Source organism: Nostoc foliaceum FACHB-393 (assembly GCF_014698505.1).
Taxonomy (GTDB): domain Bacteria; phylum Cyanobacteriota; class Cyanobacteriia; order Cyanobacteriales; family Nostocaceae; genus Nostoc; species Nostoc foliaceum_A.
This window is the reverse complement of the sequence record NZ_JACJTD010000030.1, coordinates 1-94,864: the sequence shown is the minus strand read 5'-3', so window position 1 is coordinate 94,864 and position 94,864 is coordinate 1. Positions and strand designations below refer to the sequence as shown.

The 94,864-nt window shown below is 41.8% G+C and carries 74 protein-coding genes, 1 other RNA gene and 2 pseudogenes; 38 read left to right on the top strand and 39 right to left on the bottom strand.

Going from position 1 to position 94,864, the window contains the following annotated elements:
• Positions 1 to 222: 222 nt before the first annotated feature.
• The 4 genes from H6G92_RS22955 to H6G92_RS22940 form a co-directional block, all read right to left on the bottom strand.
• Positions 223 to 630 (bottom strand): hypothetical protein, encoded by a 408-nt coding sequence (locus H6G92_RS22955; RefSeq protein WP_190896090.1) that lies wholly within the window; start codon positions 628 to 630, stop codon positions 223 to 225.
• A 422-nt stretch (positions 631 to 1,052) separates the two neighbouring features.
• Positions 1,053 to 1,703: a hypothetical protein gene (locus H6G92_RS22950; protein WP_242059277.1), complete on the bottom strand. Its 651-nt coding sequence runs from the start codon at positions 1,701 to 1,703 to the stop codon at positions 1,053 to 1,055.
• A gap of 202 nt (positions 1,704 to 1,905) precedes the next feature.
• Positions 1,906 to 3,006, bottom strand: a complete 1,101-nt coding sequence (locus H6G92_RS22945; RefSeq protein WP_190896073.1) for a D-alanine--D-alanine ligase family protein — start codon at positions 3,004 to 3,006, stop codon at positions 1,906 to 1,908.
• A gap of 147 nt (positions 3,007 to 3,153) precedes the next feature.
• Complete coding sequence (locus tag H6G92_RS22940) at positions 3,154 to 3,648, bottom strand: hypothetical protein (RefSeq protein ID WP_190896071.1); 495 nt, start codon at positions 3,646 to 3,648, stop codon at positions 3,154 to 3,156.
• A 179-nt stretch (positions 3,649 to 3,827) separates the two neighbouring features.
• On the opposite strand from H6G92_RS22940, the gene H6G92_RS22935 reads away from it, so the two are divergent.
• Positions 3,828 to 5,519, top strand: coding sequence for an NAD-binding protein (locus H6G92_RS22935; protein ID WP_190896069.1), 1,692 nt, complete (start codon positions 3,828 to 3,830; stop codon positions 5,517 to 5,519).
• A gap of 302 nt (positions 5,520 to 5,821) precedes the next feature.
• On the opposite strand, the gene def is transcribed toward H6G92_RS22935, so the two are convergent.
• Both def and H6G92_RS22925 read right to left on the bottom strand, forming a co-directional pair.
• Positions 5,822 to 6,352, bottom strand: coding sequence for a peptide deformylase (gene def, locus H6G92_RS22930; protein WP_190896067.1), 531 nt, complete (start codon positions 6,350 to 6,352; stop codon positions 5,822 to 5,824).
• 159 nt (positions 6,353 to 6,511) lie between these two features.
• Positions 6,512 to 7,753 (bottom strand): HhoA/HhoB/HtrA family serine endopeptidase, encoded by a 1,242-nt coding sequence (locus H6G92_RS22925; RefSeq protein ID WP_190896065.1) that lies wholly within the window; start codon positions 7,751 to 7,753, stop codon positions 6,512 to 6,514.
• Between the two features lie 164 nt (positions 7,754 to 7,917).
• On the opposite strand from H6G92_RS22925, the gene dnaA reads away from it, so the two are divergent.
• Positions 7,918 to 9,300 (top strand): chromosomal replication initiator protein DnaA, encoded by a 1,383-nt coding sequence (gene dnaA / locus H6G92_RS22920; RefSeq protein WP_190896063.1) that lies wholly within the window; start codon positions 7,918 to 7,920, stop codon positions 9,298 to 9,300.
• 180 nt (positions 9,301 to 9,480) lie between these two features.
• On the opposite strand, the gene rppB is transcribed toward dnaA, so the two are convergent.
• Entirely contained in the window at positions 9,481 to 10,947 is a 1,467-nt protein-coding gene (rppB, locus tag H6G92_RS22915) for a two-component system sensor histidine kinase RppB (RefSeq protein WP_190896061.1), read from the bottom strand.
• A gap of 76 nt (positions 10,948 to 11,023) precedes the next feature.
• On the opposite strand from rppB, the gene H6G92_RS22910 reads away from it, so the two are divergent.
• On the top strand, positions 11,024 to 11,605 hold the full coding sequence (locus H6G92_RS22910; protein WP_190896059.1) for a Crp/Fnr family transcriptional regulator: 582 nt from the start codon (positions 11,024 to 11,026) through the stop codon (positions 11,603 to 11,605).
• A 70-nt stretch (positions 11,606 to 11,675) separates the two neighbouring features.
• Complete coding sequence (locus H6G92_RS22905; RefSeq protein ID WP_190896057.1) at positions 11,676 to 12,101, top strand: ester cyclase; 426 nt, start codon at positions 11,676 to 11,678, stop codon at positions 12,099 to 12,101.
• A 114-nt stretch (positions 12,102 to 12,215) separates the two neighbouring features.
• Here the strand turns inward: H6G92_RS22905 and H6G92_RS22900 are convergent, their stop codons facing one another.
• The 10 genes and pseudogenes from H6G92_RS22900 to H6G92_RS22860 all read right to left on the bottom strand — a co-directional run bounded on the left by H6G92_RS22900 (position 12,216) and on the right by H6G92_RS22860 (position 21,964).
• Positions 12,216 to 12,440 (bottom strand): type II toxin-antitoxin system HicA family toxin, encoded by a 225-nt coding sequence (locus H6G92_RS22900; RefSeq protein ID WP_190896055.1) that lies wholly within the window; start codon positions 12,438 to 12,440, stop codon positions 12,216 to 12,218.
• Positions 12,437 to 12,640, bottom strand: coding sequence for a type II toxin-antitoxin system HicB family antitoxin (locus H6G92_RS22895; protein ID WP_086687204.1), 204 nt, complete (start codon positions 12,638 to 12,640; stop codon positions 12,437 to 12,439). The genes H6G92_RS22900 and H6G92_RS22895 overlap by 4 nt, the downstream gene beginning before the upstream one ends.
• A gap of 128 nt (positions 12,641 to 12,768) precedes the next feature.
• A complete protein-coding gene (gene rppA, locus H6G92_RS22890) occupies positions 12,769 to 13,473 on the bottom strand; it encodes a two-component system response regulator RppA (protein WP_190896053.1) in 705 nt (234 codons plus the stop codon).
• A 49-nt stretch (positions 13,474 to 13,522) separates the two neighbouring features.
• A complete protein-coding gene (locus H6G92_RS22885) occupies positions 13,523 to 14,020 on the bottom strand; it encodes a hypothetical protein (protein ID WP_190896051.1) in 498 nt (165 codons plus the stop codon).
• Between the two features lie 134 nt (positions 14,021 to 14,154).
• Positions 14,155 to 17,253, bottom strand: coding sequence for an efflux RND transporter permease subunit (locus tag H6G92_RS22880; protein WP_190896049.1), 3,099 nt, complete (start codon positions 17,251 to 17,253; stop codon positions 14,155 to 14,157).
• A gap of 2 nt (positions 17,254 to 17,255) precedes the next feature.
• Positions 17,256 to 18,914 (bottom strand): efflux RND transporter periplasmic adaptor subunit, encoded by a 1,659-nt coding sequence (locus tag H6G92_RS22875; protein ID WP_190896047.1) that lies wholly within the window; start codon positions 18,912 to 18,914, stop codon positions 17,256 to 17,258.
• A 390-nt stretch (positions 18,915 to 19,304) separates the two neighbouring features.
• Positions 19,305 to 19,517 (bottom strand): hypothetical protein, encoded by a 213-nt coding sequence (locus tag H6G92_RS22870; RefSeq protein ID WP_242059276.1) that lies wholly within the window; start codon positions 19,515 to 19,517, stop codon positions 19,305 to 19,307.
• A gap of 6 nt (positions 19,518 to 19,523) precedes the next feature.
• Positions 19,524 to 19,775, bottom strand: coding sequence for a hypothetical protein (locus tag H6G92_RS22865; RefSeq protein ID WP_190896045.1), 252 nt, complete (start codon positions 19,773 to 19,775; stop codon positions 19,524 to 19,526).
• Between the two features lie 392 nt (positions 19,776 to 20,167).
• Positions 20,168 to 20,350 (bottom strand): annotated as a pseudogene (locus H6G92_RS39645) (diversity-generating retroelement protein Avd); the annotation flags it as partial.
• 21 nt (positions 20,351 to 20,371) lie between these two features.
• Positions 20,372 to 21,964 carry an SUMF1/EgtB/PvdO family nonheme iron enzyme gene (locus H6G92_RS22860; RefSeq protein ID WP_199344930.1) on the bottom strand — a complete coding sequence of 531 codons (1,593 nt, stop codon included), beginning with the start codon at positions 21,962 to 21,964 and terminating at the stop codon, positions 20,372 to 20,374.
• Positions 21,965 to 22,023: 59 nt separating this feature from the next.
• On the opposite strand from H6G92_RS22860, the gene H6G92_RS40440 reads away from it, so the two are divergent.
• The gene (locus H6G92_RS40440; protein ID WP_277926776.1) at positions 22,024 to 22,146 is read left to right on the top strand and encodes a hypothetical protein; all 123 of its coding nucleotides are present in this window, start codon (positions 22,024 to 22,026) and stop codon (positions 22,144 to 22,146) included.
• A gap of 265 nt (positions 22,147 to 22,411) precedes the next feature.
• Here H6G92_RS40440 and H6G92_RS22855 read toward each other — a convergent pair whose 3' ends face one another.
• Positions 22,412 to 22,831 (bottom strand): hypothetical protein, encoded by a 420-nt coding sequence (locus tag H6G92_RS22855; RefSeq protein ID WP_313889990.1) that lies wholly within the window; start codon positions 22,829 to 22,831, stop codon positions 22,412 to 22,414.
• Between the two features lie 555 nt (positions 22,832 to 23,386).
• Between H6G92_RS22855 and H6G92_RS22850 the strand changes: the two genes are divergently transcribed.
• Together H6G92_RS22850 and dnaN are read left to right on the top strand one after the other, a co-directional pair.
• On the top strand, positions 23,387 to 23,662 hold the full coding sequence (locus tag H6G92_RS22850) for a hypothetical protein (RefSeq protein ID WP_190896043.1): 276 nt from the start codon (positions 23,387 to 23,389) through the stop codon (positions 23,660 to 23,662).
• Between the two features lie 161 nt (positions 23,663 to 23,823).
• Entirely contained in the window at positions 23,824 to 24,987 is a 1,164-nt protein-coding gene (gene dnaN / locus H6G92_RS22845) for a DNA polymerase III subunit beta (RefSeq protein ID WP_190896041.1), read from the top strand.
• A gap of 269 nt (positions 24,988 to 25,256) precedes the next feature.
• On the opposite strand, the gene H6G92_RS22840 is transcribed toward dnaN, so the two are convergent.
• The 4 genes from H6G92_RS22840 to H6G92_RS22825 all read right to left on the bottom strand — a co-directional run bounded on the left by H6G92_RS22840 (position 25,257) and on the right by H6G92_RS22825 (position 32,469).
• On the bottom strand, positions 25,257 to 28,568 hold the full coding sequence (locus H6G92_RS22840; protein ID WP_190896040.1) for a GAF domain-containing protein: 3,312 nt from the start codon (positions 28,566 to 28,568) through the stop codon (positions 25,257 to 25,259).
• A gap of 256 nt (positions 28,569 to 28,824) precedes the next feature.
• Positions 28,825 to 30,012, bottom strand: coding sequence for a TRC40/GET3/ArsA family transport-energizing ATPase (locus tag H6G92_RS22835; protein WP_190896038.1), 1,188 nt, complete (start codon positions 30,010 to 30,012; stop codon positions 28,825 to 28,827).
• A 324-nt stretch (positions 30,013 to 30,336) separates the two neighbouring features.
• Entirely contained in the window at positions 30,337 to 31,080 is a 744-nt protein-coding gene (locus tag H6G92_RS22830) for a peptidoglycan-binding domain-containing protein (RefSeq protein WP_190896036.1), read from the bottom strand.
• Between the two features lie 840 nt (positions 31,081 to 31,920).
• The gene (locus H6G92_RS22825) at positions 31,921 to 32,469 is read right to left on the bottom strand and encodes a 2'-5' RNA ligase family protein (protein ID WP_190896034.1); all 549 of its coding nucleotides are present in this window, start codon (positions 32,467 to 32,469) and stop codon (positions 31,921 to 31,923) included.
• Positions 32,470 to 32,664: 195 nt separating this feature from the next.
• Between H6G92_RS22825 and H6G92_RS22820 the strand changes: the two genes are divergently transcribed.
• The 5 genes from H6G92_RS22820 to queF all read left to right on the top strand — a co-directional run bounded on the left by H6G92_RS22820 (position 32,665) and on the right by queF (position 34,554).
• Complete coding sequence (locus H6G92_RS22820; RefSeq protein WP_190896032.1) at positions 32,665 to 32,931, top strand: YciI family protein; 267 nt, start codon at positions 32,665 to 32,667, stop codon at positions 32,929 to 32,931.
• A 37-nt stretch (positions 32,932 to 32,968) separates the two neighbouring features.
• Positions 32,969 to 33,065, top strand: an RNA gene (ffs, locus tag H6G92_RS22815) — signal recognition particle sRNA small type.
• A 25-nt stretch (positions 33,066 to 33,090) separates the two neighbouring features.
• Entirely contained in the window at positions 33,091 to 33,477 is a 387-nt protein-coding gene (locus H6G92_RS22810) for a phasin family protein (RefSeq protein WP_190896030.1), read from the top strand.
• Positions 33,478 to 33,633: 156 nt separating this feature from the next.
• Positions 33,634 to 34,032 (top strand): hypothetical protein, encoded by a 399-nt coding sequence (locus H6G92_RS22805; protein WP_190896028.1) that lies wholly within the window; start codon positions 33,634 to 33,636, stop codon positions 34,030 to 34,032.
• A gap of 108 nt (positions 34,033 to 34,140) precedes the next feature.
• Positions 34,141 to 34,554, top strand: coding sequence for a preQ(1) synthase (gene queF, locus H6G92_RS22800; protein WP_190896026.1), 414 nt, complete (start codon positions 34,141 to 34,143; stop codon positions 34,552 to 34,554).
• A gap of 43 nt (positions 34,555 to 34,597) precedes the next feature.
• On the opposite strand, the gene H6G92_RS22795 is transcribed toward queF, so the two are convergent.
• Positions 34,598 to 35,998, bottom strand: a complete 1,401-nt coding sequence (locus tag H6G92_RS22795; RefSeq protein WP_190896024.1) for a cytochrome c biogenesis protein — start codon at positions 35,996 to 35,998, stop codon at positions 34,598 to 34,600.
• A gap of 30 nt (positions 35,999 to 36,028) precedes the next feature.
• Entirely contained in the window at positions 36,029 to 36,769 is a 741-nt protein-coding gene (locus H6G92_RS22790) for a cytochrome c biogenesis protein CcdA (protein WP_190896023.1), read from the bottom strand.
• A 180-nt stretch (positions 36,770 to 36,949) separates the two neighbouring features.
• On the opposite strand from H6G92_RS22790, the gene H6G92_RS22785 reads away from it, so the two are divergent.
• Together H6G92_RS22785 and H6G92_RS22780 are read left to right on the top strand one after the other, a co-directional pair.
• Complete coding sequence (locus H6G92_RS22785; RefSeq protein ID WP_190896021.1) at positions 36,950 to 44,044, top strand: AAA family ATPase; 7,095 nt, start codon at positions 36,950 to 36,952, stop codon at positions 44,042 to 44,044.
• Positions 44,045 to 44,402: 358 nt separating this feature from the next.
• Positions 44,403 to 46,988, top strand: a complete 2,586-nt coding sequence (locus H6G92_RS22780; RefSeq protein ID WP_190896019.1) for a GAF domain-containing protein — start codon at positions 44,403 to 44,405, stop codon at positions 46,986 to 46,988.
• Positions 46,989 to 47,161: 173 nt separating this feature from the next.
• Here H6G92_RS22780 and H6G92_RS22775 read toward each other — a convergent pair whose 3' ends face one another.
• Positions 47,162 to 47,836: a hypothetical protein gene (locus tag H6G92_RS22775; protein ID WP_190896010.1), complete on the bottom strand. Its 675-nt coding sequence runs from the start codon at positions 47,834 to 47,836 to the stop codon at positions 47,162 to 47,164.
• Positions 47,837 to 48,964: 1,128 nt separating this feature from the next.
• Between H6G92_RS22775 and H6G92_RS22770 the strand changes: the two genes are divergently transcribed.
• From H6G92_RS22770 to H6G92_RS22760, 3 genes and pseudogenes are all read left to right on the top strand, one after another.
• Positions 48,965 to 49,456 carry a hypothetical protein gene (locus H6G92_RS22770; protein WP_190896008.1) on the top strand — a complete coding sequence of 164 codons (492 nt, stop codon included), beginning with the start codon at positions 48,965 to 48,967 and terminating at the stop codon, positions 49,454 to 49,456.
• A gap of 1,375 nt (positions 49,457 to 50,831) precedes the next feature.
• The gene (locus H6G92_RS22765) at positions 50,832 to 51,941 is read left to right on the top strand and encodes a response regulator (protein WP_190896006.1); all 1,110 of its coding nucleotides are present in this window, start codon (positions 50,832 to 50,834) and stop codon (positions 51,939 to 51,941) included.
• Positions 51,942 to 52,065: 124 nt separating this feature from the next.
• Positions 52,066 to 52,347 (top strand): annotated as a pseudogene (locus H6G92_RS22760) (response regulator); the annotation flags it as partial.
• A 188-nt stretch (positions 52,348 to 52,535) separates the two neighbouring features.
• Here H6G92_RS22760 and H6G92_RS22755 read toward each other — a convergent pair.
• Positions 52,536 to 53,507: an SGNH/GDSL hydrolase family protein gene (locus tag H6G92_RS22755; RefSeq protein WP_190895994.1), complete on the bottom strand. Its 972-nt coding sequence runs from the start codon at positions 53,505 to 53,507 to the stop codon at positions 52,536 to 52,538.
• A 559-nt stretch (positions 53,508 to 54,066) separates the two neighbouring features.
• On the opposite strand from H6G92_RS22755, the gene H6G92_RS22750 reads away from it, so the two are divergent.
• From H6G92_RS22750 to H6G92_RS22730, 5 genes are all read left to right on the top strand, one after another.
• Positions 54,067 to 55,419 (top strand): helix-hairpin-helix domain-containing protein, encoded by a 1,353-nt coding sequence (locus H6G92_RS22750; RefSeq protein ID WP_190895992.1) that lies wholly within the window; start codon positions 54,067 to 54,069, stop codon positions 55,417 to 55,419.
• A gap of 202 nt (positions 55,420 to 55,621) precedes the next feature.
• Positions 55,622 to 56,218 carry a hypothetical protein gene (locus H6G92_RS22745; RefSeq protein ID WP_190895990.1) on the top strand — a complete coding sequence of 199 codons (597 nt, stop codon included), beginning with the start codon at positions 55,622 to 55,624 and terminating at the stop codon, positions 56,216 to 56,218.
• Positions 56,219 to 56,424: 206 nt separating this feature from the next.
• Positions 56,425 to 56,964: a hypothetical protein gene (locus H6G92_RS22740; protein WP_190895988.1), complete on the top strand. Its 540-nt coding sequence runs from the start codon at positions 56,425 to 56,427 to the stop codon at positions 56,962 to 56,964.
• A gap of 151 nt (positions 56,965 to 57,115) precedes the next feature.
• On the top strand, positions 57,116 to 57,430 hold the full coding sequence (locus H6G92_RS22735) for a hypothetical protein (RefSeq protein WP_190896075.1): 315 nt from the start codon (positions 57,116 to 57,118) through the stop codon (positions 57,428 to 57,430).
• Positions 57,420 to 57,788: a pentapeptide repeat-containing protein gene (locus tag H6G92_RS22730; protein ID WP_190895986.1), complete on the top strand. Its 369-nt coding sequence runs from the start codon at positions 57,420 to 57,422 to the stop codon at positions 57,786 to 57,788. Before H6G92_RS22735 ends, H6G92_RS22730 begins: the two co-directional genes overlap by 11 nt.
• A gap of 210 nt (positions 57,789 to 57,998) precedes the next feature.
• On the opposite strand, the gene H6G92_RS22725 is transcribed toward H6G92_RS22730, so the two are convergent.
• From H6G92_RS22725 to H6G92_RS22700, 6 genes are all read right to left on the bottom strand, one after another.
• The gene (locus H6G92_RS22725; RefSeq protein ID WP_190895984.1) at positions 57,999 to 58,952 is read right to left on the bottom strand and encodes a LysR substrate-binding domain-containing protein; all 954 of its coding nucleotides are present in this window, start codon (positions 58,950 to 58,952) and stop codon (positions 57,999 to 58,001) included.
• Positions 58,953 to 59,361: 409 nt separating this feature from the next.
• A complete protein-coding gene (locus H6G92_RS22720) occupies positions 59,362 to 60,084 on the bottom strand; it encodes a class I SAM-dependent methyltransferase (protein WP_190895981.1) in 723 nt (240 codons plus the stop codon).
• A gap of 189 nt (positions 60,085 to 60,273) precedes the next feature.
• Positions 60,274 to 62,115: an ATP-binding protein gene (locus H6G92_RS38875; RefSeq protein ID WP_190895979.1), complete on the bottom strand. Its 1,842-nt coding sequence runs from the start codon at positions 62,113 to 62,115 to the stop codon at positions 60,274 to 60,276.
• A gap of 352 nt (positions 62,116 to 62,467) precedes the next feature.
• Positions 62,468 to 63,184, bottom strand: coding sequence for a pirin family protein (locus tag H6G92_RS22710; RefSeq protein ID WP_190895977.1), 717 nt, complete (start codon positions 63,182 to 63,184; stop codon positions 62,468 to 62,470).
• Between the two features lie 303 nt (positions 63,185 to 63,487).
• Positions 63,488 to 64,060, bottom strand: a complete 573-nt coding sequence (gene dps, locus H6G92_RS22705) for a DNA starvation/stationary phase protection protein Dps (protein WP_190895975.1) — start codon at positions 64,058 to 64,060, stop codon at positions 63,488 to 63,490.
• Positions 64,061 to 64,176: 116 nt separating this feature from the next.
• Positions 64,177 to 65,229, bottom strand: a complete 1,053-nt coding sequence (locus H6G92_RS22700) for an aldo/keto reductase (protein WP_190895973.1) — start codon at positions 65,227 to 65,229, stop codon at positions 64,177 to 64,179.
• 199 nt (positions 65,230 to 65,428) lie between these two features.
• Between H6G92_RS22700 and H6G92_RS22695 the strand changes: the two genes are divergently transcribed.
• The 4 genes from H6G92_RS22695 (at position 65,429) to H6G92_RS22680 (ending at position 72,971) form a co-directional block, all read left to right on the top strand.
• Positions 65,429 to 65,833, top strand: a complete 405-nt coding sequence (locus H6G92_RS22695) for a thiol-disulfide oxidoreductase DCC family protein (RefSeq protein WP_190895971.1) — start codon at positions 65,429 to 65,431, stop codon at positions 65,831 to 65,833.
• Positions 65,834 to 66,254: 421 nt separating this feature from the next.
• Entirely contained in the window at positions 66,255 to 68,102 is a 1,848-nt protein-coding gene (gene treZ, locus H6G92_RS22690) for a malto-oligosyltrehalose trehalohydrolase (protein WP_190895969.1), read from the top strand.
• Between the two features lie 465 nt (positions 68,103 to 68,567).
• Positions 68,568 to 71,366, top strand: coding sequence for a malto-oligosyltrehalose synthase (treY, locus tag H6G92_RS22685; protein WP_190895967.1), 2,799 nt, complete (start codon positions 68,568 to 68,570; stop codon positions 71,364 to 71,366).
• Between the two features lie 90 nt (positions 71,367 to 71,456).
• The gene (locus H6G92_RS22680; protein ID WP_190895965.1) at positions 71,457 to 72,971 is read left to right on the top strand and encodes a trehalase family glycosidase; all 1,515 of its coding nucleotides are present in this window, start codon (positions 71,457 to 71,459) and stop codon (positions 72,969 to 72,971) included.
• Positions 72,972 to 73,132: 161 nt separating this feature from the next.
• Here the strand turns inward: H6G92_RS22680 and H6G92_RS22675 are convergent, their stop codons facing one another.
• Positions 73,133 to 73,285, bottom strand: a complete 153-nt coding sequence (locus H6G92_RS22675; protein ID WP_190895963.1) for a hypothetical protein — start codon at positions 73,283 to 73,285, stop codon at positions 73,133 to 73,135.
• Positions 73,286 to 73,737: 452 nt separating this feature from the next.
• Between H6G92_RS22675 and H6G92_RS22670 the strand changes: the two genes are divergently transcribed.
• From H6G92_RS22670 to H6G92_RS22645, 6 genes are all read left to right on the top strand, one after another.
• A complete protein-coding gene (locus tag H6G92_RS22670) occupies positions 73,738 to 75,153 on the top strand; it encodes a nicotinate phosphoribosyltransferase (RefSeq protein ID WP_190895961.1) in 1,416 nt (471 codons plus the stop codon).
• Positions 75,154 to 75,247: 94 nt separating this feature from the next.
• Positions 75,248 to 75,847, top strand: a complete 600-nt coding sequence (locus tag H6G92_RS22665; RefSeq protein ID WP_190895958.1) for a nicotinate-nucleotide adenylyltransferase — start codon at positions 75,248 to 75,250, stop codon at positions 75,845 to 75,847.
• Complete coding sequence (locus H6G92_RS22660) at positions 75,808 to 76,554, top strand: NUDIX hydrolase (RefSeq protein WP_190895956.1); 747 nt, start codon at positions 75,808 to 75,810, stop codon at positions 76,552 to 76,554. Before H6G92_RS22665 ends, H6G92_RS22660 begins: the two co-directional genes overlap by 40 nt.
• Before the next feature lie 230 nt (positions 76,555 to 76,784).
• Positions 76,785 to 78,533 carry an NAD+ synthase gene (locus H6G92_RS22655; RefSeq protein ID WP_190895954.1) on the top strand — a complete coding sequence of 583 codons (1,749 nt, stop codon included), beginning with the start codon at positions 76,785 to 76,787 and terminating at the stop codon, positions 78,531 to 78,533.
• 239 nt (positions 78,534 to 78,772) lie between these two features.
• Entirely contained in the window at positions 78,773 to 79,516 is a 744-nt protein-coding gene (locus tag H6G92_RS22650; RefSeq protein WP_190895952.1) for a toll/interleukin-1 receptor domain-containing protein, read from the top strand.
• Between the two features lie 38 nt (positions 79,517 to 79,554).
• A complete protein-coding gene (locus tag H6G92_RS22645; RefSeq protein WP_190895950.1) occupies positions 79,555 to 81,495 on the top strand; it encodes a tetratricopeptide repeat protein in 1,941 nt (646 codons plus the stop codon).
• A gap of 26 nt (positions 81,496 to 81,521) precedes the next feature.
• On the opposite strand, the gene H6G92_RS22640 is transcribed toward H6G92_RS22645, so the two are convergent.
• Positions 81,522 to 81,659 (bottom strand): hypothetical protein, encoded by a 138-nt coding sequence (locus H6G92_RS22640; RefSeq protein ID WP_190895948.1) that lies wholly within the window; start codon positions 81,657 to 81,659, stop codon positions 81,522 to 81,524.
• Between the two features lie 55 nt (positions 81,660 to 81,714).
• On the opposite strand from H6G92_RS22640, the gene H6G92_RS22635 reads away from it, so the two are divergent.
• Complete coding sequence (locus tag H6G92_RS22635; protein ID WP_190895946.1) at positions 81,715 to 81,978, top strand: hypothetical protein; 264 nt, start codon at positions 81,715 to 81,717, stop codon at positions 81,976 to 81,978.
• Between the two features lie 64 nt (positions 81,979 to 82,042).
• Here H6G92_RS22635 and H6G92_RS22630 read toward each other — a convergent pair whose 3' ends face one another.
• Entirely contained in the window at positions 82,043 to 85,597 is a 3,555-nt protein-coding gene (locus H6G92_RS22630) for a leucine-rich repeat domain-containing protein (protein ID WP_190895944.1), read from the bottom strand.
• Between the two features lie 237 nt (positions 85,598 to 85,834).
• Here H6G92_RS22630 and H6G92_RS22625 point away from each other — a divergent pair, with 237 nt between their 5' ends.
• Positions 85,835 to 86,743, top strand: a complete 909-nt coding sequence (locus H6G92_RS22625) for a peptidoglycan-binding protein (RefSeq protein ID WP_190895942.1) — start codon at positions 85,835 to 85,837, stop codon at positions 86,741 to 86,743.
• Positions 86,744 to 86,867: 124 nt separating this feature from the next.
• Here the strand turns inward: H6G92_RS22625 and hemJ are convergent, their stop codons facing one another.
• The 4 genes from hemJ to psbQ all read right to left on the bottom strand — a co-directional run bounded on the left by hemJ (position 86,868) and on the right by psbQ (position 90,283).
• The gene (gene hemJ, locus H6G92_RS22620) at positions 86,868 to 87,449 is read right to left on the bottom strand and encodes a protoporphyrinogen oxidase HemJ (protein WP_190895940.1); all 582 of its coding nucleotides are present in this window, start codon (positions 87,447 to 87,449) and stop codon (positions 86,868 to 86,870) included.
• Positions 87,450 to 87,636: 187 nt separating this feature from the next.
• Positions 87,637 to 88,488, bottom strand: a complete 852-nt coding sequence (locus H6G92_RS22615; RefSeq protein WP_190895938.1) for an alpha/beta fold hydrolase — start codon at positions 88,486 to 88,488, stop codon at positions 87,637 to 87,639.
• A gap of 129 nt (positions 88,489 to 88,617) precedes the next feature.
• On the bottom strand, positions 88,618 to 89,727 hold the full coding sequence (locus H6G92_RS22610; protein WP_190895936.1) for an NAD(P)/FAD-dependent oxidoreductase: 1,110 nt from the start codon (positions 89,725 to 89,727) through the stop codon (positions 88,618 to 88,620).
• Between the two features lie 100 nt (positions 89,728 to 89,827).
• On the bottom strand, positions 89,828 to 90,283 hold the full coding sequence (gene psbQ, locus H6G92_RS22605; RefSeq protein WP_190895934.1) for a photosystem II protein PsbQ: 456 nt from the start codon (positions 90,281 to 90,283) through the stop codon (positions 89,828 to 89,830).
• 361 nt (positions 90,284 to 90,644) lie between these two features.
• Between psbQ and H6G92_RS22600 the strand changes: the two genes are divergently transcribed.
• The 4 genes from H6G92_RS22600 to H6G92_RS22585 form a co-directional block, all read left to right on the top strand.
• Positions 90,645 to 91,073 carry a hypothetical protein gene (locus tag H6G92_RS22600; protein ID WP_181928534.1) on the top strand — a complete coding sequence of 143 codons (429 nt, stop codon included), beginning with the start codon at positions 90,645 to 90,647 and terminating at the stop codon, positions 91,071 to 91,073.
• 142 nt (positions 91,074 to 91,215) lie between these two features.
• Positions 91,216 to 92,391: an alpha/beta hydrolase gene (locus H6G92_RS22595; RefSeq protein WP_190895932.1), complete on the top strand. Its 1,176-nt coding sequence runs from the start codon at positions 91,216 to 91,218 to the stop codon at positions 92,389 to 92,391.
• A gap of 196 nt (positions 92,392 to 92,587) precedes the next feature.
• Positions 92,588 to 94,027 carry an NB-ARC domain-containing protein gene (locus H6G92_RS22590; RefSeq protein ID WP_242059275.1) on the top strand — a complete coding sequence of 480 codons (1,440 nt, stop codon included), beginning with the start codon at positions 92,588 to 92,590 and terminating at the stop codon, positions 94,025 to 94,027.
• A partial coding sequence (locus H6G92_RS22585; RefSeq protein WP_190895929.1) for a tetratricopeptide repeat protein occupies positions 94,021 to 94,864 on the top strand: 844 nt, incomplete at its 3' end. The genes H6G92_RS22590 and H6G92_RS22585, both read left to right, overlap by 7 nt.

Below are 94,864 nucleotides of genomic sequence, written 5' to 3'. Positions count from 1 at the left end.
GCGATAAATCTCTAATCTTTATTTCAAGCGCTCTCAGCTTTCGTTGCCTTTCAAGCGCTGTTTCTTTCCAATTCTCTCGACTTTGTTTAAACAGACGAATCAATCGGCTCGACGAACTTTTTAATTCTTTCATTGCCAATTAGGTTGAGTATCTTTGCTAGCCTTTTGGCGAAAGTAGGAACAGAAATAGATTGTGATGGTTTTTGTAGTTGCACATTCCAGCTATTCGATGAGATAGCTACGCCAAATTGATTGAGTATCTTTACTACCTTTTTCTGGAAGCAGCAATCGCCAGGTTTTGCCTTCTTGCTGAATTTGCAGGTAAACGTCAAAAGGTTTTTTTGGTTGCGTCAAGCGCCGTTTTGGTAGTTTTACAATCAAGTCGTAGGTTCCCCGAACGCGGAAAGCTGGTAAATTTTCAATCGTTAGAGGTTGTTCTTGGGTAATTGATAGCCGCTTGATTTCAAATCCTTGAAAATCTAGATCCAACTGTTGGCTAAGTTTTTGTTGAGTTTGCTCTAGCCCAAGTGCGATCGCTTTTTGCACTAACTCGCTAGTCGGTAGCAGTCCAATACTGCCACAAGCTGTCACTAGCACCAGCAATATTGCTGTCAAAACTAACCGCACTATGTTATTCACTGCTTGATCTGCTATTTTCAACCTTATCAGTTTAACTGGACAGACTGCTGCTTTTTTTTTCAGCAAGATCATTTTTTAAGCGCGTTCGCCGCAACCCTTCTCCTTAGCAAAGAGAAGGGAGTGTTTGCGTCAGCAAATACGGGGTGGGGTTGCACCGAAGTGAGAACAGCTATAGGAATCATATTTGATTTCTGAAAAAATCTAAGTATTTGTAGGGTGTGTTAGGCGTAAGCCGTAACGCACCAAAGCCTTAAGAATGGTGCGTTACGCTGTCGCTAACGCACCCTACGTATCTTTTCAAAAATCAAATACTAGTCCTATATATATCCTCTAGATATTAGTAAAGGCACGGTAGAACCGTGCCTTAATTCGCAAAAAATATTATTTTGAAAGGTTTTTGCTTTACAGGAACTTTAATACTGGCGTAAAATTGCAGACAGTGAACTATCTTTACGAAGATCCATCAAGTCTGCTAAAGAGTCTGTGCGCATATCCAAGTGGTGCTTGTGTTCTGCTGGCAGAACCGTCACCAAATGTTTTGTTTTAGGTCGCATCTGCATCATAGGCATCAGTTGTGGCTGTGGCACAAAGATTGGCTGGTTCTTGGGAAGGCGTGGCTCCAATCTTTGGTAATGGTTCTGTGCCAAGCGTGCCTGATGACGGTTAATCTGTTTTTGGACTTTTTGCGGTTGGGTTGTCCGGTTGAGCATTCGGAAAATGAGCAAGGAACCACTACCACAGCTGAGGACGATCGCAGCCACCATCCATAAAGGTGTAGGATTACTATTCTCAGAAGGCGCATTGATTGGTTCTTCAACTATAACTGGGATTTTTTCTGGTTCTTCTTGTGTTACCTGTCCAGCATTACCTAAGCTATACAGGGCAAAGGCACCACCTCCTAAAAACATGGCTAAACACCCAGTTAACAATAGCCAAGGATGGTGTGCAACCAGATATATCAGAACGTTCGAGCTTTGTTTTAATCTCGATTTCCTGTTTGTCAGCTCTGGAGTAGCCCCTCTTAGTTGGGTTCGCTCGCGCTGTACACTCTGACTTTTTTCCATGATTACTTTCAGATTTGTACCCCTCTAGTCAATAAATTGTACTGGAGGAGTTAAGCATCAGGTATCCGTAACAAAAGTTCAGATTTAAGTAGCTTTTTTGTAAAACATAGGCTACCAAATCTGGCTAATTTTTGCCAAAATTCTGTATTTATTGTGACTTTTTCCTGTAAAAATTTAAAAATCAGTTCGTTTATTTTGTCCGTTAGCTAGGAGAATACCTTTCAAGAGCAAGTTGAATTAACCGATCAACTAATTCTGGAAAGGAGACTCCACTATGGGCCCAGAGTTGGGGATACATACTAGTCGCAGTAAAGCCTGGCAACGTATTTATTTCATTAATCAAAACTTCTTTTGTTGCTTCCACGTAGAAAAAATCTACCCTTGCTAACCCCGCAGCGTCAACTGCTGCAAAAGCTTGTAAAGCCATGTCCTGAATTTGACGGGCGATCGCATCTGGAAGCGGTGCTGGTATCAGTAAATCTGCGCGACCCTCAGTATATTTAGTTTCATAATCATAAAAATCGCTGTCATAAGTAATCTCTCCAATGACAGAGGCTTGAGGTTGATCGTTTCCTAAAACAGCACACTCAACTTCCCTGGCTACGACACCAGCTTCCACAACCAGTCTTCGATCATAACTGGCAGCATTATCTAAAGCGGCTTCTAATTCTTGGCGCGATCGCACTTTGGCAATACCCACTGATGAACCCAAATTAGCAGGCTTAACAAAAGCGGGATAACCTAATGCTGCCTCAATTTCATCACACAATTTCGGAAATACGCAAGGATTAGACCAAACCTGCGCTCTAGTTATCGCCTTGTATTTTACCTGTGCTAGTCCCGCTTGCTCAAAGGCCATTTTCATGGCGATTTTATCCATCCCCACTGCCGAACCTAACACCCCAGAACCGACAAAGGGAACTTGCATCAAAGTGAGTAACCCTTGGATTGTTCCGTCTTCACCGTTGGGGCCGTGGAGAATGGGAAACCAAACATCCACTTGGGCAACTTGAGAAGGAGATTGCCACTTGCTGAGGATTTGGGCTTGAGGGTTGGATGTCAGATCCCCTTGGGAAGTTGATTGTTCAGATTCCAGTAGCGGAGTGCCAGTTTCTAAAACCTTTTGCGGTGCTTCTCCGGCTAGCCAGCGTCCATCTTTTTGGATGTAAAAAGGCAGTATTTCGTACTTACTAGCATTTTGCTCTGCACTCAAGGCTTTAGCGATCGCCCGTGCTGATTTGATCGAAACTTCATGTTCTCCCGAACGACCGCCAAACAGTAACCCCACGCGCAGCTTTGCCATTTTCGGTTCCTCCACACTCCTCAAGCAGATAGCGTATCACAACCTACAAAAATTGCCATATTTTTCTATATTATTTTATTGGCTGTTTTTATTAGCTGTTGAAGCCCTGCCTAGAAAAACTCTCCTATTTAAGGAGTTAGTAAGGAGTTAGTCAGCGATCGCCCATCTGACATAAGGGCGGGAAGCCACTACACTTTTGTAAGTGATTAGGCTAAGGGGTGCATCAATTTTTCGCAAATCCACACGGAAATAAGCTTTTTTATTCTTAAATTCTACATTGTAGAAACTATATCCCTGCCCACGAGTTTGACCTACACAAGAAGCATAATTGCTCCGTAAAGGTGAAACAAATTCCACAAACTGCTTATTAGATGAAACTAATTTAGTTGTATCTGCAAACTCTCTGGTATCAGCCACTACCGTATGTTCAGCACCGCCTTCGTAAGGGAGAAGAAACCACCACAGTCCAATTGTTTGAGGACATGTACCACTGCTACGTTGTACATTCAGTGTCACATGAGGGGCAGAAATAGGCTCTGGCCCTGACTGGGGCTGTGCTTGCGCTGTAACAGCTATGGTTCCTGCCACAACTAGAGGGCATAAAATACTACTAAAACTTGTTAATTTTATCCAATTTTTCATAACTTGAATCTTTTCAAATTTCAGGTATCCAAATAACATCGACTTTTATAATTTTGTAAAAGTGCCATCTTATTTGAAACAATCGTGTTGTCAGCTACAGTTATATTCCCGGAAAGTGGGCAACAATATTAATAAATAACTAGAAATGCAGCCCTACCTGTAAAAGATGCTGCCGTTTCATGAAACCTCGAATTATTGTTTGTGGCTTAGGACGTACCGGATATAAAACCTTTCGTTTGCTGAGACACCAGGGAGCCTTCGTTGTTGGCATTCATCACCAATCTATCCCTGGCGAAACAGCAGGAGATGTGATTGTTGGCGATTTACAAGCAGCTTCTACCCTAACAGCAGCAGGAATTCAACAGGCACACACTTTAGTCATCGCTGGCTCTAAAGATGCTCTGAATTTGTCTATTATGATGCAAGCGCGGGTACTGAATCCCCAGATTCGGATTATCAACCGTTTTTATAATACAAATTTGGGGGAGCGCCTAGATCAAAGTTTGCCAGACCATTTGAGTATGAGTGTTGTGGGATTAGCAGCACCCGTATTTACCTTTGCAGCACTGGGAAACCGAGCGATCGGACAAATCAAATTATTTCAGCAAACTTGGCCAATTCACGAAGAATTCATTGATGAAAACCACTTCTGGAGGGGTCTAAAGCTGAGTGAATTGTGGGAAGACCGATCGCGGATGTTAATTTATTACTTGCCAGTAAAAGGCGAGATGGATTTGGTGTCGGCTGTAATATCTGGACAAGAGATACAAGTAGGCGATCGCTTAATTATTGGCACCCAACCCCGCATCCGTTCTCCCCGGAGATCATTGATTAAAAAACTGCTGAAAGTTATGACTAATCTTAAGCAGTTTCAGCAACATGGGCGATCGGTAGTGGTGGGCGCTATTGTACTCTTGGCAGTTATTCTGATTGCTACACTAACCTACATGTCGGCTGAGTTGAGTTTATCTCCTGTCGATGCTCTATATTTTTCTGTAGGCATGATTACGGGAGCAGGTGGTAATGACAAAGTAGTAGAAAATGCTCCTAACACTATTAAGTTATTTACTGTTGTGATGATGCTGGTTGGAGCAGTGGTAATTGGTATTTGGTATGCAATGCTCACCGATTTTGTCTTAGGAAGCCGCTTTAAGCAATTTTGGGATGCAGCCCGAATTCCCCAGCGATATCACTACATTGTTTGTGGATTGAGTGGTATTGGGGTGAGAATTGTCCAGCAACTCCACGCCAGCGGACATGAAGTTGTAGTAGTTGAACCCGACTCCAACAACAAATATATTAATACCGCCCGCGAACTAGGTATTCCTGTTATTCAGGGAGATGCCAGCTTCCGCACAATACTCAAAGCCAGCAATATAGACTGTGCCGCCGCAGTGCTTGCTGTTACTAGCAATGATGCTACCAATCTGGAAATTGCTCTTAAAGCCAAAGGTTTGACACCCAGCATTCCGGTGATTGTTCATTATGCCGATCCCGATTTTGCTGGCATAGCCCAACAGCTATTTGGCTTCGAGGCCGTACTGAGTCCGGCTGAACTAGCAGCCCCAGCTTTTGCCGCCGCTGCACTGGGGGGGCGCATTCTTGGCAATGGCATCACGGCAGATAGTCTTTGGGTGGCTTTTGCAACTGTGATTACACCTTCACACGTCTTTTGTGGCCAGTGGGTGAAAGATGTAGCGATGTCAGCTGACTGTGTACCTTTGTATGTAGAAACAAACCACCAAACCCTTCATGGCTGGGATTTATTAGAAACTAACCTCAGTGCGGGTGATGTTTTATATATGACGATGCCAGCAACGCGGCTATATCAATTGTGGCGGGACGAGCAAGTTTGTGAAGCACACGCTTAAATAATTCGTAATTCGTAATTAATAGGACTTACGCACACTCTACGATTCTTCTCTTCTCTACGAGACGCTTCGCTTTGGCGGAAGCCTATCGCAGAAAAGGCGATTTAATAAATTAAGCTTTTTGGTGATTTTTGCGTAAGCTTCTCACTAAGGCGGTGGGAAGCCCACTTGCTTTGTGAGGTGTCCGGGATAGCCGCCCCGCCGTTAACTGTTAACCGTCATCAGTATGCACGTGTTATCCCATCCCCTTTTAGGGATGGGATGAGCTTTCAACATTGGTGTACACCACTCTCAACTCACATCTATTTGTTAACAACTCGTTGTTGATATTCCTGCTCAGTAATCATATCGAGAGTGTTTTCTAGGCGATCAACAAATACAATACCGTCGAGATGATCATACTCGTGTTGAAAAATCCGAGCGATAAAATCGGTTAATTCTTGCTTTTGTAACTTGCCTTGAGAGTCAGTGTATTCCACTTCAATAGCTTTATGTCGAGGAACTAACCCCCTAATTCCTGGAACACTTAAACAACCTTCCCAATCTTTGACAACTTCAGTTGAATGAGCAATGATTTTGGGATTAATCATGGCAGTAGGTTCCATTTCTGGGGCGTTGGGATACCTGGCATTAGGACGGGAAGCCACAATAAATAAACGATAGGATTGTGCTACTTGAGGCGCAGCAATTCCCACACCGTTAGCTTTGGCAACAGTGGCAATTAAGTCTTTAATTAATTTTTGGATATGCTCATCTTGAATATTCTCAACCCAAGCAGCTTTTTGGCGTAATGTTGGATTGCCTAATTGAATTATTGGCGCTAACTCAGTCATGATAAAACTCCTTTAAGCAATGGTTAGTGGGGCATTGGGCACTTGTACTGAGCTTTGCCGTAAAGCCTGCGGCATAGCTACGCTTAGGGCGTAGCCTCTCGTATAGAAGTATTGGGCATTAGAAAAATTTTTATGACTCTTGCCCCCTGCCTCCTAACATCATCCTTCACGTCTTACAGGTAAAGGAGCAGGTTGAACTCCTATTTGGACAGTTTGCCCATTGCGTTCCACTTCTATTGGTAGATTGGTACCGATTTTGCTCTTTTCTACTAGCCTTTGTACTTCTTCAATTTTAGTAACAGGCTGGTTATTAATGCTTTTAATCACATCACCAACTCGTAGTCCAGCCACAGATGCAGGCGATCGCGGCACAATCTCAACCAGCAAAACTCCCTCTTCTGCTGTAAGATTTAAGCGATCGCCTGCTCTACTTTTTATTCTCTCTTTGATATCTGGTGTCAGTGTCACCATCTGAACGCCCAAATAAGGATGATCCACCTTGCCTGTAGCAATTAATTGCTGGGAAATTCTTTGCACAGTATTAATGGGGATAGCAAATCCCAAACCTTGAGCACCTCGAATAATAGCTGTGTTCATCGCAATTACTTGGCCACGAACATTTAGCAATGGGCCACCGGAATTACCAGGGTTAATCGCAGCATCAGTTTGGATGTAATCAACCCGCTTGTCACTAGCACCGATATCGCTACCAGAACGACCTGTAGCACTAATAATCCCAGATGTTACGGTATTATTCAAGCCTAAAGGGTTGCCAATGGCAATTACTGCTTCTCCTGGTTGCAAAGCATCGGAATTACCCACTGCTAGGGTTGGCAGATTATTAGCATCGATTTCGATCACAGCCACATCAGTTACCGGATCTTCACCCAAAACTTTACCGTCAAAAGTTCGGCCATCTTTGAGTGTGACAGTCACTCTATCAGCACCATCTACCACATGAGAATTGGTCAAAATTTGGCCTGAGGAAGTAATGATAAATCCAGAGCCACTACCCCGCTCTACTCGTTCTCTAGGCTGTGGTACTGCACCTCCAAAAAACCGCCGGAATGATGGATCATTAAATTCGTTTGGTATGCGAGAAGTGATTGTTCGGGAAGAATCAATGCGAACTACCGCAGGCCCCACCTGTTGCACTACCTTCACCACAAAATTAGGATCTCCAGACGAAGAAAAAATCGGCGGAGGGACAATTACCGGATTAGGTTCTGTTGTCGTTTGGGTTTGAGTCTCGTTTTGCCGAGTCTCAAAGGTCTTAGCAGGTAAAAGAGAGCAGCTCCCCAATAACACCACTGCTAACCCATATGAGAGCATCCACAACCTGTGGGGTAAACGCCTAGTATCAATATTTTTGGGCACTAAGTGATGGTTTGTTGTCTTCATGTGTTGTTGCTTCTCCGTATCAGTCAGTGGATGTTAGGATCTTGCCTACTGGGTATGTCCCAAAATGATTACAAGTTAAAAGCTTATTCTAGGTCTAGCGTGTCTGGATGCTAAATTGGTGCTTTCTCTTCTATTGTGACGATTAGCAGCAAAGGTGGTGGATAATGGAAATTCCCATAGAAACTCTGTGGAGTCAGGTACTAGAGCGCCTACAGCTTGAACTATCCCGACCCACCTTTGAAACTTGGATCAAAACTGCTAGTGCAGAGCGATTAGAAAATAATTGCTTGGTTATTCGTACTCCTAACCCATTTGCTCGTAATTGGTTACAGAAGTATTACATCAATACCATTGCTCATGTAGTACAAGATATTCTCGGTCATCCCGTAGGAATTTACATTACTGTTGCTCAAGGTGATGAAGTTTCTCATTTTAGTGAGCGAGAGGTTTCTTGGGAATCACCAAATCCTAGCAGTATTTCGGAAGCTGTTCCTAATCACAATCATAAAACTACTGATTTAAACTCTAAATATGTCTTTTCCCGGTTTGTAGTTGGTGCTAACAATCGGATGGCTCATGCTGCTTCTTTAGCAGTTGCAGAATCTCCAGGTAGGGAGTTCAATCCTTTATTTTTATGCGGTGGCGTAGGTTTGGGGAAAACTCATCTCATGCAGGCTATTGGTCACTATCGCTGGGAAATTTCGCCTAATTGTAAAATATTTTATGTTTCGACTGAGCAGTTTACTAATGATTTAATTACAGCGATTCGTAAGGATAGTATGCAGAGCTTTCGAGAGCATTACCGAGCCGCTGATGTTTTATTAGTTGATGATATTCAGTTTCTTGAAGGGAAGGAATACACCCAAGAAGAATTTTTTTATACTTTTAATACTTTACATGAAGCTGGCAAACAAGTTGTCATTGCTTCCGACCGTCCTCCTAACCAAATTCCTAGCTTACAAGAGCGGCTTTGTTCTCGGTTCTCTATGGGGTTAATCGCAGATATCCAAAAGCCGGATTTAGAAACTAGAATGGCCATTTTGCAGAAAAAAGCTGAGGATGAAAATATTCGGCTTCCCCGCGACGTGATTGAGTATATTGCTTCTAACTATACTTCTAACATTAGAGAATTAGAAGGAGCTTTAATTCGGGCGGTGGCTTATATTTCCATTTGGGGCTTACCGATGACGGTGGAAAATATCACACCAGTTTTAGAACCGCCTAACGAAAAAATGACAGCTACCCCAGAAGCAATTTTAAAGGTTGTGGCGGATAATTTTGATATTTTAATAGACGATCTCAAAGGTAACTCACGACGTAGAGAGATTAGCTGGGCGCGTCAAATAGGAATGTATCTCATGCGCCAACACACATCTCTGAGTTTGCCGAGAATTGGCGAGGAATTTGGTGGTAAAGACCATACAACGGTAATCTATAGTTGCGATAAAATTACTCAACTTCAAGAAAGCGATCGCACTTTAGCGCAAACTCTACGCCAACTGAGCGATCGCATCAATATGACTAGCCGCTCCCAAAAACCATCGTGAAGATTTATTTGAAGTTTTCCACAACCAGCACTCTGATCATTAGCCTTGACGGCTGAATAAGTAGTCGAGAATATTAAGTAACGTATAAAAATTGATTAAATTTAACTTATATTGTGGAAAAAATCTTACTTTTTGTGGAAAAATCTGTGGAAAACTTGATATTTTGCTGGTAAAACTTAATTAAGTATAATTACCTTGTGGAAAAACTCGCATGTTTTTCCACAAGTTTTCCACAGATGTAAAGTAGTTTCTGTTAATAATTTTTGCCTCCTGCCGACGCTCTGCTGCGCTATCGTGTTTCCTGCCTCCTGGCTTTCTTTGTAACTTAATAGTAAAAGTGCTACCTTTGCCGAATTCACTTTGCACATCTATGCTGCCGTGGTGTGCCAAAACAATTGCTTGTGCGATCGCTAATCCTAATCCAGAACCGCCGGTGCTACGGGAGCGATCGCTATTCACTCGATAGAAGCGGTCAAAAATTCGCGTTAACTCTGGCTGGGAAATACCAATGCCTGTATCTTGCACCTGAATCACAGCATAATGATCACTGCGGTCTACAGAAACCGTTACCTTTCCTCCTGATGGGGTGTATTGAATTGCATTGACAATTAAATTAGAAAACAAGCGATAAAGCTGATCTTCATTGCCGACAATATTTAGAGGATTTGAAACCCGGATTGAAGATGTTAGTGTAATATCGGCTGCGATCGCTAAGGCTGCAAATTCCTCTATTAAGTCATTAACAATATCATCTAAGCAACAAATGTCTCGTTGCATTGGCAAAGATTGACGATCCAGGCGAGTCAGCAGCAGTAAATCTGTAACCAGAGTTGTAAGCCGCTGATTCTGACGGTGTATGGTTTGTAGAATATCCCGCGCTTCTGTCTCATCTAATTGAGGCATCATCAGCGCAGATTCTACTGTCGCTTGGGTTGCTGCTAGAGGTGTCCGCAATTCATGTGCGGCATCTGCTGTAAATTGTTGGACTTGTTTATATGAGCGATAAATCGGCTGCATTGCCAATCCTGCCAACCACCAACTAGCAACACCAACCAAACCCATAACAATTGGTAATCCCAATGCTAAAGTGAGTTTTATAGCAGTGAGATAACTATTAAATTCCGCAAGACTTCGCCCTACTTGGATGTAACCCCAATCGAGATTTTCTTGGGTGTGTAGCACAAAAGAAATTTGGTGATAAAAGTTGCCTTTCCTATCTTTAAGGGTTTGCCAAAGTTCGTTGTTAAAGACTATAGGAAATCCTTCTGGATAAGTTCCTGCGATCGCAATTAAGCTTCCTGAATTATCGAAAAAACGGACGTAATAATTACCTTGATTAATTGCGCTTAAAATATGGCGTTTAGAACTTAATTGCTCCTGAATGCAGCTAGCGCCAACCACGCAAATATTGGGTAAAAGTTGTTGTATCACTGGTTCCAATTGACCAGGCTTTTGTAATTTTAATTCAATAGTATCGTGCAATGTTCCCGCGACAGACTCCAGTTCTCGGTCTAATGTCATCCAATGGGCATGGGAAATTGCTCTGTAGATGCCGAATCCGCACAGGCTTAAAATCAAAGCCATGACAAGCGCATACCACAGCGCTAAACGTAGGCGGGTTTGCTGAAATAGTTTATTCTGATTCATAAGAAGATATTGTGAGCAGCCGTGCAGTTTCAACCTGTGGTTAACCTGTAATTATCCTAGTGCGATCGCATTCCCCATGTTTGAACAATTTTCCGAATTCATCCAGCAGTTTCTACCTGAATTTAAAATTGAATTAATGCGGATTGAGCCGCTTCTAAAGACAGTAAAGGTTCAAAAGGGAGAATTCTTGTTTCGTGAGGGTGATGTTTGTGAGTTTCTTGGCTTGACATTAAAAGGTTGTCTGAGAACATTTTTCCTCAAAGATGGAAAAGAATTGACATTGTTCTTCCATCTGGAAAATCAACCGCTAGGTGACTACGAGAGTTTCCGCAAGCAACAACCCGCGTGTTTTTCTTGCCAAGCAATTGAAGACTCTGAGGTACTGATCGTTAGCAATGAGTTGTTTCAAGTTTTTGAGCTAGCTCCTGAAGGCCAAAAATTCTTGAGACTCCATGCAGAGAGCCTTGCATTTATGCTACGAGATAAACTGCTTTCTCTTTTTAAAGACACGCCTGAACAGCGCTATCTCAAACTTCTTCAAACTGAAGCTGAACTTTTACAGCGCATTCCTCAATACTATATAGCGTCCTATCTCGGTGTTGAACCAGAATCTTTGAGCCGATTAAAACGAAGAATTCAAAAAAAGGCAATTTCTTAACCTAAGTCAATGTAAACGGTAATTTTGCCAGCTAAATTTACAATAAGGCAATGAAAAAACAAGAATCTGTATGTCTCTAGCACATAATAAATCCACTGTTCTGCAAGCTTATAAAGCTTTTGATTTAGGTGATATTGAACAAGGGAAAAGGTTAGTTTCCCCAGATATTATTGGTTGCGTGATGGGAAGTCATAAACTCGAAGGTGTTGATGCTTTTTTTGAGTATGCATTAATGATGCGTGCGGCTTTTCCAGATGGTTATCATACTTTTGAAGATGTGATTGCTGAAGAAAATCAAGTTGTGACTCGTGGGATTTTTTGTGGAACTCACCAAGGGGAATTTATGGGTATTCCGCCAACTGGTAAACAGGTTAAGTTCTCAGTTATGCATATAGATCGTGTTATAAATGGCAAAATTGTGGAACATTGGGGTCAAGGTGACACAATGGCTTTGATACAGCAATTAGGGATAGTAATCTTACCGAAACATTGCTGATTATTATATTGCACTTGTTAAAACAGCAGTTGTATTAACTCAAAGTTAAAGAGATTTTGGTAAAATGGTGAGTTTGCAAATAGGAGAATAGATGTAACAATTAGTGACTTTTTACTAATCAGTTTTCCAATCAGATTCGGGAATATCTGCACCAATCATGATATTACGCAAAGTTCCAATTGGCAGATTCCGACCTTTATGATAGGGCACAATTACTTGTAGTTGGCGATCGCCATTTCGCCATTTACGATGGCTACCTTTTTGAGAAATAAGCTCGAATCCGTAGTTTTGTAAAATTCTTTCAACCTCATCCGCATTCATTCGTCGGGTACGAGTCATCCTACCGTAACCTCGCGGGATATTGCTCCTGGTGCTAATTGAATTGGATCGGCTTCCAAATATAATTGAATTGCCTCGCGGATATTTTCTAAAGCTTCTTCTTCCGTATCACCCGCAGATGTACAACCAGGTAATTCGGGACACCAAACAGCCCATTCTCCGGTTTCTTGATCGGGTTCGAGAATTACTCGCCACTTCATAGTCAATATGCTTCCTTGAAATTTATTTGACAGTTATAGCTATTTTTGAGTGTAACGAAATCTAAAATATACGAATCACTCTGTTCGACTCGCAACGACATACCTTGAAATTTTCACCCCGATCACGCTTATGAAATTTCATCAGTAAGATTCAAACGATATCCCATCCCATGCAAAGTTTCAATTATGTTTTCGCAACCACTATTAGCTAGTTTGCGACGCAGCAACCTCATTTGAGCAGCTACCACATTACTAACTGGTTCTGCACTTACTTCCCAAAGCTGATTGCGAATTTGTTCTGTGGTAACAATTTGGTTTGGGTGCTTCATAAAATATTCTAGTAGCTGGAATTCTTTATTTGTTAGGGGAATCTCTTGTTTATTTCCCCCAGCATTCTGACTAACAACTAAATTATTACCGTAATCTAGAGTTAGGTTGCCAACAGTTAATTCCTGGGGCTGAAATTGGGGCGATCGCCTCTGCAATGCGCGTAATCTTGCTAATAATTCTGCCATACCAAATGGTTTTACTAAATAGTCATCTGCGCCAGCATCTAGCCCAGCCACTTTATCTTCCATGCTGTCTTTGGCTGTCAGCATTAACACAGGCAGAGGATTTTTGTGGGAGCGTAGTTGTTTGCACAATTCTAATCCTGATATTCCTGGTAGCATCCAATCGAAAATAGCTAATGTATATTGTGTCCAGCTATTTTCTAAATATGCCCAGGCATCATTACCATCTAGTACCCAATCGACTAAGTACTTGTGTTGTGTAAGAGTTCGCTTAATGGCATCACCTAAATCTGCTTCATCTTCTACTAGTAGCACTCGCATAAATTTCACTTGTCATACTAACTCGTAATTCAGTCAGTCGAGCTAACAATTACCGATTAAAATTAAAACGCCCGTTTACTTTTTCACCTTTAATATCCGCAGTAATTTTCACCTGATATTGACCAGATGTATTTTCAGATAGTGTCGCCGCATAGTGTTTACCACTAACGTCATAGGTTAAAGGAATTGACTTTTGTTTCCCATCCGGTAGCTGGACTTGAGCGATTACCTTTGCATTAGGTACTGCTTCGTGATTGTCACCTTTTTGCAAATATAAATCCATGTGAGTTGCATTGGTTTCTTTCTCTGCTAAAAACTCCAAGTGATAAGTTCCTGTCTCTACAACTTGACCACCTTTAGATTCACCATGCGGACTATTTGTTTTTTTAGCCCCAGGTGAAGGTATAACTGATGGAGCCTTGGCGCTTGAAGTAGAGGAAACTGGGCTATTTTCTGTATTAACTGTTTGATTAGTGTTACTACAAGCTACTAAAAAAAGCAGTCCTACACTTCCGATAATAATGAAACTAGATTCTAGTTTTTTCATTAATTTTTGCCTTGCTTGAAATTGATTGGTAATTTGGCAAAATGCTTTTAGCAGTTTTGGGAGTTCGATAATCTTTATTGAAAAAGTAAAATACTCAAGTTATTGGAAAAGTCGGGTATCTTAACTTTTAATTTTCACAAATCATATAAGATTGCTTTAGTGTGCTGAGGGAGCAAAAACCTGCCAAACTTGACATACAGTGCGGGGAGAACTACTAAGGTTAATGCCGTAGAAGTAAACAACCCACCTAACACTACTATTGAAAGTGGTTGTAATATTTCCTTTCCTGGGCCACTTTCAATTACTAAAGGTGCTAATCCCAAAGCAGAAGTAAAAGCTGTCATTAAAATGGCATTCAAACGTTCCATTGACCCTTTAACCAGAACATCTTTAAGTGGTAAACCCTCAGCAAATTTGGTGTTGTAATTATCCACAAGCAACAAACCATTGCGGGTAGCAACTCCAAATAGAGTGATAAAGCCAACCAAGGAGGCAATAGAAATAATACCGCCAGTCAAAGCTACTGAAAATACTCCTCCTACTAAAGCCAAAGGTAAATTAATCATAATCATGGCAGTAGAAGGGATAGATTTGACAGAAATGTACATGATGACTGTAATTGCAACAAAAGCGATCGCACTCGATATGAAAATATTCTGGGTTGCTCTTTCTTCTGCTTCAAACTGTCCTGCATACTGGATATAGTAACCAGAAGGTGGATGTACTTGTTGATTAACTTTGTCTCTAATTTCATTGACAATGGAGCGTAAATCTCTACCATCAGCATTAGCAGAAACAACAATCAATCGGGATACATTCTCTCTATTTATAGTATTAGGCCCAGTACCGTTTTCAATTGTGGCAACCTGTGCTAAAAGAATTTTTTGACCGCTAGGAGTATCAATTAATAAATTGCGAATCGTATCCAAATTTTGCCGTGCATCTGGCTTTAACCACACAGCTAAATCGAAAGTTTGTTGTTTTTCTAAAATTTGAGATACTACTCTTCCATTCAGAGCAGTTTCAATAATTTCTGAAAGTTTGCCTATTGTCAAACCATACCGGTAAGCAGCAGGTCGGTTAAATTTTATTTGGATTTGTTCAATCGGTATTTGGGTTTCTAGTTGTAAATCTACAATCCCATTAACGGTTTTCATGACATCATTAACTTGCTGTCCAACGGTGTGGAGTTGTTCTAAATCTGGCCCGAAGATTTTGACAGCGATCGCACTCCTAACTCCAGACAATACCTCATCCATGCGGTGGGAGATAAAACCACCAATATTTGGTGCTACCCCCGGTAACTTAGCAAATTCTTCCCTTAACTTCTCAATCGTCCCCTCCCTATCTTTCATCGCTGCATCGCTTAACTCGATATCCAAGTGTCCCAAATTCACTCCTGCTGCATCCCCGTCTCCTGGCGCACGTCCAGAACGCAACTGCACATAAGGAAATCTAGAGTCTCCCTTGAGTGCTTGCTGAAGTGCTTCACCAGCTGCATTCGTAGCTTCCAGTGAAACCCCCGGATAGAGAGTTAGGGTATTTACTAAAGTTTGCTCCTGAAACTCTGGTAAAAATATTCTGCCAAAGGAGGGGAAAATTATAGTTGCAGCTACCAAACTAGCGATCGCTAAACCTAAAACAATTTCCGCACGCTTTAAAGAAAATGTTAATAAAGGATAATAAAGCCGTTTAAAAAATCTCGCTACCCAAGGTTCTGTTTCTGGCAAGCGACCATAAGGCAGTAAAATTGCACATAAAGCCGGAGTCACCGTTAATGCCGTGATACTCGAAGCGATAACCGCTGCCATATAGCCTAATCCCATCGGGATAAAAATGCTGCCTTCTACACCAGCCAAAGCGAAAACTGGGGAGAAGACGACTATAGTAATGATCGTAGCTCCAAATACCGAATCGCGTACCTCTTGACAACCGTCAAATACAACATCTAAAACCGGGCGGGGGTTGGGAGAATATTTATTTTCTCGCAGATTCCGGTAAACGTTTTCAGCATCAACAATTGCATCATCAACGGCTGAACCAATGGCTACGGCTAATCCTCCCAAAGTCATGGTATTTAAACCTTGCCCTAACCAATTTAGTAATAGTACTCCTAGTAATAAAGATAAAGGTAGGGCAGTTAAACAAATCGCTAAGTTGCGCCAATTCATTAAGAAGGGAATCAGAATTAAAGCAACAATAATACTACCTTCAATTAAAGCCTCTCTAACATTTTTTATAGAAGAATCAATATAGTTTTCTTGACGAAAAGTTGGTGTAACTTTGATATCTTTGGGCAATCCTCCTTGAATCTCTAACATCGCATTTTCTATAAGACGAGTGACAGTAGGAGTATCGGCTTGAGACTGTTTGTTAATCATTACAACAATTGCCTTTTGAGTGTTAAAACTACCATCACCCCGTTTTATCGCCGCACCAATTTGCACATCGGCAATATCTGAGAGATTGACAGGTGTACCATTGCGGGCAGTAATCACTGATTGCTGTAATTCCTCGATAGATTCAATCCGCCCAATCCCTCGAATTAACTTTTCTCGATCAGGTGTAATTAAATAGCCACCAGGAGCATTGACATTGGCAGCTTTGGCTGCTTGCTCTACTTCTTCTAAAGTGACATTAAAGGCTTTTAATTTTTCTGGATCAACTAATACTTGATATTGGCGAACATCGCCACCATAAGCTATTACCTGACTAACACCAGGCACAGCTAAAAGACGATTTGTTACTTGCCAATCAACAATGCGCCGCACTTCCATCAAAGGAGTGCTTTGGGAGGTAAAGGCATATTGTAATACAGTCCCAATGGGAGAGCTTGTAGGGGAAATTTGGGGAGTTTCCACTCCTGACGGTAGCTTACTAAAGCTCTGTTGCAATCGCTCTGTTACTAGCTGACGAGCTTGATAAATATCAGTATCCCAGTTAAAAATGACTTTAACCACAGAGATTCCTGCCGCTGAAGATGAGCGGACTGCTGTTACTCCTGGAGTACCGTTAATCGCACTTTCAATTGGTAAAGTTACTAAGGATTCTAATTCTTCGGGGGCGAGTCCTGGTGCTTCAGTTTGAATTTCAACTTGGGGTGGTGCAAAGCTAGGAAAAACATCCAAAGGCATTTGGATAATCGTCCGAAATATCCAAATAGTGAGGATAATTGTCCCCAGAATGACTAACCAACGGCGAGCGATCGCCCACTTAATAATGGCACTCAGCATTGTTATTTCTCAATCTCTGAATCTTTACTTGTCACCCGATGGTTATCATTGAATTCTGGTACGGCACTGTTTAGAGGTTCTTTTGTAAGGTAGCTTTCTGTGGCAAATTGATATTGATGTTTGCGATGATGGCCAGCCCAGAAAGTACCTGCCATAAAAGCTACAGTAGCCAGTGCTGCTCCTCCCCCGGCTGCAATCCACCAGGGTACTGGCAAGCTAGGCGTTTTAGTCTCTGTTTTTTGTACAGGAGTTTCCGTGTGTTCGTCTGCTTTTTTCTTGGTATCACCGCGCAGAGATTGAGCATAAAGTTGCGGTGCGCGTTGGGTGACAATCAAATCACCCTCAAATAAACCAGTTTTGACCTCAACCGTATCTCCAGAGGTTTGACCTAAGGTAACTTCAACTGGTTGATAAGCATTGCCATTTTGGATGTAGACAACTTTTTTATTATTAGCTTCTACCACAGCCGCACTCTTAATCGCCAAGATAGCTGAGGAGGTTTGGTTTGTCAAAACTTCCAAGTCTGCAAACATTCCTGGTTTGAGTACACCACCAGGGTTATTGATTTCGGCTTTCACAGGTACAACCTGCGTCTCGCCTGTTACTACAGAATTAATTACCGCAATTCGTCCCGTAAAAGTACGATTTGGGACAGAAGCAACTTTAACCCTAACTTGTTGTCCTGCTTTAACTTTGTCTAAATCTTTTTCATATATATTCGCTGTGGCAAAAACCTGATTGTCATTGACAATTGTCATCAGCTTACCACCTGCATCCTCAAAGGTTTGACCAAGAGTAACTTCCCTATCTGCAACCTTCCCAGAAATGGGAGATGTTACCGTCACCAATCCTTTGGCATTGCCACGGATTCCTAGTTGTTGCAGCCGAGTTTCATAAGTGCTGTTGCTGAGATTAATCCGGGATTTTGCTACGTCAACAGATGCCTGAGCGCGTTTAAGTTGATTTTCAGCTTCAATCAATTCCCGGCGGCTATTGGCTTTGGTAAGTTCAGCTTTAGCTTGTGCTAGTTGAGTTTGAGATTCGAGAGCATTACGCCGTGGTAAAGCACCTTGGGCAACTAATTGTTGATCTTTATCATACTTTTCTTGGGCAAATGCCACTTGACTTTGGGCTTGGGCGATCTCTGCTGTGGTAATTTGTTGATAGCGATCGCGGTTTTGTTGCGCTAATTTTAAATCAGCTAAGGCTTGTTGTAAATCAGCCTGTCCTTGAGCCAATTTTTCCTGGGAGTTAACCCGCAGTTCTACCAAATCTGCACTAGATAGTATCGCGACGGGTTGACCTTGTTTAACTAATGCACCAGGTTCTACTAATAACTCAACCACTTTTGCACCTGCAATTGGTGTGGTTACTTCTACTTGTTTGCTAGGTAAAGTTTCAATCTGTCCTGTGGTTTTTATACCCACAGCTAAACGCTGGCTTTTTACTGGCTCAACTTTAATTCCCAGGCGTTGAGCAGTTTCAGCGTCAACTTGAATAGAGCTAGTTGCTGGGGTGGTTTCACTTTCTCCTTGAAATTCATCTCCGTGTCCGGCGTGGGCTAAAACTACTACTGGGCTTGCCAATAATAGCAAGCTGACAAGTGTACCAGAAACACAACGCATGGTTAGAATTGGTTGGAAACGCAGAGAGTTGGGCATCGCTATCAGAAATCCTGAAGTATGGGTGCAAAGAAATTGCGATCGTAATTTTTGGTAAACAAAGCTAGCTTTGTTTTGGAAGATTTTTCTGCACCTTATACCCAGTCTTTCATCTCAAAATGAAATTGGTATGAAATTGAGGGCTGATATCAAAATGTTGGCTTACCCTGGGGGATCTTGCTACATTCCTCAACCCAATCTACTAGCGCAGCAAGCTTAAAACATTGGGTTCAAAAAACCTAGAAAGTTTCAAATAAAACTATTCAATGATTACTCAGCCCAACAAATTAAGCTTGCCGCGCTACTACTAGCTATGATTGCAACGCCGTGTGCGACTTTATCTCAAACCTAACCCCCAACCCCTTCCCTACTAGCGTTGGGGAGCAAGAATCAAAGCCTCTCCCCGAAACGGAGAGAGGTTTGGAGAGGGGTTCCAAGAATAAGTTTACATCGCGTGATTGCAGATACTACTGCTGTAATGTCAGCTTCTAACCGATCAAAAATTGGATCGACTAAATCCACAAACTGCGGATTGCGTTCTACAAAATAAATTACGGGTGCTGTATCGAGAAATAAGCGAGAAACTCCAGAAGACAGCATCACTAATCTTCATTCCTCTCCTCGCAACAACCGTTCTCGATGCTCATCTCCTTCCCGTCGAGTCCGCGAAACCCATTCCTGAGCATCCTCACCCAATAGCGGATAAGATGCCATACCCTTCAAATTGCTCCACTTGCGTTTTGGTTGCGCTTGAATGATATGTTTCTTCATACGCTCCACCAAATGCCCCATCACCGTCAATTGCTCTTCTGGAGTTAATTGCTCAATCTCGCTTAAAATTTTTTCCAGTGACGGACTCATCAACCTAACCCTTATCAACGGCTGTAAATTTTAGCGTCTTTACTCTTGGATATATCGCATCCGCTCAAAGATTGCCAGCACACAACTCTTTTCAGACTGGCTCAAAATAGGTCAGCAAGCATGTCAGTAATAGTAGCTTGAAATTCTTGTTTTTTGTCGTTATCGTCGTACTTCAGAACAGTATTAATATTGGCGTGCCTACTAAAGAAACTTGCTATTCAACGCTTCTAAGAGGATGTTTGAAAAGTCCTGTTGTTGGTAGCAAAAAGTTTTAGATCCCCCTAAATCCCCCTTCAAAAGGGGGACTTTGACTCCGGTTCCCCCCTTTTTTAAGGGGGGTTAGGGGGGATCTAAAAGTGCCTAAACTCACAGCGAAACACTTTTCAAACAACCTCTAACTGAGCTAATTTTTGCTTTGCATACCGTGCTACTATTAAACCATCTAACAAATCATATAATTCTGTAATTATCCGATTTCCTAGCAAGAATTTTTGATCTCTAGGCAGAAGATTTAAAATTGGTACATACCACTTGATTAAATCATAAGTCTTCTGTATTATCAGTAAATCACTCATTCAGAATTTAGCTAAAAAATTTTATCGCGCAAAGCGCGAGACAAATAAGAGAAGAAGGGAAAAGAAAAAAGCGAAGAGGGCAAAAGGACAAGAGTGTAAAGGGCTACTAAGTCCTGCCACGAACCAACACAACCCGAAAACCCGCGCGTTAGAGAAGCGAGACGCCGAGCAGCAAGACCCGGGAATGTTGAACCACGAACCACCACGCAGCAGCCGATGATCATTACCACTCATCCAAGGGCTACCGTCTGCTGGTGCTTTATTATAATTTTCGTGCCAATCATCCTGACACCATTCCCATATATTACCATGCATATCAAATAAACCAAAGGAATTTGGTGAAAATTTTCCGACATCTGTTGTTTGCAGACGATATTCACCCTTTGACCCAGCACCATAAGTATAGTTACCGTTATAATTCGCCAAATCAGTCGTAATCGTCTCACCAAAATAAAATGGGGTAGTCGTTCCCGCACGACAGGCATATTCCCACTCTGCCTCACTAGGCAAGCGATAGGTTTTCCCAGTCTTGTTAGACAATCTGGCACAAAACTCAATTGCATCATCCCAAGACACTTGTTCAACAGGTCGATTAGCGCCTTTGAAGTGAGATGGTTCAGGATTTAAATCAATATTTATCTTTTTTAGCCCAGCAACAACAGCCCATTGGCTTTGTGTAACTGGATATCTACCCATAAAAAAGGGTTGAATGGTAACAAGATGCTGTGGACTTTCCCAATCGATTCGTTCTGGTTCATTCTCTGGGGAACCCATTAAGAATTTACCGCCACGAATTGGAACTATTTCTAGAGATGTAAAAAGCTGTGCTTCCCTTAAGCAAACTACATCTTCATCCTTAAGCTTATAGTGTTGTTGAAATTCCTTTAATTCACTTTCAGCGTTTTTATCCAATGGATATCCTTGTTCATTTATAAAATTTATCAAGGATAACCTGTATGTCTCTATCTTTTCCTTATATATCCTGTAAGACTCTAATGCATTCTTTCGGATTGCAATGGCTTCTGAATCTGTTAATCCTAAGTTTTTCTGTAAATCGTTTAATATGTCCAATTCCAGAGGAGAAATTTTGCCATCTGATGCAAAATATTCAGCCCTCTGGCGATATTGAGCTATGGCGGCTTCTATCTTTAACTGTTTTTGCTGACGCTCCTCAATTAGCTTATTAACAGCAGACCTAATTCCCTGAGCTACATTTTTGAATGCATCGTCTTGATTATTCCAAGACCTCACAGGTTGGGCATTTTTAGGTAGAGCTTGTAGTTGAGCAAATGGCGCGTCATCCCAATCAACGCTTCGCAGAATAATTGGAATAACGCAAGCCTCTTTAGCTTCGTGCCGTTCTATTGCTCTGGTAACTTCAACACTCCAACAGTATTCAGAACGTATAAAGTCTGAACTTACCAGCAATAAAATGATATCGGCTGTGTTCAAATTCTCATTAATCTGCCGATCCCATTCTCCTCCAGGTGGTATCTCGCGATCGTCCCAGGTTGAAATTACACCTTTTCGTATCGACGTAGTGAGGTGGTTAACTAGTTCATTCTTTAGGGGTTCGTCGGCGTGAGAGTAGGAAATGAATACTTTGAGCGACACCAACGATACCTCTTGCGTCTTTAGGAGTGGGATAAATTACGCTTTTCACAAATTATAGTATGTTTGCGTACTACACTGGGTGGCTGGAAGTCGTGGCTACACAGACAAAACCCGCCTTTACTACGGAAGCTACGCCAAGGCGGGTTAAAAACTTTGATTTTTTGCCAGTTACAGACCTCTAGAGTTGCCCCAGAGCCTTTTGATCCCCCCAACCCCCCTTAAAAAAGGGGGCAAAAACCTCTCAAAGTCCTCCTTTTTAAGGAGGATTTAGGAGGATCTACAGGATTTTGGTTTTGTACAGAGATGTGTGTACACCGTAGCTTTTTAGGAGAGAGGCTAAAGTCTATTGCATCTATAGATGCGTAGCGGCTTACCGCAGGGTACGAAAACCGCTATATAAACCTGATTGGATTTTAGCTAACTTGCGATGTCTACGACGGGCTACGCCTACGCAGCTGATGCCCCATTCATAGATCCATTTACAGAAGAAGGCTGAACAGAATTGGTGACTTGGGAATTGTCTACTACGTTTCGCTTCTTCTTGGTATTACCTCGTCGCGCACCACCCGCCATCTCGTATTCCTGGCTGGTTTTACCGTAACGGCTGCCAACTCCTAGTAACATTTTTTCTGACATTGCAATTACAGCCTGTTCTGCATTCTTCACATCATCTGTGAGTTTGTCAATGGAAGATAAAGCAGTGTTGTAGGCAGCAAGCTTAGACCGTAGATCGTTAATTGTTGCATTGTAAGCTTGTATAGTCAGTCCTTCGCCGAAGTCTAATTTTACACTGATAGATTGTAAACTTTCAATGCGGCGATCGGCTTTTTCTAAAACGCTGGAGTTTCTTTTAGGACGTGCCATCATTCATCTCTCCTAGTAAATTATAGTACTTTTTTATACAAAATTTTCCTTGGTTGTCATCAGAAAATATAACAAAATCAGTTGCTTAAGTGTAGGCGATCGTAGAGTTTGCACCTCTAGACCTGTAGTTGATTTTACTTAAATTATTTTTTATTTAAGTAATAAATAGACTTATAAGTTTATTGCGACAATTGTTGCAATGATTTCAACGTTTCTTATACATGGAGGATCAATTGTTGCAAAGTATGAATACTTTGCTGCAACTGCTTATACCTTTGCAAGAAATGCTTAAGCGTTTCTTATATATGGAGGATCAATTGTTGCAAAGTATGAATGTTTTGCTGCAACTGCTTATACCTTTGCAAGAAATGCTTAAGCATTTCTTATAGATCGCGCAACATTAGCTGCAATTGTTTGAGTCTTTACAAGTCTGAAGCGTAAGAGCGTAGGCGTAACCCGTCGTAGACATCGCTTTTGTCTGTTGTCTGACGATAAAATCTTTCTTAAACCCTATTAACCTAATAAATGAAGTCCTGTTGGTATTGAGGCAGATAGTTTATGACAGCCAGAGAGCAACTTATTCAGGAAATTGAGCAGGTTTCAGATTCTTTAGTAGAAGAAGTACTAGACTTCTTGCTATTCATAAAAGGTAGACAAGATCAAAAAAATTCCACATCTCATGGTGAGCAAAGCCAGGCATCTGAGCAAAGCATTCTAGAGCGCATGGGAGGAATTCCCCAGCATTTGCTCTCAGTAGGTAATTTATCAGACCGAGATGTTCGGAGAGCGGTTATTGCATCACGGATAAAGCAGAGCCGCCAACAGGAATCATGACCTATATCCTACGATTTTAGTAGATACAGGTTTGTTAGTTGCTACGACTCAGTAGACTCACATCATCAGCTATGCCTACGCCTACACGCTAATCAAATAAATAGCGATCGCCTATAAACAATAAGAATGTTAGGATATCTTTCACCAGCTGCATCTGACTTATGAAATTAGTTTGCTCCCAAAGCGATCTCAGTACAAATCTCTCACTCGTTAGTCGTGCAGTACCTTCACGACCGACTCATCCAGTACTTGCCAATGTGCTGTTACAAGCGGATGCTGAAACTAACCAAGTAAGTTTAACAGCCTTTGATCTCAGCTTGGGAATCCGCACCAGCTTTAATGCAGAGGTATGGCAAGGAGGTGCGATCGCACTTCCTGCTAAGTTACTTGTAGATATCACCTCTCGTCTTCCAGAAGGCGAAATCACTCTAGACGATGAATCAGCCTTGACAGGTGCAACACCCGGTGGAGAAGGTTTAATAGTTACACTCACACCCAAGAGTGGACATTACCAAGTCCGAGCAATGGGGCCGGAAGAATTTCCCGAACTACCTGTAATTGAAAATACCGAAGTAATCCATCTCACCACCGCCGCATTAATTGAGGGATTACGAGGTTCATTGTTTGCTACAAGTGGTGATGAAACCAAGCAAGTACTCACGGGAGTGCATTTAACAGTTAAACAAGATACCCTAGAATTTGCAGCTACCGACGGACATCGCCTCGCAGTGGTAGAAACTAGCAACGAACGTCCTTTAGGTGGAACTACTCAACTAGAAGTAACAGTACCAGCTAGAGCATTACGCGAACTCCAACGAATGCTAGCTCATAGCGCCTCATCAGATGAACCTGTCGCTTTATATTTCGATCAAGGTCAAGTTGTGTTTGCATGGCAAAATCAACGCTTGACTAGTCGCACATTAGAAGGGCAATATCCTGCTTATCGACAACTAATCCCCCGCCAATTTGAGCGACAAGTCACAATTGAACGGCGACAATTCGTCAGCACTTTGGAACGGATTGCTGTGCTAGCCGATCAGAAAAACAATATTGTCAAGCTCAGTATTGACAGTGAAGCCCAAGAAATTACTTTATCTTGCGAAGCTCAAGATGTAGGCAGTGGTAGAGAGTCAATGCCGGCGCAAATTTCTGGGGAAAACATTGAAATTGCTTTTAACATTAAATACTTGATGGAAGGCTTGAAAGAGTTACCATCTTCCGAAATTCAAATGCATTTAAATCAAAGCCTAACTCCGGTGATTTTTACGCCGTTGGGTGGTTTGAAAATGACCTATTTAGCTATGCCGGTGCAACTTAGAAGTTAAAAATAATTGTAGTTGGCGATCTGTAGGGGATCACATCTGTGCATTTGTGTCAACTTAACGTTAAAGCGTTTGTTGTCAAAGATATTAGATCCCCCAACCCCCTTAAAAAGGGGGCTAAAATTCTAATCCCCCCTTTTTTACTACGGTGTACACACAAGTCGAATTACCCCCCTGAATCCCCCCGATGCATTGGTGGGAAACAGGAATCTAGTTCCCTCCCCTTTTCAAGGGGAGGGTTAGGGTGGGGTAAAACTGACGCGAATTTCTTTCTATGATTTCGTGATTTGTTTAATCGGAATTTCAATCCAAAATTCTGTACCTAACCCCGGTTGAGAATCACATTTAAACACACCACTGTGTTTATCAACAACAATCTGATAACTAATTGATAATCCCAAGCCAGTGCCTTTTCCTACTGGCTTAGTAGTAAAAAATGGGTCGCAGATTCTTGCTCTGAGGGCTTCGGGTATGCCTGGGCCATTGTCTAGAATGCGAATTACTACGCTCTTAATATTACCTTCAAGCTCTCCAACAGCAGTATGAATGGTAATTTGACTGCTATGAGATTTTGATTGAGATTCCCTGTAATCTTCTAAAGCATCGATCGCATTGCTTAAAACATTCATAAATACCTGATTTAGTGGCCCGGCATAGCACTCTACTAAGGGAAGGTCACTGTATTCTTTGACTAATTTAATCGCTGGACTTTCCGGTTTTGCTTTCAAGCGATGCTGCAAAATTAGCAAGGTGCTATCAATGCCCTCATGAATATCAACTGGCTTTTTCTCTGCCTCGTCAAGGCGCGAGAAATTGCGTAAACCCAAGACAATCTGACGGATACGATCAATTCCAACTTTCATGGAAGATAAAGTTTTGGGTAAATCCTCCATGAGAAATTCTAAGTCTATCTCGAAAGCGCGATCGCGAATCTCAGGGTTGGGGTTAGGGGAGTCTTGCAAATAGAGGTCTAGTATACTGAGTAAATCTTTGGCGTAATCGTTGACATGATTGATGTTGCCATAAATGAAGTTCACCGGGTTATTAATTTCGTGAGCAATACCAGCTACCAATTGACCTAGTGAGGACATTTTCTCAGTTTGGATCAGTTGGGTTTGAGTTTGCTGTAAATCATGTAAAGCTTGAGTCAGCTTTTCTGTTTGCTCTTTGGTTTGATGATGCAATTGGGCTTGTTGAAGTGCAACCCCAAGCTGATTGGCAATTTGAGTGATAAACTTAATTTCCGAGGCTTCCCACTGGCGGGGTGCAGAGTTCTGGTAAGCTGCTAATAAGCCCCATAGCTGTTGCCCGATAAATATAGGTGCGATCGCATACGCCTTTGCTTGTAATTGCTCCAGAGCCGCAACGTGGCAATCAGAGTGGCCGGCTTGATATATGTCATTAACTGCAAAGGTTTCATTATGACGATATCGCCCACCTTGGGTTTCCTGCAAATAGCTATCTTGCCAAACTGTATTGATATTATGATTTACTAACTTTACCCAACCATTACCCACAAACTCAGCGATATATTCACCACTCCAATCAGCCTGAAACCGATAAACTGCAACTCGATCTGCTTGTAGTGATTTACAGATTTCTTGGGTGGTTGTCTGAAAAATCGCATCTAAATCAAGAGATTCCCTAACTTTCGCAACAACTTCAAACAATACTCGTTGTTGTTCTGCTGCTTGTTGCAAATTTAACGCCTGCTGTCGTGTCTGAGCGAGTAAATCAGCTTGCTGGAGTGCTACCCCCATTTGGGCAGCAATCTGACTGAGAAAGTTAACTTCATAAGTTTTCCATTGCCTGGGGCCAGTGTGTTGATAAGTTGCCAGTAAACCCCAAAGTTTTTGCCCAACAAAGATCGGAGCAAGCACAAAAGCGTGAATTTGAAACTGCTCTAGATTGTCGATATGACACTTAGCAAAACCCATCTTGTAAATGTCATCGACTGCAAATGTTTCATTATTGCGGTAGCGTCCTCCCTGTGTGTCTTGTAAGTAGGTATCATTCCAAATTGTATTGATACCTAGTTCGGACTCATTCGACCAGTAGGGACTAGCAGCCTCAAAATCGCCGACAAATTCACCACCCCAATTAGAATCGAAACGATAAACAGAAACGCGATCGGCTTTGATTAATTGACAAACTTCTTTAGTAGTGGTTTGAAAAATAGTATCTGTGTCAAGAGATTCCCGAATCTCGGCAATAACTTTAAACACAGCATGTTGTTGTTCAGATGTCCGTTGTAATTCAAGTGTGCGCTTTTTAACTTGGTGTTCTAAATTTTCATTAAAAGCTTGCACTTGTTGGTATAGTTCATACTGCTGAATTGCTGAAGCAAATTGTTTACCGAGGTCTGTAGCTAGTTCAATTTCTTCGACCGTCCATTCTTGAGCTTGTGCTTTTTTAAATTCGCGCCAAACCTCAAACGATTGTCGGGGGTAAAGCTGCCTTTGATCGCTGTCATACTGCCCCGCCCATAGAGTTTCTGTATCTATTTCATTACGGAAAATACTTAAATAACCCAGCAACTGCTGACGATACTGAAGTGGGATCATCAACATGCTGCGAATTTTAGTTTCTTGAAAAGCGGGTTGCAAACTTCGCAAGCTAGGAGTTTGATATATATCTGAAATCGCCCAAGTATCGTATCTATTAGACTTGTAGTGTTCCTGCCAGACGCTATACTGCTCTATCAATGGATATATGGTTTGTTCTGGCATCACAGGTTGTTGTCCACAGATATAAAGCTTGGCACAATTGTTTCCTGGTATTAAGCATTCTGTTAAGCTGCTCACGTTGCCATTATGGGAATCAAAAGCTGCATTTCTAATGCAAAGCCTGCCACCAACACCATTAAAGGCAGCAACAGCCGCTTCTAGGGCTGGTTGTAATACAATTGTGGGTAGTGAATGCAGTAGGGTAGCAATGCGGTTAATGATAGTTTCCCGTTCGGCTGTTTTGCGGACTTGAGTAAGCAGTGTACTTTGAGCGATCGCTACTGACAGCTGCTCAACTACCATCTGTACTGCTTCTAGTTCAGATTCTAAAATCAAACGCGCTTCAGAATTATGAGACACTAACAATCCCCAAAGTTGATCTTGATAGATAATGGGCGCTACCACAGAAGACTTTACCCCCATCGCACTTAAGTATTCAACATGACATGGATCTACAGTCCGGTAACGGATCTCCTCTGATATAATTTCTCCGTTTTCCAAGTCATGGAGATGACTTTGACCAATCTCTTGAGTATCAACATTAACAACAGAACGCACTCGTGATTTAATAAATAGTTCACGAGCACTGAGTGGAATATCCTCAGCCGGGAAATTCAACCCCAGTAGCGACGGTAACCGATTTTCGTAAATTGACTCAGCAATGACCCGACCAGTACCATCGCCATGAAATTTATAAATCATCACTCGGTCAGTTTTTAGTAGCGATCGCACCTCTGCCGTTGTCACTGCGATAATTTCTTCCAACTCTAAGCTTCGTCGGATACGGTTTGTAATGCGGCGTAGTAAACTTTCTTCATGACGACATAAAGGCAAATCTTGTTCAGGGTTGGAGATCATTGCTGATAAGAAAATAAATTAATAATTAGCAAACTGGCATAATTAAAGCTAAAGCCATTTTGAAATTTATTTAATATATTTGTCTTCCGTAAAACTACTGGCAAATCATTAATAAAAATATTTATTTGCCTTTTATAAAAATACACGAAAAAAATCACAAAGAAAGACGCAATTTTAATAGCGTCTGATCATTTACAAGAGAAAATTCTTGCTTTTAAGTTTTAAATTTTCATTGACAGAATAACGATCAATAAAATTAAACCCTTATGTTGTCGGCAAAGCGTATTTTCAGATAGTCATCTTCCATCTTTGCCCCTCCTGGTTGTAGTGCTGCTAAGGCTTGTGGCAAAACTAAGTTTCGACGGTGGTTGCCAATGGTAATGTTTAATTCATCACCATTCTTACTCAGTTGAACTTGGTTTTTAGGAATACCAGGTAAATAAATTTCTAAGCTGTATTGGTTTTCCTCTTGCACGACTCTCATAGTCGTTTCTTTGTAATAAACCTGAGTTGGATCTTCATCTTTATAGAGAGTTTCCTTCAGGCGTTCTAATGAAGCCAATCCGCACATTTCCTCAGAAAAAAGTGGAACTTCTTTCACAGGTAAAGGGTGGAAATTATCATGAATTTCTTGGCGATATTGCTCCTGACTTTCCTTCCAACGTTGGAAAAATGGATCTTGAACTTCACTTGGAATAATCCGATTAGCTACTACTAAATCTGTTGCAACATTATACAAACTCAGATAAGCATGGGCACGAAGAGACTCTTTAATCACCATCTTTTCGGGATTAGTGACCAGACGCACTGAAGTTTGAGTATTATCTGTTAATACTTTTTCCAGGGCTTCAATTTGTTCATAAAACTCATAAGGTGCATCCATCACCTCTTTATCTGGTAGCGAAAAACCAGCAATTGGTCTAAAAAAAGGTTCAACCAGGGGCCGAAGTGCTACCGAGATGTTTTGAAATGGTTTGTAAAAACGGCGCATATACCAGCCACCGACTTCAGGTAAACTCAGTAAGCGCAGTGCAGTGCCAGTGGGGGCTGAGTCGATAATTAAAACATCAAACTCACCTTCATCGTAATGGCGTTTCATCCTTACCAAGCCAAAAATCTCATCCATGCCTGGTAAAATTGCCAATTCTTCTGCCTGTACGCCGTCCAAACCCCTTGCCTGTAAAACTTGGGTAATATAACGTTTTACAGCACCCCAGTTTCCTTCTAGTTCTTGCAGCGCATCCAGTTCAGCACCCCAAAGATTTGGACGAATTTTTCGGGGTACATGTCCCATTTCTATGTCAAAACTATCTGCTAGAGAATGAGCGGGATCTGTACTTAAAACCAATGTTTGATAGCCTAGTTCCGCACAACGGAGTCCAGTTGCAGCAGCAACGGAAGTTTTGCCCACGCCGCCTTTACCGGTCATCAAAATTACACGCATAGATACTTCTGTCCTGCCTGAGGATTTTATTACATTTATTTACATTATCGACTGTTTAAGGAAAATAAATGCTGTCTCACTACGTTTAGGCGTGAACAGTTTGAGTTATTCATCAGTCATTGCGGTCTTTTCTGACCAGGGGCGTGATGTTTTAAGATAACGTGCGCCTCCGTTGGAGGCGCACGTTAACGCTGTTTTATTACTCTGAATAGATCAGGACTTACGCAAAAATCCTCTACAACTCTTATTACTTGGCGCACTTGGCGTACTTGGCGGTTCGTTTTTTCATGATTTTGCGTAAGTCCTATAGATAAAAGCTTCTTGTTATTTCTTATTCCAGAGACTAATAAATTCTTTATAGATGGCTGGGGTGATCTGGCTTTGTAAGTGAGTTAGTGCATCACGATGGTTTTGATTGTTGTCATCATAGTAAGTGAAGACATTCGTCAGCTTGACAATCTCAGGATTTTGATCATTTGTCCCCCTCCATTTGTTAGTAACTTTGTGTAAAACGTCCTTGGGTAAATTTTGTTGTAAGTTATTTAGGGCTGCGATGTAAGAAGGATTTTGAGGATTCTTTTTGAATTGGAAGCATAAATCTATCAGTCTGAGTTGTGTCTGGGGCTGCGGTTGGGGCTTATTTGTTAGAGTAGGTTGCTGTAGAATTTGACGCTGTTCAATAGTGGCAATGCCATTTTCAGTTAAACCCTGAGATTTCTGAAATTTCTTGACTGCTGTATAAGTGGCTGGCCCATAAAAAGGCTTGTTTGGAGGAATTTCGGCATTGGTTGCAAAACCGTGAAACTTCAATCTATTCTGAAGCCCTTTGACTGTATCTTCCATTACGGTTCGAGTCTCGGCATCAGCGTTGCCATTTACCACAAGTTTTTGTGAATACTGTTTCTGAAACTTTTTAATCGCTTCTTCAGTAGGATCATCTGTCAAGGAGTTGTTATTCCGCTTCCAGGGAGCAAATTTAGTCAGATCCGGCTTAGGATCAATCTCAGGAGCTAAATATCCCAGCCCAATCAATATATGACGGATGACTTCAGGACTACTAACGGCCATACTTTTTGATTCCTTTGCGACTAAACTACCATTTAATGTATCTTGTTTTACAAAAATTAAGTAAGTAGAAATAAATAAATCTAACATGTCTTGTTTGCAAGGCACTCCAAAAGTTAAGCAATGTGTGACACCAAGGTGCAACTCTTTGAGAGGTTATACCAATTCACAAAAATCCTGATACATATAGATTTCTCGTAGGGGCATGGCATTGCCATGCCCTTACCAGCGTATTTGTATCATTATTAAGGTGAAATAGTATTAGACGTAGGTGACTATAGACTGGTAAAAAGAAAGATGGTTTTAAGTCTTGGTAGGCGATCGCGATCGCTTATTCTCAACTATTGATGATGATACTATGCGTTAGGGACACACGGTTGTCATTGGTGTCAATTTAAGATCCAAGCCAGTCTATAAAAAGCTTTTAGAGATTGTCTCTGGGAACGCATAATGAGGGTTGCCGCCTCTTGATTTGAAATTTAAGCGATCGCACTGGCTTAGATCCAGATACGCAGTAGGCAAATTTTGACTGCTCTAGCATCTAGCAAGGGTGCATCTATGCGACCTGTGATCATCCTGGAAAATGCCCGCCTCTATTAGAAGGCGCAGAGATATGCTCAACAGTTGGAGCGATCGCTCGCAGAACAATTTGTTGAGCGACATAGGGGAACGCTCAAGGTAGATTCTGTTGTAGGACAAGGAACAGAGTTTACAATAATGCTTCCTGTTGCGGTTAAAACTCACTGAGAGTTAAGCCCTAAATGATAAGCAGTATCAAAGAAAATTAGTCATGCAAAAAGGAACTGCGATCGCATTTTGCCACAAACTGTCTCTCAACTCATCTCAATAAGAAGCAAACAAACCAAACTCCGATTTAATATTCCAGCGCTTACCGTCGTGAAGTAGTAGCGTTAATTTGTCGGCAGTAAACTCAAAATGCAACTGACGCTTTTCAAATTCTGGCCAAGCAGTTCTAAAGTTCTGCTTTGATAAATCCCGAAAAGCAACCGTCATGTGGGGCGCAAAAGGGCGGGTTTTAGAAACCTTGTCAACAATTCCCAAGTTGCTTTCTGTATGAACCATTAAATCAGCTTGCAAAGTCAAAAGTTCTTGACTTCTGTCTACATTAATGTATATGACACGAGGCGCAAAGGCATCAAACCCCTTGAGTGTAATTGCTACTGGCAGTTGTCCACTAGCAAACTCCTTCAAGGATGCTTCTAGCTGTGGCAAGTTAGCATCTGCCCATTCAAAGGGCGGTTGCAGGGTAATATGAGGCGGAGACTTTAGCGCCCCGCTACTAGCATAGCGATCAGCAAAGTACTGCTTAATCTGGTTGGCGTAATCTTGAATATCTTGCGGTGGTAAAAGGGCGACAAAAAAACGGCTCATCTATCTATATTAATTATTTTTATTTTGAATCCTAACTTCTGAACTGCGATCGCATCTAGAGGTCTAACAGTCACAGATGTATCGCTTCTGCTGTTTTAGTTAAATCTTCAGTAAATCGCTGTGGCTCGTGTATATTGCTACTTAAATGCTACTCAAAAATAGCAATTGTCTGTTGTCACTGGAGTTAAGAAGCAAATGCCGTGGTTTGTAAAGATTGAAGAAGGCAAAGTCGATAAACCGACCTTTGACCAATATGTACCTGCCCACAAAGCCTACATTCAGGACTTGATTGCTAAAGGACACAAAGCACGAACAGGCTATTGGGCGGAACAAAGAGGCGGAATGCTGCTGTTTGAGGCTGCCTCAAAGGCTGAAGCAGAAGCAATTGTAGCTGATGACCCATTGGTGCAAAACGGCTGCGTCAACTATCAGCTTTATGAATGGCGAATTGTTATGGAATAACACACACTTACTGAATTTTAATGCTATGCTTTTAGAAGACCTGGATCTATGCGACTGCAACACCCAAATCTTGTCAGAACCGGAAGGTAGCAGCAACACGGGAGGCTTGTGGTAGGCGTAGTCTCCGGGTCGCCCTATTTTTAGGAGCGTTCAGCAACAATGCCTGGTTTTGGAGATATTGTTCAAAAAGCTTTTTACCTCGGTGTTGGATTAGCTTCTTACGCGGGTGAGAAAGCAGGGGGAAAATTAGCGGAAGTGCGATCGCAAGTCCAAAAACTGGCAGATGAAATGGTGGCAAAGGGTGAAATGAACACTGAAGAAGCCCGCCGCTTCGTTGAAGATATGATGAAGCAAGCCCAACAGCCCCAAGCATCTGGTGAAACCTCTGAGAAAACACCCCATTCTGAACCTCGCCGCATTGAAATTTTAGAGGAAGATGAAGAACCAACGGTGAAAGAGGGATCAGCTGATGAGAACGTGGATAAATTACGCCAAGAAGTGCTAAACCTGCAAGATGAGTTAAAACGATTGCAGCGCGATCAATAAAAAGCATTCTTTGATCGAAATATCAGTAATAAGTGGCACTTTGACATGGCACTTCAGATAGAAACTTGATAAGATACATTGCCTAGTGTGTATTTTAGTGCTTCGAGCCAGATAACACAAAGCGTCCTGTTTATAGCCTGCAAAGGTGTCAAGTTTATGGAACAGTGGCAAAAAGATTTAGTGGAAATCGTTGAAACAGTGGCTGATGAAGTAGAGCGTTTCTTCCTGGGAATGAGTGAAATGGTAGACGCTTTTTTTGAGCTAACAGAAGAAATTACCGAGCAAGTTCCTAATATTGTCACTGAAGTTGATCAGTATTTACAGGATTTAGCTGAACCAATGTTGGAAGCTTACTGGGAACTGGAAGACATTGTAGCAGATGTAGATTCTGGTTTTCCTTATTCAGTTGAACCCACAGCCGAAAAAAATCCTGCCTGTATCGGTTGTACTCACTACCACGGTCAAGTTTATAGTGGTAATTTGTTAGTTTGTGCCATGCATCCCCACGGTTGTGAAGATGAGAATTGTCCAGACTGGGAAAAGGAAGAGTATTGAGTGCGTAGAGACGCGATTAATCGCGTCTCTAGGGAGTTAGGAGTTAAGAAGCTACAAAATTACTAAAAGGACGTAAAAATAAATAAAATAACTAATGACAAATAACAAATGACAACTGACAAAATATCTGAAAATCTATCTCAGACAAGCCAAGAAATGAAATATGGCGAACGCGATATTGCGGAGGGTAAACTAATTACCTTTCCAAATCCGCGTGTGGGAAGGCGATATGACATTAACATTACTTTGCCGGAATTTACTTGTAAATGTCCGTTTTCTGGTTATCCTGACTTTGCGACAATTTACGTTACCTATGTGCCTGATGAACGGGTAGTGGAATTGAAGGCACTTAAGCTTTACATTAACAGTTACCGCGATCGCTACATTTCCCACGAAGAATCTGCCAATCAAATTTTGGATGATTTTGTGGCTGCTTGTGATCCGTTAGAAGTCACGGTGAAAGCAGATTTCACGCCTCGCGGTAATGTACATACCGTTGTTGAAGTACGTCACCAAAAGTAGGAGACATTTTAAACGCAGAGGATTACTTTGCCTACCTATGCGTTTAAACTTCAATCGCTGCCTCTTTCTCCTCACCTTTTGGCTGTGAACTCAGCCGATCTAAAATATCTAAAACCTCTTGTTCAAAAGCAACTTGGGCGCGATTAGTTTTGCCACCTATATACAAGCGATCGCCTTTTTGCAATGCCCATATTTGCGAATGGGAGAAGTAACTCATCACCACACCCAGCATTAGCAAGCCAAACCCTGAGTAAACAATTGGTATACCTGGATCGGCTTTAATTTGTAAACCAGTGCTACCAATAACATCCAGAATTTTTAGCTTTACACCATTGACTTGGGTAGACATCCCTGCGCGGACAGTATCAACGAGTTTGCCTGTGGGATCATAAATTAACACCATCCCTTGCAAGTCTTTGGCTAACAGGGAGACACCCTCACTCAAATCCGGTTTGGTCGGAACCCAGGTTCCCCAAATGCGCCCGTTCCCGTTGGTGTTCAATTGCGCCATCGGTAGCTGAAAAATGGGGCTGTTGTTAAATTGAACGCGAACACCTGCAATTCCCCAATCAGTTTGATAGAAAGTTACGCCATGATAGCGCAGAGGCTCGTTGACAAAAATTTTCTTATGGTCAACTTCCTTTCCCTGATTATCTAAGACAGACATATCCGAATAAAATTGATCAATACCGCCAGATGGAGTGTAGTCAATCCAAAAACGATTGACACGCACAGACCAATCTTTCGGGACTTGGGCTGCTGCTAAAGGGCCAGCATCGACAATATTTGTCACTTTAAATGTATCGCCACTTGCAACCATTTCCTGAGCCAGAAACCCAGTCATCGCCCCCCAAATTCCCCCTAGCAGAATAGCGACGATGCCAATATGAACGATAATTGGGCCGATGCGTCCAACTATTCCCTTCCGGGCATAGAGGAGATTTTCTTTTTCTTGATCTTGAAAAATTTTATAGCGGTGTTTCTGTAATATTTGGTTTAACGAATCTAGAGAACCAGTATCTAGTTCTGCACTCAAAGCTAACTTTTGAAATTGCCGTGGTTCTTCGTAATATTTCCAGCGCTGGGCAGCTTTTAAGGCTGGCAACTGACGGGTAAAAGAACAAGCAGTTAAGCTAGTGCCAAATAAAATGAGTAATGCCAGAAACCACCAAGTACGATATACGTGGTCTAACCCAACTACCTGAATTACCTTCCAAGTTAGGAAACCAAATAAAGCTGGATGTTCTGGATAATTGGCTTGGTAAAATGCGGGTGATTGACCTTGTTCGATTACAGTACCAGTAGAGCTAAAGATTGCAATCAATAGCAATAGTGCGATCGCTAGTCGTAAGTTGGTCAGTATAGGCAAAAGCTCTTGGCGTAAGAACTTCCCAGGTAGTGCCCACCATTTTAATTCTTTGGACGCTGAATCTTCTAAAGTCATTATGTGTAAAAGCTAACAAAGGTATTGATATTAAAAACTGCCGAGGGGAATCCGAGAAATCAAGGAAAATACACCGAATCCTACCAATAGTGCCCCACTAACTGGGTTAATCCAACCAGACCAGCGACGCAATTCTAGTAACTTTTTAATTGAAGCTGTGAAAGTACCCGCCAAAATCAACGGTGCTACATAACCGGCTGTGTAAGAAAGTAGCAAAACAGCGCCTAAAATTAAGTCTTGTGTATTAGCAATCCAACCCAACAAACTCGCTAAAACAGGAGTGCTACAAGGGGATGCCACTAAGCCAAAAGTCAGCCCCAGCAAATAGGAACGCAATCCTGCTGGTAAATCTTGCGAAATCCAATTCGTTTCGCCCAAGGATGGAAATTGCAGAGGCAGTGCTTCTAATAAGTTCAGCCCCATGAGAATGGCGATAATGCTGACGATAATCGGCAAACCAATTCCCACTTGACCATAGACTTTTCCCACTAAACCTGCTATTATCCCTAACCCTGCCAATGTAGTAGCTAATCCTAAAGCAAACCAGGTTGATTGGGCAGCTGCTTGTAGGCGGCTTTTGGCTTCATAACCGCCGATGTAACCAATGGTAATTGGCAGCATAGAAAGCATACAGGGTGTAAGACTGGTGAGCAAGCCAGCGGCAAAGATGATACCAACACTCACTATGCTAAGGTGTGTCAGTTGGTTAGAAACTAGGCTGTTGGCAAATTGTTCTAGTTGGTAAATTTGGGTTTGCAGGTTATCAAGCATGGGAGTTTTTGAGCGGGAAATGCTTACTCTGCTTGAATTTTAGCTTATTTTTGGTTTGTGAGTCAGCAGAAGTGATTATTCGAAACTGATATCATCTAAATTTCATCTGCCCAAGGAAATGTATCTAAAATACAATTGATCTCGGATTATCCCTAAAGAAACACTGCTGGAGTATTTGGCATGATGATTGCATTACCCGGATTTAAAATTGTCACTTTGTTAAAAGCAGGGGTAAAAGCAGTCATATACCGTGGAATCAAAGTTAAAGGTCAGTGTCCGGTAATTATCAAAAGCCTACGTCCAGAAGAGTGTACACCCAATAATATTGAACAACTCAAACATGAGTATGCGATCGCTCAAAGGTTAAATACCACAGCCGCAGTCAAAGCCTACGCCTTAGAGATGTACCAGGGAATTCCTTATTTAATTATGGAGGATTTTGAGGCGCGATCGCTCGACCAGCTGCTAGACCAATTTCAAGAACCTGTTTCGTTCCTAAAAATTGCTATTGAAATCACCAGCAAACTTGCACAAATTCACACTCATCATATTGTTCACAAGGATATTAAGCCGCAAAATATCTTAGTTAACCTCGAAACCAGTCAGGTCAAAATCGCCGATTTTGGAATTGCTGCCTTCATTCCATATGAGCAACAAATAGTTAGCAGTTCCAGTCGCATTGAAGGCAGTTTACCTTATTTATCACCTGAGCAAAGCGGGCGGATGAATCGAGGAATTGACCATCGCAGCGATTTGTATTCGCTGGGAGTCACCTTTTATGAGATGCTCACAGGTCAGCTACCATTTCAAGGCAAAGACCCCTTAGAGTGGGTACATTGCCATATCGCCAAATCTCCGCCATCCCCGAAAAAGCTAAACTCTGATATTCCTCAAATGCTTTGTGACATCATCATAAAATTGCTGTCAAAGGTTGCAGAACAGAGGTATCAGAGCGCTTTAGGTTTGCAATTTGATCTGGAACGGTGCTTAAAGCAATTGGAGACAACCGGAGAAATCCAATCCTTTGTTTTGGGTGAGCAAGATATCTCAGAGCGCTTTCAAATTCCCCAAAAACTGTATGGACGAGAACAAGAGATTGCAAAGCTTTTACAAGCATTTGAGCGAGTTGTTCACCAAGGTAAACCAGAACTTGTGTTCGTCTCTGGCTATGCTGGTGTTGGTAAATCTTCTCTAGTGAAGGAGATTCACAAGCCTATTATAAGAGAACGCGGCGTTTTTATCTCTGGTAAGTTTGATCAGTACAAACGAGATATTCCTTATTCCACTATTGTTCAAGCTTTTAAAACACTTGTTAGACAAATTTTAACGCAGCCTGAAGATCAACTTACCTCTTGGAAAAAGCGAATACAAACAGCATTAGGGAATAATGGTAGATTAATCACAGATGTAATTCCAGAAGTTGAATTAATCGTTGGAGAACAACCTCCTATACCAGAGCTGGGGCCTGCTGAATCTCAAAATAGATTCAATTTGGTGTTTGAGAATTTTATCAGTATCTTTGCTCAAAAAGAGCATCCACTCACTGTATTTTTAGATGATATGCAGTGGGCAGATAGTGCTACTTTGAATTTAATTCAAACTGTCATTACTGGGTCTAGTATCCAATATCTCTGCTTTATTTTGGCCTATCGAGATAATGAAGTAGATGTTGTGCATCCCTTTAGTTTGATGATGGAGAAGGTTTGCCTATATGGAGCAAGAACAACCGATATTCTTCTTACTCCCTTGAATATTGTTTATGTAAATCAGTTGATTGCTGATACCTTGCATAGTTCAGTAGAACAAGTAGAACCTCTTGCTCAATTGATTATCCAAAAAACTGACGGTAATCCTTTTTTTGTCAATGAGTTTCTGAAAACACTGCATCAAGAGAATCTGCTGAATTTTGATCGCCAACATCGTGTTTGGCAATGGGATCTAGCTCAGATTGAAGCCCAAGGTATTACAGATAATATTGTCAGTTTGATGATTGTGCAGATGCAAAAACTGCCATTAGCAACTCAACAGGTGCTGAAGTTATCCTCCTGTATTGGTAATCGCTTTGATTTAGAAGTTTTAGCAATTGTTGGTGAACAATCTATTGAAGAAACGGCAAATGCACTTGTTGATGCAATTTTAAGAGGATTAATTATCTCTATTGAGTCAGATGAAACTAATCAGAAAAGCTATCGTTTTTACCATGACAGAGTTCAACAAGCTGCTTATGCATTAATTGCCGATGAATCAAAGTCGGCTGTTCACCTGAAGATTGGGCAGCTTTTGCTAAAGAATGCTAGTCATGAACAAGTTAACGAGCAAATTTTTGATTTAGTCAATCAACTTAATCTCGCTGTAGAGCTAATTGTTGAAAAGACAGAAAAAGATGAATTGCTACGATTGAATTTAATCGCTGGTAAGAAGGCAAAAGCATCTACAGCCTATACTCCTGCTAAAAGATTTTTGAGCGTAGCTATGAATCTTTTAACTGAGAATAACTGGATTGAACAATATGAACAAACATTTACTTTATTCAGAGAACTAGCTGAGTGTGAATTTTTAACAGGAAATTTAGAACAAGCAGAAAAAACATTTGAAATACTATTTAATAAAGCTGCTTCTCATGTGGATAAATCTAATATTTATATGCTGCAAATCAGACTCTACCAAGTTGCAGGTAGATATGAAGAAGCGCTGACACTGGGATTAGAAGCTTTAAAACTTTTTGGGGTGATATTCCCTGATACACATGAGCAAGTGCAAGCTGCGATCGCAATTGAAAAAAACCAGGTATTAACCAACCTAGGTAATAGACAAATATCCGATTTAATTAATGCTTTAATAATCCAAGACCCCAATATTAAAACAGTTATTAGTCTGTTGACTACTTTAGGCCCACCTACTTATCTCGGTAGACCTCATCTCTTTCCCTTAGTCGTACTTAAAGCAGTTAACTATTCACTCAAGTTTGGTAATACGGAAGATTCCTGTTTTGCTTACAGCATGTACGCTATGTTGTTAGTTTCCATCTTCCATGATATTCCCACAGGCTACGCATTTTCTGAGATGACAATTCAATTGAATGAAAAGTTGCATGACTTGAAACTTAGAGGAGTTGTTCTGCATATTCATGGAAGTCATATCAACGTTTGGCGTAACCATATTGCTACTGATATTCCCTTTTTAGAGCAGGGATTTATCGGCTGTGTAGAAGTAGGTGATGTCACGATGGCGAATTACAACGGCTATCAAGGCTCATGGCAAATTATCCAGTTAGGTTCTCCACTTGCAGAGACATACAAATCTCTAGAAAAATATACTGCCTTTGCCCGCCAGTCTAAACATGAGGCTGTTTATCAGACAATCAGACTACAGCAGATGCTACTGATGAATCTGCGCGGACTCACTCACCAAAACCTGACTCTAAATAATGATGAATTTGATGAATCACGCGCATTATCTGTAATTACCGATGCAGGCTTTGTCAGTGGAATTATTTTTTATAATATTATCAAATTAATTATCTTTTTTACCTACGGACAATATACAGAGGCACTAAAATATGCCTTAAAATTATCAATATTTCCAGTTAAAACATTAGCACTACCAATTGAAACAGATTATATTTTATATTACTCACTGACTCTAACAACTCTTTATTCGACAGTCTCTTGTCAAGAACAAGAACAGTTTTTGCAAACCCTAGAATCCCATCAGCAGCAATTGCAATACTGGGCAAGTCACTGTCATGCTAACTTTTTACACAAATCTCAATTAGTAGCTGCTGAAATAGCTCGAATTCAAGGTAGGGACTTGGATGCAATGCGCTTGTATGAGCAATCGATCGCTTCAGCCCGTGATCAGGGATTTGTACAATATGAAGCTTTGGCTAATGAGCTAGGCGCTAAGTTTTATTCAGAGCGGAAGTTTGAATTAATTGCCAAAACCTACTTGCAAGAAGCTAAAAACGCCTATATACGCTGGGAGGCATCTGCTAAAGTCAAGCACCTCGAAGAATCCTATCCTCAGCTATTTCCACAACAACAACTTGTCTCTAACGGAACGTTTATCACTACAGGTGAGCATTTAGACTTTTTATCAGTAGTTAAAGCCTCTCAAACCATATCTAGTGAAATTGTTCTTTCGCGGTTGTTGAAGACATTAATGCAAATTGTCATCGAGCAAGCAGGAGCAGAAATCGGTTATTTGTTGCTTGAACACGAGCAAAATCTGGTGATCGAAGTAGAAGCTAAGGTTAATCCCCAAGCAGAAAAGCTCAATGTTTCTCGACCTGTATTAGAGGGCGAAATTTCACAAGTTATTCCTCAATCAATCCTGAATTATGTTCAGCGAACTCAAGAAACAGTGATTTTGCAAAATGCCACTGAGCAAAATCTGTTTTCAAAAGACGAGTATGTAATTCAAAAGCAACCTAAATCTGTACTTTGTTTGCCGATCGCCCGTCAATCGAAATTACTGGGTATTTTATATTTAGAAAACAATCTTATCTCCAGCGCCTTTACACAAGAAAAACTTTCTGTACTGGAAATTTTGACAGTTCAAATTGCCATTTCTCTAGAAAATGCTCGTCTTTATCAAGGTCTAGAAGACAGCCAAGCACAACTCAATCTGGCGTTAAAATCTGCTCAAATTGGTGTTTGGAGTTGGGATATTGCCAACGATCGCTTTGACTGGGATGAGCAAATTTATCAACTATTTGGGTTAACACCTGAAGCTTTTGCTGGCACATCCGAAGCAATTTTAGCTCGTCTGCATCCAGATGATCGAGGATTGCTGGCTCAATCGTTGAGTCGAGCGATTAACGAAGGCGTGGAGCATGACTTAGAATATCGAATTATTCTAGATGACGGCAGTATCCACTATGCAGCTTGTCGAGGAAAAGCCTTTTTTAACGAAGCAGGTAAAGCTACACACATGAGTGGTGTTGTGCTTGATATTACAGATCGCAAACAATCTGAAGTCGAACGTATCCAACTGATTCAAGAGCAAACCGCCCGTCTAGAAGCAGAAGCCGATCAGCAACGAGCAGCGTTTTTAGCTCAAGTCAGCGCAACACTAGCCTCTTCTCTAGATTACGAAAGCACGCTAGCAACTGTGGCTAACCTAGTTGTGCCTTACTTCGCCGATTGGTGCAGCGTTGATCTGCTGCAACATAACCAATCAATTAATCGGGTAGCAGTTGCCCACCGAGATCCAGAGAAAGTTAAACTCGGTTGGGAACTTCATCAGCGTTATCCTAGAAAGTTGGATGAACCTCAAGGTGTACCTAAAGTGCTGCGTACAGGAATTGCTGAAATGGTAACTGAAATTCCAGATGCAGCTTTAGTAGAAAGCATCCCTCATGCAGAACATCTAAGGATTGTGCGTGAACTTGGTTTAAAATCCTGTATGATTTTGCCCTTAATGGCACGCGAACGGATTTTTGGTGCCATTTCGTTTATTACTGCTGAATCAGAACGTCGTTACAGCACGGCTGACTTGTCATTAGCGGAAGATGTTGCCCATCGAGCTGCGATCGCCATCGATAATGCCCGCCTTTACCAAGAAGCGCAGCAAGCACAAAGAACAGCAGAACAGGCATTAGAGCGCATTGCCCGTCTCCAATCCATCACTGCTGCCCTTTCAGAATCACTGACACCAGCCCAAGTATCTGAAGTGATTGTAGAACAGAGCATGGCTGCCTTAGGGGCCAATTCTGCCCTCGTTGCCTTAGTGAATGAAAGTAAAACTGAACTGGAAATTGTGCGTGCGGTTGGCTATAACCAAGATTTGGTCGATACTTGGCGTAATTTTGCCATCAATTCACCCTCTCCTTTAGCAGAAGCTGTGCGGACTGGGCAACCTGTTTGGGCTGAACCAACAGAAAATCGCGTAGCTCGTTACCCGCATTTAGCAGAAATTTACGCCCAATATGATTTTAATGCCTGGATTTCTATTCCGTTGATGGTAGAAGGTTGGGCAGTTGGAGGTATAACTTTGGGATTTGCCCAGCCTCAACAATTGAGTGAGGAAGATCAAGGGTTTATCTTGGCTCTTGCTCAACAATGCGCCCAAGCGATCGCTCGTGCCCATCTCTACGAAGCCGAACGAAGGGCACGAAGCGCTGCTGAATCAGCAAACCGCATCAAAGATGAATTTCTAGCCGTGCTGTCCCATGAACTGAGAACACCGCTTAACCCAATTCTGGGTTGGACAAAACTGATGCGAACCCGCAAGCTTGATCAAGCAACAAGCGATCGCGCCCTCGAAACCATTGAGCGCAACGCCAAGTTACAAACCCAATTGATTGAAGATTTGCTTGATGTCTCCCGCATCCTTCAGGGTAAACTTAACCTCAACTTTGGCTCTGTTGATTTAGCATTAACTATTCGATCTGCAATGGAGACAGTGCGTTTATCGGCGGAGGCTAAGTCTATCCAGATTCAGACAATTCTTGAATCTGGTGTCGGGCAAGTTCTAGGTGATACCAATCGATTGCAACAAGTCTTTTGGAATATCCTTTCCAATGCCATTAAATTTACTCCTACCGGAGGACTGGTAAAAATCAAATTAGAGCAAGTTGGCTCACAGGTACAAATTCGTGTAACTGATACAGGAAAAGGGATTGCACCTGAATTCTTACCTTATGTCTTTGATTATTTCCGTCAAGCAGATGGTGCCACAACTCGAAAATTTGGCGGTTTAGGGTTAGGATTAGCGATCGTCCGGCATCTTGTAGAACTTCACGGGGGGGCTGTTCAAGCAGAAAGCCTGGGCGAAGATCAAGGAGCAACTTTCACTGTCAAACTTCCATGCTTACAGGATGAAAGTAAAAAAATCAAAGATGCAAAAGATAATTCCTCATTTGTGGAAGATCAGCCTTCACCCTTGTCTGGCTTAGAGATTCTCGTGGTGGATGATGACGCAGATATGCGAGAGTTTTTGCCTTTCATGTTGGAGCAATATGGCGCAACTGTAACCGCCGTAGCCTCAGCCATCGAAGCTTTAACTGCACTGAGTCAATCCCAGCCAAGTTTGATCATCAGCGATATCGGGATGCCAGAAATGGATGGTTACATGCTGATGCGACAGGTGAGGAGTTTGGAACCAGAGCAAGGCGGGACAATTCCAGCGATCGCCTTAACTGCCTATGCTGGCGAGATGGATTATCAGCAAGCGATCGCTGTCGGATTTCAACAGCATATTTCCAAGCCTGTAGATCCAGAGGAATTGATAAAGGCGATCGCGTTATTAGACTTATTACCAAGGCGGCGGTAAGCCCACTTGCTTTTTGGGGTGTTTCGACTGCGCTCAACACAAGTGTCCGGGATAGCCGCCCTGCCGCCGATAACTACTGTTGACTGATAACTGTCAACCGTCATCAGTCATCAGCCAACGTGACATCTCCTTTTAAGGGTGGGATGAGCTTAAAGCGGTAGCGAGTCCGCGAGCGTTCTGAGTATGACTGTATTTGCACTTTGGGCATAGGTAATTGACTTCCACCTTCCTGCACAGGATGACGCTAGCTAAACAAGCGATTAAACTATGGATAAATATGTTGCTTTTAGCACCACTTACATAAATTTAATTTCATTGTTAAATCTAAAATCTCATCCTGCTATATAAAATACCGGTTATGTCAGTGTATCAAGGAAGTTGTGGGGAGACCGCCGATTTGATTATTGGTGTTCACAACCAAGAAAACCGCGAATTACAAGCAAATTCTGCTCCTGTGGGTGCTCTTGCCACAAGACAAGGAACTTTTTCTACGTTTCTTGCTCCCCTGACTCAAGATACTTTTAAACAGGTCGTTAAGGATGTCGAGCAAAAATTACAGATTGTCCATCAAACCCTATCAATGCTGGATTCTCAGGGGTTTGAAACTCTTCTGCAAGAAATGTTGCATTCGATTACCTTAAAAACCGGGGAATTACTGGGAGCAGACCGGACGACAATATTTTTATTGGATGAAGAAAAACAAGAACTCTGGTCAATTCTGGCTGAGGGTGAGGGCGATCGCTCTTTAGAAATTCGCATCCCCGCCGATAAAGGCATTGCTGGGGAAGTTGCTACCTTCAAGCAAGTTATTAATATTCCCTTTGATTTTTATAGTGACCCGCGATCGCATTTTGCCCAAGAACAAGAAAAAAGAACTGGCTATCGCACCTACACTATGCTGGCTTTGCCGTTGTTAAATGAACATGGGCAATTAGTTGCAGTAGTACAATTACTGAATAAATTAAAATCTGGGAATAATCCCGATGCTTCACTTGCAGAGCGCATTGATACCAAAGGTTTTATCTGTGCTGACGAACAATTATTTCAAGAATTTGCCCCTTCGATTCGCCTAATTTTAGAATCCTCGCGCTCTTTTTATGTAGCCACCCAAAAACAAAGAGCAGTGGCGGCGCTGATGAAGGCGATCAAGTCCCTCTCTCAAAGCAGTCTCGACTTAGAAGACACCCTCAAGCGGGTGATGGATGAAGCCAAGGAACTGATGAATGCCGATCGCAGTACACTATGGTTAATAGACCGCGATCGCCATGAATTATGGACGAAAATCACCCAGGATGATGGTTCAACCAAGGAGTTGCGAGTCCCCGTAGGTAAAGGTTTTGCTGGTCTAGTGGCGGTTTCTGGTAAGAAACTGAATATTGCCTTTGATTTATACTACGATCCTGACTCAGAGACAGCCCAACGATTAGACCAGCAAAATGGGTATCGCACCTGTAGCTTGCTTTGTATGCCAGTGTTTAACGCCGATCAACAACTGATTGGCGTTACCCAACTCGTAAATAAAAAGAAATCCGGGGATTTTCCACCTTATAATCCAGCTGATTGGCCCAAAGCTCCCGACTGCTTCCAAGCTAGCTTTGACCGCAACGATGAAGAGTTCATGGAAGCTTTTAATATTCAAGCGGGAGTAGCACTGCAAAATGCCCAGTTGTTTGCCACAGTCAAGCAACAAGAACAAATGCAACGGGACATTCTGCGTAGTCTTTCCAATGGAGTGGTTTCTACTGATAAAGCCGGGTTAATTATCGCCGCTAATGAAAGTGCCAAGCGTTTGCTAGGACTGGAGCCAGAAGAACGTTTAGAAGGTAAATTAGTTACTGATGCGATCGGCATCAAAGAAGGCGACTTTAGTAAGTGGTATCAGGATGCTTTACATGCAGCCGACTTAAAAGGCCGCCAGCAATATTACCCAGATCGCACGCTCCTAACTACTGGTACAGAACAGCACAGTATTAATTTATCCATTAACACAATTGCTGATGCTAGTGACCAAGAGCAAGTCCGTGGGGCGCTGGTGGTGATGGAAGATATCAGTGATGAAAAGCGGCTCAAGAGTACGATGTACCGTTACATGACCCAGGAATTAGCCGAAGAATTGCTGAAATTGGATGATGCTAAACTAGGAGGCGATCGCAAAGAAGTTTCGATTTTATTTTCCGATATTCGCGGCTACACCACTTTGACAGAAAACTTGGAAGCAGAAGAAGTGGTAAGTATGCTCAATGAATATTTTGAATCAATGGTGGAGGCAGTCTTTAAACATAAAGGCACCCTTGACAAATATATCGGCGATGCCATCATGGCTGTGTTTGGTTCTCCCCTACCTTTGGAAGAACACGCTTGGATGGCAGTGCAAACATCTTTAGAAATGCGCGTTCGTCTGCACGAATTTAATCAACGTCGCTACGCAGATGATAAGCCCAGAATCAAGATTGGCATTGGCATTAACTCCGATACCGTGATTAGTGGGAATATTGGCTCTAGTAAACGGATGGAATTTACTGCTATTGGCGATGGTGTTAATCTTGGCTCTCGATTAGAAAGTGTCAGTAAACAGTATGGTTGCGATATTATTATTAGCCATAACACTTTTAAACCATGCCAAGATCATATTTGGGCTAGGGAGCTAGATTACATTCGTGTCAAAGGCAGAAATGAGCCAGTAGCGATATATGAATTACTGGGTTTGCGTTCCAATCCTATTGAAAGCGAAAAATTGCAAGTGATTGAGCACTATCACAAAGGGCGCGAGTATTACCTAAATCGTCAGTTTTCCTTTGCTAGAGCTGAGTTTGCCAAAGTTTTGGCAGCAGACAACCAAGACAAAGCTGCTATGTTGCATCTCCTACGTTGTCAGCATTGGTTACAATCACCCCCAACAGATTCAGATTGGGATGAAGGAGTATGGACATTTCAAGAAAAATAAACATCCAGGAATTAAATTCAAGCTAATTATTAATTATTAATTAAAAAGGGTTTGATTCTCCCACAACTAACAAGCAGTCTTGTTTGAGGTGGGTTGAAATCCTTTTTATGTTACATAATTATGAATTTTCAAGAAATTAATCTGGACATTTTGCTTCTTTAAATGTCTAATATTCAGCGTGACAAAGACTGTTTCTCCAAAACTGACAAACTTAGAAGCTTGTTTACCCGTTTTAGGCATATCCTTGTGAAATATGTAAACCAAGTAGTAATTCCTACTAGTTTCAACGTATCTTCTACGGCAATAGATATACTAGGAAATATCTTATCGCAAATAATTGATAATCCAAAAAATACTAGAGAAAATAACAAAATCATCAATTCAGTTTTCTTCAGAATAGTTTTAAACTTTATAAAAAACAGTAACCCAAGTGCAACATAACTTGCGTAAACGATACTTTCATTAATATGTAAATAATCAGGAAATACACTTTCATGAATTAAGAAAAAGTCATCTAATAGTAACAAAGATGTCAAGAGTCCAGAAAACAAGAAGAATGAGGAATATTCTTTAGCTCTGATATCTTTTCTGAGTAGTGCATAACTAAAGAGACATATGCTTGCACAAGAACACCAAAACAATATACCAATATTGGAGAAAAACCCCAAGTAAAAAGGCACACTCATTATGGCAGATGGATCTCTCGTCAAATAGTCGGCAGGTAGTTTAGTTTTTAATTTGAAAGCTATTACCAGTATAGAAAATGGAATAATTGTTGCCAAAAATGTTAATAAAAAAACTTTCAATTGATGAAAATAGTTTGATTTTTGAAAAACTAAGTTTGTCATGAGTTTCCACCTTGATTATCTAGCCCACTTACCGCAGATATTTTCAGATATTTAAGTATTCTTGTTTTAAACTTGAATATCTGCTGTGAAAGTATGATTTTCCTGCCTGCGTAAGATTACTTTTTATGGACATATGCGGTGCTTGACTGATAGGAATAAGTTTACCCATCAGCCCAGATATTCACCAAATATACTTCAGTAATCTTTAGGCAGCTAAGAGTATTTTTTTTACTTAAACGCTCGCTTGATTAGCTTGTCAAATGTGAAATCCTTGATTTGTAAGGGTCTAAAATTAAGCTAAGGTTAATGAAATTAATTCAACAAGTTAAGATTATTTCATATAATCAAAAAATATTCAAGTTCTTTGTGTTTTGATCTTATTGAAGTTTTAATGAACTTTGCCATCTCAGTCTGCATAACAATCTAGATAAGCTGAACCACATTTAAGTTCCGTTATCCAGGGTTGAAATAGCTCTCTAGACATATCAAAAGAATATCTGCATTGATTGAGACTGTTGCCGGAGTGCTCGAAAGTCATGTTTATCTGTATCAAAGAGTCTATCTCTGCACATGGCATCATGAGGGGAATTCAACAAAAATCGTTGGGAATCCCATACTTTCAAGAGGTGTCCGGGATAGCCGCCCACCGATTTAGTCATTAATGCCAATGACTAATGACTCAAAATCCCAAGGCTTCAAGCCGTGGGATAAGTTAAATTTTACCTGCCTTTTGAACGGGGTTGTAGGATCAGATTTCAGTTGTTACTGCTACTCAACTGAGCGCCACTCCATATTATCTTTTACTAGTAATTGGTATTCACTCAAATCTTCTGATTTACTTAAGAAAGGTCTATTTGGTGTGATTATCGCAATTACTTAAGTGTCAGCTTTAACACCCGATATTGTTTGTCCAGTGACTTGCGATATAAAAAATGAGTATTTCTAACAGGCAAAATCTATTTAAATTACTTCTTAAAATATCTTCATATTTCTCAACTAAATTTAAAAATTATTGAGATTGAATTAAGAATTGAAGAGGGAATCGCTTTGTAAAGGTTAGTTGATATTTGTTGTCAAACTGCTAGTGAAGTTACAAACTAAGAAATATACAACACACGCAATTATTTTATGACTGCTATTTCTAGCCTTGAATTCAAACGACCAATTTGGCAAACCGCTATCATATTGACTTTGGGGTTTTGGCTCAGTGCTAGTCTAGTTTTAGACTGGGTAATTATGCCTAGTCTTTATCTTTCTGGCATGATGAGCCAAGCTGGTTTCACGACAGCAGGCTATACGATTTTTTGGAACTTCAATCGGATGGAATTATTATCTGCTGCTGTAGTCCTGACTGGGGCATTAGCTTTGAGCAAAACCCGATATCATTGGCGTATTGGCAGCATTGTTTTATCTGTGTTGCTGCTAACTATAGCTATGCTTGACACCTATTTTTTAACCCCGCAGATGTGCGCGATAGGTGTTCAACTCAACCTATTTGAAGCTGCTACTGCTATTCCATCGACAATGAACTTACTACACGGTAGTTATTGGGTATTGGAAGTAGTTAAGCTGGTAGCTGGCGGTACACTTTTAAGCTGGTGCTGGCGGGAGCAAGTTTAAGTAAATGGCGAGGTATAACGGTGAGAATGTCCACTTCTAAATCTCACGCCAAAGACGCAAATAATTTTTTTGCGTCTTTTTGCTAAATATAACTTAATGCGTTAATGAATGCGATTGGGGACAATTTTGTATTATTTGTAACTTTAAAAATTTAAGATTTTTCGAGCAAATTGCTCCCATAAAATGATTCACTCATTTATAAGTGTAATTCAATCAACAGACACAATTATCTTTTACGGTACATTTTCAGCCTTTCCGGATATTCGATCAAATAAATACTGAAAGATAATATTAATTAGTTTTCATGTTTCCTTTACTGATTTATCATGAAGTTTATATATTTTTGCTAACTTTTTTTGAAAATTATAGTAATCTGAATTTTAGTGGTTACTTACTTGTTATCTACCATCTAGCTGAAAAGAGCTATTTTGCAGGTATATACTACCAATCAAGAATTTCGCTGCAAGTTCTTGAATTTGTCACTCCAAATTGTGCCGGGTGGACTATTTTAGCCCTACACAATATTAGAACCCGTTTTCAGTCCAGTGTTTATGAAGAGACTCCCTTCTGCTGATTTGGTTGCCTGTGCATCTCACCACATACCATCATGGCGGCAATTACCAGCCAGCTAACTCATCCTTGGTCGGAGGTTACCATTCTTGTTGTGCAAGTGATAATTTTGCCTAATCCCAACACTAAGAGTTGCTCTACAATCACAAATCTAAGTATACCTAAAACTTTTAGAATACTTAGTTTTTAATAATACTTTTTCTATTGAAGAAGTTCCCCTCAAGAATAAACTTCTAGCAAAAGTGCCCGGCGACTTTCGTTACGCCTACAAAAACATAGTTTGTCAGCGCAAACTGAATGGCTAAAAGCCTTGATGGAGAATTATTTAGGTCTACGTTACAGTAGATTTTGGTCGCTCCAGATTTTAGCATTAGAGGCAAAATAACTTTTGCAAGAGAACTAAAGTATCTACAATTTCAAGCTGCTAAATACGGATATCAATGATGCTTTTGTGACTGATGGGCGAGAGCCAATGGTCTGCGTGTTGCACTTGAGTTACTGTTAGATTGGCTAGATTAGCGAAAGATACAGAAAACCAATCTAATTTTTGAAATACTATATCCTGGCAACCAGTCGGGCCATTTTGCTATTGGGCAATAATATGGATTGGTTTAGTTGTAATTTGTGCTTTATAGCTTAACAGAGATTGGTGAATTAGGAGTTGGGGGGTGTGGAATCTCTGTACTAACTTAAATGTGACCGCTATATTTATTTGACAGTGCTCCCAACAAAGTCGCGGTGAATTCCGAAAAGGTAATTCACTAATTTTGCCTGCAAATGTTAATTTTATTCCAGAGCCATCCCAATGAAGACACTTCCGATTAGTAGATACAGATTTTTCCAAAAGCTCCAGCCTTTATCTCTGTTAAAAAAAATCACTGGTAAGTCGGTTACTGGTTGTTTGCAAGTGTTTAGCACGTCAGGCTCTTGGTCAATATATATGGACGAGGGTAAACTAATTTATGCCTGCTACTCAGAGAAAATGTTTGAGCCACTTTACAGGAATTTGCAACGCTTGAGTCAGCAAATTTCGACTCTCCCTCGCGGAATTCACGAACAGTTGCGGGCGATATTTGAGACTGGTATTGAAAATCAAGCAATACCGAACCCAGATTATTTGGCTATTTGCTGGTTAGTCAATCAGAAATATATTAGTCCCTCTCAAGCGGCGATACTGATAGAGCAATTGGCGCTAGAAGTTCTGGAGTCATTTCTGAACTTAGAAGAGGGGAGTTATGAATTTATTCCTGAAAGCTTTCTGGATGACATGCCAAAGTTTTGTCATTTAAATCTCCGCTTACTAGTTGAACGATGTCAAACGCCTCGAAGCGTTGGCGTTCGCGTTAGCGTCTCTGAAAGAGAAGACTCTCATCAGACATCGCCAACTTCCCAATCGCACCCCTCACAATTGTTCCAAATAAATCAGCCGCAAGCTCAAACCAAAACTACATCCAAATCGTCTAGAACAAACACCTATAAACCACCAGCCTATAATACTAATGAAAATAGGGATAAGGGTCAGCGAATCATCCAACCGCCTGTTAACAAAAAAATCTACACAATCTTTTGTATTGATGACAGTCCTACGGTATTGAATACTATTAAAAGTTATTTAGATGATCAAACCTTTTCTGTTGTCGGAGTCACCGATTCTTTAAAAGCTTTAATGCAGATTGTCTGCACAAAACCCGACATAATTTTGTTGGATATTTCGATGCCTAATTTAGACGGGTATGAACTTTGCTCTTTGCTGCGTAAACACTCACATTTTAAAAATACACCTGTGATTATGGTGTCAGAAAAAGTAGGATTTTTAGATAGGGCTAAAGCTAAAATGGTAAGAGCTTCAGGCTATTTAACTAAACCTTTTACACAAGGAGATTTACTAAAAGTCATCTTTCAACATATTGTTTAATTCCGTAATATAGAAAATAGCTCCACGAAACCCAATATATTTGTTGGATATTTGAGATTCAGTATTAACTGGATCGTTACCATTCTAGTTATTTAAAATTGTCTGAGTGAATTTAAATTGGTGAGTCATTAAGGCGACTAGTGCGAAAGAAGATTTAGAAATAATATCATAAGAAAAGTCGGATGCGATTGTTACTAATGTAGTGATGTTAGGAATAAGTGGATTTGAATTGTATCGCTTCATCAAAAAAAATCTGGTTCATGAAAAAGTAACTATTGTAATTTGTAGTAGTAAAAATCAGGCAATTCACCGCTTGTGGGTAAAGAAGCAGGGTGCTGACGCCTACATAACTAAACTATATACGCCTGAGCAGCTACTGAGTATTGTTCAATCGCTTGAGGCATAAACCTACACTGTTCAGTTAAGAATAATTAAGAATTAGTGGTTCAGGTCATTATTTTTGAGGGGTTGTGAAAGTTCGTAGTAAGTTAATGTGGTCTTCTCACCATGAGAGAAAGTTTAGTGGCTCTGATCCTTGAAGTTGAGCAAAAAATCGCTTACTAAGAACCTTATTTTGGGTTAGAGTTGACGAATTTAGTAGCTCTGAGGAAGTGGTACCCCCCTCAATATTTCTAAAAGCGATCGCACCATAACTTCACTGACAAATTTATTACCTTGTAAGTTGAGGTGAATGTGGTCGTGATACATACCTTGTGGGTTGGTAGTTGAATTGAATATCGGTAAAAAGTCTATATAGTTGATTTGCTTTGCTCTGGTAAAATCGTTCAAACGGTGACGTGCTGTAATTTCGTAATCGCGGGGGCCTGGTTCACCAATTTCTCGTAGTAAGGGAGTCATGACTAGTAGAAATTGGCTGTTGCTTTGGCGAGTTAGGGCTTGAATTTTACCGATCGCCTCCAGATTAAACCCCACGCGATCGCCTGCTTCATTTTGCACTGCTTTCATGTCGGCAATTGGCTTTTGCTTGACGATATAACGTTGCCACACTTCCACCAATGCTAGGGGGGGTTTACTATCGGGATAGTTGCGATCGCGTCCTACCGGTAAAGAGGTGGGAGGGGTTGCAAACAAATCATCGGTATTAATTAATAACACTACTGCTTGAGCGTTGAAATTGCTAAACTTTTGTAAATAAGCTAACTCGTTCCTTGGCCCCCAAGAGTTAGCTGAAGCATTCAGCACTTCTACTTCTTGATAATTACTATTAGTGGATGATGCCAGAGAATGCATCAACATTGTGGATATTGTATTAGTCTGATCTGTCCACCAGCCACCATTAGCAATAGAATCCCCTAACAGTAAAACTCGCAGCCCAGAAGGTGCAACCGTCTTTTTGATCGGACTACCTCGCATAGAATACTCATTAATTTCAATGCGATTACCAAAACGACGGGTACGCTGGTTAGGAGCCAATAAATAACCAATCTGCTCATCACCAATGTAAATTAGGGGATTACCGAAGCCAAAGAGCGATCGCAGTCCAATCTCAGCTACCACAAACAATCCCACAACCACTGCTAAAATTACGATCAACGCCACTTTCACCTATTCACACCCTCTTATACTGAGTTGCTTTTCAACGATAGTAACTGACGCATTGGGCATTGGAAAGAGGCACAGAGGCAGGGTAAAAGGGAAAACTTTTCTTCCCCACTTTCCAGACATCTGACCGAAACAGTCTAAAGCAATGAGTGCTCAGTGCTGAGTCTTAAGGTTGCACATAGTAATAATTGCTCGGTAATTTGGTTTGGAAGAAGTGACTTTAGTCGTGGAATATAATAACCAAGTTGCTTATTAAATTCCCTAACTTTAGTTATGGGATTCTCCTCTAAGCCGATAAACTTGGCACTCAGTGCTATTCAATAAACGGATTAATATGTATTGGAATATGTTTAATCAGCTTTGAAAACAGCAATTATAATGCTATTAACTGTCTATCTAATAGTTTACCAAGCTTTTGATATACTTTCGTCACTTTTGTGTAGGAGGATAGCAGTGTTTTCTAGTGATATAATTTTGTATTATTAGGTATTACTATATCTACAATTTTCATCATTTTATCAATTAATTAATTTTGCAAAAATTTTTTCGGGGGTAGGGTAGGATGATAAAAATAGCCACACGTAAATCTTTAGGTAAACAAAATGTCTATGACATTGGGGTTGAGCGTGACCATAATTTTGCGATCAACAATGGCTTAATAGCTGCCAATTGCTTCAATAAATCCCATTCGACTGCCTATGGTTATGTAACTTATCAAACAGCATATTTAAAAGCTAATTACCCATTGGAATATATGGCGGCGCTGTTAACGGCTAACAGTGGAGATACCGATAAAGTACAGAGATATATTACTAACTGTACAAATATGAGTATTTCCATAGATCCGCCAGATATTAATCGTTCTGGTGTTGATTTTACGCCGACAGCGGGAAAGATTCTGTTTGGATTTTCGGCAGTGCGTAATGTGGGACAGAATGCGATCGCCTGTATTTTGGAGGCGAGAAATGAGACAGGAGAGTTTAAATCACTCGCTGATTTTTGCGATCGCGTGGATTTACGTGCTGTTAACCGCCGGACTCTGGAATCGCTGATTTACTGTGGAGCCTTTGACAAAATTGAACCCAACCGCCAACAGTTAATTAACGACTTAGAATTAGTGTATGATTGGGCACAATCTCGCGCTAAAGACAGAGCTAGTGGTCAAGGAAATCTCTTGGATTTATTAGGCGACGGATTTTCTTCTACTCAGAATAAAAGAGCAAATAATGCCTTTGAAACTGCTCCTAAATCTAAACCTGTAATGGATTTGCCCCCACAGAAAAAGTTGCAGATGGAGAAAGAATTATTAGGCTTTTATGTATCAGATCATCCACTGAAATCCTTACGGCAAATAGTACCGCTTTTGACCCCGATTAACCTTTCGCAACTGGCAGAGCAAAGGGAAGAAACAAGGCTTTGTGCAGTTGTCATGTTGAATAATGTCAAAAAAGTGGTTACTAAAAAAGGTGACCAGATGGCAATTTTGCAAATAGAAGACCTAACTACACAATCAGAAGCTGTAGTCTTTCCCAAAACCTATGAACGCATTAGTTCCCTACTCCAAGTTGACACCAGATTGATTATTTGGGGAAAAGTAGATCGACGCGACGAGCAAACTCAATTTATTCTTGAAGATGCAGAACCAGTGGAAACAGTACAAATGGTAATGGTGGAGTTAAATCCGCAGCAAGCAGGTAATATCGAAGAACTGCATCGCTTGAAAACAATTTTGCAAGAACAGTCAGGAGACAAAGAAAAGGCAAAAATGCCAGTGATCGGAATTATACAAACTGAAAATTCTCGTAAACTTGTTCGCTTGGGTTGGCAATTTTGCGTACAAGATTCTAGAATAACCGTTCAAGCTTTGCAAAATGCCAGTTTTCCTGCTCATATAAAATTGCTGACTGGTAGCTGATACCAGAAGTGAAAAGTCCATTAATACTGAAAAGCAGTTTAAAAATTAGTTCTGCTGAACTGTCAACAGTAAATCGCCTTAAGTATTCAGGATTTTAAACGTTTTTTTAGTTACTTATGCGGATGATAATTTCCTCAAGGTAATGGTATCTTTTTATGCTAATAGCCTTAAGGCTGCGACCGGGGGAAGGAGTTAGAACTTGATGAGCGTAAACGAGCTACAGAAATTTGTTTCATATTGTAAAAAAATTCAACCCCAAACTCACGAGGACATTCAAAAATTTTTTGAAGGAGTAATTTTGTTTCCTTATGATAAGGAACTTCTATTGCAAGCTTATTTATTTCTGAATATTAAAGACTTGTTTCCGTCGTGTGCTGAATTGCTGTTATTTGAAAAATCTCCAATTTCAGATTATACAGATTTAGGTAAGTGTGATTTTGTCTACCTGACTTTTAAAGGTAGTCTGTATTTAATTGAAACTAAGTTTATTGATACAGAAGCAACGGGAGCTACAGAAAGAAAAAGAAGAAATAAACACAGAAACAAAGTATTTGAGCAAGTTATTACTTTAAAAGGTCGATTTAGTGAATATTGGAATATGAGGCTAGATCAATTAGAATGCGGGGTTTTCACAACAGATCCAGAAGTTGCTTGGCGAGGAAATGGTGTGAATGTCACATCTAAATCAATATCTATAGACCATCTCGAAAAATGGCGAAGAAGTTATCACACTAGTGAAAAACTTTTATCTCATCAAGATGGGTCAAAGTTTGAGGGGAAGCTGAATTTGAAAGGTTGAGCCAAGACCCAAGTATACTTTTTACGGTGATTCATCCCCCATAACTTTATACAATTTGTGGAGCGATGCCTGCGGTTTTTGCTAGCCTACGCAAGTCCGAGTCCAAAGCCGCGGATTAGGGGAGAGGGAACATCGGTAACCTTGGCCCGGAAAACATGTCAGATTACTTGAATAAGTACCAAAAGTCTGACAGGAAAATTATACTAATGAGAATTTGGGCTACTACTGCTGTGCTAGCTTCTTCTTGGCTAATATCTGGGGTCATAGGTTCTGAGCCAATCAACGCTACTTCTGTTTTGGTAGAAAATGCTATATCATCTCCTGCATCTCCTGCGCCAACGAAGAAAAAACAGATTACTGTTAGTAACATCGAGTTCGGGCTGAAGAGAGTTGATTCTAAAGGTAACGTTACCATTTTCCAGACAAAAAGAGTGCCACTTCAGCAAGGAAACGCCTACGGATGGCGGATTAAACTCAAAGACTACCAAGGTGAAGTGAAATGGCGCGAAGTCTTGCGTTTACCAAAACCTCCAGAAACTTGGGGTACAGATAAGGGTGAAGACTTCTCTATGTCAGCAGATGGGATGACATCTGTGACGCGGCGCACACAATCGGCTCCAGAGGGTGTGATTGAGAATTTTTGGACGATCACTCCTGGCGATCCGGTTGGTAAGCATGAAATAGAGGTCTATATTGATGACCGTTTAATCAGTACTTTCGAGTTTGAAATTATTCCAGTCAAGTAGATGTAAAAGGCATTGGGAAGAGACAAGAAAGACAACAAAGAAATCTTGTTCAATAATTCTTTCTTGTCCTCTTGTCCCTCTCATCTTCCCCTTAACCTTAAACTGAGGAGTATCTTAAAGATAGAAGTTTGATTCTTGTTGGGTGGCGATCGTGAATACAGAGGAATTCTTGCGATTAATCGAAAAACAGCGCCCATGTCCTCAGACACTGCCAAAAAGTCTGCAAGCAATGTGGTATGACAAGAAAGGTGATTGGAGCAAAGCTCATGAAATAGTTCAAAATGCCAGCGATGCTGATAGTGCCTGGGTTCATGCTTACCTGCACCGCAAAGAAGGCGATTTGAACAATGCTCATTTCTGGTATCGTCGCAGTGGTCAGCCAGAGTTTTTAGGAGAACTAAGCCAGGAATGGGAACAAATAACTTCTGTATTGCTAAGGAAGGTGAACGCGACGCATGAATGCTGAGGAATTAAAACGGCGTTTTGCCGCAGGAGAAAGATATTTTCCAGCCGTCAACTTGAGTAGGGACAAACTGATTGGTGCCTATTTACCTGGAATCAATTTATGGGGATCTGACTTGAGTGGAGCGAACCTAGCTAAAGCTAAACTCTGGGGAGCAGATTTGAGTAGAGCGAATTTAGCCAAAGCGAACTTGACCAGAGCTAATTTGAGCGGTGTCAAACTGAATGAAGCAAATCTCCGGGGAGCGAAACTCAACTATGCCAAGTTGTATGGAGCGAATCTGACTGGCGCTTACTACGATGAAAGCACGCGGTTTTCTAGAGGTTTTGACCCCATCAGTCAAAATATGCGAAAGGTGTGAAGGGGATTAGAGACTGAGTAATTTCCCTGCAAGCGGATTTTATATCACAGCGTTTTTCGATTCAACCGTAAGTTATACAGAATTCAGCATGAATTCTGTACAACTTACTCCTTGATGATTTCTGGTTAAATTGGCGTTCGCGTAGCGTGTCTTAAAGGACAAGGTATTGCTTGAAATAACTGTTTTTAATACATATTAATCTCAGCTATTTTACATAGATGATATTAACATTTGTTCAAAAACTTTGGAAAGAGCAGTTTGAAAACGCTGACGATGTTTGAGTTTGAAAAAAGGTCGAACTATTTCTGCGTAGGCGTAGCCCGCCGTAGGCATCGCACCGTTACCCTCTCTGTTATCAATCACTCGAATTGCCCGCAGAGTTCCCAACTGTATTTCTTTTTTTACCATCAACTCAGAAATTCCAATAGCACCGACACCATCTTCGATCGCTGCTTTTGTCATCTCTCCACTGTTGAACACTAAAATTACATCCAATTGACTGAGATTGATTCCCCAATTTTGTAGGGCTTCCTCAAACCTTTGCTGGGTTCCAGAACCTGGTTCTCGCATCACCCAAAGGGTTTGAGTTAATTGGGTTAAGTCAATTTCTCCCCATTCAAACCAAGGGTGTTTTTGACCTACCACAATTTGCAAGCGATCGCTCCCCACTATTTCGGACTCTAGAGTATTCTGAAGCGCTGGCTTTACATCTCCTTCCACCAAACCCAAATCAAACTGTCCTGTCGCCGTTCCGACACAAATCTCTTCTGTATTGGCAAGGCTACAGTTAATCTGGATACCGGGATATTGGCTCTTAAACTCACTAATCTTGCTTGGTAGCCAGTAGTTAGCAATTGTCAGACTTGACCCTAATTTCAATTCACCCCGTTGTAGATTGTTCAATTCCCGCAATCCCCTTTCAGTCAAGGAAACTTGATCGAGAATTTTCCGTGCTTCCACTTGCAGTAATTTACCAGCCTCAGCAATCTCAATATGGCGACCAATCCGATGGAATAGTTTCACTCCGTATTCTTGCTCTAAGTTGTGGATTGCTGCACTAACGGCAGGTTGGGTAATATAAAGCTCCTCTGCTGCGCGAGTAAAGTGTAAGTGCTGCGCCACAGCTAGAAAGATTTTTAGCTGCTCAAGCGTCATTCCTGCCATTTATGGTATCCCTACAACTTGGTGTAAAACTTTAATCACTTTCATTTATCATTTTGACAAACAAAAGCATTTGTTTCTATCGATTAGTTTGACTAAAGTATAAACCAAGGCTTTCTACCTAGTTATTAGTCATTGGTTATTCGTCCTTTGTAAATGACCCATGCCAATGCCCAAGCATGAAAATAAGAACTTCCACAAATGAGCGGTTTAGTAACTGCAATTACCATAGGGATAAGGGCATTCAGTGCCACCAACATTAATGATTAGGTATATGTTGCAAGAAAAAGATTTGGGTCATGGGAACCAGGACTTCTGCAAATGAAGGGTATGTCAGACCAATAGAACTACAGAGTCCTGGAAGGTTATTCCCGATGAATTGGGTCTACGTCGATCTATAGGCTGGGGTAGTTCACAACCGCACCTTATACAACTCGAATAATTCCCCTGATTTCTGCGTTACTACTTTACCACCAGCCGCTTTAATAGTTTTTTCCCACTTAGCCAAAGGCTCTAAAAACACCTCAGCCGCCAAATAGGTTTCCAGAACTGCCCAATCTTCTGCTAAAGGCTGTTCTGGGTTGAGAACGTCAAACACAAAATGTCCACCTGGTTTTAACACCCGCTTGACTTCTGCCAGTACAGCATCCCAATATTCGAGTGGAAAATAGCAGCTAAATCCTGTTGCGATCGCAAGGTCAAATTGTTCTGATGAGTAGCTTAACTGATGAGCTGCTCCCAACTCAACACCTTTGAACAGTTTTGAATTTAACTGCGGCCCACGGGAATTAAGGGTATCGCGTGCCACATTACTGATTTCTTGCCCATGAAAAAATGCTTGCCAATCCCGCCAAGGATAAATTAAAAAGCTGATACCACAGCCAATATCTATACAGTGCTGGTTCTTTTGAGGTTTTGCAATTTCCCAAAAAGGGGAAGCAATTCTTCCTGAGAAACTACCTCCAATCCACTCACGGAATATCGGCATCGCTTGTACTTCTGTTGGGAGTTCAAAGGTTTCACCTTGATACTCACGGTTAAAGCGATAGGCTATTTGGGCTAATCTTTCGTCCCAGTTTGTTGATTTGGGTGAAGTAAAGAGATTTTGGAACTGCGAATCGGGCTTTTTGGACATCAGGTTGCTCTTTGAGTACTTCAGTCCAATTTTAGTGTAGACAAAGTGCAAGCAGTAACTGTAAAATAGCTAACTTGAAAACTAATTTCCAGATAAAAATTTATTTTCAGAGTAGCAGCGACGTACTAGGATTAGCTTGCTATTCTGGGTAAGACTGCGATCGCAAATTCTCCAAAATCAGCAGAGTGTTTAACGGGAACCAGCACTTTTAACTACATCCTTTCCAGGCTGTATTGGAATCTCAATCACAAACTTTGTTCCACCATCTGATGTCGAATTATACCAAATATTGCCACCGTGTTTTTCTACAACAATTTGATAACTAATAAATAATCCTAGTCCCGTCCCTTTGCCTACAGGTTTGGTGGTAAAAAATGGGTCAAACAACTTCAAGCGAATTTCTTCGGGAATACCCCCGCCATTATCGGCAATTGAGATAGACACTAGATTGTCTGAGGTTAGCTGAGTTTGAATCCAAATACTGGGTATTTTATGTTGTCGGTTAGTTTTTTCGACCGACTCTTCTAAAACATCTATAGCATTCGTTAGGATATTCATAAAAACCTGATTCAGTTCTCGAGCATAACACTGCACCAAAGGCAATTGACCATATTCTTTGATAACTTTAATTCCAGTAGCATCTGCTGTTGTCTGAAGGCGGTGATGCAAAATTATCAAGGTATTATCGATACCAGAATGAATATCCGCTTCCTTAAAAGAAGCTTCATCCAAGCGAGAGAAATTTCGCAGTGATACAATAATATCCCGGATGCGTTTTGTACCAACTTGCATCGATTGAAGAATATTGCCAAGGTCTTGTACAAGAAAGTCGAGTTCTATAGAGTTAAGTCGTTGTTGAAGTGATGGGGGTGGATTGGGATAATGCTGTTGATAAGCCATCACTAATTGCAGTAAGTTTTGGATATATTCATCTATATGGTTAAGGTTGCCATAGATGAAATTGACAGGATTGTTAATCTCGTGTGCTACTCCTGCTACCAGTTGCCCCATGCTGGACATTTTTGCTGTTTGAATAATTTGTGCTTGGGTTTGTTGCAGTTGTGAGAGTGTATGTTGAGCAAGTTGAGCATTCTCACGAGCTTCGGTATAAAGTTGTGCTTGTTTGAGAGCTATTAGCAGTTGACGATGAGCGTAGATGTAATCCAAAATTAGTCCAGCTAAGGGCACTAAGTAGGCAACAATTTTCAAAAAGTGAGCAATATTAAAATGATTATCAAACAGAGCCGTTGAACCAAAAACCATGTGGAATTGGGTAGCAACATTAGGAATAGTACTAATAATTAGAGCGTGAGAGAATAAACTAGGATACTTGCGCCAAAAGCGGGGATAAATTAGAATGCCAGCTACCAAGAAAAGGATCAAGGGTATGATATCCCAAGGTCGAGTAATAATTGAGTTGGGAAAGATCGTTTGTGGTAAGGTGTGACTAGTGGCGCAAACAGCAATTATGCCGTAACAAACTAACCCAAAGCCCAAAGTCACTGCAACTATAAACTTTAAACTGCCTTGCCACCTTGTAGGTTTACTGAACAGAAAAATGCTGACACCGATTATCGTCACTAAGGCATTGCAAAGTCGGCAAAGTGCCCAAGTAAAAGGGATGAGCTTACTGTTATCAGCAACGGCTTCAATTAACCTATCGGCAGCTAGAGTGTGGAACGCATCTATTAGTCCAGCACACAACAAAGTTACACCAATGATTGGTGTAATTATATCGCTTTTTATATAGAAGTGAGCAAAAGCCAAAATAATAGTGAATATGGCAGTACAGACAGCACTCCATTCTAAAATTGTATGGACGAAGCTTCCTTGCAATCTTTGGTAAATAACTTCTTCAATAAATCCCAAACTAGCAGGATTACAAATAACCTCTAAATTCCGGGGTGACAGACTAGAAGCAAAACTAACTCCCAACAGATTTAACGCCGATGGCAATAAGCAAATTAGCCATATTATCCAAATTAACTGAACAGGAAGTTTTAGTGTTTGCTCTGTTGATGTCGTAACCACAATCACCTCTGGAGAAGAAACTAATGGGGAGGAAAATAGAACAAAGTGTGTTGGAATCTATTGTGAACACAAACTTCACTTTTTCTTTTTCTTAGAATTCCCAAAAACCATTCGTCTCTAACTACCGCAGTGGTCTAGTGGTGATACTACAAGTAGTAATACCTCATTTTGGTATCTTAACTGCAAACGAAAAATTCCATTACTGAAACTCTTAATTAAAAAATTTTCAATTAACTTAGGTAGACTTAGGCTATCAGCCAGAGATTTATATCTCTGGCTGATGAATAAGAAAATGTTACATTCTGAATAAAAGGCTCGTCTAATTGAGCCTTTTAGCAGATAAATTGGGATATTAACCCAAATCGAAAAGCAAGATTTCGCCGCCGATGTTGGTGCTAATTTCTAGCTGTTCTTCGCCATTGATTTGCACGCCATCGCCTGCTCTGAGTTCTTGGCCATTCAAGTTAACTATGCCTTGCGCTATTTGTAACCAGGCATAGCGACCAGGTTTGACTTGATAATTAACAACATCACCTTCCTCTAAAACAGATGTGTATAAATCAACATCTTGGTGAATTGTCACGGCTCCATCGCGCCCATCTTTAGCAGCAATTAAGCGGAGTTTGCCACGCTTTTCTTCTAGAGGAAAAGCTTTTTGTTCATATCTTGGTGTCAAGCCTTCTTGATCGGGAAGAATCCAGATTTGTAGCAAGTGCAGTGGCTCGGTTGGTGAGGAATTGAATTCGCTGTGGCTAATCCCAGTACCAGCACTCATGATCTGTGCATCACCAGGGCGAATCACTGAGCCTGTACCCAAGCTGTCTTTATGCTCTACAGCACCTTCTAAGACATAGGTAAGGATTTCCATGTCACGATGGCCATGTGTAGGGAATCCAGCACCAGGGGCGATGCGATCGTCGTTAATTACCCGCAGAGAGCGAAACCCCATGCGGTTGGGATCGTAAAAACTACCGAAGGAAAATGTGTGATAACTATCGAGCCAGCCCATTTTAGCGTGACCGCGGGCGTTTCTATCATGAATTAGATGACTAATTGTATTTTGAGACATAGATTTACCTCTTTGTTAATGAGTATTTAGTTAGGAGTAGAGACGCGATTAATCGCGTTTGTACAAGAGTTAAAAATCAGAATGAAATTAGCATACTTTTTCAGTAATACTTTAACTTGAAAAAGTTAAAGTATTAATCTTGATGTATCATTTGTCGAAGATATTTTTGAATTTCTCGACCTAGCTTTGAACTATTTCAATAGTAAAGTATATACATATAAAAGAAAAGTACGCACTTAAAAGTGACGTACTTACCAAAAAGATACTATTAGATTTACGAAAGGCTACTTTTCTCAGAAGTGCTTATTTGACACCAGCAGGGATCTTTTGAGTTTTAGTAGTACCTGCTTTACCATTCTCTGCCTTAATTTCTGCTACTTGCAGATGAGCTTCTAAGAACCAGAGTCGTTTGTCAATAGTGCGAGAAATTTCGGTGTAAAGGTCGGCGGTATCAGCATCCCCTAATTCATCAGTTTTAGCGATCGCTTCCCGGATATGTTTAGCATAGAGTGCAAAACGATCTGCTAAGGCTGTCACATGGTCTTTACCATCCAAAATATCTAAGGGATATTCTGGCAAAATTGAGTTACTGGCTGCGGCGCGGGCTGTTCCGAAAGCGTATCCGCCTAAAGCTGTGACGCGTTCAGCTACCATATCGATGTACTGTTCCAATTCCCCAGCAAGTTCATCAAATAATAAGTGTAGCTGGTAAAAGTCAGTTCCTTTAACATTCCAGTGCGCTTGCTTTGCTTGGGTTTTCAGATCCGAAGTAGCTGCCAAGCTTTGGTTGAGAATTACCACAATTTGCACTCGCGCTTCAGCGGAAATGTCAATGCGGGTAGGGTACAAACGTGATGAAATGCTATTGTCACTCATGATTCTACGTTGTTAATGCCTTTTAAACTTAACTCTACAGAATTGTTTGCCTGTACGAAACTCTCTGACGATGGATTGTATTAAAGGCTGAATGTGTTACTGTTTATGGCTATTAGTTAAATGCGATGGTTTTCTATGGTATTGAATGTACCACCGAAAAGGCGATCGCGAATATTATCATTCTGCAAAAAGTCATGGGGAAAACCCAGTTCAATTTGACTTACGTCATTTAAACGTTGCAAATGTTCTGGCGAAAGTACGATATCTAAAGAAGCTAAGTTATCTTGAAACTGGGTTAATTTACGTGCCCCAATAATCGGAATAATCACACCACTTTGAGCGCGTAACCAAGCTAATGCTACCTGTGAAGGTGTGTGTCCAATTTCTGCTGCAACTTCACTGACAACTTGAGCGATCGCTAAATTCCGTTCTGAAATAGTTCCTAACGCTGCATTTGCTAATCGCCCCTGTTCGCTACCCTCTTGAGGAGGCTGATTATACTTGCCTGTCAGCACACCACCACCTAAAGGCGACCACGGTGTTACTCCTAAATCAAAGGCTTTTGCCATCGGTAGCAAGTCGCGTTCTGGTGTTCGCTGAATTAAACTATACTCAATTTGCAGGGCGACAAACTGCGTCCATCCTTGGTAATGGGCGATGGTATTTGCTTGGGAAATGATCCAAGCAGGGGCATCAGAAATACCGATGTAAAGTACTTTACCTTGACGGACTACATCATCAAGCGATCGCAAGACTTCTTCAATAGGTGTTGTGAAATCCCAAGCGTGCAACCAGAATAAATCAATGTAATCAGTATTCAGCCGTTTCAGGCTACCTTCTAAAGACTGGATTAAGTTCTTGCGATGGTTTCCACTGGCGTTAGGGTCGCCCTTCTTCTCATTCATCTGCAAGGGAAAGGAATATTTTGTCGCAACTACAAAGCGTTCCCGTTCTTTAGCAATCAACTCACCGACAATTTTTTCACTGCTACCATCGGTATAACCGTTGGCGGTGTCAATGAAATTTCCCCCTGCTTCTACATAAGTATCAAAGATTTTACGACTTTCGTCAGCAGATGCACCCCAACCCCAATCTTCACCAAAGGTCATGGTTCCCAAGGAGAGTTCAGAGACTCTTAACCCGCTTTTGCCCAAGAGTTTGTATCTCATGAATATTTTCTCATTAATGAAAAAACTAAGCAAATACCATCCCAAAGGCATGATAACTGGAAACTGGAAGCGATGTTTGACTTAACGCATCGCCCTGCAATGTTAATGATTGCTAATTTGTGGCTTTTTTCTAAGCTAAAATACCAAAGCTGTGTTTAGACACATCCGACAAGTCAATTGCTAAAGAGCCGTTATTTTTATGAATTACTACGTAATCTACGACGGAAATTGTAATCTCTGCGTTACTCTAGTGCAGTTGCTAGAAACCTTAGACCAAGGAAAGCTGTTTCGCTACAGTCCTATGCAAGATGAGCAAACACTTTTACAGTGGGGAATTACAGCCCAAGACTGTGAACAGGGAATGATTTTAATTGATGCTAATGAACCTCAGAGACGTTGGCAAGGTAGTGATGCCGCAGAAGAAATTGGGCGATTATTGCCAGCAGGAAGCATATTTGTAGACGCTTATCGAGCCTTACCGGGGATGAAATGGGCAGGCGATCGCTTTTACGAACAAATCCGCGATAATCGCTATGCACTCTTTGGTAAGCGTTCTAATACATATCAATCGGCATACTGTGTGGATGGTAGCTGCAAGCCGTAGAGTCTGAGGCGGGGGGCAGGGGGCAGGGAGCAGGGGGATGAGGGGAAACCCCATAAATAAATGTATTGGTTTTGAGACAAATACGCATTATTTATCATCGCACTTTTCGCTCAAAATAAATATTTTTTCCTTAAGCATAAATACATCTGTTAGCTCGTAACCCTATACTGCTGCGGAATTCCAGCATCTTCCTCCCCCTGCCCCCTGCCCCCTGCTCCCCTGCCTCTTTGGTCATTAGACAGAATTTGTTCTGGTCAAAAATCCGCCTCTAGGTGCTAGCAAAAACTCTCCTAGACCAACCATTATGCTATCTGGCGTGTTTGTAAACATTGTGCAATCAATGACATTTGCGATCGCCTAGGGCGGGTACGCCATCGCGCCATAATTCGGCACAACACATGATCTGATGGGAGGATACTGCGTGAGAATTGGTGCTAACTACTTGGGTAACGGAGAGTGTGAATTTACAGTTTGGTCTCCGCTATTAGATAGCGTCACAGTAAAAATTTTGACGCCAGAACAGCAGTTAATTCCGCTCAAGCCTCAGTCTGAGGGATACTGGCACACGAAAGTCAACGATGTGTATCCTGGTACGCTTTATCGGTATGTCTTAAATGGGCAAGACACCTTTGCCGATCCAGCCTCGCAGTATCAACCAGAAGGGGTGCATGGGCCGTCTCAAATTGTCGATCAACACTTTGATTGGACTGATGAAGGGTGGACTGGGATTCCTGTGGAGTCGATGATTTTCTACGAACTCCATGTTGGAACATTCACGCCTGAAGGAACTTTCACCGCCATCATTCCCCGCTTACCGGATTTGAGAGAACTGGGAATTAACGCTATTGAAATTATGCCCATCTCCCAGTTTCCGGGAGATACCCATATTGAAGCAACTCTTGCATATCGCAACTGGGGTTATGACGGCGTTTACCCTTATGCTGTCCAAAATTCCTACGGTAGCCCAGCCGATCTGAAGGAACTGGTAAATGCTTGCCACCAACACGGAATTGCCGTAGTTTTGGATGTGGTGTATAACCACTTTGGGCCTGAAGGCAACTATATGAGTCAGTTCGCGCCCTACTTTACAAAAACCTATAAAACACCTTGGGGCGAAGCGCTGAATTTTGACGATGCCCATAGTCAGGGTGTGCGAAATTATTTTATCGAAAATGCGCTTTACTGGTTGCGCGAGTTTCACATAGATGCATTGCGGCTGGATGCTATTCAAGCAATTTACGACTTGGGGGCGAAGCATTTTCTGTGGGAACTCGCGGAAGCAGTTCATCATTTTTCACAACAAGGGCAAAAATGGAAACGCCATTTAATTGCCGAAAGTGACCAGAATAATCCGCAAATAATTCGTCCGGTAGAATTGGGTGGATATGGTCTTGATGCCCAGTGGAGTGATGATTTTCACCATTCATTGCACGCACTATTGACAGGCGATCGCCAAGGATATTATCAAGATTTTGGACAATGTGCTGATTTGGCAAAAGCTTATCAAGATACTTTTGTCTACGATTGGAAGTACGCACCACACCGCAAGAGATTTCATGGTGTATCTTGCCGCGATCGCCCTTTATCACAATTTTCTATCTGCATTCAGAATCACGATCAAATCGGCAACCAAATGAAAGGAGAACGCCTCAGCCAACGGATCTCTTTTGAGGGATTAAAGTTAGCTGCTGGCGCTGTACTGCTGTCGCCCAATTTACCTCTGTTGTTCATGGGAGAAGAATACGGCGAAACTGCACCCTTCATTTACTTTGTCAGTCACTCCGATCCAGATTTAATTCAAGCAGTTCGAGCCGGACGCAAACAAGAATTTGAAGCATTTCACTATGCAGATGATCCCCCAGATCCCGAATCGGCAGAAACTTTCCTGCGTTCTAAACTGAATTGGCAATTACGCAATGACGGTAATCACAAGGTTTTATGGAATTGGTATCGTCAGTTAATTAATTTACGCAAGACGCATCCAGCACTTTTGAATCAAGATCGCAACTCCATCCAAGCCACTAGCGATGAAGACAAGCAGTTAGTTATTGTGCGTCGTTGGTGCGAATCGAGTGAACTAATATTTGTGATGAATTTCAATTCGTCTCCCGTGACAGTAACTCTCCCGTTTGAGCATAATGCTCATAAATTGTTGGACTCTGCTGATACCTCATGGTTTGGGCATGGTTCTGAAGCTGCTGAAGATTTGTCTGTGGGCCAAGAAGTAAAATTGCAACCTACTAGTTTAGTACTCTATGAAAAAGGATGAGGAGAAGAGTTAGAACTTTAAGGTTCGAGCAATAAGGCTTAAGGTTTGAGCAATAAGGCTTAAGGTTCGAGCAATAAGGCTTAAGGTTCGAGCAATAAGGCTTAACGTTTGAGCAATAAGGCTTAACGTTTGAGCAATAAGGCTTAATGTTCGAGCTAAAAGGCTTAATATTTGAGCTAAAAGGCTTAATGTTCGAGCTAAAAGGCTTAATGTTCGAGCTAAGAGGTTGTTTGAAAAGTGGTTGGCTGTGATTTTTAAGTACTTATTGATCCCCCCTAACCCCCCTTAAGAAGGGGGGAACCGGAATCAAAGTCCCCCTTTTTAAGGGGGATTTAGGGGGATCTAGAACGTTTCACTACCGAGAAGAGGACTTTTCAAACATCCTCTAAAAGGCTCAACTTTCAAGCTCAAATTCCCCCATTTCCCCTATTTCCCTTATCCCCCTTATTCCCCACTCAAAAAAATATGCGAATTCCTACCGCCACTTACCGAATCCAATTTACACCTCAGTTTGGCTTTGACAACGCCAAAGCGATCGCAGCTTATCTAGCAGATTTAGGTATTTCCGATTTGTATGCTTCCCCTATTTTCAAAGCACGATCCGGGAGTACGCACGGCTACGATATAGTAGATGCTACTCAACTTAACCCAGAACTGGGAACTAATGAGTCCTTTGATGCATTAGCTGCTGAAGTTCAATCCCTTGGTATGGGCTGGTTACAAGATATTGTGCCCAACCACATGGCTTATAGCAGCGAAAACGATTACTTGATGGACGTATTGGAACACGGCCCAGATTCCAGCTATACCGACTACTTCGATCTTTCTTGGAATGCTCCCTTTGGCGATCGCGAACAACGAATTCTCGCGCCGTTACTGGGAGATTTCTATGGTGCATCCCTAGAAAATGGACACATTCAACTGCAATATGAACAAAACGGTTTAACCGTCAACTATTACAGCTTAAAACTACCACTGCGGTTAGAATCTTACACAAAATTTATCACCCATAATCTAGGTAAACTCACTCGTACACTGGGGCGCAATCATCCCGATTTTATTAAGCTATTGGGGATTCTCTACATTCTCAAAAATGTGCCCTCAGAAGTTGCAGGAAAACAGCGACAAGACCAAATCGCATTTATTAAAGGATTGGTTTGGGAACTCTACACCACAAACGATGCCATCCGCGAGTTCATTGACGAAAATATCCAAATTTTCAACGGAGAACCCGGTAATTCAGAAAGCTTTAATCTCCTAGATGAATTACTGAATGACCAATTTTACCGTCTGGCTTTCTGGAAAGTTGGGGCGGAGGAAATGAACTACCGCCGTTTCTTTACTGTCAATGAACTGATTTCCGTTAAAGTTGAAGAACTGCGGGTTTTTAATAATACCCACAGCCTAATTCAAAAGCTGGTTGAGGAAGGCAAATTTACTGGTTTACGCATTGATCATATAGATGGACTTTATAATCCAATCCAGTATCTCGAAAGGCTGCGAGAAAAGACGGGAGATGTTTATATCACGGTCGAAAAGATTTTAGAACTCACCGAAGAGTTGCCGGAAAACTGGAAAATAGAAGGTACGTCTGGATATGACTTTTTAAATTATGTAAATGGTGTATTTTGTCAAACAGAAAATGAATCATCCTTCGATAAAATTTACCATAACTTTATTAGCTCAAGAGTAGATTATGCATCGGTAGTGAAGGATAAAAAACACCTGATTTTGGAAAAGAATCTTGCAGGTGATATTGACAATCTGGCTCTTTTATTAAAGAATATTTCCAGCAAATATCGCTATGGCAATGATTTTACACTGAATGGATTAAAAAGAGCGATCGCCGAAGTTTTAACTCAGTTCCCGATTTACCGCACCTATATTACACCCGATGGAATTGGAGATAGCGATCGCGCTACCATTCAAGAAGTAATTGACCAAGCCAAAGAACAAGCGCCCCTGTTGCAGCACGAACTGACCTTTATTGAAAAGTTAATGCTGCTAGAGTTTGATAATTCTCTGACTCAAACAGAACGCGAACAGTGGATATATTTTGTCTTGCGAATGCAGCAATACAGCGGCCCGCTAATGGCAAAAGGCGTAGAAGACACCACATTATATGTTTACAATCGCTTATTGTCGCTAAATGAAGTTGGTGGTAATCCCGGTCATTTTGGGATTGATTTAACCAAATTCCATGCCTTTAACAAACAGCACCAAGTAACCTGGCCTCATACAATGAACACCACAGCTACCCACGATACCAAACGCGGCGAAGATGTGCGGGCCAGATTGAATGTCCTCTCAGAAATCCCCGATGAATGGGATCAGCAGGTAAATACCTGGAGTGCCATTAATCGAGGACATCGTAGCCATCGCCACGGGTTTGCTATCCCCGATCGCAACGACGAGTATTTTCTCTATCAAACCCTGGTAGGGGCGTTTCCCTTTGCGCAACATGAACATGCATCCTTCGTGGAACGGGTGAAGGACTATATAATTAAGGCAATTCGAGAAGCGAAAGTCCATACAGCATGGTTGCGACCTGATAGCGAGTATGAAGAAGCTTGTACCTCCTTTATTGAAAAGGTACTCGACCCTTCCATCTCCGGGGAATTTTTAGAAGTTTTTCGTCCTTTTCAAGCGCGAATTGCAGAGTATGGTGTCTTCAATTCCCTTTCCCAAACTCTACTAAAAATTACCGCACCTGGCGTACCCGATTTATACCAGGGAACAGAACTTTGGGAACTAAGCCTAGTCGATCCAGACAACCGCCGCCCAGTGGATTTTGAACAGCGACGCACCTATTTAAGCGCCATCCGCGAACAGGTGAAAACCGACATTCTAGGTTTGATTCGAGAGTTGCTGAGTGATAAAACTGACGGCAGAATCAAACTGTTTTTAACGGCTCAATTACTCCAAGCCAGAACAAACTATGTTTCATTATTCCAAGACGGCGATTATTTACCGTTAGAAGTACAGGGAACCTACGCCAATCATATAATCGCCTTTGCACGGCGGGAAGGGAATCAAACAGCGATCGCGATCGCACCACGCTTTTTAACAAGCCTCATCCAGCCAGGAGAAAACCCCTTGGGCGAGTCAGTTTGGCAAGATACGCACCTGCAACTCCCCCCTGGAACTTCCCTCAGCTGGAAAAACGTCCTCACTCAGCAACCCTTACAAACTAAAGAAACATTATCCATTGGATCTGCCCTCGCCCATTTCCCAGTCGCCCTATTAGTAAGTAGTGCCGAGTAAAAACATAAATCTATCCCACGCAGAGAGAACCCCATAAAACCTCTGCGTACCTCTGCGATTCCCTTTGCGTTTCAAAAATAATTCTGAATTATGATCACCCCAACACTTACCACCGCGCAGATAGACACCGTGCGGGCCCATATCAAAGAAACCTGGAAAACCCTAACGCGATCGCACGAACACCTATTACAATCTGCCAAAGATACCAAACTAGACCACAAAACCGAGACTCCTTGGATAGTCTACATTTCACCTTCAGAAGATTGTCCCAACATTCAAAGTGTGTTGGAGCGATCGCTATCTGCCAAGGATATGCAACGGCTGCAAATTCGCACTTTACCAACTGAAGCGGAAGCGATTAAAGAGCATGGGTTACTATACCTACCAGGCCCTTATATTGTACCCGGTGGGCGCTTTAACGAAATGTACGGCTGGGATAGCTACTTTATATTACTGGGACTTTTGCGTGATGAAGAATGGGAGCTAGCGCAAAACCAAGTTGATCAGTTGTTGTACCAGGTGCAGCATTACGGCACTATCCTCAATTCCAACCGGACTTATATGCTGTCGCGATCGCAACCCCCCGTCCTCAGCATGATGGTTTTGGCGTTATTCCAGCACACCCAGGATGAAGAGTGGTTAAAGTCAACCATACCGATCCTAGAACAGTTTTATTATTACTGGGTAGTACCACCTCACCTGAATCCGGCAACAGGCTTATCCCGATTCTATGCTTTTGGCGAAGGCCCTGCGCCAGAAGTTTTGTTCTCTGAGCGCGATGAGCAGGGAAGAAGCCATTATGATCGCGTCAAGGAGTACTACAAAACTTTTGAGGTTGAGGATTATGACGTTAGTCTTTACTACAACCGGGAAAAAGACGAACTGACGCACCTATTTTACAAGGGCGATCGCACTATGCGCGAGTCCGGTTTTGATATCACCAACCGCTTTGGCCCCTTCAGTGCTGATATCCTCCACTATGCTCCTGTGTGCCTCAATAGTTTGCTGTATCAGGTAGAACAAGACTTGGGGCAAATCCACAATATTTTTGGGAACTCAGAACTGCAAAAACAATGGCGCGATCGTGCAGATATCCGCCGCGATCGTATCGATAAGTGTCTCTGGGATGAAGAACAGGGACTCTATCTGGATTATCACTTCCAGAGTGGAGAACGCCGCCACTACGAATTTGCTACCACGTTCTATCCTCTGTGGTTGGGAATTGCTTCTCAAGCCCAAGCCCAGCGTGTTGCGGAAAATCTCTCTTTGTTTGAAGCCCCAGGCGGAATTTTGACCAGTACTCGTGTCACCGGAAACCAGTGGGATGCTCCCTTTGGTTGGGCACCACTGACATTAATTGCCGTTCAAGGACTTCACCGCTATGGGTTTCATACAGAAGGCGATCGCATAGCCAACAAATTCCTAGCTATGGTAATTAAAGAATTCGGCCGTCACAATACCCTAGTTGAGAAATACGATGTTGAGCGTTGTTCTGCCAACGTTTCCGACGAAATCTGCTTTGGATATAGTTCTAACGAAGTTGGCTTCGGCTGGACAAATGGAGTCATTCTGGAACTCTTAGCAGCTGATGGGAAAAAAGTCTAAATAAAAAGGCGTGGCGTTTAACGTCACGTCTTACTGTACAAAAAATCTTTACGGTTGAGCGGTCTTTTACCATGTAGTTTATATTAATTGCAATTATGATTTTTGCAATATCTCTATTCGTTAGGAGCCAAAATTCTAAATTTTGACTCCTATATTAGGATTTACCAAGTATCGGCTGTACGTTTATCATAAGGCTCACCTGTAAAAGGTTGTACCCCAATAGTAGGATAAGCATCATCTGTAGGGCCAAAAATACGCATTGCAGCTTCAGAAATATACTGGGTTATGTTAGCAATGATTTGGTAAATAGCCATAATATTGGACTCCTTTTTTCGAGTCGCTTTAATTGTGCTACCTATACTCTAATGCTGATATTTAAAACTGGCTCCAATTCTCAATATATTGAGAATATATGCAATGTTTATTCAGATAACTTCGCAATACTTTAGCTTGTCAGAAAATCAAACTTTTCCCTTTGATTCTAATTGTAACATAGTTGTTTCTCCAACCCCTGTTGGGAAAAGAGCGAAGCAAAACAAACTTTCTCTGACAGGATATTGTTTCTTTTCATTAGCTGCCTTATTTGATTAACATTATTGCAAGCTATTACTATTAAAAAATATTAAGTATTTTATGAAGCTAGTATTAATTTGCCTATAAATCTACCGTTCTACGGCAATCTCTGAAATATACTTGCCGGGAGTTGACAATATTTATGGTAAATATTACCATAAATGACAGAAGCATCTTGTAAGGAAACTCTTGCATGACAACTTTGCCAGATTTGGACTATGTATATAAACAACAAAGTCAGCAGAACCAGGAACTAAACCTCTCTACTGATGATTACAGCTTACTGACCGACCTTTACCAGTTAACAATGGCAGCTTGTTATACAGGCGAAGGTATAGAACAACGACGGGCAAGCTTTGAATTGTCTGTCAGGCGATTGCCAGAGGGTTTTGGTTATTTAATTGCAATGGGGTTGACGCAGGCATTGGAATATTTAGCCAAAATCCGCTTTAGTTCCGCCCAAATTGCAGCATTACAGGCAACGGGAATTTTTGCTCACGCAGGCGATCGCTTTTGGTCACTTTTAGCTGAGGGAAAGTTTACGGGTGATGTTTGGGCAGTACCAGAAGGGACGGCTGTTTTTGCCAATCAGCCACTGTTGCGGGTGGAAGCACCCCTTTGGCAAGCGCAATTAGTGGAAACATATCTCCTAAATACTATTAATTACCAGACCTTGATTGCCACAAAAGCAGCACGGTTGCGGGATGTAGCGGGGGAATCAGCAACACTTTTAGAATTTGGCACAAGACGGGCATTTAGTCCCCAAGGGTCTTTGTGGGCAGCACGGGCGGCGTTGGCGGGTGGTTTAGATTCCACTTCCAATGTGTTAGCAGCGCTACAACTGGGACAAAAGCCAAGTGGTACTATGGCACACGCCTTAGTGATGGCACTGTCAGCAATAGAAGGCACTGAAGAACAAGCTTTCAGTGCATTTCATCGATATTTTCCGGGTGCGCCATTGCTGATTGATACTTACGATACCATTGCTGCTGCCGGGCGCTTGGCCGAAAAAGTAAATTCCGGGGAAATGCAATTAACAGGAGTGAGATTGGACTCAGGAGATTTAGTTACCTTATCAAAACAGGTGCGATCGCTTCTTCCCGGTGTGCCAATTTTTGCCAGTGGCGACTTGGACGAGTGGGAAATTGCCAGATTAAAAGCTGCTGGGGCCGAAATTGATGGTTACGGACTGGGAACACGATTAGTTACAGGTTCGCCTGTAAATGGAGTCTATAAACTTGTAGATATTGATGGTATCCCAGTGATGAAGCAATCAAGTGGTAAGGTTACTTATCCAGGGCGCAAGCAGATTTTTCGCTCATTTACGGGAGGTAAGGTAAAAGCAGACAGGTTAGGACTCTTAGGTGAAAGTCTTCTGGAGGAAGAACCTTTGTTGCAGTTAGTAGTGCAAGAAGGTGAACGGCTGTATCCGTTGGAGTCGTTGGCAACAATTCGTCAGCGTACCGTCGCCTCAGTTGCCAGTTTGCCACAACAAACACGGCGTTTGGATCACCCTATCTCAGTGCAGGTGGAGATTTCTGAGGGGTTACGAGTGTTAACCGAAGAAACTAAGAAACGAACCACAGAGGCACAGAGAACACAGAGATAAAATTACTCTTTCGGTATGTCTTAATTACGAACTACGTTAGCGCAGCGTTAGCGAGTCATCGAGCGTCATTACGAATTACGAATTACGAATTACTATGAGAGTTGCTTTGTTTGGAACGAGTGCCGATCCACCAACTGCTGGACATCAAAAAATTCTGAGTTGGTTGTCTGAGCGTTATGATTGGGTAGCGGTTTGGGCGGCGGATAATCCATTTAAGTCTCATCAAACGCCCTTAGAACATCGGGCAGCAATGTTGCGACTGTTGATTGCGGATATAGACGCGCCACGGCACAATATTGCTTTGGAACAAGAATTAAGCAGCTTCAGAACACTGGAAACAGTAGAAAAAGCGAAGCTTACTTGGGGTGACGACGCTGAATTGACATTGATTATTGGTTCAGATTTACTGAGTCAGCTACCACGCTGGTATCGCATTGAAGATTTGTTACAGCAAGTGCAGCTACTGATTGTACCGCGACCCGGATATGTAATAGATGAATCTAGTTCAGAGGTAGTGCAAAAGCTGGGAGGGAAGATTGCGATCGCTAGTCTGACCGGTCTAGATGTTTCCTCAACAGCGTACCGCGAACATGGAGATTCTGAAGCCCTCACAGCCCCTGTAGTTGCCTATATTAATCAAGAGCATTTGTACGAATGCCAGGACGTTCACAAAAAAAGATACCAACTCCGCTAAACCAACAACCTTTGGCCGATTTCAAGGTTGGTGTTGATAATGTTATTTTTTCTGTAGATACTGCACAAAATCGGCTGTTAGTTCTACTAGTAATGCGACAGCAAGAACCATTTTTAAATCATTGGAGTCTTCCCGGTACTCTGGTACGTCCAGGAGAGTCTTTAGAAGATGCCGCCTATCGCATTATGGCAGAGAAAATTAAGGTCAACAATCTCTACTTAGAACAACTGTATACATTTGGTGGGCCGAATCGCGATCCACGGGAAGCAACTGATAGTTATGGTGTGCGTTATCTATCAGTTAGTTACTTTGCCCTAGTGCGATTTGAGGAAGCCGAATTGATAGCAGATCGCATGACTGGCATAGCTTGGTATCCAGTAAAAGAAGTGCCACAATTAGCTTTTGACCATAATGAAATTCTGGCTTATGGGCATCGGCGGTTGCGTAATAAATTAGAGTATAGCCCGGTGGCTTTTGAAGTTTTGCCAGAAATGTTTACGTTGAATGATTTATATCAGTTATACGCCACAGTTTTAGGTGATAACTTTTCCGATTATTCTAATTTTCGGGCGCGTCTACTCAAGCTAGGTTTTTTATGCGATACCGGAATTAAGGTATCACGGGGTGCTGGTCGTCCGGCTAGTTTGTATAAGTTTGACGCGGAAGCTTTTGCTCCCTTAAAAGATAAACCTTTGGTGTTTATTTAGCTAATCACTTGAACGTAAGTTCAATGAACCTCTCCCTCTCCGAAACGGAAAGGGAGGAGCAACGAAAAATTAATTCAGCTTTTTGCTCCCCTCTCCGTGTCCGAGAGGGGCTGGGGGAGAGGTCAAATAAGACTTGTCGAACTCACGTTACTTTGCAGAGTCAAAAGTCCTGAGTAACCTATTTTGACCCTTGACAAATGACAAATGACCAATGACTAATAACAAACAAAATGAAAATTGCGATCGCTCAAATTAATCCTACTATCGGTGATTTGCTTTTAAATGCCCAAAAAATCCTGGAAGCAGCACAACGAGCAGCATCTAGCGGTGCGCGTTTGTTGTTGACACCAGAACTTTCTTTGTGTGGCTATCCACCAAGAGATTTATTACTAAATCCAAGTTTTGTGGAAGCGATGGGCATCACTTTACAAAATTTGGCCCAGGATTTACCACCAAATTTAGCTGTGTTGGTAGGAACTGTTGAACAGAACCTCAACGCATCTATTAGTGGAGGTAAAAGTTTATTTAACAGCATCGCTTTGTTAGAAAATGGCGAGGTAAAGCAAATTTTTAACAAGCGACTTTTGCCTACTTACGATGTATTTGATGAACGTCGCTATTTTGAACCAGGCTTGCAAGCTAATTATTTCACTTTAGATAATATAGATATTGGCGTAACTATTTGTGAAGACTTATGGAACGATGAGGAATTTTGGGGCAAACGTAGTTATGCAGTAAATCCAATTGCTGACTTAGCAATTTTGGGTGTAGATTTGGTTGTAAATTTGTCTGCTTCTCCCTACACTGTCGGCAAGCAGCAGTTTCGTGAAACAATACTCAGGCATAGTGCAGTACGTTTTCAACAACCGATGATTTATGCTAATCAGGTTGGTGGAAATGATGACCTAATTTTTGATGGGCGTAGTTTTGCCTTGAGTCGTCAAGGTGAAATTATGTGTCGTGCTCGTGGCTTTGACACCGATTTAATGATAGTTGAATTTGACGAGGCACAACGGGATTTTCAATTAGGTTCTGTAGCACCTGTCTATGAGTCGGAAGATGAAGAAATTTGGCAAGCGTTGGTTTTGGGAGTGCGAGATTATGCCCGCAAGTGTCGCTTTTCAAAAGTAGTTTTGGGTTTAAGTGGCGGGATTGACTCTGCAATAGTAGCTGCGATCGCAACTGCTGCACTTGGTAAAGAAAATGTCCTTGGTGTTCTCATGCCTTCCCCTTACAGTTCCGAGCATTCCATCAGTGATGCTTTGGCATTAGCTGAAAATTTGGGGATTAAGACTAATCTTTTACCAATTGGCGAGTTAATGCAAGGCTTCGATCAAACGTTAGGCGATTTGTTTGCGGGTACTGAGTTTGGACTGGCTGAGGAGAATATACAGTCCCGAATTCGCGGTAATTTATTAATGGCGATCGCTAATAAATTTGGCTATCTGCTTTTATCTACTGGTAACAAGTCAGAAATGGCAGTTGGTTACTGTACTCTCTACGGCGATATGAATGGCGGGTTAGCAGTGATTGCAGATGTACCTAAAACCCGCGTGTATTCACTTTGTCATTGGTTAAATCGCAATAATGAAGTCATCCCGCAAAACATCTTGACTAAAGCACCCAGCGCCGAACTCAAACCAGGCCAAGTGGATCAAGACTCTCTACCGCCCTACGAAATTTTGGATGATATTTTGCAACGCCTGATTCACAATCACCAATCAGCAGCACAAATTGTTGCAGCCGGTCACGATCCGGTGATTGTAGACAGAGTAATCCAAATGGTGGCGCGGGCTGAATTTAAACGGCGACAAGCACCCCCCGGCTTAAAAATTACCGATCGCGCCTTTGGAACCGGTTGGCGAATGCCAATTGCTAGTAACTGGGTTGGTGTCAAAAACGCTTACCAGACTAAAAGCATAGCTACACCTACCTTAATCTGTTGGGATGGACAAGATGCTCATCCGCAAATCAAGTAATTAGTTATCAAACCTCTCCCAGCTTTGAAGTTTTATTCAAAACTGTCCCTTTCCGCATCGGAGAGGGACAGGTTTTGCGTAGTAAAACCAGGGAGAGGTCTTTTTATTAGGCAGATTAGACGGACACTATATAATCTGTCAAACTCACGTTAAATAAATATTCTCTATTTTGGCTTTTATTTTGGTAAAACTAACTTATCTACTCTAATACAGCTATTTAATCAAGTAAATTTAAGAATATGCCTAATGCGGTTAAAGTATTTTTTTCCTATTCCCACAAAGATGAAGTGTTACGTGACGAATTGGCAACTCATCTTAGCATGATGAAACGTCAGGGAGTTATTGAAGCTTGGCACGATCGCGAAATCACTGCTGGTAGTGAATGGGCAAATGCAATCGATGACAATCTGGAAGTTGCAGATATCATTCTCCTGCTAGTGAGTGCTAACTTTCTGGCTTCAGATTACTGCTATGACAAAGAAATGGCACGGGCAATGGAGCGACATGAAACACGGGAAGCTCGTGTAATTCCGATTATTCTCAAGCCGTCAGACTGGAATGGTGCGCCTTTTGGTAAACTGCAAGCACTCCCCAAAAATGCTAAACCGATCACAACTTGGCAAGACCAAGATGAGGCTTTTTTAAATGTCGCTCAAGGGATTCGCAGAGTAGTTGAAGATATTGCTAAATCAAAATCCTCTTCCCCAACTGCTTCTACAACTACTACACCTGCGACTTATAACCCTCCTGCAACTAGTGGGGGTTTAACTGAGCGCCAGCGTCGTCGGTTAGAGCAAGAACGGGATTCATTGCAACAACAGTATGACTTAGCTAGCACAAAATTAGGTCGCCTGCGCCAAGCATACGCCATTGAAACCGATGTATCTACAAAGTGGAAACTAGAAGTGCAAATTCAGGAAGCCCAAACAGAACAAAATAGATTAGATCAGCAGCTTGAGGAAATCGAGCAAAAGCTTTTGTAGTTTTCTTTTAAATCAGCTAGAGTCTTGCCATATCCTCTATGAAGTCTATTGAAGTTTTTATTTCTTATCACCAAAAAGATGAAGAACTGCGCGAAGAGCTAGAGAAGCATCTAGCAACTTTGCTGCGGGAACAAACTATTACCAGTTGGCACGATCGCAAAATCGTCGCTGGGCAAGAATTTAAAGATGAAATTAATAAGTCTCTTAAACGGGCTGGGCTAATTCTACTGTTGGTGAGTCCAGATTTTATTGCTTCAGACTATCACTGGACAGTTGAAGTTACACGAGCCTTAGAACAAAATGCCGCAGGTAAGGCTCGTGTGATTCCGGTATTGCTACGCTATGCAGATTGGGACAATCCTCCTATTGATAAATTGTCACCCCTGCCTAGTAATCGCAAACCGATAAAAAGCTGGAATGACCGAGATGAAGCATTCTTAGAAGTTGTCAAGGGAATTCGGCAAGAAGTGGCGCGATTAGTTGCTAGCTCGAATTACTCACCTCCCAAAGACAGTTCAGCAAACCAAAAGCCTCTTGCTCTCAAACCCGCAACAGATAATGCTCCATCTCAACCTAATAATCAAATTCAAACTGACTTAACGCTAGAACTTCCTCTGAGTATTGCTGAATTGACTTACGGTACAGAAAAGAAGATTGCGCTGGATGATGGCTCAATTACTGTGACTGTTCCATCTGGTTTTAGTCCTGGTAAGAAACTGCGAATTCGAGGTAAAGGTAAACTCAACCCGATAACCAATCAACGAGGAGATTTGTATCTCAAGGTTGTCAGTATTCAAAAGGTAGAGGTATCGCTGGAGGACTATCAGCAAAAATTGCGACGATATGAGCAAGAATTAATCAAAGTCCTGCAATGGGAGTATCCACTTAGCGAACACAGCCGTGAAGGGTTAAAGAATTATCAGCAGATGCTAAAACTCAGGGATGAGGATGTAACTCTGCTTGAAGAGCAAGTCACAGCACAAGAGCAAGAAAAGCGCCAAGATAAAGTTACAAGCCTGATTAACGAAGCAAATCGTTTAAACAAAGAGAAAAAGTTCGAGGAAGCAGCCGTCAAGTACAAAGCAGCCCTTCATCTTGACCCTAACTCTGTACTTGCTCACCATAACCTGGGATTTGTTCTGCACGAGCTAGGTAGGCTAGAAGAAGCGATCGCCAGCTACCAAACAGCCCTGCGCCTCGACCCAAACTTGGCAATGGCTCACAATAATTTGGGGGTTGTGCTGTCCAATCAAGGGAAGCTAGAAGAAGCCATCGCCAGCTACCAAACAGCCCTACGTCTCGACCCAAACAATGCAACCGTTCACTATCACTTGGGGTTAGCGCTGCAAGAACAAAGGAAGCTAGAAGCAGCGATCGCCAGCTACCAAGCAGCCCTGCGCCTTGACCCTAACCATGCAACCGCTCACAATAACCTGGGGTTAGCGCTGGAAAAGCAAGGGAAGTTAGAAGCAGCGAGCGCCAGCTACCAAACAGCCCTGCGCCTTGACCCAAATGATGCAATCGCTCACTATAACTTGGGGGGTGTGCTGAAAAAACAAGGGAAGCTAGAAGCAGCGAGCGCCAGCTACCAAACAGCCCTGCGCCTCGACCCAAACTTTGCAATGGCTCACAATAACTTGGGATCAGTGCTGGAAGAGCAAGGGAAGCTAGAAGCAGCGATAGCTAGCTACCGAACAGCCCTGCGTCTCAACCCAAACTATGTAACTGCTCACTATAACTTGGGGGGTGTGCTGGAAAAACAAGGGAAGCTAGAAGCAGCGATCACCAGCTATCAAACAGCCCTCCGCCTCGACCCAAACTTGGCAATGGCTCACAATCAATTGAGTTATGCACTATACAATCAAGGAAAGCTAGAAGCAGCGATCACCGAATTAGAAATAGCTGTTCGCCTCGATCCTAGTAGCGCTCTATTTCGTGAAAACTTAGAGTTCTTGAAAAATGAGAGGAACAGTTGTTAGGGGCGTTTATTAAGTTAATAAAATATTCATAATTTCAAAGGTAAGCGATCGCTTGTTGTTGAGGATGCGATCGCTCGATCTTCAAGCCTTACAATTATCACCTGTGAACTCGAAACTTGCACCTTGCAAGATGAATTACCGAGTAAAGAGGGCGATCGCTCCACCTGAAAACCTCATCATTCTACCTCTGAACACGAAGCTTCGACTTTGGAACAAGAATTGTCGAGCAAAAAGGGCGATCGTTCCACCTCAAAACCTCATCATTCTACCTCTGAACACGAAGCTTCGACTTTGGAACAAGAATTGTCGAGCAAAAAGGGCGATCGCTCCACCTCAAAACCTCATCATTCTACCTCTGAACACGAAGCTTCGACTTTGGAACAAGAATTGTCGAGCAAAAAGGGCGATCGCTTCATCTTCTACTCTCAGCATTTCAGTTTTGAACTCGAAATTTGGACATTAGAACACGAATTGTCGAGTTAAAAGGGCGTAGGTCTAGCCTGTTGGAGACATTGCTCAACCTCTGAGCTTAATCAATAGGTTATTTTTACTCATCTAAACGGTGTGCGATCGCATTCAGCAACTCCTCAAAGTCTGATTTGCTGTGAATATCAGGGGTGAGCGTGTTCATATCTTTTAGCAAGTTGGTGAGTTCGGCGATCGTGTTGCGAATCTCGGTGTATTGGTCAATTTCTTCACGAAATCCCTGCAAATTAGCTGCGGAAACCCCTTTCATAGCTTCATCTAATTCTTTAATTTTGTCTTCCCAATGCTTAATATATTTAATTCTTTCAATAGGATTATAAATTTGGGCATCTGCCAACACAATCGGGAAAATTCGATCATAAAATTTACCATTTTTAGCAATTTGCACTAGCTCAAACATACAATTGGGAGACTTTAAATATTTGTCGCTAATAACTGCGATCGCACATTTACCGCGTCCAATCCGTTTCATGAAGCCTTTAATTAGTCCTTTGTAGCCCAAATCGCGTTTGTCGCGGATAATTTTAATTCCTTTTGACTGCAAAGTTTCATCCAATTGATTGACAAATTGCTCACTTTCTCCACCCCAAGCATAAGAGATGAAAATTTCCTTCTCGAATTCCATTGCAGATTGACTATTTATGATGGGTTTTTCTTCTTGATTGCTATCTCGTAACCGATGCGTCAATAATTCATCTCGCTTTCGTTCTAGTTCATTTTGCAACTGTGCAACCTGGGGGTTGAGTTCCTTATCTGGTCTATCGGTTTGGAACATAACATCATCAATTAACCTGCGGACATTTACCATTTGAAAGCTTTTCCTGCATTGAATTAGGTAAGCACTATGATCTAGGAAATCACGCAGTTCGTTCAGAGGATAACTATAAGGAGTTTGGCTACCTTCACATTTTTCGCAATTACAAGGAACTAGGGTTTGATATTGCAAGCGTTCATAAGAGTTGTGGATTTTTTCGAGTTCATAGGTGATGACAGCCATCAACTCTTTTTTGCGGTTTCCGGCTACACGAATTTTAATTTCCCGTTGATTGTAGTTTTCAATGATTTCAGCACGAGTTTGGTCTTTGTGGAGAACAACACCGTTTTTCCAAACAAGTTTTTGCTGTTCAATCCAAGGGTGTGTCTCGACAATAAAACGGGTGAGGATGCCTTTGGGCATGAATGTATAGGTGTAGCGTAGGATTAGGTTATTGCGATCGTCCCAGGTATAATTAGCTTTTTTAATGGAGAGCAATTGAGGTGCAATATAAATATCACGGCGATCGCGGATTTCGTAGCAAAGCTTGAACCGCATCATTAATTGCAGGAGTTCATCTCGCATATCTGCATATTCGTCGTCTTGCCAAATATCTTTGAGGTTTTCTTTGGTAAAACAACCTAGCTCTTGCTTGACAGTTTGACTGTCCAAAACTTTGTAAACGGCAGTTGTCCCCCATTCCGGTTTAAGGATGACGTAGTGTTTGAGTGTAGAATCGTCTTGAAAGTGAAGGCAAATGCCAAGGTCATGTAAATAGCTACTCAAGCGCAGCATATCTTTACGGTCAGTTAAATTATTGACTCGGCAAAGGTTACAGTATTCTTCAAAGCTGATGTAATTTCGGGAATCGTTCTCTAGAGCGGCTCTGACTCTTACCCAGAGTTTTGGTAGAGGTGTACCAACATGGTCAAGATTGGTGATGTAAAGTTGAATAACCTTTTTAATCTCTGCCAAACCGCGATTATCAGCCAAATTGGTTGCTAGAATTTCCTTGAGGTTGTCAAATTCTCCTCGTAACTGCCCTCCATCAACTTCGCACTGACGGCCTTGTTTTTCGTTTTTGATGATGATAACTGGACTTTTGTCGCTCAAGAGTTCGACAACTTTCAGCCACCAGTAAAAGTCAGTGTTTTCTTTGCGAGTATCGGCAACTAAGGCATAGAGAGAACGCTTGCTGAGAAAAAACTGATGAGTTTGATGGTAGATTTCCTGACCGCCAAAATCCCAGATGTTGACGCGAAAATCTTTGCCATTGGGTAGTATAAAGTCCCACCGGATGACTTCAATACCTTCCGTTGATTCCTCATCTGCCTGGAGTTCGTAGGTTTCATCGCTGATTTTTTTGGCTAAAGAGGTTTTCCCGGCTCCTCCCTCGCCAACAATCAAGAATTTTACCTCATAGAAGGGTTCGGTTTCGGTTGGATCTTGCACCCGAAAATAGAAATCGAGAATTTCATTCACATCACCCGGATCTTCAGATAAATTCTTCGACCCCAAAATCTCAGGTGGAATGGGGAGTGGATTTCTACGAAGATCCAGTTTTTTCAGGTTTGGCAGTTGCCCAAATTCCGGTGGCAGACTGCTCAGTTGATTGCCGCTGAGATAGAGGGATTGCAGGTTGGTGAGTTGAACTATTTCCGCTGGCAGAGTACTCAGTTTATTACTGCCAAGATATAGGGATTGCAGGTTGGTGAGTTGGACTATTTCCGGTGGCAGACTGCTCAGTTGATTGTTGTAGAAGTCAAGGTATTGCAGGTTGGTGAGTTGGACTATTTCCGGTGGCAGACTGCTCAGTTGATTATTGCTGAGGTGGAGCGATATCAGGTTGGTGAGTTGTCCAAATTCCGCTGGTAAACTGCTCAGTTGATTGTTGTAGAGATCAAGATATTGTAGATTGGTGAGTTGTCCAATTTCCGCTGGCAGACTGTTCAGTTGATTGTTATAGAGGTCTAGGGATTGCAGATTGGTGAGTTGTCCAATTTCCGCTGGCAGACTGTTCAGTTGATTGAAGCGGAGATCAAGATATTGTAGATTGGTGAGTTGTCCAATTTCCGCTGGCAGACTGTTCAGTTGATTGTTGTAGAGGTCTAGGGATTGCAGGTTAGTGAGTTGTCCAAATTCCGCTGGCAGACTGTTCAGTTGATTTCTGCTGAGGTCGAGGTATTGTAGGTTGGTGAGTTGGGCAATTTCCGCTGGCAGGCTGCTCAGTTGATTGCCGCTGAGGTAGAGGTATTGCAGGTTGGTGAGTTGTCCAAATTTCGCTGGCAGACTGCTTAGTTGATTGCCGCTGAGATAGAGGTATTTCAGGTTGGTGAGTTGTCCAAATTTCGCTGGCAGACTGCTCAGTTGATTAACGCTGAGGTGGAGCGTTTGCAGGTTGGCGAGTTGGACAATTTCTGCTGGCAAACTGCTCAATTGATTACCGCGGAGGTCGAAGGATTGCAGGTTGGTGAGTTGGACAATTTCCCTTGGCAGATTGCTCAGTTGATTACTGTAGAGGTAGAGGGATTGCAGGTTAGCGAGTTGTCCAATTTCCCTTGGCAGACTGCTCAGTTGATTTCTGCTGAGGTTGAGGGATTGCAGGTTGGTGAGTTGTCCAAATTCTCCTGGCAGATTGCTCAGTTGATTGAAGTTGAGGTTGAGGGATCGCAGGTTGCTGAGTTGTCCAATTTCCGCTGGCAGAATCCTCAGTTGATTGAAGCTGAGGTTGAGCGATCGCAGGTTGCTAAGTCGTCCAATTTCTGCTGGCAGTGTTGTGAAACTTTTGAATGAAAGGTCTAATTCTGTCACCTTATCTCTGACAGCTTGTTCAATAATTTGCAGCAGTTCTTCGTTAGTCATTTGGGGTTTTACAGAGGCGATGCCTGACGACGATTTGCTGCTTGAACGCGCAGCAGAGAAATTGAGCTAATTAATAATGTAGCCTGTATGAAGTATTGCATTGAGGCAATGTGCGTCGTCGTAGATATCGCAGACTCCAGCTGACATCATATTTTACGTTAGAGTATAGTTTTAGACGACATCAAGTTTTAAAATGATGTTTATACTTAGAAGTAAGTAAATGAAAGCAGGTGCATAATGAAACTACAAGATTTCTTGGGAAAAGATGAGAAATGGGCATTTGATGCGATCGCAGAAGATGCAGACTTGGCTCGTCAGATTCAGATATTGTTAATCGGCTTAGGTTTGCTAGAACCTCCAGCCGATGGTAAATTTGGCCCTGTTTCTGTGATATCTCTCAAAAAATTTCAAGAATTAATAAAGACTGAAGAGAGTGGCTTTTTAGGAGCAGTCACAGCCAAAAAACTGATTGAAACCAAACCAGACGATCTTCCTAAACCCCCTTTAAAACTTGGTAATGACATTGCCAGCAGGATTGTAAAATACTTGCTATCTAAAAATTATGAGGTATTCACCAATCCAAAAGAATACAACATTGTTTATGTAGAGGGTATAAATGCAGACTGGACTCTTAACAATGATGCAGCCAACGAATTTAATGATCGGCGGATTGTGATTGAAGTAGTAAATGGTGTTCCCAAAATCGTAGATCATTGGGAAGCTACTACAGAACCAGGGAAGTACTACACCTATAAACCGATGAATTCCAAAGGAGCGGCTAGGATTCAATTTGGACAATACAAAGCTTGGGCTGTTGGCACCCACGGCACAGCAGAGCCTCACGAAGCATTAGTGCAAGTTGGAGATATAACTGTTTGTAGAGATTTCAACAAAGATTTTAAACGGACTGGCGACAAACTTGATACAGGTGATAATTTTTATGTGAATCAACACTACGGCTTTGATTTTCCCCGGAATGATATTCGCCTTGCTAGTGCGGGTTGTTTGGTGGGACGTACTCGTGAGGGACATAGAGAGTTTATGGCGATTATTAAACAAGACCGCCGTTATGTCGCTAATCGCAAATATACTTTTTACACTAGTGTGATTCCTGGGGATGATTTACTGAAAACGTTTCCAGGATGAGGTAATGCTTAATTGGTAGCACGGCTATTATAAGTGTCAAGTTAAAGTGAAACACAAAACCTATCCCTCTCCGAGTCGGAGAGGGACAGACTTGAACTAAAGTTCAAAGTAGGGAGAGGTTTGTTTAACTTTGTTCTTGTGGTTGCCCTATCTGCGCCGTCAATTTCTCTTTATCCTGCCTACGTTTTTTGGCGTAAAGTTGAATAGTGACTGCCATCAAAATAATCATGGCGAAAATAGCCCAAGCAGCGATATCTGTAGGTAGATTATTTTTAAACACGGCCAGCAGGACGATCGCTACTAACATAACTGTGGGTGCTTCATTTAGAGCACGTAATTGCTGACCACTCCAGCGACATTCATCTACTGCTAATTTCTTCATCAGCCGAGCGCAGTAATGATGATAGCCAATTAAAGTAGCAACAAACAGCAGTTTTATATGCAACCAACCCTCTTTTAAAATATCCGGTTCAGTGCTTACTAAACCTATGGCCATTGCGATCGTCACAAACATTCCTGGGTTAGTGATGATATAGTAGAGGCGCTTTTCCATAATTTGATACTGATTTTTCAGTATCGTTCTTGCTGGTTCAGGTTCAAGGTTCGCTTCAACGTGATAGATAAAAAGACGTACCAAGTAGAACAAACCAGCGAACCAAACTACAAATCCGACAATATGAAAGGCTTTAAACCATGAATAAGCCATTAATCCTAAACTCCTTTACTTGTGGTTGTGATCCATTTTTAATGGTAATAATAAGTTCACAAATGCAGGCGGGGATAACATTATAATTCTGGCAAAAATTCAGAATTAATTTCTTTGCCACAGATAAATCATCGTGTTTATCTGTGGTTTCATTTTTATAATATCGATTTTTGCCAAAAGTATATTGTCAATGAGCATCTTTACGACGCACAAAGGGTAGAAGGTCTTCCAAAATCGCCTCGTGGTAGTGTTCTTGAGGATAATGTCCGACGTTATTAAGTTTTATTAATTCGGTATTTGGTACGGAATTGGCAAAGTTTTCGGCAATATCTACAGGTAGCCAAGGGTCAATCATCCCCCATTGAATCAGAATTGGCTGTTGCCATTCTTTAAAGCCAGATTCGATTTCTTTCATTGCTGAATCAAGCTGTAAATTGCGAATACTTGATAAGAGACTCCGCCCAGATGAAGAACTTTTCAAAAATGGTTTTCGATAAATATCTAAATCCTTATCTCCTATGCGATAACGGCTTCCACCTTCTAGAGTTCGGTCAACTAATAGGGGATCTTGGGTCATAACTTCACCTGCTAAAGGTAAACCCATTTGTTTGATTTTCCAGGGTAATTTGGCAGCAGTTGAAATTGGTGTATTTAAAATAGCTAAATTGGCAATTTGTTCTGGATGACGCAAGGCATATTGTAGCCCTACAGAACCTAAAAATCCTTGGACAACTAAAGAAAAATGTTCAAGTTCTAACGCTTTAATAAATCCTTCTAAAGCTGTGATAAAAGCATCGGGAGTGTAAGCAAAATCTCGTTTTTCTGGTTTTGCAGAAAAGCCATAACCAATCCAATCTGGAGCGATCGCTCTTGTACCTTGACTCCCTAAAGCAGGTATAATATGACGCCAACTGTAACTTTGTGAAACTAAGCCGTGTAGCAACACCACAGGCGCTAAGTCAGTTCTGCCAATTGGTGAAGATTCCCGATAAAACCATTCCAGTGAATCTACATTGATTTTATGTTCTGTTATTGACACGCTATTTTCCTATGGATTTTGAATGTAGAAGCCTTATACAAAGGCACAAAGATAAAAAGATGTTTTTATAAAAGGGATTGGGCATGAGTTATTCTTTCTCTCCCTGCTTTCCCTGCTCCCTCATCTCCCTCATCCCCGCACTCCCTGAGGAATAATCATCTCACGAATCGCATAAGCTGTAGCGGGTGCTAGTAAAACGCCGTTACGATAGTGTCCGGTAGCTAGGAGGATGTTACTAAACCCTGGCAACTTACCAATAACTGGGGCTGGTCGTCCTTCAGGACGGGGACGTAACCCCGACCAAGTGCGGAGAATAGTTGCTGTGGCTAACTCTGGGCAAAATGCGATCGCTTGTTTTCTAACAGATTCCAGCAGTTCTTGATTTGGCGGTATCTCATCGCCATTGCTGGGAAATTCTACAGTTGCGCCTACCCAATAATCTGTGCCGCCTACAGGAACAATATGGACATCATTACCCGTTATCGCTGGCTGAAAGTCGGGATTGCCTAATGGATGCCCTACACGCATTTGCAACGCTTGTCCAAGCACAGGGCGGATATCAATTATCTGATTTAATTTTGCCGTCAGTGGTGTAGAACCTAACCCTGCTGCAATTACAAACCAATCAGCGGCTATTTTTCCTTCCGTCGTCTCAAGTTGATTGCAAAATTGTAGAGAAGATTCAGGTGTTGAGGTTTGGGCATCGAAAACAGTCACGCCAAATTTGAAAGTTACACCATTTTGCTGGGCAGCTTCAACTAAAGCTAATGTGAGAGCAGTTGGATCGAGTTGGCGGTCTTGGGGAGAATAGACAGCGCCAGTAATTTTTTCACAATCCACTTGAGGACAAATATTTTGGAGTTTAGCGGTGTCCCAAATTTCTAAATTCCAGCCTTGAGAGTGGCGAATTTCTACAAGTTTTTCCCATGCTGCTAAATTCTCCTCTTCCAAACCAAGACTGAGAATTCCCTGACGATTAAAAGGGATTTTGCGACCTGTTAAAGCTTCTAATTCAGGAATCAAGGTTTCATAGCGTTGGACGCTAGTTTGTCGCATCTGCCAAGCTTTACCCTTGATTTTTTGGCTGATTACGCCCATCAAAACGCCAAGTGCAGCGCCCGTGGAAGCTTGGGCTGGTGGTTGGCGATCGCAAACTGTAATTTTCAGCCCTTTTACTAGACTCAGTTCATAGGCGATCGCAGCCCCAACCACACCACAACCGATAATAACTACATTCATGACTTGTGCTTAAAATAAAAAGTTAGGAGTTAGAAGTGAGAAGTTAAAAATTCTAACTCCTAACTCCTAACTCCTGTACAGACGCGATTAATCGCGTCTCCTAACTCTCTTCTTTCTTAGGAAGCAGATCGAGGAATTTGTCAATCTCTGCGAAAGCAGCTTGGGATTGATTCAAGGCAACTAGAGGATTGCCAGCACTAGTAGCTTTATCGAGTTTAACCAGGTCGTTAAAAAAATCTCGTGTTATTTGACGTGCTTTGGGTTGGTCTTTGGGTAGAAGGTTGGGAGTAACATAAGTCAGATTCAGCTTTGCTTCCGTTATCGGCCCATGTATAAAGTTACGCACATTGATCCAATCACCTTTTTTAATCAGGGTTGTCAATTCTTCTGAGCGATCGCGCACAGCTTTGATTTCAGGAACATAAGCCTGAATTTTTTCAAGTTGTACTGCTGTGTAAGTCGGAGGTGCGATCGCAACACCAGGGCCACCACAACTAATGAGGAATGTGGCCAATAGTACTAGGAAAAATGAAAAAATCGAGCGTTGACGCACCATATATTGAACTTAATTGCTTTTGGTTTACCGATTAACAGTGTCATTTTAGATCGCTAGCGCAGTCAATTGTTCTTGTCAGCCAAGGATTTTGCAGAAAATCTTGATATTTTTTCCAAAGGGCAGAGTTCCGTCTGCTTTTGAAGAATTTTTAAGTACAATTACTTAATAGGTGTTAGCCAGTCCCAAAAAGAAGTGATTTTTGGCATCTGTTTAGTAACGAGGATTGTTAGGGAAGGATGATTTAGAGTTGCTAAATATCAAAGCTCTTGATAAGCTGAAACACCAATAATATAAGCCTTCTGGCGGTTTTTCTGTCTTCACATCCTTGAAGATGCCGACGCAATTATAGGAGTGTTTTTTAGTGAACGCAGCTGAACAGGCAACGAACCTTGAACTCGCCAGCAACATTGCTACGGTAGTTAATTTGTTCAAATTCGAGTTTCCTGATGCCAAATCTGATCTCAAACCCTGGAAAAATGACCCGGAAACTAGGGAGTTAGTCGATCCAGATTCTATAGATATTGGCTTTCACTTTCCTGGTATCAGCAAATCTTGGCGAAGTCGTAGTATTTTAATTCAAATCCGATTTTATCAAGATCCCATCAATAATTCCCGGCGTGCGATCGGCGTGGAGGTAGCTGGATTCGATCATCGCGGTGAAGCGTGGCGACTTTCTACGGTAGAAAACTGGAGTGTTGTCGGCGCATCTTCGCCTTCTGGTGAAATTGAGGATAAGCTCAAACAAATTTGCCGACAGATTTTAGAAGTATTTAATAAGCCAAGTGAATGAAGGGGGCAGGAGGCAGGAGGCAAGAGGCAGGAGGCAGGGGGCAGGAGGAAACCTCTCCCATATTCGCGCAGCGTCTTGCAGAGAACATCTTGCTTGCAATTTTTAATTAATAATTTTTAATTTTTAATTGGAGCGAAGCGACTTGACTACCGTAATATTTGTACATGGCACAGGCATTAGAGAACGAGAATACAACGAAACTTTTCAGATAATTGAGCAAAAGATTCACGCCCAACGTCCTGATATCAAAGTTTCTCCCTGCCTTTGGGGTGCATTAGGTGCAAAGTTCAATGATAATCGGGCATCAGTACCCTTGGAAAATGCGACACTGGCTTTGTCTCAAGGAGAAGAAGACGCAGATATTGTACTGTGGGGGCAATTATACCGCGACCCTCTGTATGAATTGCGGCTGTTGTCTTTGAAACCTGTTGAGTCAGGAAATCCCTTTGGGGAAGAACCAGGGGATGTTTTACAATCTCGTGTAGCCAGTCTCACTCCGGGATCTCAACTGGAAGCTAAGTTGCAAGAGGTGGGAATTGCAGAGGTATTTGAGCCAGCACGAGAGGCGGTTATCCACAGTGAACCGTATCATCAGGCGTTGCTCACAGTTTCCGAATCTGATTTGAGTGAATATTATGCACCAATAGCTAGAGCAATTGTGGCTCAAGCAATGTATATTAGCGAACTGCAAGAAAAATTTCCCCCCATACTCACCGATGCCCAATTGCGCGATAAAGTTGTGGAATTGCTGACTCTGGCTTTGGGAGAGGCGGAGTTAGGATTGGGTGGCTGGTTCTTAAAGCCATTTGTTGAACTAGCGCAGCACGGCGGAACAAATTATATCAGAGGAAACCGCCTTGAGTTAACTGATAAAGTTTCGCCTATGCCTGGTGATATTTTGTTGTATCAGACGCGGGGTGAAAAAATCAGGGCGTTTATCCAGCAACAAATTGCCCAAGCAGAACCGCCAGTGGTTTTAATCGCCCATAGCTTGGGAGGTATCGCTTGTGTAGATTTGCTAGTGCAGCAGCAGTTGTCTCAGGTGGAATTATTGGTAACAGTTGGTTCCCAAGCACCATTTTTATATGAGATTAACGCCCTCTACAGCTTAGAATATGGGCAGTTATTGCCTGAGCATTTCCCGCAATGGTTGAATATCTACGATTTACGGGATTTTCTCAGTTACGTGGGTAATAAAATTTTCCCTGATAGAGTGCAGGATGTGGTAGTGGATAGCAGACAACCGTTTCCCCGTTCCCACGGTGCTTATTGGACAAATGCCAAAACCTGGGAGGCGATTATTTCGAGGTTGCCATAATGGTTTACCCCACCCTAACCCTCCCCTTGTAAAGGGGAGGGAACTAGATTTCTTTTTTCCCCCCTTTCCAAGGGGGGATTAAGGGGGGTAATTCAAGTGTGTACACCGTAGATTTCCTGCTAGAGAAAGGGGTTAGGGGATTAGGGGGTTAGATCATTTTCCATAGGAGGTGAGAAACTAAATCATCATGCAGTTGATGGCTAAACCTGAGCGGACTTTTGGGTTAATTGTGGGTATTGAAAAGTATCACGAAACTGCTTGGAACGTGCCAGGTGGAGGGCCAGCCGATGACGCGCTGAAATTTGCTCATTGGCTGCATCAGCACGGTGTACCTAAAGAGAATATCCGGTTATGTTTATCAGCACTGCAAGAAAATCATCAGTTAATTGGAGAATGTGGGTTAACTGTAGAGTTAGCAACAGAGCAAAATATCTCCGATATTGTGACTAACTTTTTATCCCCAAAGTCGGGGGATTTACTTTACATTTTTTGGGCGGGACATGGTTTGATTACCTCAGAACGAGAGCGTCGGTTGCTTTGTGCTGATGCAAATAAACAGAATTGGCAGAATTTAGATTTGAATTCTTTATTAGTTTTGTTGGGTTCCGATAATTTTCAGATTCGTAATCATATTTGTATTATTGATGCCTGTGCCAATTATGTTTTAGAGTCGAAGGGAAGACCAACTAATTTAGGTGGCAAAGCTTTTTTAAGTGGTCAGCCAAAGCAAGATAGTCAACAATTTGTGTTACTGGCTACGCGAGAAGGAGAGACAGCTAAGGTAAATTCGGAAAATAAAACAGGATACTTTTCTCAAGCTGTGAGAGAGGCTTTAGCGGCAGCTAATGGGACTTTTCCCCCGAATATGAGGGAAGTTACTGAGGCAGTTAAGCAACGATTTATTAGTTTAGATAAAAAACAACTGCCGACTTATTTTTATTCCCGCAGTTGGGATGGAGATATTGAAAAATCTCATTTCAACCCGTTTGATATTCCGCATAATATCCCACAGAGTCAAGCTCGTAAGTTTGTTGGCAGGGATGAGCAAATAGAACAATTACGTCAGCTATTGCAAACAAATGATGTTGTAGCAATTAGCGATGTGACTGGACAAGGTGGCGTGGGTAAAACAGAGTTAGCTATTCAATACTCATGGCAATATTTAGAAGATTATTCTGGTGGGTGTTGTTGGTTAAATCCCCAAGGAACTGATTTGGGAACCCAGTTAGTAGAGTTTGGAGTTGTGAATTTACCCAACTTTAATCCGCCGGATGGTTTAAGCCTAGCAGGTCAAGTTAATTATTGCTGGAAGAAGTGGCAAGCTGGCAAAGTTTTATTAATATTTGATGATGTCAAAGACTGGAAGCTAATTCAACCCTATCTACCACCTAAAGGTTCTCGGTTTAAGGTGTTGATTACCACTCGTCAAAACACAGGGTTAGCATATCCATCACTGCCGTTAGGTAAATTGTCAGCAGATGCAGCCTTAGAATTATTAACGACTCTGCTGGGAAAAGATAGGGTTGAGAAAGAATTAGAATTTGCTAAGGGACTTTGCCAATTTGTGAATTATGTACCTGTTGGACTTTACCTAATAGCAGGACTGCGGCAAGAGCCAGGGAGCGAATCATGCTAGCAGACATTCTCGCACAGCTACAAAAGCAAGCATCAGCAGGTGAGTCTGGTGTAGCAGCAGCTTTTGAGTTGAATTGGCAAAGCTTGGAACCAGAGGCGCAAAAATTGGCTTGTCTGTTGAGTTTGTTTGCTTTGGCTCCTATCCCTTGGTCTTTGGTAGAATCAGCAGCAAGTGCTAGCTCTTTGGAATTTGACCTCAAAGCTAACTGCGCTGTTTTAGTTGAGCGTTATCTGCTGCAAGAATTGGCAGAGGACACCTACCAAATCCATGAACGCATTCGGGAATTATTGCAGCAGAAGTTAGAAGATTTGGCTCAAGCAGATGAACTCAAGCGTGGCTATTGTCAAGCAATGGTAGCCGTAGCAAAAAATATTCCTCAGACACCAACATTGATAGACATTGCTCAAGCAACCCTGGCTATCCCACACATTGAAGAAACTGCTACAGTTTACCAAGCTTGGTTAAGTGATGATGATTTAATCTGGCCTTTTTTGGGCTTGGCTAGATTTTACGAAGGTCAAGGAGCCTACGCGCAAGCTTTACCTTGGCGTGAACAAAGTTTATCAGCTGCTAGAAAACGTTTCGGGGATGAACACCCGGATGTGGCAACTAGCCTGAACAATTTGGCATTCCTCTACGATTCACAGGGAAGGTACAGCGATGCCGAACCTTTGTATATTGAAGCTTTGGCGATGATAAAACGTCTGCTGGGGGATGAACACCCGGATGTGGCAACTAGCCTGAACAATTTGGCATTCCTCTACGATTCACAGGGAAGGTACAGCGATGCCGAACCTTTGTATATTGAAGCTTTGGCGATGATAAAACGTCTGCTGG

Coding starts and splice junctions, on each gene's coding strand:
- H6G92_RS22795 (WP_190896024.1), bottom strand. CDS start 35,998: ATGACTTTAGAAGATTCAGCGTCCAAAGAATTAAAATGGTGGGCACTA.
- H6G92_RS22835 (WP_190896038.1), bottom strand. CDS start 30,012: ATGCGTGTAATTTTGATGACCGGTAAAGGCGGCGTGGGCAAAACTTCC.
- H6G92_RS22880 (WP_190896049.1), bottom strand. CDS start 17,253: ATGCTGAGTGCCATTATTAAGTGGGCGATCGCTCGCCGTTGGTTAGTC.
- H6G92_RS22895 (WP_086687204.1), bottom strand. CDS start 12,640: ATGAAGTGGCGAGTAATTCTCGAACCCGATCAAGAAACCGGAGAATGG.
- H6G92_RS22865 (WP_190896045.1), bottom strand. CDS start 19,775: ATGAGTCCGTCACTGGAAAAAATTTTAAGCGAGATTGAGCAATTAACT.
- H6G92_RS22700 (WP_190895973.1), bottom strand. CDS start 65,229: ATGAGATACAAACTCTTGGGCAAAAGCGGGTTAAGAGTCTCTGAACTC.
- H6G92_RS22765 (WP_190896006.1), top strand. CDS start 50,832: ATGAAGACACTTCCGATTAGTAGATACAGATTTTTCCAAAAGCTCCAG.
- H6G92_RS22750 (WP_190895992.1), top strand. CDS start 54,067: ATGATAAAAATAGCCACACGTAAATCTTTAGGTAAACAAAATGTCTAT.
- H6G92_RS22840 (WP_190896040.1), bottom strand. CDS start 28,568: ATGATCTCCAACCCTGAACAAGATTTGCCTTTATGTCGTCATGAAGAA.
- H6G92_RS22650 (WP_190895952.1), top strand. CDS start 78,773: ATGCCTAATGCGGTTAAAGTATTTTTTTCCTATTCCCACAAAGATGAA.
- rppB (WP_190896061.1), bottom strand. CDS start 10,947: ATGAATCAGAATAAACTATTTCAGCAAACCCGCCTACGTTTAGCGCTG.
- H6G92_RS22590 (WP_242059275.1), top strand. CDS start 92,588: ATGGCTAAACCTGAGCGGACTTTTGGGTTAATTGTGGGTATTGAAAAG.
- H6G92_RS22935 (WP_190896069.1), top strand. CDS start 3,828: ATGAAACCTCGAATTATTGTTTGTGGCTTAGGACGTACCGGATATAAA.
- H6G92_RS22885 (WP_190896051.1), bottom strand. CDS start 14,020: ATGAAAAAACTAGAATCTAGTTTCATTATTATCGGAAGTGTAGGACTG.
- H6G92_RS22725 (WP_190895984.1), bottom strand. CDS start 58,952: ATGGCAGGAATGACGCTTGAGCAGCTAAAAATCTTTCTAGCTGTGGCG.
- H6G92_RS22855 (WP_313889990.1), bottom strand. CDS start 22,831: ATGATGGCACGTCCTAAAAGAAACTCCAGCGTTTTAGAAAAAGCCGAT.
- H6G92_RS22790 (WP_190896023.1), bottom strand. CDS start 36,769: ATGCTTGATAACCTGCAAACCCAAATTTACCAACTAGAACAATTTGCC.
- dps (WP_190895975.1), bottom strand. CDS start 64,060: ATGAGTGACAATAGCATTTCATCACGTTTGTACCCTACCCGCATTGAC.
- H6G92_RS22610 (WP_190895936.1), bottom strand. CDS start 89,727: ATGAATGTAGTTATTATCGGTTGTGGTGTGGTTGGGGCTGCGATCGCC.
- def (WP_190896067.1), bottom strand. CDS start 6,352: ATGACTGAGTTAGCGCCAATAATTCAATTAGGCAATCCAACATTACGC.
- H6G92_RS22925 (WP_190896065.1), bottom strand. CDS start 7,753: ATGAAGACAACAAACCATCACTTAGTGCCCAAAAATATTGATACTAGG.
- H6G92_RS22630 (WP_190895944.1), bottom strand. CDS start 85,597: ATGACTAACGAAGAACTGCTGCAAATTATTGAACAAGCTGTCAGAGAT.
- queF (WP_190896026.1), top strand. CDS start 34,141: ATGACAACTGACAAAATATCTGAAAATCTATCTCAGACAAGCCAAGAA.
- H6G92_RS40440 (WP_277926776.1), top strand. CDS start 22,024: ATGTTTGCGTACTACACTGGGTGGCTGGAAGTCGTGGCTACACAGACA.
- dnaA (WP_190896063.1), top strand. CDS start 7,918: ATGGAAATTCCCATAGAAACTCTGTGGAGTCAGGTACTAGAGCGCCTA.
- H6G92_RS22905 (WP_190896057.1), top strand. CDS start 11,676: ATGTCTCTAGCACATAATAAATCCACTGTTCTGCAAGCTTATAAAGCT.
- H6G92_RS22825 (WP_190896034.1), bottom strand. CDS start 32,469: ATGAGCCGTTTTTTTGTCGCCCTTTTACCACCGCAAGATATTCAAGAT.
- H6G92_RS22910 (WP_190896059.1), top strand. CDS start 11,024: ATGTTTGAACAATTTTCCGAATTCATCCAGCAGTTTCTACCTGAATTT.
- H6G92_RS22780 (WP_190896019.1), top strand. CDS start 44,403: ATGTCAGTGTATCAAGGAAGTTGTGGGGAGACCGCCGATTTGATTATT.
- H6G92_RS22820 (WP_190896032.1), top strand. CDS start 32,665: ATGCCGTGGTTTGTAAAGATTGAAGAAGGCAAAGTCGATAAACCGACC.
- H6G92_RS22695 (WP_190895971.1), top strand. CDS start 65,429: ATGAATTACTACGTAATCTACGACGGAAATTGTAATCTCTGCGTTACT.
- treY (WP_190895967.1), top strand. CDS start 68,568: ATGCGAATTCCTACCGCCACTTACCGAATCCAATTTACACCTCAGTTT.
- H6G92_RS22850 (WP_190896043.1), top strand. CDS start 23,387: ATGACAGCCAGAGAGCAACTTATTCAGGAAATTGAGCAGGTTTCAGAT.
- H6G92_RS22810 (WP_190896030.1), top strand. CDS start 33,091: ATGCCTGGTTTTGGAGATATTGTTCAAAAAGCTTTTTACCTCGGTGTT.
- H6G92_RS22660 (WP_190895956.1), top strand. CDS start 75,808: ATGCCAGGACGTTCACAAAAAAAGATACCAACTCCGCTAAACCAACAA.
- H6G92_RS22740 (WP_190895988.1), top strand. CDS start 56,425: ATGAGAATTTGGGCTACTACTGCTGTGCTAGCTTCTTCTTGGCTAATA.
- H6G92_RS22770 (WP_190896008.1), top strand. CDS start 48,965: ATGACTGCTATTTCTAGCCTTGAATTCAAACGACCAATTTGGCAAACC.
- hemJ (WP_190895940.1), bottom strand. CDS start 87,449: ATGGCTTATTCATGGTTTAAAGCCTTTCATATTGTCGGATTTGTAGTT.
- H6G92_RS22730 (WP_190895986.1), top strand. CDS start 57,420: ATGAATGCTGAGGAATTAAAACGGCGTTTTGCCGCAGGAGAAAGATAT.
- dnaN (WP_190896041.1), top strand. CDS start 23,824: ATGAAATTAGTTTGCTCCCAAAGCGATCTCAGTACAAATCTCTCACTC.
- H6G92_RS22675 (WP_190895963.1), bottom strand. CDS start 73,285: ATGGCTATTTACCAAATCATTGCTAACATAACCCAGTATATTTCTGAA.
- H6G92_RS22710 (WP_190895977.1), bottom strand. CDS start 63,184: ATGTCTCAAAATACAATTAGTCATCTAATTCATGATAGAAACGCCCGC.
- H6G92_RS22900 (WP_190896055.1), bottom strand. CDS start 12,440: ATGACTCGTACCCGACGAATGAATGCGGATGAGGTTGAAAGAATTTTA.
- H6G92_RS22720 (WP_190895981.1), bottom strand. CDS start 60,084: ATGTCCAAAAAGCCCGATTCGCAGTTCCAAAATCTCTTTACTTCACCC.
- H6G92_RS22745 (WP_190895990.1), top strand. CDS start 55,622: ATGAGCGTAAACGAGCTACAGAAATTTGTTTCATATTGTAAAAAAATT.
- H6G92_RS22670 (WP_190895961.1), top strand. CDS start 73,738: ATGACAACTTTGCCAGATTTGGACTATGTATATAAACAACAAAGTCAG.
- H6G92_RS22830 (WP_190896036.1), bottom strand. CDS start 31,080: ATGGCCGTTAGTAGTCCTGAAGTCATCCGTCATATATTGATTGGGCTG.
- rppA (WP_190896053.1), bottom strand. CDS start 13,473: ATGCGAGTGCTACTAGTAGAAGATGAAGCAGATTTAGGTGATGCCATT.
- H6G92_RS22785 (WP_190896021.1), top strand. CDS start 36,950: ATGATGATTGCATTACCCGGATTTAAAATTGTCACTTTGTTAAAAGCA.
- psbQ (WP_190895934.1), bottom strand. CDS start 90,283: ATGGTGCGTCAACGCTCGATTTTTTCATTTTTCCTAGTACTATTGGCC.
- H6G92_RS22940 (WP_190896071.1), bottom strand. CDS start 3,648: ATGAAAAATTGGATAAAATTAACAAGTTTTAGTAGTATTTTATGCCCT.
- H6G92_RS22945 (WP_190896073.1), bottom strand. CDS start 3,006: ATGGCAAAGCTGCGCGTGGGGTTACTGTTTGGCGGTCGTTCGGGAGAA.
- H6G92_RS22625 (WP_190895942.1), top strand. CDS start 85,835: ATGAAACTACAAGATTTCTTGGGAAAAGATGAGAAATGGGCATTTGAT.
- H6G92_RS22655 (WP_190895954.1), top strand. CDS start 76,785: ATGAAAATTGCGATCGCTCAAATTAATCCTACTATCGGTGATTTGCTT.
- H6G92_RS22645 (WP_190895950.1), top strand. CDS start 79,555: ATGAAGTCTATTGAAGTTTTTATTTCTTATCACCAAAAAGATGAAGAA.
- H6G92_RS22680 (WP_190895965.1), top strand. CDS start 71,457: ATGATCACCCCAACACTTACCACCGCGCAGATAGACACCGTGCGGGCC.
- H6G92_RS22950 (WP_242059277.1), bottom strand. CDS start 1,703: ATGGAAAAAAGTCAGAGTGTACAGCGCGAGCGAACCCAACTAAGAGGG.
- H6G92_RS22775 (WP_190896010.1), bottom strand. CDS start 47,836: ATGACAAACTTAGTTTTTCAAAAATCAAACTATTTTCATCAATTGAAA.
- H6G92_RS22665 (WP_190895958.1), top strand. CDS start 75,248: ATGAGAGTTGCTTTGTTTGGAACGAGTGCCGATCCACCAACTGCTGGA.
- H6G92_RS22805 (WP_190896028.1), top strand. CDS start 33,634: ATGGAACAGTGGCAAAAAGATTTAGTGGAAATCGTTGAAACAGTGGCT.
- H6G92_RS22875 (WP_190896047.1), bottom strand. CDS start 18,914: ATGCCCAACTCTCTGCGTTTCCAACCAATTCTAACCATGCGTTGTGTT.